General features: G+C 54.9%; 105 protein-coding genes, 1 tRNA gene, 2 pseudogenes and 1 riboswitch (2 of these 109 cut by a window edge). Of the genes and pseudogenes, 56 read left to right on the top strand and 52 right to left on the bottom strand.

The window, feature by feature from the left end; all coding sequences use genetic code 11:
* The 6 genes in view from citF to FE839_RS20095 are tightly spaced (at most 21 nt apart) and all read right to left on the bottom strand, a layout consistent with a single transcriptional unit that may run on beyond the window.
* On the bottom strand, positions 1-1,352 hold the 5' portion of the coding sequence (gene citF, locus FE839_RS20120) for a citrate lyase subunit alpha (protein WP_138362549.1). Its footprint begins 172 nt before the window's first position; 1,352 of the gene's 1,524 nt are visible here — the first part of the coding sequence; its start codon is at positions 1,350-1,352; the stop codon falls past the left edge of the window.
* A 10-nt stretch (positions 1,353-1,362) separates the two neighbouring features.
* Positions 1,363-2,238 carry a citrate (pro-3S)-lyase subunit beta gene (citE, locus tag FE839_RS20115; RefSeq protein WP_138362548.1) on the bottom strand — a complete coding sequence of 292 codons (876 nt, stop codon included), beginning with the start codon at positions 2,236-2,238 and terminating at the stop codon, positions 1,363-1,365.
* Positions 2,235-2,528, bottom strand: a complete 294-nt coding sequence (gene citD, locus FE839_RS20110; protein ID WP_138362547.1) for a citrate lyase acyl carrier protein — start codon at positions 2,526-2,528, stop codon at positions 2,235-2,237. The genes citE and citD overlap by 4 nt, the downstream gene beginning before the upstream one ends.
* A 17-nt stretch (positions 2,529-2,545) precedes the next feature.
* Complete coding sequence (gene citC / locus FE839_RS20105; protein WP_138362546.1) at positions 2,546-3,565, bottom strand: [citrate (pro-3S)-lyase] ligase; 1,020 nt, start codon at positions 3,563-3,565, stop codon at positions 2,546-2,548.
* A 16-nt stretch (positions 3,566-3,581) separates the two neighbouring features.
* A complete protein-coding gene (locus FE839_RS20100) occupies positions 3,582-4,445 on the bottom strand; it encodes a fumarylacetoacetate hydrolase family protein (RefSeq protein WP_138362545.1) in 864 nt (287 codons plus the stop codon).
* A gap of 21 nt (positions 4,446-4,466) precedes the next feature.
* The gene (locus FE839_RS20095) at positions 4,467-5,831 is read right to left on the bottom strand and encodes a 2-hydroxycarboxylate transporter family protein (protein WP_138362544.1); all 1,365 of its coding nucleotides are present in this window, start codon (positions 5,829-5,831) and stop codon (positions 4,467-4,469) included.
* 336 nt (positions 5,832-6,167) lie between these two features.
* Here FE839_RS20095 and FE839_RS20090 point away from each other — a divergent pair, with 336 nt between their 5' ends.
* Positions 6,168-7,805, top strand: coding sequence for an ATP-binding protein (locus tag FE839_RS20090; RefSeq protein ID WP_138362543.1), 1,638 nt, complete (start codon positions 6,168-6,170; stop codon positions 7,803-7,805).
* On the top strand, positions 7,795-8,487 hold the full coding sequence (locus FE839_RS20085) for a response regulator (protein WP_138362542.1): 693 nt from the start codon (positions 7,795-7,797) through the stop codon (positions 8,485-8,487). The genes FE839_RS20090 and FE839_RS20085 overlap by 11 nt, the downstream gene beginning before the upstream one ends.
* A gap of 78 nt (positions 8,488-8,565) precedes the next feature.
* Here the strand turns inward: FE839_RS20085 and FE839_RS20080 are convergent, their stop codons facing one another.
* Complete coding sequence (locus tag FE839_RS20080; RefSeq protein ID WP_138362541.1) at positions 8,566-10,251, bottom strand: family 43 glycosylhydrolase; 1,686 nt, start codon at positions 10,249-10,251, stop codon at positions 8,566-8,568.
* Between the two features lie 406 nt (positions 10,252-10,657).
* Between FE839_RS20080 and FE839_RS20075 the strand changes: the two genes are divergently transcribed.
* A complete protein-coding gene (locus FE839_RS20075) occupies positions 10,658-12,013 on the top strand; it encodes a putative bifunctional diguanylate cyclase/phosphodiesterase (RefSeq protein ID WP_138362540.1) in 1,356 nt (451 codons plus the stop codon).
* 680 nt (positions 12,014-12,693) lie between these two features.
* Entirely contained in the window at positions 12,694-14,778 is a 2,085-nt protein-coding gene (locus FE839_RS20070; protein ID WP_241675652.1) for a TonB-dependent receptor, read from the top strand.
* A 120-nt stretch (positions 14,779-14,898) separates the two neighbouring features.
* On the opposite strand, the gene FE839_RS20065 is transcribed toward FE839_RS20070, so the two are convergent.
* The 3 genes and pseudogenes from FE839_RS20065 to FE839_RS25040 form a co-directional block, all read right to left on the bottom strand.
* Positions 14,899-16,080: an aminotransferase-like domain-containing protein gene (locus FE839_RS20065; RefSeq protein ID WP_138362538.1), complete on the bottom strand. Its 1,182-nt coding sequence runs from the start codon at positions 16,078-16,080 to the stop codon at positions 14,899-14,901.
* A 110-nt stretch (positions 16,081-16,190) separates the two neighbouring features.
* Positions 16,191-18,068 carry a bifunctional glutathionylspermidine amidase/synthase gene (gss, locus tag FE839_RS20060; RefSeq protein ID WP_138362537.1) on the bottom strand — a complete coding sequence of 626 codons (1,878 nt, stop codon included), beginning with the start codon at positions 18,066-18,068 and terminating at the stop codon, positions 16,191-16,193.
* A gap of 75 nt (positions 18,069-18,143) precedes the next feature.
* A pseudogene (locus FE839_RS25040) lies at positions 18,144-18,275 on the bottom strand (hypothetical protein).
* On the opposite strand from FE839_RS25040, the gene FE839_RS20055 reads away from it, so the two are divergent.
* Positions 18,275-18,835: a DsbA family protein gene (locus tag FE839_RS20055; RefSeq protein ID WP_138362536.1), complete on the top strand. Its 561-nt coding sequence runs from the start codon at positions 18,275-18,277 to the stop codon at positions 18,833-18,835. The pseudogene FE839_RS25040 and the gene FE839_RS20055 overlap by 1 nt on opposite strands.
* A 639-nt stretch (positions 18,836-19,474) precedes the next feature.
* Positions 19,475-20,341 (top strand): glutathione-dependent disulfide-bond oxidoreductase, encoded by an 867-nt coding sequence (yghU, locus tag FE839_RS20050; RefSeq protein WP_138362535.1) that lies wholly within the window; start codon positions 19,475-19,477, stop codon positions 20,339-20,341.
* A 34-nt stretch (positions 20,342-20,375) separates the two neighbouring features.
* Here the strand turns inward: yghU and FE839_RS20045 are convergent, their stop codons facing one another.
* From FE839_RS20045 to exbB, 5 genes are all read right to left on the bottom strand, one after another.
* Positions 20,376-20,669, bottom strand: coding sequence for a DUF2623 family protein (locus FE839_RS20045; protein ID WP_138362534.1), 294 nt, complete (start codon positions 20,667-20,669; stop codon positions 20,376-20,378).
* A 77-nt stretch (positions 20,670-20,746) separates the two neighbouring features.
* Positions 20,747-21,634 carry a YghX family hydrolase gene (gene yghX / locus FE839_RS20040; RefSeq protein ID WP_138362533.1) on the bottom strand — a complete coding sequence of 296 codons (888 nt, stop codon included), beginning with the start codon at positions 21,632-21,634 and terminating at the stop codon, positions 20,747-20,749.
* A 131-nt stretch (positions 21,635-21,765) separates the two neighbouring features.
* Positions 21,766-22,260, bottom strand: a complete 495-nt coding sequence (locus FE839_RS20035; RefSeq protein ID WP_138362532.1) for a TIGR00645 family protein — start codon at positions 22,258-22,260, stop codon at positions 21,766-21,768.
* A gap of 142 nt (positions 22,261-22,402) precedes the next feature.
* Positions 22,403-22,828, bottom strand: coding sequence for a TonB system transport protein ExbD (gene exbD / locus FE839_RS20030; RefSeq protein ID WP_138362531.1), 426 nt, complete (start codon positions 22,826-22,828; stop codon positions 22,403-22,405).
* Between the two features lie 6 nt (positions 22,829-22,834).
* Complete coding sequence (gene exbB / locus FE839_RS20025; RefSeq protein ID WP_138362530.1) at positions 22,835-23,566, bottom strand: tol-pal system-associated acyl-CoA thioesterase; 732 nt, start codon at positions 23,564-23,566, stop codon at positions 22,835-22,837.
* 250 nt (positions 23,567-23,816) lie between these two features.
* Here exbB and metC point away from each other — a divergent pair, with 250 nt between their 5' ends.
* Both metC and yghB read left to right on the top strand, forming a co-directional pair.
* A complete protein-coding gene (gene metC / locus FE839_RS20020) occupies positions 23,817-25,004 on the top strand; it encodes a cystathionine beta-lyase (RefSeq protein WP_138362529.1) in 1,188 nt (395 codons plus the stop codon).
* A 131-nt stretch (positions 25,005-25,135) separates the two neighbouring features.
* On the top strand, positions 25,136-25,795 hold the full coding sequence (gene yghB, locus FE839_RS20015) for a DedA family general envelope maintenance protein YghB (protein WP_138362528.1): 660 nt from the start codon (positions 25,136-25,138) through the stop codon (positions 25,793-25,795).
* A 43-nt stretch (positions 25,796-25,838) separates the two neighbouring features.
* Here the strand turns inward: yghB and FE839_RS20010 are convergent, their stop codons facing one another.
* Positions 25,839-26,738 (bottom strand): AraC family transcriptional regulator, encoded by a 900-nt coding sequence (locus tag FE839_RS20010; protein WP_138362527.1) that lies wholly within the window; start codon positions 26,736-26,738, stop codon positions 25,839-25,841.
* A gap of 197 nt (positions 26,739-26,935) precedes the next feature.
* Between FE839_RS20010 and yqhD the strand changes: the two genes are divergently transcribed.
* On the top strand, positions 26,936-28,099 hold the full coding sequence (gene yqhD / locus FE839_RS20005; RefSeq protein ID WP_138362526.1) for an alcohol dehydrogenase: 1,164 nt from the start codon (positions 26,936-26,938) through the stop codon (positions 28,097-28,099).
* Between the two features lie 131 nt (positions 28,100-28,230).
* Entirely contained in the window at positions 28,231-29,058 is an 828-nt protein-coding gene (dkgA, locus tag FE839_RS20000) for a 2,5-didehydrogluconate reductase DkgA (RefSeq protein ID WP_138362525.1), read from the top strand.
* Between the two features lie 128 nt (positions 29,059-29,186).
* Here the strand turns inward: dkgA and FE839_RS19995 are convergent.
* From FE839_RS19995 to FE839_RS19975, 5 genes and pseudogenes are all read right to left on the bottom strand, one after another.
* Positions 29,187-31,458, bottom strand: a pseudogene (locus FE839_RS19995) (YgiQ family radical SAM protein); the annotation flags it as partial.
* 4 nt (positions 31,459-31,462) lie between these two features.
* Positions 31,463-32,875 (bottom strand): cell division protein FtsP, encoded by a 1,413-nt coding sequence (gene ftsP / locus FE839_RS19990; protein ID WP_138362523.1) that lies wholly within the window; start codon positions 32,873-32,875, stop codon positions 31,463-31,465.
* Positions 32,876-32,952: 77 nt separating this feature from the next.
* A complete protein-coding gene (gene plsC / locus FE839_RS19985; RefSeq protein ID WP_138362522.1) occupies positions 32,953-33,690 on the bottom strand; it encodes a 1-acylglycerol-3-phosphate O-acyltransferase in 738 nt (245 codons plus the stop codon).
* A 183-nt stretch (positions 33,691-33,873) separates the two neighbouring features.
* Positions 33,874-36,132 carry a DNA topoisomerase IV subunit A gene (gene parC, locus FE839_RS19980; RefSeq protein ID WP_138362521.1) on the bottom strand — a complete coding sequence of 753 codons (2,259 nt, stop codon included), beginning with the start codon at positions 36,130-36,132 and terminating at the stop codon, positions 33,874-33,876.
* 173 nt (positions 36,133-36,305) lie between these two features.
* Positions 36,306-36,713, bottom strand: coding sequence for a YgiW/YdeI family stress tolerance OB fold protein (locus FE839_RS19975; protein ID WP_138362520.1), 408 nt, complete (start codon positions 36,711-36,713; stop codon positions 36,306-36,308).
* A gap of 151 nt (positions 36,714-36,864) precedes the next feature.
* Here FE839_RS19975 and qseB point away from each other — a divergent pair, with 151 nt between their 5' ends.
* From qseB to FE839_RS19955, 4 genes are all read left to right on the top strand, one after another.
* Entirely contained in the window at positions 36,865-37,524 is a 660-nt protein-coding gene (gene qseB / locus FE839_RS19970) for a quorum sensing response regulator transcription factor QseB (RefSeq protein WP_138362519.1), read from the top strand.
* Complete coding sequence (gene qseC, locus FE839_RS19965) at positions 37,521-38,870, top strand: quorum sensing histidine kinase QseC (RefSeq protein WP_138362518.1); 1,350 nt, start codon at positions 37,521-37,523, stop codon at positions 38,868-38,870. Before qseB ends, qseC begins: the two co-directional genes overlap by 4 nt.
* Before the next feature lie 105 nt (positions 38,871-38,975).
* The gene (locus FE839_RS19960) at positions 38,976-39,557 is read left to right on the top strand and encodes an NAD(P)H-dependent oxidoreductase (protein ID WP_138362517.1); all 582 of its coding nucleotides are present in this window, start codon (positions 38,976-38,978) and stop codon (positions 39,555-39,557) included.
* 101 nt (positions 39,558-39,658) lie between these two features.
* Complete coding sequence (locus tag FE839_RS19955) at positions 39,659-39,973, top strand: putative quinol monooxygenase (protein WP_138362516.1); 315 nt, start codon at positions 39,659-39,661, stop codon at positions 39,971-39,973.
* A 44-nt stretch (positions 39,974-40,017) separates the two neighbouring features.
* On the opposite strand, the gene parE is transcribed toward FE839_RS19955, so the two are convergent.
* From parE to nudF, 5 genes are read right to left on the bottom strand one after another with little or no spacing between them, the layout of a single operon-like run.
* Positions 40,018-41,913 carry a DNA topoisomerase IV subunit B gene (gene parE, locus FE839_RS19950; RefSeq protein ID WP_138362515.1) on the bottom strand — a complete coding sequence of 632 codons (1,896 nt, stop codon included), beginning with the start codon at positions 41,911-41,913 and terminating at the stop codon, positions 40,018-40,020.
* A 28-nt stretch (positions 41,914-41,941) separates the two neighbouring features.
* Positions 41,942-42,517, bottom strand: a complete 576-nt coding sequence (yqiA, locus tag FE839_RS19945; RefSeq protein ID WP_138362514.1) for an esterase YqiA — start codon at positions 42,515-42,517, stop codon at positions 41,942-41,944.
* A complete protein-coding gene (gene cpdA, locus FE839_RS19940; RefSeq protein WP_138362513.1) occupies positions 42,517-43,344 on the bottom strand; it encodes a 3',5'-cyclic-AMP phosphodiesterase in 828 nt (275 codons plus the stop codon). Before cpdA ends, yqiA begins: the two co-directional genes overlap by 1 nt.
* A 24-nt stretch (positions 43,345-43,368) precedes the next feature.
* On the bottom strand, positions 43,369-43,791 hold the full coding sequence (locus FE839_RS19935) for a DUF1249 family protein (RefSeq protein ID WP_138362512.1): 423 nt from the start codon (positions 43,789-43,791) through the stop codon (positions 43,369-43,371).
* The gene (nudF, locus tag FE839_RS19930) at positions 43,788-44,420 is read right to left on the bottom strand and encodes an ADP-ribose diphosphatase (RefSeq protein WP_138362511.1); all 633 of its coding nucleotides are present in this window, start codon (positions 44,418-44,420) and stop codon (positions 43,788-43,790) included. The genes FE839_RS19935 and nudF overlap by 4 nt, the downstream gene beginning before the upstream one ends.
* A 195-nt stretch (positions 44,421-44,615) precedes the next feature.
* On the opposite strand from nudF, the gene tolC reads away from it, so the two are divergent.
* From tolC to FE839_RS19915, 3 genes are all read left to right on the top strand, one after another.
* Positions 44,616-46,064 (top strand): outer membrane channel protein TolC, encoded by a 1,449-nt coding sequence (gene tolC, locus FE839_RS19925; protein WP_138362510.1) that lies wholly within the window; start codon positions 44,616-44,618, stop codon positions 46,062-46,064.
* A gap of 169 nt (positions 46,065-46,233) precedes the next feature.
* Positions 46,234-46,896, top strand: a complete 663-nt coding sequence (locus tag FE839_RS19920) for a DUF1190 family protein (protein ID WP_138362509.1) — start codon at positions 46,234-46,236, stop codon at positions 46,894-46,896.
* Between the two features lie 5 nt (positions 46,897-46,901).
* Positions 46,902-48,062, top strand: a complete 1,161-nt coding sequence (locus FE839_RS19915; protein ID WP_138362508.1) for a glutathionylspermidine synthase family protein — start codon at positions 46,902-46,904, stop codon at positions 48,060-48,062.
* Positions 48,063-48,105: 43 nt separating this feature from the next.
* Here the strand turns inward: FE839_RS19915 and ygiD are convergent, their stop codons facing one another.
* Positions 48,106-48,897, bottom strand: a complete 792-nt coding sequence (ygiD, locus tag FE839_RS19910; protein WP_138362507.1) for a 4,5-DOPA-extradiol-dioxygenase — start codon at positions 48,895-48,897, stop codon at positions 48,106-48,108.
* A gap of 922 nt (positions 48,898-49,819) precedes the next feature.
* Positions 49,820-50,473 carry a 3,4-dihydroxy-2-butanone-4-phosphate synthase gene (gene ribB, locus FE839_RS19905; protein ID WP_138362506.1) on the bottom strand — a complete coding sequence of 218 codons (654 nt, stop codon included), beginning with the start codon at positions 50,471-50,473 and terminating at the stop codon, positions 49,820-49,822.
* A gap of 105 nt (positions 50,474-50,578) precedes the next feature.
* A riboswitch (FMN riboswitch) is annotated at positions 50,579-50,730 on the bottom strand.
* Positions 50,731-50,850: 120 nt separating this feature from the next.
* Here ribB and ubiK point away from each other — a divergent pair.
* A complete protein-coding gene (gene ubiK, locus FE839_RS19900) occupies positions 50,851-51,132 on the top strand; it encodes a ubiquinone biosynthesis accessory factor UbiK (RefSeq protein WP_138362505.1) in 282 nt (93 codons plus the stop codon).
* 55 nt (positions 51,133-51,187) lie between these two features.
* Here ubiK and glgS read toward each other — a convergent pair whose 3' ends face one another.
* From glgS to FE839_RS19880, 4 genes are all read right to left on the bottom strand, one after another.
* A complete protein-coding gene (glgS, locus tag FE839_RS19895; protein ID WP_138362504.1) occupies positions 51,188-51,397 on the bottom strand; it encodes a cell surface composition regulator GlgS in 210 nt (69 codons plus the stop codon).
* Positions 51,398-51,864: 467 nt separating this feature from the next.
* Entirely contained in the window at positions 51,865-53,298 is a 1,434-nt protein-coding gene (hldE, locus tag FE839_RS19890; protein WP_138362503.1) for a bifunctional D-glycero-beta-D-manno-heptose-7-phosphate kinase/D-glycero-beta-D-manno-heptose 1-phosphate adenylyltransferase HldE, read from the bottom strand.
* Between the two features lie 58 nt (positions 53,299-53,356).
* A complete protein-coding gene (gene glnE, locus FE839_RS19885) occupies positions 53,357-56,191 on the bottom strand; it encodes a bifunctional [glutamate--ammonia ligase]-adenylyl-L-tyrosine phosphorylase/[glutamate--ammonia-ligase] adenylyltransferase (RefSeq protein ID WP_138362502.1) in 2,835 nt (944 codons plus the stop codon).
* Positions 56,192-56,214: 23 nt separating this feature from the next.
* The gene (locus tag FE839_RS19880) at positions 56,215-57,513 is read right to left on the bottom strand and encodes a CYTH domain-containing protein (protein WP_138362501.1); all 1,299 of its coding nucleotides are present in this window, start codon (positions 57,511-57,513) and stop codon (positions 56,215-56,217) included.
* Between the two features lie 214 nt (positions 57,514-57,727).
* Here FE839_RS19880 and FE839_RS19875 point away from each other — a divergent pair, with 214 nt between their 5' ends.
* Positions 57,728-58,348, top strand: a complete 621-nt coding sequence (locus tag FE839_RS19875; protein ID WP_138362500.1) for a TIGR04211 family SH3 domain-containing protein — start codon at positions 57,728-57,730, stop codon at positions 58,346-58,348.
* 59 nt (positions 58,349-58,407) lie between these two features.
* On the top strand, positions 58,408-59,649 hold the full coding sequence (locus FE839_RS19870) for a multifunctional CCA addition/repair protein (RefSeq protein ID WP_138362499.1): 1,242 nt from the start codon (positions 58,408-58,410) through the stop codon (positions 59,647-59,649).
* 13 nt (positions 59,650-59,662) lie between these two features.
* Here FE839_RS19870 and bacA read toward each other — a convergent pair whose 3' ends face one another.
* Both bacA and folB read right to left on the bottom strand, forming a co-directional pair.
* The gene (gene bacA / locus FE839_RS19865; RefSeq protein ID WP_138362498.1) at positions 59,663-60,484 is read right to left on the bottom strand and encodes an undecaprenyl-diphosphate phosphatase; all 822 of its coding nucleotides are present in this window, start codon (positions 60,482-60,484) and stop codon (positions 59,663-59,665) included.
* A gap of 213 nt (positions 60,485-60,697) precedes the next feature.
* On the bottom strand, positions 60,698-61,081 hold the full coding sequence (folB, locus tag FE839_RS19860) for a bifunctional dihydroneopterin aldolase/7,8-dihydroneopterin epimerase (protein ID WP_138362497.1): 384 nt from the start codon (positions 61,079-61,081) through the stop codon (positions 60,698-60,700).
* 221 nt (positions 61,082-61,302) lie between these two features.
* Here folB and plsY point away from each other — a divergent pair, with 221 nt between their 5' ends.
* The 9 genes from plsY to FE839_RS19815 all read left to right on the top strand — a co-directional run bounded on the left by plsY (position 61,303) and on the right by FE839_RS19815 (position 68,793).
* A complete protein-coding gene (gene plsY / locus FE839_RS19855; RefSeq protein WP_138362496.1) occupies positions 61,303-61,923 on the top strand; it encodes a glycerol-3-phosphate 1-O-acyltransferase PlsY in 621 nt (206 codons plus the stop codon).
* 174 nt (positions 61,924-62,097) lie between these two features.
* Entirely contained in the window at positions 62,098-62,922 is an 825-nt protein-coding gene (locus FE839_RS19850) for an urease accessory protein UreD (protein WP_138362495.1), read from the top strand.
* Positions 62,923-62,931: 9 nt separating this feature from the next.
* Positions 62,932-63,234, top strand: coding sequence for an urease subunit gamma (locus FE839_RS19845; protein WP_138362494.1), 303 nt, complete (start codon positions 62,932-62,934; stop codon positions 63,232-63,234).
* Positions 63,235-63,243: 9 nt separating this feature from the next.
* Positions 63,244-63,564, top strand: coding sequence for an urease subunit beta (locus FE839_RS19840; RefSeq protein WP_138362493.1), 321 nt, complete (start codon positions 63,244-63,246; stop codon positions 63,562-63,564).
* Entirely contained in the window at positions 63,557-65,260 is a 1,704-nt protein-coding gene (ureC, locus tag FE839_RS19835) for an urease subunit alpha (protein WP_138362492.1), read from the top strand. The genes FE839_RS19840 and ureC overlap by 8 nt, the downstream gene beginning before the upstream one ends.
* Positions 65,261-65,269: 9 nt before the next feature.
* On the top strand, positions 65,270-65,734 hold the full coding sequence (ureE, locus tag FE839_RS19830; RefSeq protein WP_138362491.1) for an urease accessory protein UreE: 465 nt from the start codon (positions 65,270-65,272) through the stop codon (positions 65,732-65,734).
* Positions 65,735-66,409, top strand: coding sequence for an urease accessory protein UreF (locus FE839_RS19825; RefSeq protein ID WP_138362490.1), 675 nt, complete (start codon positions 65,735-65,737; stop codon positions 66,407-66,409). It begins immediately after the preceding gene.
* 8 nt (positions 66,410-66,417) lie between these two features.
* A complete protein-coding gene (gene ureG / locus FE839_RS19820) occupies positions 66,418-67,035 on the top strand; it encodes an urease accessory protein UreG (RefSeq protein WP_138362489.1) in 618 nt (205 codons plus the stop codon).
* A gap of 150 nt (positions 67,036-67,185) precedes the next feature.
* A complete protein-coding gene (locus FE839_RS19815) occupies positions 67,186-68,793 on the top strand; it encodes a purine-cytosine permease family protein (protein WP_138362488.1) in 1,608 nt (535 codons plus the stop codon).
* Positions 68,794-68,840: 47 nt separating this feature from the next.
* Here the strand turns inward: FE839_RS19815 and tsaD are convergent, their stop codons facing one another.
* Both tsaD and FE839_RS25020 read right to left on the bottom strand, forming a co-directional pair.
* The gene (tsaD, locus tag FE839_RS19810) at positions 68,841-69,854 is read right to left on the bottom strand and encodes a tRNA (adenosine(37)-N6)-threonylcarbamoyltransferase complex transferase subunit TsaD (RefSeq protein WP_138362487.1); all 1,014 of its coding nucleotides are present in this window, start codon (positions 69,852-69,854) and stop codon (positions 68,841-68,843) included.
* Positions 69,855-69,924: 70 nt separating this feature from the next.
* Positions 69,925-70,056 carry a hypothetical protein gene (locus FE839_RS25020; protein ID WP_277753125.1) on the bottom strand — a complete coding sequence of 44 codons (132 nt, stop codon included), beginning with the start codon at positions 70,054-70,056 and terminating at the stop codon, positions 69,925-69,927.
* Positions 70,057-70,291: 235 nt separating this feature from the next.
* On the opposite strand from FE839_RS25020, the gene rpsU reads away from it, so the two are divergent.
* The 3 genes from rpsU to rpoD all read left to right on the top strand — a co-directional run bounded on the left by rpsU (position 70,292) and on the right by rpoD (position 74,472).
* On the top strand, positions 70,292-70,507 hold the full coding sequence (rpsU, locus tag FE839_RS19805; RefSeq protein ID WP_001144069.1) for a 30S ribosomal protein S21: 216 nt from the start codon (positions 70,292-70,294) through the stop codon (positions 70,505-70,507).
* Between the two features lie 224 nt (positions 70,508-70,731).
* On the top strand, positions 70,732-72,477 hold the full coding sequence (gene dnaG, locus FE839_RS19800; protein ID WP_138362486.1) for a DNA primase: 1,746 nt from the start codon (positions 70,732-70,734) through the stop codon (positions 72,475-72,477).
* 150 nt (positions 72,478-72,627) lie between these two features.
* On the top strand, positions 72,628-74,472 hold the full coding sequence (gene rpoD, locus FE839_RS19795; RefSeq protein WP_138362485.1) for an RNA polymerase sigma factor RpoD: 1,845 nt from the start codon (positions 72,628-72,630) through the stop codon (positions 74,470-74,472).
* A 175-nt stretch (positions 74,473-74,647) separates the two neighbouring features.
* Here the strand turns inward: rpoD and mug are convergent, their stop codons facing one another.
* Positions 74,648-75,154: a G/U mismatch-specific DNA glycosylase gene (mug, locus tag FE839_RS19790; RefSeq protein ID WP_138362484.1), complete on the bottom strand. Its 507-nt coding sequence runs from the start codon at positions 75,152-75,154 to the stop codon at positions 74,648-74,650.
* A gap of 123 nt (positions 75,155-75,277) precedes the next feature.
* On the opposite strand from mug, the gene FE839_RS19785 reads away from it, so the two are divergent.
* Positions 75,278-75,353: transfer RNA gene (locus tag FE839_RS19785), tRNA-Ile, on the top strand.
* Positions 75,354-75,572: 219 nt separating this feature from the next.
* Here the strand turns inward: FE839_RS19785 and FE839_RS19780 are convergent.
* Genes FE839_RS19780 through FE839_RS19755 form a run of 6 tightly spaced genes read right to left on the bottom strand, consistent with a single transcriptional unit; the run spans position 75,573 to position 82,528 of the window.
* Positions 75,573-77,216, bottom strand: coding sequence for a dipeptide ABC transporter ATP-binding protein (locus FE839_RS19780; RefSeq protein WP_138362483.1), 1,644 nt, complete (start codon positions 77,214-77,216; stop codon positions 75,573-75,575).
* Entirely contained in the window at positions 77,213-78,019 is an 807-nt protein-coding gene (locus FE839_RS19775) for an ABC transporter permease (RefSeq protein ID WP_241675651.1), read from the bottom strand. Before FE839_RS19775 ends, FE839_RS19780 begins: the two co-directional genes overlap by 4 nt.
* 11 nt (positions 78,020-78,030) lie before the next feature.
* On the bottom strand, positions 78,031-78,972 hold the full coding sequence (locus tag FE839_RS19770) for an ABC transporter permease (protein ID WP_138362481.1): 942 nt from the start codon (positions 78,970-78,972) through the stop codon (positions 78,031-78,033).
* Positions 78,973-78,990: 18 nt separating this feature from the next.
* On the bottom strand, positions 78,991-80,535 hold the full coding sequence (locus tag FE839_RS19765) for an ABC transporter substrate-binding protein (protein WP_138362480.1): 1,545 nt from the start codon (positions 80,533-80,535) through the stop codon (positions 78,991-78,993).
* 13 nt (positions 80,536-80,548) lie between these two features.
* Entirely contained in the window at positions 80,549-81,655 is a 1,107-nt protein-coding gene (locus FE839_RS19760; RefSeq protein WP_206665980.1) for a C45 family autoproteolytic acyltransferase/hydrolase, read from the bottom strand.
* A gap of 12 nt (positions 81,656-81,667) precedes the next feature.
* Positions 81,668-82,528 (bottom strand): alpha/beta hydrolase family protein, encoded by an 861-nt coding sequence (locus FE839_RS19755; RefSeq protein WP_138362479.1) that lies wholly within the window; start codon positions 82,526-82,528, stop codon positions 81,668-81,670.
* Between the two features lie 238 nt (positions 82,529-82,766).
* On the opposite strand from FE839_RS19755, the gene FE839_RS19750 reads away from it, so the two are divergent.
* The gene (locus tag FE839_RS19750; protein WP_138362478.1) at positions 82,767-83,402 is read left to right on the top strand and encodes a GntR family transcriptional regulator; all 636 of its coding nucleotides are present in this window, start codon (positions 82,767-82,769) and stop codon (positions 83,400-83,402) included.
* Positions 83,403-83,732: 330 nt separating this feature from the next.
* Here the strand turns inward: FE839_RS19750 and FE839_RS19745 are convergent, their stop codons facing one another.
* The 3 genes from FE839_RS19745 to FE839_RS19735 all read right to left on the bottom strand — a co-directional run bounded on the left by FE839_RS19745 (position 83,733) and on the right by FE839_RS19735 (position 87,320).
* Positions 83,733-84,056 (bottom strand): DUF1889 family protein, encoded by a 324-nt coding sequence (locus tag FE839_RS19745; protein ID WP_138362477.1) that lies wholly within the window; start codon positions 84,054-84,056, stop codon positions 83,733-83,735.
* A 150-nt stretch (positions 84,057-84,206) separates the two neighbouring features.
* Positions 84,207-86,120, bottom strand: a complete 1,914-nt coding sequence (gene dhaR, locus FE839_RS19740) for a dihydroxyacetone kinase operon transcriptional regulator DhaR (RefSeq protein ID WP_138362476.1) — start codon at positions 86,118-86,120, stop codon at positions 84,207-84,209.
* A 99-nt stretch (positions 86,121-86,219) separates the two neighbouring features.
* The gene (locus FE839_RS19735; protein WP_138362475.1) at positions 86,220-87,320 is read right to left on the bottom strand and encodes a glycerol dehydrogenase; all 1,101 of its coding nucleotides are present in this window, start codon (positions 87,318-87,320) and stop codon (positions 86,220-86,222) included.
* Between the two features lie 592 nt (positions 87,321-87,912).
* Between FE839_RS19735 and dhaK the strand changes: the two genes are divergently transcribed.
* The 3 genes from dhaK to dhaM are packed head-to-tail and all read left to right on the top strand — an operon-like array spanning position 87,913 to position 91,058.
* Positions 87,913-88,983 carry a dihydroxyacetone kinase subunit DhaK gene (gene dhaK / locus FE839_RS19730; protein ID WP_138362474.1) on the top strand — a complete coding sequence of 357 codons (1,071 nt, stop codon included), beginning with the start codon at positions 87,913-87,915 and terminating at the stop codon, positions 88,981-88,983.
* Positions 88,984-88,993: 10 nt separating this feature from the next.
* On the top strand, positions 88,994-89,626 hold the full coding sequence (gene dhaL, locus FE839_RS19725; RefSeq protein ID WP_138362473.1) for a dihydroxyacetone kinase subunit DhaL: 633 nt from the start codon (positions 88,994-88,996) through the stop codon (positions 89,624-89,626).
* Positions 89,627-89,636: 10 nt separating this feature from the next.
* On the top strand, positions 89,637-91,058 hold the full coding sequence (gene dhaM, locus FE839_RS19720; RefSeq protein ID WP_138362472.1) for a dihydroxyacetone kinase phosphoryl donor subunit DhaM: 1,422 nt from the start codon (positions 89,637-89,639) through the stop codon (positions 91,056-91,058).
* 107 nt (positions 91,059-91,165) lie between these two features.
* Here dhaM and FE839_RS19715 read toward each other — a convergent pair whose 3' ends face one another.
* On the bottom strand, positions 91,166-91,939 hold the full coding sequence (locus FE839_RS19715) for a siderophore-interacting protein (protein WP_138362471.1): 774 nt from the start codon (positions 91,937-91,939) through the stop codon (positions 91,166-91,168).
* A 237-nt stretch (positions 91,940-92,176) separates the two neighbouring features.
* On the opposite strand from FE839_RS19715, the gene FE839_RS19710 reads away from it, so the two are divergent.
* From FE839_RS19710 to FE839_RS19700, 3 genes are all read left to right on the top strand, one after another.
* Positions 92,177-92,722 carry a PadR family transcriptional regulator gene (locus tag FE839_RS19710; protein ID WP_138362470.1) on the top strand — a complete coding sequence of 182 codons (546 nt, stop codon included), beginning with the start codon at positions 92,177-92,179 and terminating at the stop codon, positions 92,720-92,722.
* A gap of 274 nt (positions 92,723-92,996) precedes the next feature.
* On the top strand, positions 92,997-94,376 hold the full coding sequence (gene ygjG / locus FE839_RS19705; protein WP_171034929.1) for a putrescine aminotransferase: 1,380 nt from the start codon (positions 92,997-92,999) through the stop codon (positions 94,374-94,376).
* 223 nt (positions 94,377-94,599) lie between these two features.
* Complete coding sequence (locus tag FE839_RS19700) at positions 94,600-96,618, top strand: NADPH-dependent 2,4-dienoyl-CoA reductase (protein WP_138362468.1); 2,019 nt, start codon at positions 94,600-94,602, stop codon at positions 96,616-96,618.
* 82 nt (positions 96,619-96,700) lie between these two features.
* On the opposite strand, the gene rlmG is transcribed toward FE839_RS19700, so the two are convergent.
* Entirely contained in the window at positions 96,701-97,837 is a 1,137-nt protein-coding gene (gene rlmG / locus FE839_RS19695; protein WP_138362467.1) for a 23S rRNA (guanine(1835)-N(2))-methyltransferase RlmG, read from the bottom strand.
* 86 nt (positions 97,838-97,923) lie between these two features.
* Between rlmG and FE839_RS19690 the strand changes: the two genes are divergently transcribed.
* The 4 genes from FE839_RS19690 to sstT all read left to right on the top strand — a co-directional run bounded on the left by FE839_RS19690 (position 97,924) and on the right by sstT (position 102,190).
* A complete protein-coding gene (locus FE839_RS19690; protein WP_138362466.1) occupies positions 97,924-98,427 on the top strand; it encodes a M48 metallopeptidase family protein in 504 nt (167 codons plus the stop codon).
* 70 nt (positions 98,428-98,497) lie between these two features.
* Positions 98,498-99,487 (top strand): Gfo/Idh/MocA family protein, encoded by a 990-nt coding sequence (locus tag FE839_RS19685; RefSeq protein WP_138362465.1) that lies wholly within the window; start codon positions 98,498-98,500, stop codon positions 99,485-99,487.
* Between the two features lie 251 nt (positions 99,488-99,738).
* A complete protein-coding gene (locus FE839_RS19680) occupies positions 99,739-100,707 on the top strand; it encodes a TerC family protein (RefSeq protein WP_138362464.1) in 969 nt (322 codons plus the stop codon).
* 235 nt (positions 100,708-100,942) lie between these two features.
* The gene (gene sstT / locus FE839_RS19675; protein ID WP_138362463.1) at positions 100,943-102,190 is read left to right on the top strand and encodes a serine/threonine transporter SstT; all 1,248 of its coding nucleotides are present in this window, start codon (positions 100,943-100,945) and stop codon (positions 102,188-102,190) included.
* Between the two features lie 14 nt (positions 102,191-102,204).
* Here the strand turns inward: sstT and FE839_RS19670 are convergent, their stop codons facing one another.
* The 3 genes from FE839_RS19670 to uxaC form a co-directional block, all read right to left on the bottom strand.
* On the bottom strand, positions 102,205-102,759 hold the full coding sequence (locus FE839_RS19670; protein ID WP_138362462.1) for a YgjV family protein: 555 nt from the start codon (positions 102,757-102,759) through the stop codon (positions 102,205-102,207).
* 174 nt (positions 102,760-102,933) lie between these two features.
* Positions 102,934-104,421, bottom strand: a complete 1,488-nt coding sequence (locus FE839_RS19665; RefSeq protein ID WP_138362461.1) for a UxaA family hydrolase — start codon at positions 104,419-104,421, stop codon at positions 102,934-102,936.
* An 18-nt stretch (positions 104,422-104,439) separates the two neighbouring features.
* On the bottom strand, positions 104,440-105,852 hold the full coding sequence (gene uxaC / locus FE839_RS19660; protein ID WP_138362460.1) for a glucuronate isomerase: 1,413 nt from the start codon (positions 105,850-105,852) through the stop codon (positions 104,440-104,442).
* Positions 105,853-106,337: 485 nt separating this feature from the next.
* Here uxaC and FE839_RS19655 point away from each other — a divergent pair, with 485 nt between their 5' ends.
* The 11 genes from FE839_RS19655 (at position 106,338) to FE839_RS19605 (ending at position 113,788) form a co-directional block, all read left to right on the top strand.
* Complete coding sequence (locus FE839_RS19655) at positions 106,338-107,639, top strand: MFS transporter (RefSeq protein ID WP_138362459.1); 1,302 nt, start codon at positions 106,338-106,340, stop codon at positions 107,637-107,639.
* 127 nt (positions 107,640-107,766) lie between these two features.
* Positions 107,767-108,543 (top strand): transcriptional regulator ExuR, encoded by a 777-nt coding sequence (gene exuR, locus FE839_RS19650; protein ID WP_138362458.1) that lies wholly within the window; start codon positions 107,767-107,769, stop codon positions 108,541-108,543.
* A gap of 336 nt (positions 108,544-108,879) precedes the next feature.
* Positions 108,880-109,542 (top strand): DedA family general envelope maintenance protein YqjA, encoded by a 663-nt coding sequence (gene yqjA, locus FE839_RS19645; protein WP_138362457.1) that lies wholly within the window; start codon positions 108,880-108,882, stop codon positions 109,540-109,542.
* A gap of 8 nt (positions 109,543-109,550) precedes the next feature.
* Positions 109,551-109,928, top strand: coding sequence for an EnvZ/OmpR regulon moderator MzrA (mzrA, locus tag FE839_RS19640; RefSeq protein ID WP_171034932.1), 378 nt, complete (start codon positions 109,551-109,553; stop codon positions 109,926-109,928).
* Positions 109,929-110,076: 148 nt separating this feature from the next.
* Complete coding sequence (locus FE839_RS19635; RefSeq protein WP_138362455.1) at positions 110,077-110,445, top strand: DUF1090 domain-containing protein; 369 nt, start codon at positions 110,077-110,079, stop codon at positions 110,443-110,445.
* A gap of 44 nt (positions 110,446-110,489) precedes the next feature.
* Positions 110,490-110,795 (top strand): ElaB/YgaM/YqjD family protein, encoded by a 306-nt coding sequence (locus FE839_RS19630; RefSeq protein ID WP_138362454.1) that lies wholly within the window; start codon positions 110,490-110,492, stop codon positions 110,793-110,795.
* Positions 110,796-110,797: 2 nt separating this feature from the next.
* Entirely contained in the window at positions 110,798-111,196 is a 399-nt protein-coding gene (locus FE839_RS19625; protein WP_138362453.1) for a phage holin family protein, read from the top strand.
* Entirely contained in the window at positions 111,193-111,492 is a 300-nt protein-coding gene (locus FE839_RS19620; protein WP_138362452.1) for a YqjK-like family protein, read from the top strand. The genes FE839_RS19625 and FE839_RS19620 overlap by 4 nt, the downstream gene beginning before the upstream one ends.
* A gap of 356 nt (positions 111,493-111,848) precedes the next feature.
* Positions 111,849-112,241 (top strand): DoxX family protein, encoded by a 393-nt coding sequence (locus FE839_RS19615; RefSeq protein WP_138362451.1) that lies wholly within the window; start codon positions 111,849-111,851, stop codon positions 112,239-112,241.
* Positions 112,242-112,306: 65 nt separating this feature from the next.
* Positions 112,307-113,293 (top strand): glutathione S-transferase family protein, encoded by a 987-nt coding sequence (locus tag FE839_RS19610; protein WP_138362569.1) that lies wholly within the window; start codon positions 112,307-112,309, stop codon positions 113,291-113,293.
* A 126-nt stretch (positions 113,294-113,419) separates the two neighbouring features.
* Positions 113,420-113,788 (top strand): DUF805 domain-containing protein, encoded by a 369-nt coding sequence (locus FE839_RS19605; protein WP_138362450.1) that lies wholly within the window; start codon positions 113,420-113,422, stop codon positions 113,786-113,788.
* A gap of 37 nt (positions 113,789-113,825) precedes the next feature.
* Here the strand turns inward: FE839_RS19605 and FE839_RS19600 are convergent, their stop codons facing one another.
* Positions 113,826-114,722 (bottom strand): LysR family transcriptional regulator, encoded by an 897-nt coding sequence (locus tag FE839_RS19600; RefSeq protein ID WP_138362449.1) that lies wholly within the window; start codon positions 114,720-114,722, stop codon positions 113,826-113,828.
* Between the two features lie 104 nt (positions 114,723-114,826).
* Between FE839_RS19600 and FE839_RS19595 the strand changes: the two genes are divergently transcribed.
* A protein-coding gene (locus tag FE839_RS19595) for a pirin family protein (RefSeq protein WP_138362448.1) crosses the window boundary here: on the top strand, positions 114,827-115,343 show its 5' portion. It continues 185 nt past the right edge of the window; 517 of the gene's 702 nt are visible here — the first part of the coding sequence; it begins with the start codon at positions 114,827-114,829; its stop codon lies off the right edge, out of view.

Raw genomic sequence — 115,343 nt, 5'->3', positions numbered from 1 at the left:
CGTTCGCGGATATCCGGGCGCGCCGGATTGACGGCAATCCCGTGGTCGGTCACCAGCACGTCAATGCTTTCCCCTGGCGTCAGCAGCGTGGTTACGCGTTTTACCACTGTCGGAATACGGCTGCGCAGCAGCGGCGCGACCACAATCGTCAGGTTTGCCGCAGCGGCAACGTCGCAGTGGCCGCCGGATGCGCCGCGCATGACGCCATCGGAACCGGTGATCACGTTAACGTTAAAGTCGACATCAATTTCCAGCGCGCTAAGGATCACCACATCCAGCTGATCGCAACTGGCGGCTTTACCTGCGGGGTTGGCGTAAACATTGGTGGAGATCTCGACGTGATTCGGGTTACGACGCAACGAAGCCGCCGCTTCGCCGTCGAAACACTGGGTATCAAGCAGCTTTTCGATTAGCCCCTTCTCATGCAGATCCACCAGGCTGCCGGTGATGCCGCCAAGGGCGAAACGGGCTTTCACGCCGTGGCGCTCCATCTTCTCTTCCATAAAACGCGTCGCCGCCGTGGCGGCCGCACCGGAACCGGTTTGCATGGAAAAGCCATCTTTGAAATAGCCCGAGTGCTCGATGACATCCGCCGCGTAACGGGCGATCATCAATTCACGCGGGTTACTGGTGACGCGCGCCGCACCAACGCTGATTTTGGCCGGATCGCCGACGCTTTCCACCTGCACGATCAGATCGACCTGATCCTGCCGCAGGCTGGCTGGCATATTCGGGTATGGCACCAGCTCTTCGGTCAGCAACACCACTTTTTTGGCAAACTGCGCGTCCACCATCGCATAACCCAGCGAACCGCAGGCGGATTTCCCCTGCGTACCGTTGGCGTTACCAAACTCATCGCTGCACGGTACGCCAAGGAACGCGACATCAATGTTCAGCTCACCATCCTGCAACAGTTTCACACGCCCCCCGTGAGAGTGAATCTGAACCGGCTCCGCCATTAAACCGTGAGAGATCGCTTCCGCCAGCTTGCCGCGCATCCCGGAGGTGTAGATCCGCGAGATCACGCCGCTGCGGATATGCGCGATCAACGCGTCATTGCAGGTCATCAGCGAGCTGGAAGCCAGCGTCAGGTTTTTCAATCCCAGCCGCGCCAGCGTCGCCACCACGTTATTGATCACCCGGTCCCCTTCGCGGAAAGCGTGGTGGAATGAAATAGTCATCCCATCTTTCAGGCCGCAACGCGCGATGGCGTCTTCCAGCGAGGCGCACAATTTACGCGTGTGTTTACTGTTTATGTCCGCCAGCCATGGCGTCGCGGTATGTGCGCTCTCAAAGGGTTTTAAATTACGCAGATGGGGAAAATTAACGTGAAGAAGCTCTGTTTGATTCATTGTTCAGTCCTTAACGACGCACGCCGGACGCAGCCGCACGTTCCAGCACCATCTGCGCGTGATTAATAATGGGGGCATCGATCATTTTGCCGTTCAGCGACACCACGCCGAGGCCGTTGCGTTCGCCCTCTTCTGCCGCTTCGATAACTAATTTAGCGTGGTCGACCTCTTGCCGGGTTGGTGCATAAGCGTTATGCAGCAGATCGATCTGGCGAGGGTTAATCAATGATTTACCGTTAAAGCCCATCTTGCGTACCAGCTCGACTTCGCGCAGGAAACCCGCTTCGTCATTAACGTCTGACCACACCACGTCGAAAGCATCAATACCTGCGGCGCGGGCGGCATGCAGCACGGCGCAACGGGCGTAAAACAGCTCCGTACCATCGCCGCGTTCGGTTTGCATATCCATCACGTAGTCGAAAGCGGCCAGCGCGATACCAATCAGGCGCTGAGAACTGCGGGCGATCGCCACCGCGTTTATGACACCGACAGCCGATTCAATCGCCGCCATCACGCGGGTGGAACCCACTTCACGACCGCAGGCCAGTTCAATACGTTCCAGATGGCGTTCCAGTTCGTAGATATCTTCCGGGGTATCGGTTTTCGGCAAACGCACCACATCCACGCCGGCACGCACCACCGCCTCCAGATCCGGCAAGCCAAATGGCGTATTCAGCGGGTTAATACGCACCACCGTTTCAATATCCTGATACATCGGGTGCTGCAATGCATGGAAGACCAGCAGACGCGCGGTATCTTTTTCACGCAGGGCGACCGCATCTTCCAGATCGAACATGATCGAATCCGGGCGATAGATAAAGGCGGTGGAGAGCATGGCGGCGTTAGCGCCTGGCAGGAATAGCATGCTACGACGAAGCTTTTTCATAGCAGTTTCCCCCAGTCGATTTCCGTGGCCTCAGATGCGCGCAGAATAGCGCTTTGCAGACGGGCGCGGATCACGCAATCCAGCGCGCCTTTGTCTTCAATGATGATTAAGCCCTGGTGGACATCCATCGCCCGCAGTGTGGCGTTCACCACCTGGCGGATCTGCTCGCCAAACTGCTTAATTACTTCGCTGCGCACGACGACGTCAAGTTCGCCTTCCGCAGGGGCTATTTTTACCATCAGGTCGCTGGACTCCAGGGTCCCTGCCAGCGCCTCCCTAACAATTTTCATAATAATATTCCTGATTTTTAAGCAACTTCCGCGCTGTAATGGGATTCGAGATGCGCGAAAGTGGTATCCGGTACAATTTCCCGAATACGGGAAAACTGGTGTGTTTTCAGTAAACGCCGCACTTCCGATGCGGAGATGGCGCTGCCGGTGGCTTTGATGCGAGGGATCTCCACCACCTCCACGACGCCCGCCAGCAGTTGATGCATAGTCTGGTTGTACTGGCGGGTGATATCGCAGAACGGCTCGCTACCGATAAAGCGATGCGTAATACCCAGCGCCGGGGCGATATAGTTGCGGAAGATAAGCAGATCGATCTCGCTCCATGCTTGCTGCACTTTTCCGGTCTCTTTCAGGAAATAGGCCGGAAAGGTGGCGCGGGAAATGATGTACTGCGAGCCTTCATGCACGGTGACATTCGTCAGATGCGCCACGCCTGCTTTCACCATCTTTAACCGGGCGGCAAAAGGGAAGAACGAAGCGTCTTCACGCACCACAAACAGATGCAGCCCGTCGCAGGATCGCGCCGCCTGTTCAACCAGATGGCGATGTCCGAGGGTAAAGGGGTTGGCGTTCATCACGATGGCGCCGATCCGTTTTCCCGGCAGGCGTTCAGCCTGCAAAGCGCGGCAGTAACGCTGAATTCCCGTGGGCGTGTTTTCCATCAGAATGGCGTTGTTGCCGCTCTGCGCAATCGGCCAGAAACCGCAGTGCTGAAAGCGCTCCCGGTTGCACGGGCGGGTACACAAGAACAGATGCAGATGACCGCGCGCCAGCGCCAGGTACTCGACTTCCGCCAGCAACTGCGCGCTGAGGTTTTCACCGCGCAGCTGTTCATCCACTGCCACACACTTGATAACGTTGGCGGCAAGGCCAGCACACCCCACCAGCCGGTTTCCCGACCAGGCTTCAACAAACGTGGTGATATCGCTGTCCATACCTAAACCACTGTCTGCCAGCAACGTGCGGACAGCGGCCAGCCGTTGAGTATTGCCGTTGACTTCCGCTACGCGGAAGTCGATGGGAGGTCGTGCTTGCATGGTGTAGCCTTCGTCCTTAGTGCGCCGTCGTCAGCGCGTGGGCTGGCGCATCGATAATCACATTGCTGAGGTGGCCGATATGTTCGATTTCCACTTCAATGCGATCGCCCGCTTTCATAAACAGCGGCGGATTGCGTTTTTTACCCACGCCGCCCGGCGAACCGGTGATAATCACATCCCCTGGCGTCAGACTGGTGAACGTGCTGATGTACTCGATAAGTTCGGCCACCTTGTGGATCATGCTGGCGGTGTTGTCATCCTGGACCATGCGGCCATTCAGCCAGGTGCGGATGGCGAGCGCATGCGGATCCGGGATCTCATCGGCGGTGGTCATCCACGGGCCGAACGCGCCGGTCTGCCGCCAGTTTTTACCGGCAGTAAACCAGGTGTGCTGCCAGTCGCGCGCCGAGCCATCCATATAGCAGCTGTAACCGGCCACATGGCTTAACGCCGTCTCGCGGGAGATGTCCTCGCCGCCTTTACCGATGATCACCGCCAGTTCGCCTTCGTAATCGAACTCACTGGAGTGACGCGGCTTTAGCACCGGCGCGTTGTGCCCGGTTTGCGAGTCGGCAAAGCGCACAAACAGCGTCGGCGCCGGGTTGTGTTGATCAAACTCTTTGCGCTTTTCGGCATAGTTCATACCCACGCAAAGAATTTTCCCTGGGTTTTCGATCACCGGCAGAAATTCGAGATCGTCAAAGCGGATATCCGGCGTTTCGCCAGCTAACCGTTGCGCCTCATTCAGCGCGCCGGCGGCGAGCAGTGATTTCAGATCGCCATAGTGGTTGCCAAGACGCTGCCCCAGATTGATCATGCCATCAGCCTTGACGATGCCGTAACTACGACTCCCCTGATGGATAAAGCTTGCGAGTTTCATATCAGTTCCTGTAATGCTTAATCAGACGAGGAAATTGCCAAGGATCAGCAGCGATACCGACACGTTGATCGCCCCACCAATGCGGGTAGCAATCTGTGCAAATGGCATCAGGCTCATGCGGTTGCCCGCGGTCAGAATGGCAACATCCCCTGTACCGCCCTGACCGCTCTGGCAGCAGGAAACGATAGCCACATCAATAGGATGCATGCCGATCTTTTTACCTACGAAGAAGCCAGTCGCAACCAGTGCGGAAACGGTACTCACGATCACCAGCAGATTGTCGATGGTGAAAGCGTGAACCAGCTCTTCCCACGGCGTAATCGCCACGCCAACGGCGAAGAGAATGGGATAGGTGACCGAAGTCTGGAAGAATTTGTACACCACCTGAGAACCTTCCAGCAGACGCGGAGAGACGCCGTGCGCCAGCTTGATCAGCACAGCGACGAACAGCATGCCAACCGGCGCCGGGAGGCCAATCAATTTGTGGCCGAGCATACCAATCATATACAGCAGTACCGCCAGCAGCGCGCCCGCCGCGATAGTGGTGACGTCAGTTTTTCCAGAGTATGCCGGCGCCGCCGAAACCTGAGCGTCGCCGTTATCACGGTTCGGCATCAATTGGCCTTCCCCCGTCAGATGCGGGAAGCGTTTACCCAGTTGATTCAGGCAACCGGAGATAATGATGGCGGTCAGGCTGCCGAGCATCACCATCGGTAAGACACGCCCCAACGCAACGCCCTGATCCATATGCAGAATGGTGGCATAGCCAATGGACAGCGGAATCGCGCCTTCCCCCACGCCCCCGGCCATGATCGGCAGTATAATAAAGAAGAAGATCTGGAACGGCTCCATACCGAGCGCCAGGCCAACCCCCATACCCACCAGCATGCCGACAATTTCACCGCACAACATGGGGAAAAATATACGCAGGAAACCCTGAATCAGGGTGGTGCGGTTCATGCTCATGATGCTGCCGACAATGATGCAGCAGATATAGAGATAGAGGATGTTGGTGGATTTATAGAATTTGGTCGTGGATTCCACAACGACGTCCGGCAGTAGCCCATAATAGACCATCGCCGACGGAATGAAGGTCGCGCAGATCGCCGCCGCCCCCAGTTTACCGACAATGGGCAGGCGCTTACCAAACTCGCCGCAGGCAAAGCCAAAAAATGCCAGTGTGGCGACCATCACCACAATATCACTGGGCAGTTTGCCGCCAAGACAGTCGATGGCAATCAGCGCGCCAGCCAACAGGAATAACGGCAGCGGAATAATCCCGACCTTCCAGCTATCCATAATGTGCCACCACCTGTCCTTAAGTGATCTTTTTTGAATCGTCAGCGATTCAGAGGTAACAGAAAATGAATCGTCAGTTGTGCTCATAATTAAGCCCCTTGGTTATTTTGTGCCGACAGAGTAAAGGGCTAAAGGCTCATTAAATGTGAGATTCGGCATAATAAATTTAGAGTTTTAATGGTACCTATGGCTTTTATGGTTTCTTTTATTTTATGTGATTTACACCTTAATTATTGTCGTGGTTTTTATGGTTTTTTAAAAAAGAAACACAAGTTAATAACATTCCCCAAAAAGAATATTTAACAGGTCATTTATTTAGCGCAAATGCTTGCTGTGCAAGGGATCACAGCTTTCCAGCAAACTACGTACAGCAGCAAAAAAAGATGGTACATTGGCGAATCGTTAGCTGCTGTGCGTACCGTCATGAGAGTATCTTTTCAAATTAAACTTTTTATTTCGCTGGTGTTGTTCTTCTCCGGCCTCTTCGTTCTATTGGGCGTTTATTATTATCAGGACATGAGTCGCCAGCTATACCAGGAAATGAGCGCCAGAGCAAAAATTCAGGCTGAGGAAATAGCGATTATTCCGAGCCTGCGCCAGAGCGTGGCGAAAAAAGATATTCCAGCCATCAGCCAATTTATGCAAAAGCTCGTAATACATAGCGATGCCAGTTTTATTGTCATTGGTGATAATAAAGGGCTGCATCTATTTCATTCCGTCGATCCTGACATGGTGGGGAAAAAACTGGTGGGCGGCGACAACGCGGACGTTTTACAGGGGAAAAGCATCACCACGATCCGTAAAGGCGGTTTAGGCATTTCCCTGCGCAGTAAAACGCCCATTTTTGACGATAACGGCCACGTGGTGGGTATTGTGTCGGTAGGATATCTGACCAGCTATCTCGAAACCATTACCCTTGGCAAAGCGATCAATATCTTTATTGCGGCCATATTGCTGCTGATCGCACTGTTTGTCTTTTCGTGGTATTTCACCCGCGGGATTAAAAAGCAGATCTTCTCGCTGGAACCGCGCGAAATCGGCCTGCTGGTGCGCCAGCAAAAAGCGCTGATGGAGTCCATTTATGAAGGCGTGATCGCCGTCGACAGCGAGCTGCGCATTGAGGTGATCAACCAGGCCGCGCGCAAGCTTCTTGGCTTAAGCCAGCCTGCCCGCGCGCTGCGTGGGCAGGCCATTAATGAAGTAATCACCCCTGTGCCTTTTTTCACGCGCTCGCTGATGTTGCAAAACGACACTCACGATGAGATTTGCCGCTTCAACGCGTTAACGGTGATCGCCAGTCGGGTGCGCATTATGCTGGAAGAGACGTTACAGGGCTGGGTGATCACTTTCCGCGATCGCAACGAAATCGACACCCTGAGCGCGCAGCTCAGTCAGGTGAAACGCTATGTGGATAATCTGCGCATTATGCGCCATGAGCAGCTTAACCGCATGGCTACGCTCTCCGGCCTGCTGCATATGGCGCGTTACGACGAAGCAATACGCTATATCCAGGCGCACTCAGAGCATGCGCAAGAGCTGCTGGACTTTATCTCGTCGCGCTTTAGCTCGCCAACGTTATGTGGGCTACTGGTAGGTAAAGCGGCGCGCGCCCGTGAAAAAGGCGTCGAACTGGCGTTTGACCCGCTGTGCCGGATGGCGAAACCCTGCCGGTCACTGGGGGAAGCGGAACTGATTTCAAGTATCGGCAACCTGCTGGACAATGCCATTGAAGCAACCCAGAGCGCTGCCCCGCCGCACGCGCCGGTGGAAGTGCTGATCCTGCTCAATGAGCGAGAGCTGATCATTGAAGTGGCGGATCATGGCATCGGTATCGATCCGGCAATCCGTGAACGTATCTTTGAGCGCGGAATAACCACCAAACGCGGGGGCGATCATGGCATCGGCCTGTATCTGATCGCCAGCTATGTTACGCAGGCTGGTGGATCGATTGAAGTCTCCAGCAACGCGCCTCACGGGACGATTTTTTCTTTGTTTATACCTGAAACGGGCAACATACCGCGCCCCGTAACGACCCTGGAAGATCAGAACTATGCAACATGAATTAATAGACGTGCTGATAGTCGAAGATGAAAACGCGCTTGCGCAGCTTCATGCAGAACTGATCGGCAAACATCCACGCCTGCGGCTGGTCGGCATTGCCTCGTCGCTGGACGAAACGCGGGCATTACTGAGCAGCACGCACCCACAACTGGTGTTGCTGGATAACTACCTGCCGGACGGTAAAGGCATTACGTTGATTAGCGATCCGCTTATTGCCCACACCAACTGCTCGGTGATTTTTATTACCGCCGCCAGCGACATGGATACCTGTAGCCTGGCCATTCGCAATGGCGCATTCGACTACATTCTCAAACCCGTCTCCTGGAAGCGATTAAGCCAGTCGCTGGAACGTTTTGTACAGTTTGCCGAGCAGCAGCGGGTATGGAAAGTCGTCGACCAGAAAAACGTCGACTCCCTCTATCAACTGCAGGCCAGGAACTACCGCCAGGATAACGGCAGCAAAGGGATTGAAGAGAATACGCTGGCGCTGGTGCAAAAGCTATTTACCGACGAGACGGAACGCTGCTTTTCCGTGGATGAAGTGGTTCATGAAACGGGGCTGAGTAAAACCACAACCCGTCGCTACCTGGAACACTGCGTGGATGCCGGTTTTCTGGTCGTCGAGATGCAATACGGCAAAATTGGCCATCCACGTCGTATGTACCGGCGGGTGATGACGTGAGTTGCCCGTCACGTCGTTATCCTCGTCGGCCAATAAAAATATGCCCCTGACAAAGCGCGCCAAGGAGACCACTCATCCTCACGGAACCCTGTCGTCCGGGCCAGTATACATTCTGACACCGTCATGATGCTGGTCACCGTCTTTTTTCAATACAGAATAGCGGTTCATTGACGATCTGGCCGGCGCTACCACCGTGCCATAGCAGCCGTTAGTGGCTTCTGAACTGAGCGTGATGTCTGACACTGTTTTTGAGTCAGACAGCGTGAATGGCTGTACTTGCGGTGTGAACGCAACACCGGTTGCCGGGATGCGCCGTCTGACCTCGCTGCCATCCGTGAAGCGAATATCGACATTCAGGGGCGCATTCAGTATCACGCCATTCTGTTTCAGCGGACCTTCATCATCCGTCCTCTGGAACAGGCTCAGCGTAAGCGCGCCGTGATAGCGGTTTAACGATGGCAGCGTCTGCTTCACGACGCTCCCTTGTCTGATTTGACAGACCGGTTGCCAGGGCGCCGGCGCCGGCGGACTGACAGCCCGGTTGAGCGGGATATTCACCTGAGCAGGGCAGGTAAATTTCTCAATCTGATGTTTTGCGTTAAAGGTCACCGGAAACCAGTAGGTTGATGAAATGGCCTGGCTGTTGTCACCGTGAACCACCCGCCCTTTCGGCGCATAGCTCGCCGGACCGGTGCGGTATCCCCAGATGGCGCTGAGAATGACCGGGCCGGATAAGGAAGGCAGCGTGTCCGCCCCCTTGTTTTGCCCTGTGCAGCCATCCTGTGTCAGGAGCGAACCCATTTTCAGTTCGTCGCCGGTCTCGCCCTGTTCATTGGTCCATCCGGACGTGACCGACGAAGAGTACAGATAGCGGATCGGCACCTGGCAGTTGCCACAGGTCGGCCCACCGGTGATATACCAGTATCCGTTATGCGTGAATAAGCCGACGGCTTCAAAATCGGCCGCCTTGAGAATACGGGTCGCGCTCCCCGCGACGGTGCCGGTCAGTTCCGGGGTCAACGCCTGTATCCAGAGATCCCACAAAGGTTTATGGCCTCCCGGCGAGGTTTTATCGAACTGACCGGAAAACACATCCGTGACAATATAAGCCTTGCCTTCAGGCGAGATCGTAATATCAAAATCATGAGCCAGATGGGGGCCCGTTGCGATTTTCGGCTGGCTCCATGGCCCCGCGGGGGAATCGGCCAGAGCATAATAGAGCCCGCCGGTTCTGGCAAAATTATCGCCCGCCTTAAACCACATCACATATTTTTTCAGCGGCTGGCTCCACAGAACATGTGGTTTTGCAGCGCTTTCCCGAATGCCTTCCGGCTGATATAGCCCCTGAAATGTCCAGTTCGTCATATCCGGAGAAGAATACGCGGCCAGCCCGCACTGGCCGGCATTTTTCACGGGAGACAATTTTTCTGCCCCCCCTTTCCCCGGAATGCTGCCGCTGAACATCACCAGTTTTCCGCAGCCCCATTTTTCGGCATACATCCAGTATTGATCGTTAAAGTAGGCGACTGAGGCGGCATGTTCTTCCACCGCATTGCCGGCAACATCCAGATGCAGCACCGGCGCACCATATTTTAATGGCGCATGGGGGGACGGCGGTAAACCATCCTGGCCCTGAAGAACATCCCGTGGGGCGAAATTGAAGAGGGTTGCCTGGCCCGGAACGGTTGCGGGCAAACCTGATGAATCTGCGTGCGCGAGTGGGATGATAGACAACAACAAGCAAAGTACCGTTCCTTTGTGCATTACAGTTTCACCATATGAATAATATTACGCCCGGTAACCACCGGATTGATTGTGGCTATCCCTGGCTTACCTACGATAAGTGTATCTTTATCATGCTTTATATTTCCGAATGTCAGCGCCAGTGATATAAAACATTAACCGGGAGAGCAATCACTGGCCGGCAATTTTGTGGCCGCCCATAACGGGCTAAAAAACCACCGCCGGGCAGTACCGTGGCGAAGACGAACAGCGTGGGGCGACACGAATGCCCCCTGCCCAATGCCGGACAATCAGACGCAAATCTGCGTAATACGCGCGTTGTGGCGCGTCGGCATACTGAATATCTGCCGATGCAATCCGCGCATACGGAAAATACCGTGCTGTATGCCGGGATACCCTGACGAGAGCCCTTGCACAGGACGCTACCATGATGTTGAACCAAAAAGAACGGCAACCGGCGTATTTCTTTCTGCTGTGCCGGGCGGCATCCCTTGCGGGTACGTTCGTCGGGCTCGGCTGGCTACTGGTCTTTATACTGGTTGGCTACTGGTCTCTGGCATTTGCCCTTCTGGGACTGGGGGTGGCCATCCTGCCCTGCTGGCTGCTGGCCCGTCGGGGAAATTTTTCCGCCGGACTGCTGGCAGCCCAGTTGGTTTGTCTGCTTTTTGTCTGCCTCTTTAGCCTCCTTTTCGATATCCCGAATAAAGAGGTTCTCCGAACGACCCATCTCTATCTCCTGGTCATTGCCCTGGTCGGATATATCAACTACCAGAGAATCCCGTCACGCCAGCAGGCCGGGATGATCATAGCCAGCCTGCTGATGTTCGTGGTGTTCTGCAGTAGCAGGCTGGTCTTTCCGTTTGCCATCCCTATGCCGACAGCGTTCCGGGAGATCAGTTCATGGGTAAATGCCATGATGGTTACCGTCATGCTGGGTGGCGGAATGGCTGCCCTGCAGGCGGATTTTTCCCGTCAGACAGATATCGGAAGACAACTTCGTCGGGCACTGAAACAGAATGAATTTGTCCTCTACTATCAGTTACAGGTCAGCGCCGACGGTGGATTTACCGGCGCTGAAGCCTTACTGCGGTGGCAACATCCCGAGAAAGGGCTACTCTCTCCCGATTTTTTCCTTCCGGATGCACAGCGAGCCGGTCTGATGCCGCTGATTGGCGAATGGGTGCTCCGGGAAGCCTGTTTCCGGCTTACACAATGGCAAAGCCGGCCGGAAATGGCGCGCCTGACTCTGGCCGTGAATTTTACGGCGGACCATATTCTGGAGACTGATTTTACGGAAAATGTCATCGAGACGGTGGTGTCCGCCGGGGTCAATCCATCACAGCTTAAATTCGAACTGACGGAAAGCGTGTTTGCCACCGATATGCCGGTTGTGGTGACCACAATGGAGACACTGGCTGCTTCAGGTTTCCGTTTTGCACTGGATGACTTTGGCACCGGCTTTTCTTCCCTGAGTTATCTTCGACAGTTGCCGCTGGAACAGATAAAAATTGACCGTAGCTTTGTAAAAGCCGTCCTGGGAGGAGAAAAAGGGAGAGTCATTGCCCGCAATATCATCCGGATGGGGCGAGAACTGCAGTTGCAGGTGCTGGCCGAAGGGATAGAAGAAGAAGCGCAGTGGTTGATCATGAAGACCCTCGGATGTGATGCCTTTCAGGGGTATTATTTCGCGCGGCCCTTAAGTGCGCCCGATTTTGAGAAAATGTTCAGCAGCGGAGAACAGCCTGAACGGTCTGACCTCGCTGACCAGCTTTTGCAGACATAAAAAAGCGCTCCTCCGCCTGATGCCGGTCAGTTAAGGGCCATTCACCGGTATTCATCCCAGACTTACCGCATGGGGATTGGGCGCATCAGGAAACCAGGCGAGAACGCAAACGCCCATCCAGGACGGGCCGCCTGGATGGCGGTCAGCGCTTCCGGGCGGCAAATGCAGCGGAAGACAACATCGATGACTCGCTGAACCGATCGGCATTCGCCTCTCCGCTACTAACATTACCTGCACAACGTCCAAATACGCCATGCTCTGCGAGCACCATATTGCAAACCGGTTTCCATGCCACGACCATTCCGGCTGCCCGGCGTTCAGTAACGACTATCTGATTCCCTCCAGCCCCTCGCCATTACCGATTGCCCTTAAAAACACTTAGCAATATTTCATTACACCTTTTCATCCACTGATACGGAACGACGGCCCGTCAGTACCGCCTGCGGTCGCCGAAAAATCGCAGATTTATGCTGAAAGCAGGCGCAATAGTGGCGCCGGACAAGAGAAATTATCCCGTCATCATTATTGCCGACGCCGCCAGGCGGCGATTTTAGCGGCTTCCCTTTGTTAAGAAATGTAAATGATATTTATTTGTATTTACACCATCAATTAGATCAATTCATAATAATAAATATTTATCAATAGGATATTACTTATAGGGAGTAAAAATGATTAAAAAAATGTTAATACCTCTTTTAGCGACGACAACCGCCCCTTCCGTGCTGGCAGCAGAAACGGACGACGTTATGGTAGTCACCGCCTCCGGGTATGAACAGAAACTGCGTGAAGCCGCTGCCAGTATTACGGTTATCAGTCAGCAGGAACTCAGCCAGCGCAATTACACCGACCTCGCCTCCGCCCTCAGTGACGTGGAAGGGGTAGACATCAACAGCACAACCGGTAAAACCGGGGGGCTTGATATCAGTATTCGCGGCATGTCCGGCAGTTACACCCTGATTCTGGTGGACGGGATACGCCAAAACGGAACCTCGGACGTTACGCCCAATGGTTTTGGCGCAATGAACACCAGCTTTATGCCTCCCATGTCCGCGATCGAACGTATCGAAATCATCCGTGGCCCCATGTCCACACTCTACGGCTCGGATGCGATGGGCGGTGTTGTGAATATCATCACCAAAAAAATCGCCCCGGAATGGTCCGGAACCGCCACTCTCGAACATACCTTCCAGGAAGATACGACCTACGGGGACAATTCAAAATTCTCACTCTATTCCAGCGGCGCGCTAATAGAGAACAAACTGGGGCTGGCCTTGCGCGGCAATATCTTCCGTCGCGAGGCATCGCATGTGGAATCTTCCACAACCGGCAGCGAACTCAGTAACCGTGGCCCGAACCCGGTCAAATCGGAAAACTATACCCTGGGCAGCAAGCTGCTCTGGCAGGTCGACGACAAGAACATACTCTGGCTGGACGGCGAAATTGCTAATCAGACATACGACAACAAGAATAACCAACTGGGTACTATTGGTTCTTCCGGAGGATATGAAGACACTCTGCGTTATCAGCGCCGAAAACTGACCCTTGGCAGCGATAATTACCTGAGTTTCGGTACTCTCAACTCAACGCTCTCCTGGAACAGAACCGAGAATAAAGGACGCCTGATCACGACATCCTCTGTTCCTGCCGCTTCCGGACTGGCCGGTGAAAAACGGGAGCTGAAAAATACCAATATCATTCTGGATTCAAAACTGGTCGCCCCGCTGGGGGACAGCCATCTGCTGACGGTAGGCGGCCAGTACTGGAATGCGCGCATGAAGGACGGCATTGTCCTTGCCAACGGTGGCGACGAATTTAAACAGGATTCATGGTCCTTATTCAGCGAGGACGAATGGCGTTTACTGGAGCCTCTGGCGCTGACCTACGGCGCCCGCTATGAATATCAGGAAACCTTTGGCAGTCATGTCAGCCCGAGGGCTTATCTGGTATGGGATGCCCTTGACGAGATCACCGTGAAAGGCGGCGTGAGTACCGGATATAAGACCCCCTCGCTGGCGCAACAGCACAATGGGATAAGCGGCGTGACCGGCCAGGGCACCATCAACACCATCGGCAATCCAAATCTCAAGCCAGAAGAAAGCGTCAATACCGAATTAGGCGTCTATTACGAAAACCACAGTGGATTCAGCGCCAATGCCACCCTGTTCCACAACCGCTTCAAAAATAAAATCAGCAGTGAAACAATTGACAGCTCGACCAGCACTTATACCAACGTGGGTAAATCAATTACCCAGGGTCTTGAGCTGGGTACCTCGGTCCCGCTGTGGTCTGATGACTGGTCGCTGAATATGAACTACACCTTCACCGACAGCGAGCAGAAAGACGGCAATAACAAAGGTGCGGCATTAACCAACACGCCAAAACATATGGCAAACGCCCGGTTAAACTGGAACGTAAACGAGAAGTTTTCTACGTGGCTGAAAGTGGAATACCGGAGTAAAACCGCACGCTTTACGCAAAACTACGACAACCTGAGCGCAGCCAATAAAGTGGTGTATGACAACCTTGGTGGCTATTTCAAATCCTGGACCGTCTACAACCTGGGCGGCTCTTATAAAGTCTCGAAAGACGTCACCCTGAACGGCGCGGTGAATAACCTGTTCGACAAGGACTTTACCCGGACGCATGTCTTCCCTGTGAACGGCGGCACCACCACGGCGGGCGATTACTTCACCTCATCCCAGAGCACCACGGGCTATGTGGTCCCAGGGCGTAACTACTGGGTTTCGGTTAATGTGAATTTCTGACGGAATCGATCCACGTTTCTCTCGCCCGCCGCCAGTAGCGACGGGCGAGAGATCGGTGATATCGTCGCGATCAATCAAAGACAGGATCTTCGCGCCGCCCGACGGCGCGAAACAGCATCATTACAGCGACTTCGCCAGGCGCTCCACGGCGGTCATCAGGCCATCCTCTGACACCGTAGAGTAAGACAGACGCAACGTGCGCGTATCCGGGTCATCGTTATAGAAGGCTTCGCCGGGCACGTAGACCACGCCGTTTTCCAGCGTTTTCTTCATCCATTCCATCGTATCAAACGGATAACGGAAGCGAGCCCACAGGAACATGCCGCCTTTCGGGCGACTAAATTCAAGATGCTCTCCAAGGCGCGATTCCAGCGCATCGGCCAGCGCCACGCACTTCTTGCGATAATCTTCGCGGATCAGGGCAATCTGACTTTCCAGACGATTCATGCTCAGGTATTCCGCCGTGATCACCTGCGACAACATATTGGTATGCAGATCCGCCGCCTGTTTGACGATCACCGTCTGCTGCGCCAGCCAGTCCGGCATCACGATCCAGCCGATACGCATACCCGGCGCGAGGATCTTAGAGAAGGTGGAGGTGTACACCACCTGATCCTCACATCCCAGCTCAACCGCGTAGTGATACAGCGGACGGCGAACTTCATCGGTGAAGCTGATTTCGCCATACGGATCATCTTCGATAATGACAAAATCGTGCTTCTTCGCCAGCTCAACCAGACGACGACGACGCGCTTCGCTGAGGGTTTTACCGCCGGGGTTGCCGAAGGTCGGCACCAGGTAAACGGCTTTCACGCGGGTGGTTTCCAGCAGGTCGGCCAGTTGTTCCACCAGCATGCCGTCATCATCGGTATCGACGCTGAGAATATTGGCCTGCGCCAGCTGGAATACCTGCAGCGCCGCCAGATAGGTCGGACGTTCAACGACGATCGCGTCGCCCGGATCGAGCAGCGTACGGGCAACGATATCCAGCGATTGTTGCGAACCGGAAGTGATATAGACATGACTTGCCGCACAGGCAACGCCGCGCGCCTGACACAGTTCGCTGACGGCCTGACGCAGCGGCGGATAACCTTCGGTCAAACCGTACTGGAACGCATCGTTAAAACGCCCGTTCATCACCTGCTGCACCGCGAGGTTCAGGCCTTCGGTATCAAACAGCTCCGGGGCCGGAATACCGCCGCCCAGAGAGATCACCCCGGGCAACTTGCTGTGCTTAAGGAGTTCGCGGACGGCAGAGGGCTTAAGCTCCCCCGCGCGGGCGGCGAGTCGCCGATCGTGCATACTATTTTCCTTTTCTGTCTTGTTTTTGTGATTTGTTATCTGTTTTTACCGAAACGCCCCGGTCACGCGATGTTCACCGGGAACGTTGCTTTTTGCGCCCGGATCCGGCGTTAGCGTGAATGACTATCGCTGTCTTTTATCACGATTAACGGTTCGATATCGCTCTCTTTTTTGACCACCAGCGAATCATCGCCGCGCAGACAAGTACCGCCATAGCTACCACCGACGGTAAAGGTGCAAACCTGGATATATTTGCCATCCACTTTAGGCAGACACCACAGCTGCTGATAAATATTTTTGCGATCGACAAACCGCCCGCTGGTTTTATCCAGCACTTCCTCCTGCGGACTAATCAGGTCGATATTATCGCCACAACGGCCTGAGATGGGCTTCACCGCATAGCCACTTTCCGCCAGTTTCTCGTTGACCACAAAATCGGTATCCAACAAATAGCGATGATTCGGAAACAGCGACCATAGCACCGGCAGAATCGCCTTGTTACCGGGGATGACCGTCCACAGCGGCTCAAACACTAAGACTTCCGGGCGCAGCAGGACATCAATCAGACGCACCTCATTATTGGGGTTGCCGGTACGGATCGGGACCGCCGCATACTCGTCGGCGCTGACTTCACGCACCTGCTCAATGGCGGTTTCCCACGCCCAGGTTTTCCATACGCAGTTGACCAGCCGACCATCAACATCAATCAATTGCCCGGCGGCATCCCACCGCAGTTCATCAAGACCGTACACAATTTTGCTCTCAAAACCGGCCTCGGTCAGCGAACGCTGGATAAACATGGCATGATAATTCTCCTCCAGATCCCTGTCCTGCATAATATGCACGAAAGGCCGCGCCTGACTGTGCTTCCAGGCGCCGGTCAGCTCATCCAGCAGATTTTCCGCCGGGTTGTGTCCGCTACCGCAATACCCCTGTTTCAGCCACTGTTCGAGGATCAGGCCGCCCTCAGTATGGCAGGACGCGGAATCCGCATTGTATTCATAAACCTTAAGCCCGCGCGCATCCATACAGAAATCCATCCGACCGGTAATCATATGATGCCGACGGCGCTGCCACGAGAGGCGCAGACGCGGCCAGAGGATTTTCGGAATATCAAACAGCGCCAGCAGACTATCATCCTTCATCACCTTATCGGTGGCGTGCAGATACATCAAATGCAGCTCATTGGTCGCTTTGATAAGTTCCTGCTCTGCGCTTTCAGTCATGGTGAAATACTGATACGGATCTTTATTGATAACGTGGCCATTGGCTGCTACATAGGCTTTTTGCAATAAATCGTGCTCATTAAGCCAGTTGCCGCGGAACTGGCCTTTATTCGGCAAACGCGCCCCTTTGATTGTCATCGCGTCACCCGGTACAACCGGCTGCGGGAGGCTATGCTCAGTATCGGCGGTTTGGATCATCCAGCCGAGTATTTCGGTATCGGCAAAGGTGTCTTTAATTGTGTAAATGCCGTTTTTCACCACCAGCGTCAGCTCGCGGGTCCACTGCTGGCCCTGCGGCAACGGCGAGTGAATCACATTCTGTTCAGCAACCCTGACCTTATTCCCCACCAGTTGAGTAATCACCGCCACGTGGCCGGTATGCTTAAATTCGCCCCCTTTCTGCCAAATCAGCAACGAACCGGCAACTGGCGGGCGACGGCAACCGTTGGCAAAAGCCTGTAACGGCAGAATATTGTCATTGACCACTTCGCGCAGAAAACGCAGGGAGAAGATTTCGTAGGCCATGCCGACATCGGTGAAAACAAAACCGTAGGTGAGGAACAAGAAACGGCGCGCAAACTCCACGCACTGCCACTTATGTCCCATATATTCATTACCGATATAGCTACGGAACGTGGCGTCATCCGGATAATCTTGCGGGTTTAAGCTACTGTAATTCGAAGAATAAATCGCTACGCCGCCCGGTGCGTAGCCTAATAGTGTACCAAACGGGGCGTCACTGCTTGTCGAACCTTTGCTCATTTAGCCTGACCTCAATTAATGCAGCCCGGGCAGTTGGCGGAACAAAACTCCCTCTTCTTATCCTGCCGCAGGCACTTACCAGACAGAGGTCGTATGATGATACCACTCATTCGATTCGCTAATCGTGCGCTTAAAGAAAATAAACCTGCACCTTCAGGCAAAAGTGATATCGTTATTTGAGATAAAAAAACCATCAGGAACCGACAATGAGCACACCTTCACATTTGACTGCCCAACCGCTGGTCTGGGGCCATGGCCCACGCACCTTCGAGGTCTTCCTTGAACCCACCTGCCCTTTCTCGGTGCGCGCCTTTAATAAGCTTGATGCACTGCTGGAAGAGGTCGGCGCGGATAACGTGACGGTTAAAATTCGCCTTCAGTCCCAGCCCTGGCACCTGTTTTCCGGTGTCATCGTGCGCTGTATTCTCGCCGCCTCCACGCTGCCCCACGGCCGCGAGCAGGCGCACAAAGTGCTTAAAGCCGTCGCTGACCATCGCGAGGAATTTGAGTTTACCGACCACTGTAGCGGGCCGAATATGGACGTCACGCCGCAGCAAATTATTGAGCGTATCGAACGCTATAGCCACGTTTCTCTGGCGGAGGCGTTTGCCCGTCCGGAGCTGCAAAACGCGATCAAATGGCACTGCAAGTACGCCCGCCAGAACGGCATTCATGTGTCGCCGACCTTTATGGTTAACGGTCTGGTGCATGCAGATCTCGGCAGCGGGGATGATATCAGCGTGTGGGCCGCGCGGATTATGGCGTAAACAGGCCAGCCCCGCGTCTGATGCGGGTGAGTTAAGGTGCCCAGCATTAGGGCTTTTGATAACTCTCAGCTTCCGGGCAGTCGCAGATTGAGCGCGGGCTCACCGCAGGGGGGTTGGGCGCATCAGGAAACCTGGCGAGAACGCAGGCGCGCATCCAGGACTGGCCGCCAGGACGGCGGCCAGAGGGCGGGTCGAGACAGGGACAAAATTGCCGGGAGCAATTTTGAACAGCGCTTGCGCTGGCCCTGGAAGGGCGAGTCCCACCCGGTCCGTCAGATGAAGCCGGAGTGAAGCGGAGCGCGCAGCGGCAGGTTTCAGCGCCATGCCGGGGGTCCAGGGGGACGAGCGAAACGTCCCCCTGGCCGTTCACACGCAGCGGGTATAACGAACACCCTCAGATTGACAGTGAACGGAACAGGCCACTGACCAACATTCCCCGAAAAAGCATTCACTCTGGCAATGTAACAGTATAAAAACTCGATGATCCGCTTAACTGACTAACATGACTCCCGCCCCGGGAAAACAAAAAATACATATCTGGAACGGGGGAGCATAATGTGAATACGCCTCATACTGTTAACCCCATCTGATAGCACCTGCTACACTCCCTCAATGACTTCACGAAAAAGGCAGGTCAACATGTCAGAGAATAGCTACCAACCTCCTAAAGTATGGCAATGGAAGCAAAACAACGGCGGCACATTCGCCAATATCAACCGTCCCGTCTCCGGCGCCACGCATGACCAGGCGCTCCCCGTGGGCACACATCCTCTTCAGCTTTATTCGCTGGGGACGCCCAACGGCCAGAAAGTCACCATCATGCTGGAAGAGTTGCTGGCGTTAGGCATTAGCGGCGCGGAATATGACGCCTGGCTGATTCGCATCGGCGAAGGCGATCAGTTCTCCAGTGGTTTTGTCGACGTTAACCCTAACTCGAAAATCCCCGCCCTCCGGGACCACTCCACCACCCCGCCAACCCGCGTTTTTGAATCCGGCAACATCCTGCTCTACCTTGCGGAAAAGTTTGGTTTCTTCCTGCCGAAAGATCCGGCAGGCCGCACCGAAACCCTCAACTGGCTGTTCTGGCTGCAGGGCTCCGCCCCGTTCCTTGGCGGCGGATTCGGTCACTTTTTCAACTATGCGCCGGTAAAAATCGAATACGCGATCGATCGCTTTACGATGGAAGCCAAACGTCAACTTGACGTACTGGACAAGCAGCTCGCCCGTGGTCGTTTTGTCGCAGGGGAAGAGTACAGCATTGCCGATATGGCCATCTGGCCATGGTATGGCAACGTGGTGCTGGGGAATGTTTACAACGCCGCAGAATTCCTTGATACCGGCAGCTACAAAAACGTGCTGCGCTGGGCGCAGGATGTTGGCAATCGTCCGGCCGTTCAGCGTGGACGCATCGTTAACCGCACTTCCGGCCCGCTCAATGAGCAGCTCCACGAGCGCCATGCCGCCAGCGATTTCGAGACGCAAACTGAAGATAAGCGCCAGGCGTAGCCCCTTACCAGCCGGAGGCGTTTGCCTCCGGTTCTCAGCGTCCTGGCCGGTACTGGTATCCCGCCATAAAGTAGCGTACCGCGGTACACGAACTTCCCTCTCTAAAGAAGTCCATCACCATATCTTTGTCCAGACCATAACGACGAGTAAGTACCCCCGCTTCCCAGGCGCTAAGCTGACGGTCGCCGGTTTTTTCAAACATACGGTGTGAATAACCCAGAACAAATCCGCGTTTATAGTCAGAGCAAAAATTTTCCGCATATCTGGCGGAATCAGCATGTGACGCCTGCAGCCCTGCCATTAAGCCTTTACCAAAATGGTTTTCCATCGCACTCTCCTATCGATATATAAAAAATTATATAGCGATTTTTTGAGCAAGCGGTAGCGCTATTTCAGCCTCACGCGTTAGCGTAAATACTTCTCAAACCAGCCCAGCGTACGCTGCCAGGCCAGATCGGCGGCGGCCTGATCATAACGCGGCGTGGAGTCGTTATGAAAACCATGGTTAACGCCCTGATAAATATAAGCCTCATAGACTTTATTATGTTCTTTGAGCGCCTTTTCATAGGCCGGCCATCCTTCATTGATTACACGATCCAGACCGGCATAATGCAGCAACAGCGGCGCGTTGATTTTATCGACTTCATTCAGCGGCGGCTGGCGACCGTAAAACGGTACCGCGCAGGCCAGCTCTGGAATGGCCACCGCAGCCGCATTACAGACGCCGCCACCGTAGCAAAAGCCGGTAATGCCGACTTTTCCCGTCGCCTGCGGATGCTTCGCCATAAATGCCACTGCGGCAAAAAAATCATTCATCAGCTTCACAGGATCGACGTTCTGCTGTAGCGCTCGCCCTTCATCATCATTGCCCGGATAGCCGCCGACGGAGCTCAGTCCATCCGGCGCCAGCGCAATATAGCCCGCTTTCGCGACCCGCCGGGCAACATCTTCAATATAGGGATTGAGGCCGCGGTTCTCATGTACCACCACCACTGCAGGCGCTTTATCGGTTATTTTCGTCGGCGTCACCAGATATGCCCGCACGTCACCGTGACCGTCAGGAGAAGGATAGTGAATATATTCCGGACGGATATCCGGGTCGGTAAACGCCACCTGTTGCGCCAGAGCATAGTTAGGCTTCAGCAGATTAAACAGCGCCAGCGCGGTCATCCCGCCTACCGCGTATTTCCCGGCTAGCTGAATAAACTCGCGTTTGCTGATTTTGCCGTGGGCATAGTAGTCATAATACGCCAGCAACTCTTGCGGAAAATCGTTGGCCGTCAGTCGCGTCATCGCGTTTCCTCCATCATTAAGCACCCCTTTAAGCAAAGCAGAAGCCCGGACATGCGCCAGCGTTGCGAAGCAGAAACCAGGGAAAAGGCAGAAGAAAACCCGACGACCGAAAGGCGTCGGGAGCGCAAAGATCAGTATTTCACTTTGCTCAGACGATCGAGATAACCCATCACAAAGGCCGACAGCACAAAGGTCAGGTGAATAATGACGTACCACATCAGTTTATTATCCGGGACATTTTGCGCATTCATAAAGACCCGCAGCAGATGAATGGAGGAGATCGCCACGATTGAAGCGGCAACCTTATTTTTCAGCGAAGTGGCATCCATTTTTCCCAGCCAGCTAAGCTTCTCTTTACCTTCGTTAATATCCAACTGTGAGACAAAATTTTCATAACCGGAAAACATCACCATGACCAGCAAACCGCCCACCAGGGTCATATCGACCAGCGATAGCAGGGTCAGAATCATATCCGACTCACTGACGCTAAAAATATGCGGCAGTATGTGGACGATCTCCTGAAAAAATTTGATTGTCAGTGCAATCAACCCAAGCGAAAGGCCAAAATAGACCGGTGCTAACAACCAGCGCGAGGCGTAGATAGCATTTTCCAGAAAGCGTTCCATAAAATCCCGTTAGTGAATGAAAACGGACGGCATTATATCGCAACAGAACAACGGTATAGCAACAGATTCCCCACAGAAGCAGGCCGGGAAAAACGAAAAAGGCTGGCACAAGGCCAGCCTGGGGAGACGTACTGAAGGGGCGCTACTTCGCTTTTACGGTTTCTTCACCCACCAAACCGATCTTCAGATAACCGGCCTGATGCAGGATATCCATGACTTTCATCATCGTTTCGTAGTCCACGGTTTTATCCGCGCGGAAGAACACGGTAGTGTCTTTATCCCCTTCTGTCAGCGCATCCAGAGACGTTACCAGGCTCTCTTCGGTGATCGGATCGTTACCGAGGAACATCGTTTTATCGGCTTTCACCGACAGGTAAATCGGCTTTTCAGGACGCGGTTGCGGCTGACTTGACGAGGCCGGGAGATTAACTTTCACGTCAACGGTGGCCAGCGGCGCCGCCACCATAAAGATGATCAACAGCACCAGCATAACGTCAATAAACGGCGTCACGTTGATGTCATGCATTTCGCCGTTATCATCAAGGTTTTCGTTAAAATGCATCGCCATAAAGCATCAACCTACGCGGAGTTTCTGGGCGGTACGCACCGGTTTGACGCCGCTGGCACTCAGGTCAAGATCGCGGCTTTGCAGCAGCAGCACCTGGGCGGCGACATCGCCAAGAGAGGCTTTATAGCTGGCAATCATACGCGCAAAAACGTTATAGATAACCACCGCCGGAATCGCGGCAAACAGGCCAATCGCCGTTGCCAGCAGCGCTTCCGCAATCCCCGGAGCGACAACCGCCAGGTTGGTGGTCTGGGTCTGCGCGATACCGATAAAGCTGTTCATGATCCCCCAGACGGTACCAAACAGGCCGACAAACGGGGAAATCGCGCCGATAGTCGCCAGATAACCGTTACCACGGCCCATATAACGCCCCACCGCCGCAACGCGGCGTTCCAGCCGGAAGCCGGTACGTTCTTTAATGCCTTCGTTATCTTCAGAACCCGCGGAGAGCTCCAGCTCGTTCTGCGCTTCATTGATCAGCTGCGAAGTCAGGCTTTTGGCCGGGAAAGCGTTAGCGATATCGCTGGCCTGGTCGAGAGAGCGCGCTTCAGCAACCTGTTGCTGTTCACGCTTCAGGCGGCGCTTGCTGGCGAGGATCTCTGCACCTTTGCCGAAAAAGATAGCCCATGTCACTACCGACGCCAGAATCAGGCCGATCATCACTATCTTAACAACAATGTCGGCATGGTGGTACATACCCCAAACGGAGAGATCCGCCTGCATCAAATTATTACCCACACTCTATCTCCAGGACGTAAATCACAAAATCTGAGCACAATAATATCAAAACGACATTGAATTGATAGTGGTTCTCATTAGTATTTACACTGTGCAGCAAATCAGATTTCTTTTCCTTGCGCTGACATAGTAAAACGCTGCTGACCCCGGGATTGGTAAAATTTTTACCTGTATCCTCCATTGCCCGGTACACAATCAGGTATTCATGTTAGTTTAGACGTCCAGATGTATAAAAATAGGTTGTCAGAACATGACTGATAAGCATCTTGATACTACGCTGGTTCACGCCGGACGCAGCAAAAAATATACTCAAGGTTCAGTAAATAGCGTCATCCAGCGGGCGTCATCGCTGGTTTTCGACACCGTCGAAGCGAAAAAGCACGCCACGCGCAATCGGGCCAAAGGCGAACTGTTTTACGGTCGCCGCGGTACCCTGACCCACTTTTCACTGCAGGAAGCCATGTGCGAACTGGAAGGCGGCGCCGGCTGTGCCCTCTTCCCCTGCGGCGCGGCGGCGGTCGCCAATACGATTCTGGCCTTTGTCGAACAGGGCGACCATATATTGATGACCAACACCGCCTACGAGCCCAGCCAGGATTTTTGCACCAAAATTCTCGCCAGGCTTGGCGTAACCACCAGTTGGTTCGACCCGCTGATCGGCGGTGATATCGCCCGTCTGGTGCAGCCCAATACCCGCGTGGTGTTTCTGGAATCTCCTGGCTCGATCACTATGGAAGTGCATGACGTACCGGCGATCGTCGCGGCGGTACGCAGTGTCGCCCCCGAAGCGATTATCATGATCGACAACACCTGGGCGGCGGGGGTGCTGTTTAAAGCGCTGGATTTCGGCGTTGATATCTCTATTCAGGCGGGTACCAAATACCTGATTGGCCATTCGGACGGAATGGTCGGTACCGCGGTTGCCAATGAACGCTGTTGGGATCAGTTGCGGGAAAACGCCTATCTGATGGGGCAAATGCTTGATGCCGATACCGCCTATATGACCAGCCGCGGCCTGCGCACCTTAGCCGTTCGCCTGCGTCAGCACCATGAAAGCAGCCTGTATATTGCCGAATGGCTGGCGCAGCACCCGCAGGTGGCGCGCGTCAATCACCCGGCTCTGCCTGGCAGCAAAGGCCATCAATTCTGGAAGCGTGATTTTACCGGTAGCAGCGGACTGTTCTCTTTCGTGCTCAATAAAAGACTGACTGACGACGAGCTCTCCGCCTATCTGGACCACTTCAGCTTATTCAGCATGGCCTACTCCTGGGGCGGCTTTGAATCGCTGATTTTAGCCAACCAGCCGGAACAAATCGCCGCGATCCGCCCGGATGCTGACGTTGATTTCACTGGTACGCTGATTCGCGTACATATCGGGTTAGAAAATGTTACCGATCTACGGGATGATTTAGCGGCGGGCTTTGCGCGTATCGTGTAAAGTGCATCGGGTGGCAACAATAGCGGACGTTTTTAAAAGAGGCGCCCGCTTTAGTTGCGCCCGGGATCAAGGTGCTCAGGCCTCTTCAGGAGTACACTAAATAAAAAATACGGTACCACTTAGGAAAGTCCATGGTTGTCATTCAAGAAATTGTCGCCGCACTGTGGCAGCATGATTTTGCCGCATTGGCAAATCCCCACGTTGTGGGTGTTGTATATCTGGTCATGTTCGCAACCCTGTTTTTAGAAAACGGCCTGCTACCGGCCTCGTTTCTGCCGGGCGATAGTCTGCTACTGCTGGCCGGCGCACTGATAGCCAAAGGCGTGATGGGCTTTGTACCTACTGTCGCTATTTTAACCGCGGCGGCCAGCCTCGGTTGCTGGCTGAGCTACGCTCAGGGGCGCTGGCTGGGAAATACCGTCACCGTTAAGCGCTGGCTCGGCCATCTGCCGCATAAGTACCATCAGCGGGCAACCTGCATGTTTGACAGGCACGGCCTGCTGGCGCTGCTTGCCGGGCGTTTCCTGGCATTCGTTCGGACGTTGTTGCCGACGATGGCCGGGATTTCTGGGTTACCTAACCGCCGTTTTCAGTTCTTTAACTGGCTGAGCGCACTGCTGTGGGTGTGTGTGGTCACCGGTCTGGGCTATGCGCTCAGCATGATTCCTTTCGTTAAGCGCCATGAAGATCAGGTCATGACCTGCCTGATGATTCTGCCCATTGCGCTGCTGATTGCCGGGCTGCTCGGCACGGTTATCGTGGTGCTCAAAAAGAAATACTGCAACGCCTGAAACGTGACCGGGACGGCATCACTTCGCCGCCCGGCGTGGCTCATCACATTCCCTGAATCGTCCTGATCCGCGCCGCGTCTTCTCCCGGCGTCATGCCGAAGTAACGCTTAAACTCGCGGCTAAACTGCGACGCGCTTTCATAACCGACCTGAATCGCCGCGGCGCTGGCCTTCATGCCATCGTGGATCATCAGCATGCGCGCTTTATGCAAACGGTAGGTTTTCAGATATTGCAGCGGAGAGGTGCTGGTGACCGACTTAAAGTTATGATGGAACGCCGAGACGCTCATATTGGCTTCCGCCGCCAGTTGGTCGACGCTCAGGTTTTCAGTGTACTGACTTTCGATTCGCTTGAGCACCCGGCTAATCAGGCTGAAGTGAGTCTGCCGGCTGACCAGCGCCAGCAGCGCACCGCCGCAGGGGCCGGTCAGCACGTGATAAAGGATTTCACGCACAATCTGTTTGCCAAGAATACGCGCGTCCAGCGGGCGTTCCATGACATCCAGCAGGCGCTCCGCCGCACACAAAATCTCTTCGGAGAGAACCGCCGAGTTGATCCCGCTCGACGCGATCGGTGGCTGAAACTGCTCATCTTCCCCAATATCCATCAGCAACTCCTGGAGTTGCAGAATATCGACATTGAGCCGAATCCCTGCCAACGGGACTTCCGGCGTAGCAAAGGTTTCGCACTCGAACGGTAGCGGCACCGTGAGCAACAGATATTCATTAGCGTCATACCGGAATGTCCGTTCGTTAATATAACCAATTTTATGCCCGGAAAAGAGAAAAACGATCCCCGGCTGGTACATTACCGGCGTACGCGTTCCCGGCTGCGTACCGTACAACAGGCGAATATCCGGTAGCACACCACTGTGTATTTCTTCTTTATCTTTCAGATTATTAACTTTTTCTGTTAATAGTTGACATATCTCGGCGCGATTCATTTTTCATGCTTCTCCGAACGTTTTTCGACCTCCGCATTGTGCGCATTTCCGCGGTATTTCTCCAGCCTGAAGGAGAAATGGGCAAGACAACGGCAGGAATGTGCATTGAGACGAATGCCCCTGGGGACCACAATGTCCGTCATCTGGCAGAGATATCGTCTCTGCTGGCAGTTCCATTCTATTTGAGGGCACCAGCCATGAATAATTTCGACCTACATACCCCAACCCGCATTTTGTTCGGTAAGGGCGCGATTGACAATCTGCGCGCTCAAATCCCGGCGGATGCGCGCGTGCTTGTCACCTATGGCGGCGGTAGCGTGAAAAAAACCGGCGTGCTTGATCAAGTACTGAGCGCACTGAGTGATATGGACGTCCTGGAATTTGGCGGTATCGAGCCGAATCCATCCTACGAAACGCTGATGAACGCAGTAAAAATAGCGCGCGAGGAAAAGATCACGTTTTTACTGGCGGTCGGCGGCGGTTCCGTTCTCGACGGGACTAAATTCATTGCCGCCGCGGCGCACTATGACCCCAGCATCGATCCATGGGAAATCCTCGAAACCTACGGTGGAAAAATTACCCGCGCCATTCCCATGGGATCGGTACTGACGCTCCCGGCGACCGGTTCCGAATCCAATAAAGGCGCGGTAATCTCACGCAAAACCACCGGTGACAAACGCGCGTTTATGTCCCCCTTTGTACAACCGCTCTTCGCTATTCTGGATCCGGTATACACCTATACCCTGCCGCCGCGCCAGGTCGCCAACGGCGTGGTTGACGCCTTTGTCCATACCGTTGAGCAGTACGTCACGTATCCGGTTGACGGCAAAATCCAGGACCGCTTCGCCGAAGGCATTCTGCTGACGCTGATTGAAGAGGGTCCGAAGGCGCTGAAAGAGCCGGAAAACTACGACGTGCGCGCCAACATTATGTGGGCCGCGACCCAGGCGCTGAACGGCCTGATCGGCGCCGGTGTGCCGCAGGACTGGGCAACGCATATGCTGGGACATGAACTGACCGCAATGCACGGGCTCGATCACGGCCAGACGCTGGCTATCGTCCTGCCCGCCCTGTGGCATGAAAAACGCGACGCGAAGCGTGCCAAACTGCTGCAATACGCTGCCCGCGTCTGGAACATTACCGAAGGTTCTGACGCGCAACGGATCGACGCAGCTATCGCGGCGACGCGCAACTTCTTCGAGCAAATGGGCGTCCCGACTCGCCTTTCCGCCTACGGTCTGGATGGTAGCACTATCCCGGCGCTACTGGCTAAACTGGAAGAGCACGGCATGACCCACCTGGGTGAAAACCAGGATATTACGCTGGACGTCAGCCGCCGGATTTACGAAGCGGCCCGCTAAAATCGCCCCCTCTTTGCCTGAATGCACGGAAAGAGGAGATGTTTAGCTACCGTTTTTAGCTATTTCGTCCAGACTTAATGCTACGCCTCAGCGGAATTTATTCCGCTGAGTTTCATTAACAGGAGGAAGGCATGACACATCCAACCGTTATAAAACTACACGACGGCAACCTGATGCCGCAGTTAGGGCTCGGCGTGTGGAAAGCAGACAACGAGGAAGTCGTCTCCGCCATTCATAAGGCGCTGGAAGTCGGTTATCGCTTATTTGACACCGCCGCCGTATACCAAAACGAAACTGGCGTCGGCAATGCGCTAAGCAACGCTGGCGTCGCCCGCGATGAACTGTTCGTTACCACCAAATTGTGGAATGACGATCAAAAGCATCCTCATGAAGCGCTACAGGAAAGTCTGAAAAAACTCAAACTCGACTACGTCGATTTATATTTAATTCACTGGCCGGTTCCGGCGACTAACCATTACGTTGATGCCTGGAAAAGTTTAATTGCCCTCCAGCAGCAGGGGCTGGCAAAAAGCATCGGCGTCTGTAATTTCCAGGTTCATCATTTGCAAAAGCTGATTGATGAAACCGGCGTCACTCCGGTGGTGAATCAGATTGAGCTTCATCCTCTGTTGCAACAGCGTCAGCTTCACGCCTGGAACGCGATGCATAAAATCCAGACCGAGTCCTGGAGCCCGCTGGCCCAGGGGGGCGAAGGGGTATTTGATCAGAAAATCATCCACCAACTGGCGGATAAATACGGCAAAACGCCGGCGCAAATCGTCATTCGCTGGCATCTCGACAACGGCCTGGTGGTGATCCCCAAATCCGTGACGCCATCGCGTATCGCTGAGAACTTTAATGTCTGGGACTTCCGTCTCGACAAAGATGAGCTGAGTGAAATCGCGAAACTGGATCAGAACAAGCGCCTGGGGCCGGACCCGGATCAGTTCGGCGGTTAGACCGTAAAAAAGCCGAATGGCGCGTCGTTTATCCGGCCGATGGCCAACGATTTTGTCAGCCAGGTAAACGACGCCCCGCCGGTAATGCCGCAGCGTTAACGACTGGCGGCCTTACCGCGTTTTATGGGCTTCGTTGCCATCGCCCCGCCGTTCGATCGCGGGTGTCCTGCCGACGTATGCTTCGTCAGCGCCGGGCGGGTATTGCGGTTCTGGCGCCGCGCTTCACGCATCTCATCCAGCGTCGGAGACGGCACCAGACAGTCGCGACGCGAACCAATCAGATGCTTCTTGCCCATGCTTTCCAGCGCCTGGCGGATCAGCGGCCAGTTGGCCGGATCGTGATAGCGCAGCAGCGCTTTGTGCAAACGGCGCTGCTTGTCACCCTTCGGCACCACCACGTCCTCACTCTTATAGCCAATTTTACCCAGCGGGTTCTTACCGGTGTAATACATGGTGGTCGAGTTCGCCAACGGCGACGGATAGAAGTTCTGCACCTGATCCAGACGGAAACGATGACGCTTCAGCCACAGCGCCAGATTCACCATATCTTCGTCACGTGTACCGGGGTGGGCGGAGATAAAATAGGGGATCAGATACTGCTCCTTCCCGGCCTGTTTAGAGTAAAGATCAAACAGCTCTTTAAAGCGGTCATAGCTGCCCATTCCCGGCTTCATCATCTTCGACAGCGGTCCCGCTTCGGTATGTTCAGGGGCAATCTTCAGATAACCGCCCACATGATGGGTCGCCAGCTCTTTAATATAGCGCGGATCTTCAACGGCGATGTCGTAACGCACCCCGGAGGCTATCAGGATCTTTTTGATGCCTTTCAGATCGCGTGCCCGGCGATAGAGATTAATCGTCGGCTCATGGTTGGTATCCATATGCGGGCAGATATCGGGATAAACGCATGACAGACGGCGGCAGGTTTGCTCGGCGCGCGGCGACTTGCAGCGCAACATATACATGTTGGCCGTCGGCCCGCCGAGATCGGAAATCACGCCGGTAAAACCGGGAACTGTGTCGCGAATGGCTTCGATTTCATTAATAATCGAATCTTCGGAACGGCTCTGAATAATACGTCCCTCATGCTCGGTAATCGAGCAGAAGGAACACCCGCCAAAGCAGCCGCGCATGATATTAATGGAGAAACGAATCATCTCATAAGCCGGAATCCGCGCATCACCGTATGCTGGATGCGGAACGCGCTGATACGGCAGCGCAAAGACGCTATCCATCTCTTCGGTAGAGAGCGGAATGGCAGGCGGATTAATCCAGATATAGCGTTCACCGTGTTTCTGCATCAGCGCGCGGGCGCAGCCGGGGTTCGTTTCATGGTGCAAAATACGCGATGCATGAGCATAGAGCACCTTGTCGCCTTTGACCTTCTCAAAGGATGGCAGCAGGACGTAGGTTTTCTCCCACGGTTTCGGCCGCGGCGGCTGCACGGTGACGCGCTTCGCTTCCTGTTTTGGCGGCGCAACGGTTTTGTTATCAGAACAAGGTAAATCTTCGCCGTAAGGATGCGGAATCGGGTCAATTTTCCCCGGCGTATCCAGACGCGTGGAATCCACCCCGCTCCAGCCCGGCAGCGCATCTTTGACCATAATGGCGGTGTTGCGCACATCGCGGATATGCCCGATAGGCTCGCCAGCAGCCAGGCGGTGCGCCACTTCCACCAGCGGGCGTTCGCCGTTGCCGAACATCAGCATGTCCGCTTTCGAATCCACCAGCACCGAACGTCGTACAGTATCAGACCAGTAGTCATAATGCGCGGTACGGCGCAGGCTGGCTTCGATACCGCCGAGGATCACCGGCACATCCTTCCACGCCTCTTTACAGCGCTGGGTATATACCAGCGTCGCGCGATCCGGACGTTTTCCGGCAACGTTGCCCGCCGTATAGGCGTCGTCATGACGGAGCTTACGGTCGGCGGTGTAGCGGTTGATCATCGAATCCATGTTGCCAGCGGTTACGCCAAAAAACAGATTCGGTTTCCCCAGACGCATAAAATCGTTTTTAGTATTCCAGTCCGGCTGGGAAATAATCCCCACGCGAAAACCCTGAGATTCCAGCATACGCCCGCAAATCGCCATGCCGAAACTGGGATGATCGACGTAGGCATCGCCGGTCACCAGGATAATGTCGCAGCTATCCCAGCCAAGTTGATCCATCTCTTCTCGCGACATTGGCAAAAACGGCGCAGGGCCGAAGCAGGCAGCCCAGTACTGCGGCCAGGAAAAAAGGTCACGATCCGGTTGGATCAGGGATGTTGCGCTCATATGGCTTCCGGGAAAAATGATAAAAAAATAATCAAAAAGGGCGGCGATTATAAGCCGGAACGAGGAGAGAATGAAGGAGGTTTTTGCGCGCCCGGCCGGATGCGGCCGGGGCGAAATACATTACATTACGCTGCCGGGTTTACCAGAAGCTGGCCAATTGAGCCACGGTCAGCAAGCTCCAGCGTCTGACTTAAGTACTGGAACGGGAAGTGCGGCCATGAAGGCTGGGCATAGTACACTAAGAGTTCAACCTGCCCATCGATCCAGACGGTATCCTTCCAGCCGCGATCCTCCGGGAATGGCGCAGCGCCGTTGACGTTACGCACCTGGAACATCACGCCTTCAATATGGAACGACTGAGGCAGGTCGGCACGCACCGTCCAGCGCTCCCAGGTCCCCTGCTGCGCGGTAATATCAATCCGCCGCGGATCCCATAACTGCCCATTAATCCCCGGATCATCACCCAGGGTGATATCGCGGCTACGAATCGGTACGCCGGTCAAAATTTCCGTTGGCAGCAAACGCACCGGCAGACTATCCGTCACCAGCGGCAACAGCCCCGTCGGCCGCAAGGTCAGAATAAGCGTTGAAATCAGGATGCTCGATGGTTCGAAGAAGCCGCGAATACGATCGACAATACTGGCCGCTTCCCCACAGGTAATCGACACTTCCTCGCCGTCGGTCATATCGACGAGAATTTCCCGTCGCTCGCCGGGCGCCAGCGACAGCTGCTTCAGTGAGACAGGCGCCGGCAGCAACCCCTGATCGCCAGAGATCACGTGCAGCAGTCGACCATCGCTCATCTGTAGCTGGTAGCGACGAGAGTTGGAGGCATTCAATAAACGCAGACGCACCCAGCCGCGCGACACCTCAACGAACGGCCCCTGGACACCGTTCACCAGCAACGTATCGCCGACGAAGCCGCCGCTGCCGGGCTCGCTATATTCAGGTGTGCCGAAGTTATCCAGCCGCTTGTCCTGAATAATCACCGGGAAATCATCAACGCCGTAGTGGTTAGGGATCGGCAGGTTCTTACTCACTTCATCTTCCACCAGCCACATCCCGGCGAGGCCGTTATAGACCTGTCTGGCCATATGATTTGGCGTATTGGCCTGATACCACAGCGTCGCCGCACTTTGCCGAATCGGCAGTACCGGGGCCCAGTCAGCATTCGGCGACATCATGCGCGCCGGGCCGCCGATCAACGGCCCAGGAACCTGCAAACCACGGACCGTCATCGCGACATTTTCAGTCAGACGGTTGCTGTATATCAGCTTCACATCGTCGCCATTCCAGACGCGAATGGTTGGCCCCATATAGCGGCCGTTGATGCCCCATACCGACGCGCGAGTGCCGGGAGTAAACGACCAGTGCGCGCGCTGCAGCGTCAAAAACAGCGGCTGACCACGACGGGATTCCAGCAGAGGAGGAATCGGTAGCGCAGGCTGCTGATCCGCAGCCTGTGCCTTCAGCGGCGCGGCGCCTGCGCACAGCGCTACGCCTGAAGCCTTAATAAACTGACGCCGACTGAGTGACATATTAACTCCATGAGATACTGACTAATTAACAAGGGAATTCGTTTCCCGCCAGCAATACGCGCGCGGCGTTTGCCGTGTTATATCTTTCCAGCTGCTTCACGCTCGGCAACTTCTTTGTCCAGATCAGCAATTTTGGCGGACATCAGTTCGCGACAGTGAGTCGCCAGCGCACGAACCCCCTCTTTCCCGTACTGGCTGGTATCCACCGGCGGCAGCATTTCCACAATAACCAGACCGTTATTCAGGCGATTGAGATTAATTTTATTCGATGTATTCGATACGCACACCGGAATAATCGGCACACCGGCCGCGATAGCCGCATGAAAAGCGCCGGTTTTAAAAGGCAGCAGGCCGCGACCACGGCTGCGGGTCCCTTCCGGAAACATCCAAAAAGAAATGTTGCGCTTTTTAAACGCGTTCACCACTTCCGCAATGGTGCCGTGCGCTTTCGCCCGATTATTACGGTCAATTAACAGGTTCCCCGTCAACCAGTATAACTGACCGAAAAAAGGGATCCACGCCAGGCTCTTTTTCCCCACCGTCACGGTCGGCGGCTGCACAATATTCGATGCCGTCACCATATCATAGTTATTCTGGTGGTTAGCGATATAGATGGCGTTGCCGTAGCTTTCCGCATCGGCTGGCTTGCGCAGTTCTACCTTCAGGCCGAAAACCGGTGATAATTTACCAAACAGACGACCAAAGGTGGCAACATGTTTAGGATTACGCGGACTGAACAAACAATAAATACAACCGAAGATACACACCAAAATACAATAGATAACAACGATTATTAGTCGAAAAATAAATAGCATAGCTACCTCTGAAGCCCAAACCGCTTAGAATTATACTCGCTGCCTGGCAAATTATTGACGCCATAGCTTAATTCAGGCCAGCACCGGTTCCCCGGAGGGACATTGTTAATCGCAATGCCTGAATAAACAACGATTTTGCGGTAAATATTCGCCTCCCCGGCCTGACGGCCAGGAAGGCGCATCTTACTCTTCACTCTCGCCCGCGGAGGCGCGACGCGGTGAATCAATCTCTACCCGGTCGATTTTCTGCAATCCGCGCATCAATGAGCCGCGACGGCCACGCTCGCCGGTCACTTTTTGCAGCTCTTCCGGACGGAGTTTGATTTTCCGTTTGCCGACGTGAATAGTCAGCGTGCTTTGCGGCGGCAGAACAAACAGATGCGCCAGACCGTCCTGGCCCGCAGCCGCTTCCGCCGCCGGAATATTGATAATCTTGTTGCCTTTACCTTTCGACAACTGCGGCAGATCGCTGACCGGGAACATCAGCATCCGCCCGGCAGCGGTAATCGCCAGCAGCATATCGGATTCGTCTTCAATCACCAGCGGCGGCATTACGTGCGCATTATCGGGAAGGCTAATCAACGTCTTACCGGCGCGATTGCGGGCAACCAGATCATTGAAGGTACAAATAAATCCGTATCCTGCGTCGGAAGCCAGCAGCAGTTTCTGCTCATCCGCTTCCATCAGCATATGTTCAACCGTCGCCCCCGGCGGCAGCGTCAATTTGCCGGTAAGCGGCTCGCCCTGACCGCGCGCCGAGGGTAGCGTAATCGGATCAATCGCATAACTGCGCCCGGTGGAGTCGATAAAGACCACCGGTTGATTGCTCTTCCCTTTCACCGCGGATTTAAAACTGTCGCCCGATTTATAGTTTAATCCCGGCGCATCAATATCGTGACCTTTGGCACTACGCACCCAGCCGCTCTGCGACAGTACAATCGTAACCGGCTCAGACGGCAGCATATCGTGATCGCTCATCGCTTTCGCTTCTTCGCGCTCGCGTAACGGCGAGCGGCGATCGTCGCCAAAGGCGTCGGCGTCAGCCTGCAGCTCTTTCTTCAGCAGATTATTCATCTTACGTTCAGACGCCAGAATAGCCTGCAAATGGTCACGCTCTTTTTCCAGATCACTCTGCTCACCGCGGATCTTCATCTCTTCCAGTCTGGCGAGATGGCGCAGTTTTAACTCCAGAATCGCTTCCGCCTGGGTTTCGCTGATACCGAAACGCGCCATCAGAGCCGGTTTCGGTTCATCTTCGTGGCGGATAATTTCGATAACTTCATCGATATTGAGGAACGCCACCAGCAAACCTTCAAGGATATGCAGGCGCTTGAGGACTTTTTCCAGGCGATAGTTAAGGCGACGACGCACGGTATCACGGCGGAAGGTCAGCCACTCAGCGAGGATTTCGCGCAGGTTTTTCACCGCCGGACGGTTATCAAGGCCGATCATATTGAGGTTGATACGATAGCTCTTTTCCAGATCGGTCGTCGCAAACAGGTGGTTCATCACCTGCTCCATATCCACGCGGTTAGAGCGCGGGACGATAACCAGACGGGTCGGATTTTCGTGATCCGATTCATCGCGCAGATCGTCAACCATCGGCAGCTTTTTATTGCGCATCTGGGCGGCGATCTGTTCCAGCACGCGAGCGCCGGAAACCTGATGCGGCAGTGCGCTAATCACCACCGCGCCATCCTCTTTCGTCCACACAGCCCGCATACGCACCGAACCGCGACCATTCTGGTAGATTTTACGAATTTCAGCGCGCGGGGTAACGATCTCCGCCTCGGTCGGGTAATCCGGGCCCTGCACAATATCCAGCAGTTCGTCCAGCGAGGTCTGTGGTTTTTCAATCAGCGCTATGGCGGCCTTAGCCACTTCACGCAGATTGTGCGGCGGAATATCCGTCGCCATCCCGACAGCAATACCGGTAGTGCCGTTCAGCAGAATATTTGGCAGACGCGCAGGCAGCATCTTCGGCTCCTGCAGGGTGCCGTCAAAGTTCGGTATCCAGTCAACGGTGCCCTGTCCCAACTCGCTCAGCAGCAGTTCAGCGTACTTCGACAAACGGGACTCGGTATAACGCATTGCGGCAAAGGATTTAGGATCGTCCGGCGCCCCCCAGTTCCCCTGGCCATCGACCAGAGGATAGCGGTAGGAAAAGGGTTGGGCCATTAAGACCATCGCTTCATAGCATGCGCTATCGCCGTGCGGATGGTATTTACCCAGCACGTCGCCGACGGTACGGGCGGACTTTTTGAACTTCGCGCTGGCGTTCAGCCCCAGTTCAGACATCGCATAGATGATGCGACGCTGAACCGGCTTCAGGCCATCGCCAATAAACGGCAACGCCCTGTCCATGATGACGTACATGGAGTAGTTCAGGTAAGCGTTTTCCGTAAATTCATGCAGCGCAAGGCGCTCTGCCATATCGCTCATTAATCGTGAATCCTCAATCTGCATACCGACCGATCGGACGGCAAAACTACCGGCGATAATACCCTATCTAACGCCCTGAGTCACAGGGCGTTAAACCGGTTGAGGATGCATATTTCGCCGGTTTTGGCTGCGCAAGCCCGACTTATGCCCCGGCATGGAATGGCGACGACAGGTTATTGCGCAATTTTACGAATCTGCTTAACGTCGATTTCCACCGAATTCCAGTCTTTATCGACTTCGCCCTGAATTTCGACCGTATCCTGCGGCGTCACAGTTACGCCATTCCAGCGTTTATGGTCGATATCGACGTTGACGGTACCGGAGCTGTCCTGAAATTTATACAGGTCGTCGGAAATACGCTCCACGATCTTGCCGCGCAGGGTGACCCAGGTATCGTCGCGCAGCGTTTTCGCATTGGCGACGGTGGTGATGCTGCCATTCGGGCCAATAAACCCGCCATTTTGCGTGCTCGTCTGGCTGGATGGCGTCGAGCCTGGGCCGGAAAATCCGCCCTGTTCAACCGCCAGCACCGGCATGGAAATTAAAGCGATGATAGCGGTCATTGCGGCGATATTCTTCATGATATGTTCTCCCTTTATGTTTATGTCGCCGCTATTACACCGGGCAAAACTTAACAACTTCTTAAGCGGAAAAAATAAAATTTATTCCTGTACAACGCGCGCCGCAACACGCTTTACTGCTGAAATATCGGCGGGAAACAGGAGCAGACGAATGCGCATTTTACTGGTGGAAGATGACAAACTGATCGGTGACGGCATCAAAGCCGGGCTGGGCAAAATGGGCTTCAGCGTCGACTGGTTTACCCGCGGCGAGGCGGGGAAAAACGCGCTGTATAGCGCCCCCTATGACGCCATTATTCTGGACCTGACTCTCCCCGGCATCGATGGGCTGGATATTCTGCGCGAATGGCGCGACAAAGGCCGCCATGAACCGGTACTGATCCTGACCGCACGTGATGCGCTGAGTCAGCGGGTCGAAGGACTGCGCCTCGGGGCCGATGACTATCTTTGTAAACCTTTCGCGCTGATTGAAGTCTCCGCGCGACTGGAGGCGTTAATCCGTCGTGCCCACGGGCAAAGCTGCAGCGAATTGCGTCACGGGAAGGTTATTCTCGATCCCACCCGACTCACCGCCACGCTGAATGGCGAGAACCTGGCGTTAAAACCGAAGGAATTCGCCCTGCTGGAACTGCTTATGCGCAACGGCGGACGCGTATTACCGCGCACGCTGATCGAAGAAAAACTCTATAGCTGGGATGACGATGTTTCCAGCAATGCGATAGAAGTGCACATACATCATCTGCGCCGCAAGCTCGGCAGCGGTTTTATTCGCACCGTTCACGGTATTGGTTACACCCTGGGGGAGGCATGAAAAAGCTGGCAAAATTCAGCTTACGCGTCCGTTTGACGCTGCTTTTTCTGCTATTGACCAGCGTCGCCTGGGGCATTGCCAGCGTGGTTGCCTGGCAACAAACTACCGATAAGCTGGATAAGCTGTTCGACACCCAGCAGTTACAGTTCGCCCGCCGCCTTAGCGCGATGAGTTTCGACGAACTGCAGCCCCTCACTCCCCGACTCCCGACCAAAAAGAAGATAAAGCACGGTCATCTTGACGATGACGCCCTGGCTTTCGCTATCTTTACCACCAACGGCAAAATGGTGCTTAACGATGGTGAAAATGGTCAGGATATTCTGTGGGGCGGCGACCGGGAGGGTTTCAGCAACGGCTATCTGCGCGACGATGACGACGAATGGCGCTTCCTGTGGCTGACCACCAGCGATGGCCGCCATCGTATCGCGGTGGGCCAGGAGTCGGATTACCGCCGCGAAATGGCGCTGGATATCGTCACTTCCCAGCTTACTCCCTGGCTGGTTGCCCTGCCGCTGATGTTTTTGCTGCTCATTGTGCTGCTCAGTCGGGAACTGGCGCCGCTGAAAAAGCTGGCCAGAACGCTGCGGAGCCGGGCGCCGGATTCCGCCGAAACGCTCAATACCGATAACGTCCCTAATGAAGTTCGCCCGCTGGTCGACGCGTTAAATCAGCTCTTCACCCGTACGCATGAAGCCATGATCCGCGAACGTCGCTTCACGTCCGATGCCGCCCATGAACTGCGCAGCCCGCTGGCAGCGCTAAAGGTGCAGACCGAAGTCGCTCAGCTCTCAATGGATGATCCTCAGGGACTGAATAAAGCGCTGGCGCAGCTCCATCACGGCATCGATCGGGCAAGCCGCCTGGTTGATCAGTTGCTGACGTTATCGCGCCTGGATTCGCTGGCGCAACTGGATGATGTCCGGCGTATCGCCTTTGATGAACTGCTGCGGTCGGCGGTGATGGAGATGTATCATCCCGCGCAGCAAGCCGGGATTGAGCTACACCTGCACCTGAACGCCGTTAACGTCACGCGAAGCGGCCAGCCGCTGCTGCTGAGCCTGCTGGTGCGTAACCTCCTGGATAACGCCGTACGCTATAGCCCTGCCGGTAGCCAGGTCGATATCACCCTTGAGGCACGTGAATTTCACATACGCGACAACGGCCCGGGTATCCGCCCCGAAGCCCTGGCGCGTATCGGCGAACGCTTTTATCGCCCGCCGGGACAGGCGCAGCCCGGCAGCGGTCTCGGGCTATCCATCGTAAAACGTATCGCCACGCTACACGGTATGACGACCAGCTTCGGCAACGCTCTGAACGGCGGATTCGAAGCGCGGATTCGCTGGTAGCGACATTATTGCTAAAAATGCAAAAGATTTTGCACATTTTGCTCATTTACCGCCACGTTCGGGAGGATAAAATTATCGTCAAAATCGAAAAGTTGAGGATAAAAAATGAGCAACATCCTGATTATCAACGGCGCGAAAAAATTCGCCCACTCTAATGGCCAGTTGAACGACACGCTGACCGAGGTCGCGGATGGCTTTCTGCGCGATGCCGGACACGAAGTAAAAGTCGTCCGCGCCGAGAGCGCATACGATATCAAAGAGCAGGTGCGGAACTTTCTCTGGGCTGATGTGGTTATCTGGCAGATGCCGGGCTGGTGGATGGGCGCGCCGTGGACGGTGAAAAAGTACATTGATGACGTCTTCACCGAAGGGCATGGTTCTCTCTACGCCAGCGATGGCCGTACCCGCTCTGACGCCAGTAAGAAATATGGTTCCGGCGGCCTGATCCAGGGCAAAAAATACATGCTCTCTCTGACCTGGAACGCGCCAATGGAAGCCTTCACCGATAAAGATCAATTCTTCCACGGCGCTGGCGTCGATGGCGTTTATCTGCCGTTCCATAAAGCCAACCAGTTCCTGGGGATGAGCCCCCTGCCGACCTTCATCGCCAATGATGTGATCAAAACACCTGACGTTCCGCGTTATACGGCAGAATATCGCAAGCATCTGGCTGAAATTTTTGCTTAACTGTACGCCAACGCCTCTAAATAGTTTGGGCTGCCGACGCCACAAACGCCTCGGTAACCTGAAGTATGATGAGAATACACACAGAAGGAGTTGAGTTAATCATGTTGACAGTGATCGCTGAAATTCGCACTCGCCCGGGCCAGCACCATCGTCAGGCAGTGCTGGATCAGTTCGCAAAAATTACCCCAATAGTGCTACAGGAAGAAGGCTGCCACGGCTATGCGCCGCTGGTGGATCACGCCGCTGGCGTCAGTTTTCAGACCACGTCACCGGATTCTATCGTGATGGTCGAGAAGTGGGAAAGCGTCGCGCATCTTGAAGCGCACCTGCAGACTCCGCACATGAAAGCCTACGGCGAAGCCGTTAAAGGCGATGTGCTGGAGATGAACATTCGCATTCTGCAACCCGGTATTTAAGCCCCTCCAATAAATCGGCCGCTTTCCCGGCCGATTTTCTTCCGCTATCCGTCCAGCTCCGCCAGATCGCCCTTCTCCTGCAGCCAGTTACGCCGATCTTCAGAACGCTTCTTCGCTAACAGCATATCCATAACCGCGGTCGTCTGCTGCTCGTCTTCATCGTTAATCACCAACTGAACCAGACGACGCGTATTCGGATCCAGCGTAGTCTCACGCAACTGCATCGGATTCATCTCGCCCAGCCCTTTAAAGCGCTGCACGTTCGGTTTCCCCTTCTTGCGCTTCAGTTGTTCCAGCACGCCGGCTTTTTCTTCTTCCGTCAGCGCGTAGTAAACCTCTTTCCCGAGGTCGATACGGTACAGCGGCGGCAGCGCCACATAGACATGGCCGTGTTTTACCAGAGTACGGAAGTGTCTGACAAACAGCGCGCACAGCAGCGTAGCGATATGCAGCCCATCGGAGTCCGCATCCGCCAGAATACAAATTTTTCCGTAGCGCAGCTGGCTTAAATCATCGCTATCCGGATCGATACCAATGGCAACCGAAATATCATGCACTTCCTGAGACGCCAACACCTCATCAGAAGAGACTTCCCAGGTATTGAGGATCTTACCTTTCAGCGGCATGATCGCCTGATATTCGCGATCGCGCGCCTGTTTGGCGGAGCCGCCCGCCGAATCCCCTTCCACAAGGAACAGTTCGGTCCGGTTCAGATCCTGCGCGGTGCAGTCCGCCAGCTTGCCCGGCAACGCCGGACCGCTGGTCAGCTTTTTGCGCACTACTTTTTTCGCCGCGCGCAGGCGGCGCTGGGCGCTGGAAATCGCCATCTCCGCCAGCAATTCTGCCGACTGGACGTTCTGATTTAACCACAGGCTGAAAGCGTCTTTAACCACCCCGGAAACAAAGGCGGCGCACTGGCGTGAAGAGAGGCGCTCTTTGGTCTGCCCGGCAAACTGCGGGTCCTGCATCTTCACCGAGAGCACGTAGGCGCAGCGATCCCAGATATCTTCCGCCGACAGCTTCACGCCACGCGGCAGAATATTACGGTATTCGCAAAACTCGCGCATGGCGTCCAGCAGCCCCTGACGCAGGCCGTTAACGTGGGTTCCGCCCTGCATCGTCGGGATCAGGTTAACGTAACTTTCGGTCAGCAGCTCGCCGCCTTCCGGCAACCACAGCAGCGCCCAGTCAACCGCTTCAGTATCGCCGGAGAAGTTGCCGACGAACGGTTTTTCCGGCAGCAGCGGCAGACCATTAACCGCTTCACAGAGATAGTCGTTAAGGCCGTCGGCGTAACACCAGCGCTGCTCGCTGTTGTTGACCTGGTCGCGGAAAACAATCTCTACGCCCGGACACAGAACGGCCTTGGCTTTTAGCAAATGCGAGAGACGCGAGACGGAAAAACGCGGGCTGTCAAAAAAACGTTCGTCCGGCCAGAAGCGCACGCTGGTGCCGGTATTGCGCTTACCGCAAGTACCTGTGACGTGAAGATCGTCTACTTTATCGCCGTTTTCAAACGCGATGTTATAAACCTGACCGTCGCGACGAACGTTAACTTCAACGCGTTTCGACAAAGCGTTGACCACCGAAATGCCGACTCCGTGAAGACCGCCGGAGAACTGGTAGTTCTTATTGGAGAATTTTCCCCCCGCGTGCAGGCGGCAAAGAATCAGCTCAACCGCCGGCACCCCTTCTTCAGGATGGATATCCACCGGCATTCCGCGCCCGTCGTCAATAACCTCCAGCGACTGGTCGGCATAAAGAATGACTTCCACGCGTTTGGCGTGGCCGGCCAGGGCCTCATCCACACTGTTATCAATAACTTCCTGACCAAGATGGTTTGGACGTGTTGTGTCGGTGTACATTCCCGGACGGCGGCGAACCGGCTCTAGCCCGGTGAGTACCTCAATGGCATCAGCGTTATATGAAGATTGCGTCATGGTGTATTCGTAGGTCGTTCTGAACCGCTCAGCGCAGGCCCAGAAAATCGATAATCTGAGTGAAATGATCTTCAAAGCCAACAAATGCGTGATTACCGCCCTCCTCTACCGTTTGACGGCAGGAGGCGAAATAATCAACGGCCTGGCGGTAATCAAGCACTTCATCACCCGTTTGCTGCAATAACCAGATTAAATCCGGCGCTTCCAGCGGGTCAATTTGCATGACTTTAAGATCGTAAATATGGCGAGACTCTAGCACATATTGCTGCCCTGTGTACGGATTCTCATTAGGGCCAAGAAAATTGTTCAACAGTTCAAACGGACGCACCGCCGGGTTGACCACCACCGCAGGCAGCATAAAACACTGCGACAGCCAAGTGGCGTAATATCCCCCCAGCGACGATCCCACTATGCCCAACGGCTCTCCGCCATGCTCCAGCACAATGGCCTCAAGATGCTCAGCCGCTTGCGCGGGGTAAACCGGGAGCTCCGGTATCACCATCGAAATATCAGGATAAGTCTCCGCCAGCCACGCCTTCAGCGCCGTCGCTTTTGCCGACCGCGGTGAACTGTTAAAACCGTGCAGATAGAGAAGCGTAGACATCAGTATCCTTCTGAAGCAATATCCGGGTGAAATTTCACGCCTTCAAGGCGGCAAACTTCAGTGGTCAATGTGCCGTCGGGATGCAGATCCAGCCAGCGCCAGCCAGGCGAAACGGTATCCAGTGTAAAGTTCGCGCAATGCGGCTTAAACTGCACGCAGGTCGAAGGTGTCGCCATCATTCGCCGCCCGTTCCAGTCAAGATCCAGTTCCTGATGAATGTGACCACACAGCAAATGCTTAACGCGAGGAAAAGCGCTCAGTACGCAATCAAGCGCTCCGGCATTACGCAGACTATGCTGATCCAGCCAGCTACAGCCTGATGGCAGAGGATGATGATGCAGCAGCAGCAACGTATGGCGGTCAGGGGATTGCGCGAGCTTCTGCTCTAACCATTCCAGTTGGAAATCGCTCAGTTCGCCGTGCGGCACGCCAAAAACCTGGCTATCCATCAGCAATATTTGCCAATGGTCGCCCAGTAATACGCGTTTAGCGGAGGAGATACCCGATTCCTGCAACGTGCTGTACATGGCTGGCTGAAAATCATGATTACCCGGTAGCCAGACGCAAGGTGCGACGAAACTCGCGATGCCTTCAGCAAAATGCCGATAGGCCGCGGCGGAATGATCTTGCGCCAGATCGCCTGTTGCGACAATCAGGTCGCATTCTCGCTGTGAGGCATGAATCGCATCCAGAACGGCCTGGTAGCTTTCCCAGGTATTGATGCCTAACAGCGTTTCGTGTTTTTCAGCAAACAGGTGAGTATCAGTAATTTGTAAGATCCTGACTCTGGCCTCACCAGCCAAAGGTAGGTTTAACAGGCTTTCCAAATGGTGTCCTTAGGTTTCACGACGCTAACAAACCGGAATCGCCATCGCTCCATGTGCTAAACAGTAACGCAGCCAGTCGGCCAGAAACTGATTAATTTGATGCTTTTCGTCGCGTTGATGCAACTTTTTATTAGGATAATCATATCTCGCTTTGAAGCGAAAGATCTGCTGACTCGAACACACTTCAGCAACCATTGCGTCGTGATAGAGCCGAACCGTCATTGACGGCAGACTCCAGTAGCTCACCGACGGCGCCGTCTGTTCAATCGCCACTAATGTAGTGTAGCGGGTTGACTCGACGATCGTTAATCGGTATTGCGCGCCGCCCACCTGATAACTCACCCTCTCGCCCGCCGCATCCGTTCGCGGCAGCAGGCGGCGCAGCTGAGCAAAGTTGGTTTCACACAGGCGCATCATTTCAGGAAAGTCAGGTGTATAACGCTTCATTTTGTCCACTCATTTCGTAAATTGTGATAATGCAACTGCAGCCACTGCAGCGAGATGACCGAAGCCGCGTTGTCGATCTTCCCCTCTTCTACCCACTGGTAAGCCTGTTCCCGGCTCACCACATGCACCCGAATATCTTCATTTTCCTCGACCAGACCATGAATGCCTTTTGCCGTCGTGGCATCCACTTCCCCTACCAGAATAGATAACCGTTCACTGGTGCCGCCAGGGCTGGCGAGATAGCTCAGAACCGGTTTAACCCGACCAACCGCAAGCCCGGCCTCCTCGACTGCTTCACGGCGGGCGACCTCTTCGGGGGACTCACCTTCTTCTATCATACCGGCGACCAGTTCAAGCAACCATGGACTCTCACTCGTATCATAGGCGGCAATACGGATCTGCTCGACAAGCACAACCTCATCACGCACCGGGTCAAAGGGTAGCAAGACAGCGGCGTGTCCGCGCTCGAAAATTTCTCGCGTGACTTCGCCGCTCATACTGCCGTTAAACAGGCGATGGCGGAAACGGTATAAATCGAGCGAAAAAAAACCGCGATAAAGCGTTTCACGTGCAATAATTTCTACATCGTTTTTCGAGAAGGTTATCCCTTGCTGATTAGGATTGCTCATTTAGGTATCCTGTAGAATATGGGGCCATGAATTTATAGAGCGTATGGCTGCCGTTTGATGGCCTGTATGTTAGATTGGTGCAAATTACCGCCGCATGGCACATAACGCCAACTTTTTACGGTAACAGACTCTATACAATCAGCATTTATTTTTTGAATTTGCTTAGCTTTAAGGGCTTCACAACAAGGAATGCAAATGAAGAAACTCTTTCCCATCCTTATGGGCCTGGGTCTGGCTGGCTTTAGCGCCATGAGTCAGGCAGAAAACCTGATACAGGTCTACCAACAGGCGCGTATCAGTAACCCTGACCTGCGTAAATCAGCAGCCGATCGTGATGCCGCATTCGAAAAAATCAACGAGGCGCGTAGCCCATTATTACCTCAACTCGGTCTGGGGGCGGATTATACCTATACCAGCGGCTTTCGGGATACTAAAGATCAGAACTCCAACGTCACCAGCGGCTCGCTGCAATTAACCCAGGTCCTGTTCGATATGTCGAAGTGGCACTCGCTGACGCTACAGGAAAAAACAGCCGGTATTCAGGACGTCACGTATCAGATGGACCAGCAAACGCTGATCCTGAACACCGCGACGGCCTATTTTAACGTTCTGTCCGCTATTGATACGCTCTCTTATATTGAAGCGCAGAAACAGGCCATTTACCGCCAGTTGGATCAGACCACTCAACGCTTTAATGTCGGTCTGGTCGCCATTACCGACGTCCAGAACGCCCGTTCACAATACGACTCCGTGCTGGCGAGTGAAGTCACCGCGCGTAACGACCTCGACAACGCCGTAGAAGCACTACGCCAGGTGACCGGCAACGACTACCCGGAGCTGGCTTCGCTGAACGTTGATGGTTTTAAAACGCACAAGCCGTCAGCGGTTAACACGCTGCTGAAAGAAGCGGAAAACCGCAACCTGTCGCTGTTGCAGGCCCGCCTGAATCAGGACCTGGCGCGCGAGGAAATTCGCCAGGCGCAGGATGGTCACCTGCCGACCCTGAGTCTGAGCGCGTCCACCGGGGTGTCGAATAACCGCTACAGCGGTTCAAGGAGCACGAGTAGTGACAACGACGCCGGGCAGAACCAAATTGGCCTGAGCTTCTCTCTGCCGCTGTATCAGGGTGGAATGGTCAACTCGCAGGTGAAACAAGCGCAGTACAATTTCGTTGGCGCCAGCGAGCAACTGGAGAGCGCGCACCGTAGCGTCGTGCAGACCGTTCGTTCCTCGTTTAATAACGTAAACGCCTCTATCAGCAGCATCAAGGCCTACAAACAGGCTGTGGTTTCCGCACAGAGTTCATTGGACGCCATGGAAGCTGGTTATTCCGTCGGTACTCGCACCATCGTTGATGTACTGGATGCGACCACTACGCTGTATAACGCCAAACAGCAACTCTCCAGCGCACGTTATAACTACCTGATCAACGAACTGAACATCAAGTCAGCGCTCGGTACGCTTAATGAACAGGATCTGGTCGCGCTAAACAACACGCTCGGCAAACCTGTCCCGACGTCACCGGATAGCGTCGCGCCGGAAAACCCACAGCAGGATGCCAACGCCGATGGCTATAGCAACACCGCTGCAGCAAAACCGGTATCAGCACGTACCACCAGCGGTAGCAATCCGTTCCGCCACTAACCTGCGTCATGGGCGCTTCGCTTATCGAGCCGGGTAAGCGAAGCGTTAAACGTAAGGCAACGTAAAGATCCTCCGCTTTCCACGCCTCTTCGCTTCATTTTCCACCACTCATCCTCTATCCTGAGCGTTAACAAAACGCATACATACCACTGGGTCCTGGAAGACAAACATGAAACGGACAAAAAATATTAATCACGCCTCTTTCCGTAAAAGCTGGCGCGCGCGCCATTTAACACCTGTCGCGCTTGCCGTGACAGCCGTATTTATGCTCGCCGGTTGTGAACAAAGCGATGAGACGGTTTCGCTGTATCAAAACGCCGATGACTGTTCCGCCGCTAACCCGAGCAAATCCGCAGAGTGCACCACCGCTTACAATAACGCGCTAAAAGAAGCTGAGCGTACCGCGCCGAAATACGCCACGCGTGAAGATTGCGTCGCCGAATTCGGCGAAGGCCAGTGTCAGCAAACGCCAGCTCAGGCGGGCGTCGCGGCGGAAAATCAGGCGCAAAGCAGCGGCAGCTTCTGGATGCCGCTGATGGCGGGCTATATGATGGGCCGGATGATGGGCGGCGGAATGGCGGCTCAACAGCCGCTGTTCACCTCAAAAAACCCGGCCAGCCCGGCCTATGGTAAATATACCGACGCGAGCGGTAAGAACTACGGCGCAGCGCAGCCGGGTCGTAGCATGAACGTCCCGAAAACCGCGATGGCGCCCAAACCGGCCACCACCAGCACCGTGACCCGCGGCGGGTTCGGTGAGTCCGTGGCTAAACAGTCCACGATGCAGCGTAGCTCGGCAAGTTCGTCTTCTTCACGCTCAATGGGCGGCTAAGCGACATGGAAAGAATCAGCATTACCGAGCGCCCGGACTGGCGCGATAAGGCGACAGAATATGGCTTTAACTTTCATACTATGTACGGCGAGCCGTACTGGAGCGAAGAAGCCTATTACAAACTGACGCTGGCGCAGGTTGATAAGCTGGAAGATGTCACCGCAGAGCTACATCAGATGTGCCTGCAGGCGGTGGAGAAAGTTATCGCCAGCGATGAGTTAATGGCGAAATTTCGCATCCCCAAACATACCTGGGGATTCGTGCGTCAGTCATGGAAAACCAGACAGCCCTCGCTGTACTCGCGTCTCGATCTGGCATGGGACGGCGTAGGTGAACCGAAGCTGCTGGAGAATAACGCCGATACGCCGACATCCCTGTATGAAGCGGCTTTCTTCCAGTGGATCTGGATGGAAGATCAGCTCAATGCGGGCCTGCTGCCACAGGGCAGCGACCAGTTCAATAGTCTGCAGGAGAAGCTGATCGCGCGCTTTGGCGAGCTGCGTGAACAGTTCGGTTTCCAGCTACTGCATATGGCCTGCTGCCGCGATACCCTTGAAGATCGCGGAACCGTACAATATCTGCAGGACTGTGCCGCAGAAGCGGGTATCGCAACAGAATTCCTGTACATAGAAGACATCGGCCTGGGCGAAAAAGGGCAGTTTACCGATCTGCAGGACCAGGTCATCGGTAATCTGTTCAAACTCTATCCGTGGGAGTATATGCTGCGTGAGATGTTCTCTACCAAGCTGGAAGATGCCGGTGTTCGCTGGCTGGAACCAGCGTGGAAGAGCATCATATCCAACAAAGCGCTACTGCCTCTGCTATGGGAGATGTTCCCGAACCACCCGAATCTGCTGGCGGCATATTTCAGCGAAGATGCACACCCCGAGATGGAAAAGTACGTTATCAAGCCAATCTTCTCCCGCGAAGGCGCAAACGTGTCAATCATAGAGAACGGCAACGTACTGGAAGCGGTAGAAGGGCCGTACGGAGAAGAAGGGACAATCGTCCAGGAATTCTACCCCCTGCCGAAGTTTGGCGATAGCTACACGCTCATCGGTAGCTGGCTGATTAACGATCTGCCCGCCGGCATTGGCATTCGCGAAGACCGGGCGCTAATCACCCAGGATCTGTCGCGCTTTTATCCGCATATTTTCATCGAGTAACATTCCGCCCCGGCAGCATCATCTCTGCCGGGACTATCTCTGTTTACGCGCCAATCACCACTGACAGCATACTTAACGAGCCCATTTCTATTCCATCAACCGGAATGGTAATCGGTTCCTCGCCGTCCCATGCACCCAGCACGTACAGCAATGGCAGGAAGTGATCGGCCGTTGGATTAGACAACGCGGCCCCCTCATGGGTCATGTAATTCACCAGCGGATGCTCGGCCAGGGGACCTTTCCAGGTCAGATTCGCTTTCACGTAATCATTAAACGACTCCGCCCACGGATACGGCGTATTTTCCCCATGCCAGCGGGCCGTACGCAGGTTGTGTACCACGTTGCCGCTTGCCACCAGCATGATGCCTTCGTCACGAAGCTGAGCCAGTTTTTGCCCCATTTCAAAATGCCAGGCAGCCGGTTTCGTGCCATCAACGCTCAACTGTACCATCGGAATATCAGCCTCAGGATACATTTTAATCAGTACGCCCCAGGAACCATGGTCAAATCCCCACGCCTCTTTGTCCAGCGCCACGGGCACCGGCGCCAGTAATTCAACCAGCCGTTGCGCCAGCTCGGGGGATCCTGGAGCCGGATAGTGCATATCGTACAGCGCCTGCGGGAAGCCGCCAAAATCATGAATCGTTTTCGGCGCTTCCATCGCAGTGACCCCCGTACCACGGGTGAACCAGTGCGCCGAAATCACCACAATCGCTTTTGGACGTGGCAATGTTTCGCCCAGGTTTCGCCAGGCACGCGTATAGATATTATCTTCCAGCACGTTCATCGGGCTACCATGGCCTAAAAACAGCGCGGGCATTCGGGTACGGGACATAGTGATATCCTTAATTCAGAGAAATTCGATACCGTTACATTACGCGCTTTTCCCGCAGGATAAACTCAGATAAGCATGATGATGATCGTCAGAAAATTTGAATGTAAGAAACGGTAACGCGCCTGGCAGACGCCGCCACAGGTTCGCCGGGATGCTGATTGCGCTACCGGTTGAGGAACAAATACTGCGGATAACAGGACTCGCCTGCGGAGCACTCCGGGAGATGGCGACCGTGCGCAATGGCGATTATGGAATTAAGGCTTGCCGTTTTGCAAACCATAGGGACCAGATAAAAGACGAAAGTCCACATAAGAGCGTAATGCCGTTCACTTCAACAAATTATCGGTGTTGTCTTCGGTTTTATTTGCCTGCAGCAATCATATTATCGGTGGTTTAAACGAAAATCTGCTTCGGTTGATTCGCTTACTGAGCTGATACGGGCTGAAATGTAAAGGATATAACTTTTTTATGACTTTCAGCCTCTGAAAAGCCACTGACGAATAACGGACTCACCGCATGGGGGTTGGGCGCATCAGGGAAACCTGGCGAGAACGCAGGCGCGCATCCAGGACTGGCCGCCAGGACGGCGGCCAGAGGGTGGGCCGAGACAGGACGTCTCGTCCCACCCGGTCCGCCAGATGAAGCCGGAGTGGAGCGGACCGCGCAGCGGCAGGTTTTCAGCGCCATGCCGGGGGTGCAGGGGGACGGGCGAAACGCCCCCCTGCCCGTTCACACGCTGTGGATATGAAAAATATCCTCGTATTACCCGTGAACGGAACAGGCCACCGAATCAAATGGGCGAAAACATGTTCGCCATAACCACCGATTAACAGAACCGCTCGGCAGCCATAAACACAACTAACCACCCTTAACTGACCAGCATTACACATATAAGTGGGCTGTTAGAGCAAATCACGCTGAATTAACTTGCTTTGCGCTCGTGTTCGCGGCGGTAAGCCACAAGATCTTCAATAGTGACGACTTCCATATTGTGTTGTTTAGCAAACTCGATGCACTGAGGAGCGCGAGCCATAGAGCCATCATCGTTAGTCAGTTCGCACAATACGCCTGCCGGCTTGAATCCCGCCAGCGTCACCAGATCAATGGTTGCCTCAGTATGGCCGCCACGGGTCAGTACGCCGCCTGGCTGCGCGCGCAGCGGGAAAACGTGACCAGGGCGGTTCAGGTCTGACGGTTTCGCGCCATCGGCAATCGCCGCGCGCACGGTGGTCACACGGTCGGCGGCAGATACGCCGGTGGTCACCCCTTCAGCCGCTTCGATAGTCACGGTAAAACCGGTACCGTAGGCGCTGGTGTTGTGCTCAACCATCATTGGCAGATCAAGCTGTTTACGGCGTTCTTCCGTCAGGCACAGACAGACAATGCCGCTGCCATGACGAATAGTCAGCGCCATCTGCTCAACGGTCATGGTTTCAGCGGCGAAAATCATATCGCCTTCGTTTTCACGATCTTCATCATCAAGCACCATCACACCGCGGCCTTCGCGCAGTGCGTCCAGCGCGTGTTCCACACGTTCAAAAGCGGTGCCAAAAGAGGAAAGCAGCGTCTGATTCATGGTAAAAAATCCTCATTAATTATATTGTTACCAGAATCAGGGCAGTCTTAGGAGTGCCGGTTTAGCGGCAAAAGTCAACGCAAGCGGGTAGAAACCCGACTGAGCCGTTACTCTCTCCCATCCGGACTCTAACCGTCGGCTCCGGAATTACACCGGATCTGCTGACCTTTCTGCTTTCGCAAAAAGCGCTCGCGGGCTTTCAACGCTATGGTTGATTTACCGCCGGTGGGGAATTTCGCCCCGCCCTGAGAATAAGCACGGTAACTATAGCGCTATAGACTAACGTCGGCAATGCATAAGCTTCAAACATTTATGGTTTATAGGCACCGAAGTTCGCACTACAATGAGCAGATAACCGACCAGAGCAGGAAACCGCCATGATTGACCCGAAAAAAATTGAACAAATCGCCCGTCAGGTTCACGAATCGATGCCGAAGGGGCTCCGCGATCTGGGGGAAGATGTGGAGAAAAAAATCCGTCAGGTGCTCCAGTCGCAGTTAACTCGCCTGGATCTGGTGAGCCGCGAAGAGTTCGATGTGCAAACACAGGTACTGCTGCGCACGCGTGAAAAGCTGGCGTTACTGGAACAACGTCTGAACGAGCTTGAGCACCGTTCGGCTGACGCGCCGGCTATTCCTGATGCCGGGGAGAAGTCGTAAAACCAACAACGGGCCTTTCAGGCCCGTTGTCATATCGGTGTTACCGTAAGCAGGATTAATGTTCCAGCTTCACTTTTGGCATTATGGCCCTGTTCTCCTGGCGGCAGTAAAGTTCATATCGTTGACAAAACCACTCGCGCTGTTCTTCATCCATATTGCCGACAATGGCCTGAAGATCGACTGGCTGACCTTGTGCGTTCATTCTGGCGAAACTCTGAGCCAGAAAGTCAAAATTCTTCATTAAATTTGTTTCGTTATTCTTCATCCGCATACTCCTTCAGCCGTTGGTGTTCTGATTGGTCATATGCTTTTACTGTTTCTCAGTATCTACCCTTACTCTAACTTCTTTTGCCGTAAAAATGTGCCCAAAATGGCTATTTATTGCGCCAAATCATTTATGTCATCCTGGAAGCAACAACGATACTTATGTTTGTCCGTTTACCCGCGTGGATGTCTTTCTGACGGGGTTTTAGCGACATCCGGATACGATTCTCTCGTTCGCTCTTCAGCTTCTCACGGCAGGATTTTATTTTTATCGTCTTCCTCGCGGGCAACCGCGGATTGATTGCTGTCTTACCGCAGGAGGTAAGGCGTCAGAAAACCAGACGACAGGCCATCCTTCCACAAAGGGGATTTGGCGCATATAAAAAGAAGCCTGCGATTATGCAACCGCAGGCCTCTTTTTATTACATCATCTGCCGGGACAAGCGACGGTGATAGGGAAGGACAGTGTTACTTTTCGCTGTCTTTCTGGATCTTCTCAATGATACTGGTCGTCGAGCATCCATCCTCAAAATTAAGCACCAGAACCTCGCCACCGTTTGCCCACACCTCTTCACAGCCGGCAATCTGTTCCGGCTTGTAGTCACCGCCTTTCACCAACAGATCCGGTAAAATCCCGGCGATCAACCGCTGCGGCGTATCTTCTTCAAAGGCGACCACCCAGTCGACGGATTCCAGCGCGCCCAGCACGATCATTCTCTGTTCCAGCGGGTTGACCGGCCGGGAGTCGCCTTTCAGACGTTTGGTTGATGCATCGCTGTTCACCGCAACGATCAGTCGATCGCCCAGCTTACGCGCGTTCGCCAGATAGGAGACATGACCGGCGTGTAAAATGTCGAACACACCGTTAGTCATCACCACTTTCTCGCCGCGCTTACGCGCCGCGGCCACCGCAAGCTTCAGCTCTTCTTCGCTCATTACGCCAAAACCGGTATCTGAGCGCCCACGCACCGCATTTTCCAGTTCGACAGGCGAAACGGTAGACGTACCCAGCTTCCCGACCACCACGCCAGCCGCCGCATTGGCAAAATAGCAGGCCTCTTCCAGCGAATTACCTGCCGCCAGCGTCGCCGCCAGCACGCCTATCACCGTATCCCCCGCGCCGGTAACATCATAGACCTCCTGCGCCTGAGTGGGCATATGCAGCGGCGGGCGTCCCGGCTGCAGCAGCGTCATGCCCTGCTCGGAACGGGTCACCAGTAGCGCGGACAGGTCGAAATTGGCGATAAGCTGCATTCCGCGCTCGACAATTTCCGCTTCGTCCTTACATTTACCCGCCACCGCTTCAAACTCAGAAAGGTTTGGCGTCAGCAGCGTCGCACCGCGATAGCGCTCAAAATCAGTACCTTTCGGATCAATCAGGACCGGAACGCCAGCGGCGCGAGCCAGCTTAATCATGGTCTGCACACTGATCAACGCGCCTTTGGCGTAATCAGATAACACCAGCGCGCCAATGGAACCCAGCGCCTGCTGAATACGCTCGTGTATCGGCAGGGGGTCGACGCCGGAAAACCCCTCTTCAAAATCGAGGCGAATCAACTGCTGATTGCGTGACAGTACGCGCAATTTAGTGATCGTCGGGTGCGTCGGAACGGAAACAAAGTCGCACTTCACATTGACGTCAGCCAGCGCCTTACTCAACGCGCGGGCGGCATCATCAATTCCGGTCAGGCCCACCAGGCGAGAGGTCGCGCCGAGGGAAGCGATATTCATCGCCACGTTTGCCGCGCCGCCAGGGCGTTCTTCGATATTTTCCACCTTCACCACCGGCACCGGCGCTTCCGGTGAAATTCGGCTGGTCGGGCCATACCAGTAGCGATCCAGCATCACATCGCCTACCACCAACACTCCTGCACGTTCAAACTCTGGCAGCGTTACTTTCATTACTCTCTCCTGCGAGATGCAAACTTTGCGCGCGATAATAGCATACCCGGCTTTTTAGTTAAGCCATCAACCACTTCTGCCAGCTGGCATTCACCTGCTCACGCTCGCTGGAAAATGCCTCTGCCGCCACGTTCCCCGGCAGTTCCTGCAACGCCAGATGGTGCAGCGCATCGCGTAACGTGGTATACGCACGGGTCAGGGCCCACGCCTCTGCATCGTCCATAATGTCATTCTGCGCCAGCAGCTCCAGAATGCGCACGTTATCAGACCAGCGCGTGAGCTTCGGCTTATCGCTGGCATAGCGCAGAACCAGATACTGGGTAATAAATTCAATATCGGTGATCCCCCCCGTATCAGCTTTAATATCAAAGCGATCGGGATGCTTATTCCCGTGGTGAGCGCGCATTTTTTCCCGCATTTCCCGCACGTCTGTTTGCAGTTTTTCCCCTTTCCGCGGGGTCGTAAGAATATCCCGACGAATCGCATCAAAGCGCGCCTGCAGTGCGGGATCGCCATAGACCACGCGGGCGCGAACCAGCGCCTGGTGCTCCCAGGTCCAGGCTTCATTTTGCTGATAGTCAGCAAATGCATCGGCGGTCGTCACCAGCATGCCTGCCGCGCCTGAAGGACGTAAGCGAGCATCCACTTCGTACAGAATCCCTGAAGACGTTCGGGTGCTGAAAAGGTGCATAATGCGTTGCGCCAGACGCAGGTAAAACTGACGCCCATCAATTTCGCGTTCGCCGTCGGTCATCACTTCCATCGGGCAATCATGCAGAAAGACCAGATCGAGGTCAGAACTGTAGCCCAGTTCCCAGCCCCCCAGCTTACCGTAGCCAATCACCGCAAAACCGCGCCCCTGCCGATTGTACAGATGCGTCGGCTGCCCATAGCGGGCCACCATCTGCAGCCACGCCTGCTGGACTACCGCGTCGATCATTGCTTCAGCCAGCCAGGTTAAGTGATCGCTCACTTTCATTACCGGCAGCGTCCCGGCGATATCGGCCGCGGCGATATGCAGCAGTTGCGCCTGCTTAAACTGGCGCAGCGCCTCCAGCTGCTGCTCTTCATCCTCTTCCGGCACACGCAGCAGATACTGACGCAACTCATCGCGATAGGCATCGGTCGCCGTCGTCTGATAGAGCGTATTGGGGTCCAGCAGTTCATCCAGCAGCAGCGGATGCCGCGCCAGTTGGCTGGCTACCATCGGTGAAGCCGCACACAGGCTAATCAGGTGTTTTAAAGCGCCGGGGAACTCGCTCAACAACTCCAGATAAGTGGTGCGGGTAACAATCCCGGTCAATAACGGCATAATGCGCGCCAGCGGCACCGGCGCATCCTCGCGTGAACAAATTTCGCTGAGCAGATGCGGCATCAGTTGATCGAGCACCTGACGACCGCGCGGGCCAATCGTGCGCCGATCCAGCTCTTTGCGGAAATCGGCGATCAGCGCCAGTACGCTGCGACGCTCGTTATCCGCCAGATGCGCCAGCGCCGGACTGATATCGTCTTCCTGCAGCCTATCCTGCCACAATTCACGCCAGTGCTCTGCGAGTTGCTCATCCGGCGATTGCGCGTCATCATCGCCAATTAATTCATTAAAGACATTGCGCACATTGGCCATCTGTTCAGCCAGCCTGGCGCTAAGCGTATCCCAGTCGGCGACGCCCATGCCCCACGCCAGCCGGGCGCGATTCAGCGCATCCTGCGGCAAGGTTTGCGTCTGCTCATCGTTGATGCTTTGCAGCAGATTCTCCAGGCGACGTAAAAACAGATAGGCCTCGCGCAGCCGGTTCGCATCACCTTCCGGCAGCAAACGCAGCGCTTCAATGGCGGCCAGCGTCGGCAACAAGGCCCGCTGTTGCAGCATCGGCTCGCGCCCGCCGCGGATCAACTGAAACACCTGGACGATAAACTCAATTTCGCGGATCCCCCCCGCGCCCAGCTTGATATTGTCCTTCAGCCCCCGGCGACGCACTTCGCGGGCAATCATTCCCTTCATATTACGCAGGGACTGGATCACGCTGAAATCGATATAACGGCGGAAGACAAACGGCCGCAACATGGCGCGCAGCTCTCTGGCATAAATGCCATCGTTATCCCCCATAATTCGCGCTTTCACCATCGCATAGCGCTCCCAGTCACGCCCTTGTTCCTGGTAATAATCCTCCAGCGCGGCGAAGCTAAGCACCAGCGGGCCGCTATCACCAAACGGACGCAGGCGCATATCGACGCGGTAGACAAAGCCATCCTGAGTCGGCTGATCCAGTACCTTAATCAGCCGTTGCCCAAGCCGGGTAAAAAACTGCGCGTTATCCAGTTCGCGACGTCCGCCGCGGGTGGAGCCTTTCTCCGGCCAGGCGAAAATCAGGTCGATATCGGAGGAGAAGTTTAACTCGCCGCCGCCGAGTTTCCCCATCCCGAGGATCAGCAATGGCTGCGGCGAGCCTTCAGCATTACACGGAGTGCCCCATTCGCGGCAACAGACGGCGTAAAGCCAGTCGCGAGCGGCGACAATTAACGTCTCCGCCAGTACGCTTAGCTGCTGCAAACAGATCTCTTCGCCGATCAGCGATAGCGCCTGAGCCCAGGCGATACGCACCATAATCCAGCGGCGGAACTGGCGCAGCTCACGCATCAACGCCGCTTCATCATTCACCTCCGCAAGGCGAGCCTGCAGCCAGTCGGCGTAATGACGCCACTCCTGAGCCTCGGGCGGCGAGCTTTCGAGTTCCGCCAGCCATTGCGGCTGGGCTGTCAGACTCTGTTCGACGAAATCGCTGAATGCCATCACCGATTGCGCCTGTTCACTCAACGTCGATACGGGAAAATCCGCTGGCAGCCGGTTTATAACCGTCTGCCAGTGTTGCTCTAATTGCGAAGAAAGCGGCATCTTAAAGGGCTCCCTGGCCTGAATTATCGTTTTCCACTATGCAGCCAGAACGGCTCCGCTGCCAGCGCCCGGCGACGGAAATAGTCGATAACGCTACTGTCATTATGCGCAATCGCCCGGCGGGTTTCTTGCCAGTTTTCCAGCCACGGTTCGGCAACGTCAGCGTAGGCTCCGGCCAGTAGCTGAACGGTATCAATCTCGCGGTCCAGGCGCGGAAGCTGATCGCTATAATCATCGCCCGATGGCTGGCGGAAGGCGTTTTTCAGCTCCGCCGCCGCTCTGGAGAGCTGAATATCAGCGAAACGCTTAAACGACCCGCCAATTTTCTGCTCTCCGGCGGCATTGAGGAAAGGACGCCAGCCGCGATTCACCAGCCATTCGGTGAGCGCCAGCTTCGCATCAACGATCGCCACGCCAAAAAGCGCCGCCTCGGCCGTTTCAGCCTCCGCCAGCGCCGCTTCAGCTGCGCTCAACCGTTCACGCAGTTGAGTTGTGGCTTTACGCGGGACAATGCCGCCAAATAGCACCAGCGCATGACGCACGCGGGCGATGGCATGCAGAATCTCCGTTTTCGCTTTTGAATTACCGCGACTGAGAACTTCATCATGATAAAGCCAGTGCGCCAGCGCGTTTTCCAGCGCCGCTTCCAGACCCTGTTCGACGCTGGCCTTTGGCACAACCCGAAGAACAGATAATGCCGTCACAGGGCGCTCATCGTTACCCTGCGCCAAATGATAGCCGCGCGCCGCCTTGCTCAGGCTTCCCTGACGCAGTACACCGCTCTCCAGCAAGCGATGAGCCAGGCTCAAAATATCCTGCGGATTCCCGGACAGCAGCTCCAGTTCGAGCTCGCAAATCGGTTCCTGCTGCTCGCCCGCTTTGATTTCCCCCTGATCGAGAGCAATCTCAATTTCACTGTCGCCTTCTTTCACGACCCATCTTTCACGCGCAAAATCGGTGCTGAAAAGCGGTTGTACACTCTGCGCAAGTTCCGCTGGCAGTTCACCCTGCGGCCAGACGTCGACCGGCAGACGCGCAAGCGCCAGTTCGGGGTTTTCCAGCGGGATATTATATTCCGGGCGCTGATGCAGCCCGCCCACTACGCGTCCGGCGATCTTCAGCGTCATTTCATAACGCCCCTGGTCACCGCGAATGCGCAGCCCCATATCGTGGCGGCGCAACCAGTTGTCCGCCGTTTCGTAATAGATATTCAGCAATTGGCCCGCAGGCGTGTGCTTTGCGTCCAGGGCATTAAGGCGCTGACGCAGCGCATCAACGCCATCCTGAGCAACGATAAACTTTAATTCGATTTCTTGAGCCATGACTGAATTCTTCCGCTTATATGCTGTGCCGGGAAATTGCGGCGAACTAACAACAATATTTCTTGTCAGTAAATAGTATTTTGCGGCGAATCGCCATGCAATGTGCATTTTACCGGGCCACCTGATGGATGATTCCGATTGTGGCGGAAAACTTTGCGTCGCTTCGGCGATACCACTACTATCGTTCAACTTTTTATGATCAAACGATGACCTGATGCCAAAATTACGCCTTATTACATTAACTTTGCTGGCGCTTAGCGCGGCTACAGCGGTTCACGCGGAAGAAAAGCGTTACGTTTCAGATGAACTGAATACCTGGGTTCGCAGCGGTCCAGGTGATAACTATCGTCTCGTGGGCACCCTTAACGCCGGTGAAGAAGTCTCGGTACTGCAAACCAACGACAACACGAACTATGCACAGGTGCGCGACAGCAGCGGCCGGACGGCCTGGATCCCGCTGAAAGAGCTGAGCGATCAGCCCAGCCTGCGCATCCGCGTACCGGACCTGGAGAACCAGGTCAAAACCCTGACCGAAAAGCTGAATAACATTGATACCACCTGGAAGCAGCGCACGGCGGACATGCAGCAGAAAGTCGCCGGTAGCGATGCCGTCATCAACGGCCTGAAAGAAGAGAACCAGAAGCTGAAAAACGAGCTGGTTGTTGCGCAGAAAAAGGTAAACGCCGCAAATCTGCAGCTTGATGACAAACAGCGCACCATTATCATGCAGTGGTTTATGTACGGCGGCGGCGTCCTGGGCGTTGGCCTGCTCCTCGGTCTGGTGTTGCCACACCTGGTACCCAGCCGCAAGCGCAAAGACCGGTGGATGAACTAATTCGTCTTCTCTGCCAGACTTACGTATCATCGTAAAAAATGAATACGGGAGAGTAAGGCGTGAAGGTTTATCTGGTCGGTGGTGCGGTTCGGGATGCGTTATTAAAGCTGCCGGTTAAAGATAAAGACTGGGTCGTGGTCGGCGCGACGCCTCAGCAGTTACTGGACGCGGGCTACCAGCAGGTGGGCCGCGATTTTCCCGTGTTCCTTCACCCCCAAAGCCGCGAAGAGTATGCCCTGGCGCGTACCGAGCGAAAATCTGGCGCCGGTTATACAGGTTTCACCTGCTATGCCGCAGCTGATGTCACCCTTGATCAAGATCTGCTGCGTCGCGATCTGACCATCAATGCGCTGGCTCAGGATGCCGACGGCCGGATTATCGATCCCTATGGCGGCCTGGCCGATTTACGCCATCGCCTGCTGCGCCATGTCTCTCCCGCCTTTAGCGAAGATCCGCTGCGCGTACTCCGCGTGGCGCGTTTTGCCGCCCGCTATGCGCATCTGGGATTCCGTATCGCTGATGAAACCCTGGCGCTGATGCGCGCAATGGCCGATAACGGCGAGCTTGCGCACCTCACGCCCGAACGGGTGTGGAAAGAAACCGAAAGCGCCCTTACCACCCGTAACCCGCAGGTTTTCTTCCAGACGTTACGCGACTGCCGCGGTCTCAAGGCGCTGTTCCCGGAAGTTGACGCCCTGTATGGCGTACCGGCTCCTGCGAAATGGCACCCGGAAATCGACACCGGTCTGCATACCCTGATGACCGTCACTATGGCGGCAATGCTCTCACCGGAGGTCGACGTGCGTTTCGCGACCCTGTGCCACGATCTCGGAAAAGGGTTAACGCCGAAAGCGCTGTGGCCGCGCCATCACGGCCACGGTCCGGCTGGCGTTAAGCTGGTCGAGCAGCTCTGCGCCCGATTGCGGGTACCGAACGAGATCCGCGATCTGGCAAAGCTGGTCGCCGAATTTCACGATCTGATACATACCCTGCCCATGTTGCAGCCAAAAACGCTGGTCAAGCTGTTCGATAATATCGACGCCTGGCGCAAACCACAGCGGGTCAAAAAAATCGCCTTAACCAGTGAAGCCGACGTTCGCGGTCGCACTGGTTTTGAGGCCTGCGACTATCCCCAGGGGCGTCTGCTGCTGGAAGCCTGGGAGGTGGCCCGGTCAGTGTCAACAAAAGAGGTGGTGGCTGAGGGGTTTCAGGGCATCGGGATTCGCGAAGAGCTGACGCGTCGACGGATTCAGGCCCTTGAACGATGGAAAGAAAAACGCTGCCCTCAGCCGCAGGGCTGAGGGCAGGATGTTATCAGAAGAAGACCACGTAGACCGCCGCCGCGACGATAAAGCGGTAGATGGCAAACGGGATAAACGAGATACGTTTAATCAGTTGCAGGAAAGTTTTAATGGCAATCAGCGCAACGATAAACGCCGTGACAAAACCGACAGCAAACATCGGAATATCGCCAGCGTTAAGGAAACCGATGCTTTTGTACATGTCCAGCACGGTTGCACCCATCATCATCGGTACCGCCAGCAGGAACGAGAACTCAGAAGCGGCATAGCGGCTGACGCCCATCAGCATCCCGCCTGAAATGGTCGCTCCGGAGCGCGAAAAGCCCGGCCACAGCGCCAGACACTGGAAACAGCCGATCACAAACGCCTGACGATAGGTCATATCATCAATACCCACCGCACGCGGCTGTTTTGGCTTCAGCACTTCCGCCGTAATCAGCAACACGCCGCCGACCACCAGCGCATACATCACGTTCACCGGGTTAAACAGCGACTTAATGGTGTCGTGGAAAATCAGCCCCAGCACCACCGCCGGGAGCATTCCCAGAAGAATATGGATAAGCGACAGACGACCGCTGCCCAGACCTTCGTGTTCTGGCGGCTTACCAAAATGAATACCGATAAGACCGAACAGACGACGCCAGAACATCACCACCACCGCAAGAATAGAACCTAGCTGAATCACTACTTCAAAAGTATTCGCGGTATCGCCTTCAAAACCCAGCAAATGACCGACTATAATCATATGACCCGTACTGGAAACAGGTAAAAACTCTGTCAACCCTTCAACCACACCCAATATTGCCGCCACCAGCAGCGAGTGTATATCGCTCATCCAATTAAACCCTTTAAAAAGTAAAATGAAAAAACCAGGAACGAAGAAAACGGAGCTATCAGATGCCATTATTGCGGACAATCTGACCGCAGACAGCGCACAGAAACAGGCGCGTGCAGGTTAAACACGCGAATGTCGAGCGCGGCTCCGGGACAAACGGCAAAGCAAACAGTCTGATGGCCAGCTTCTATGACCGGTATAAACGCAATTTGTTTAACAAGTATGACCTGAAAAATTTTGTTTCAGATTATGACCACGCTCAATAATGACGCCAACGTTGGCCGCCCGGGCTACCGCGCCAGGCTTGCTGACTTTAATACGTACCCATGGAGATGGAAAATTTTCCAACAACAGGTCGGCAACCTCTTCCGCCACGCGCTCGACCAGCGCGAAGCGCGCCCCTGCAACGTGGTTGATGACCAGCTCGCTGATATCAGCATAGCTGAGACAATCGTTTACATCATCACTGGCCGCCGCTTTGCGGTTATCCCACGCCATTTCGATATCGAACACCAGCTTCTGTTCGATGGTTTGTTCCCAGTCATAAACACCAATCGTGGTGATTACCGAAAGTTGCTCTATAAATACAATATCCATCACGACCTGCTCGCTTTTTGGCTAAACCGGATACCACTTCCGGCCAATTATGCGTATTATCCACAGATGCAAAGATATCCCCTAAACAATTTGCGCGGCGGGAAAGCAGCGGTGCAGCCAACTTGCGGGAGCATAGCGCGGCTATGTATCCGGGCAGATCAATGCGCCACTCACGCGCAGATGGCAGGGGATAAAACAACACTTTCAAAATGGAACAGCTGATGAGTGCAATCGCGCCTGGACTGGTTATCCTCGCCTACCTCTGCGGCTCAATCTCCAGCGCCATTCTGGTGTGCCGCCTCGCTGGCCTGCCCGATCCACGCGACTGCGGCTCCGGCAATCCAGGCGCGACTAACGTCCTGCGAATTGGCGGCAAGGGCGCAGCCGTAGCGGTGCTTATTTTTGACGTGCTGAAAGGCATGCTGCCGGTCTGGGGGGCGTGGGCGCTGGGCCTCACGCCGTTCTGGCTTGGTCTGGTAGCGATTGCCGCCTGCGTGGGCCATATCTGGCCGATATTCTTTCATTTTCGCGGTGGTAAAGGCGTAGCTACCGCTTTCGGGGCCATTGCCCCTATCGGCTGGGATCTCACTGGCCTGATGGCCGGCACCTGGCTGCTCACCATTCTGCTCAGCGGTTACTCTTCCCTGGGGGCTATCGTCAGCGCGCTCATCGCGCCGTTCTACGTCTGGTGGTTCAAACCGCAGTATACGTTCCCGGTTTCGATGCTTTCATGCCTGATCCTGCTGCGCCACCATGACAACATTCAGCGTTTGTGGCGTCACCAGGAGACCAGAATCTGGAACCTGTTCAAAAAGAAGAAAAAAGCGCCAGAGAAGAAGTAATCTTTGTGGCAAAGGGTTAAATCGCCGCGACGCCTGCCCATTGCTTAACCGATAAATACCATCAAAAATTCAGTGGTGGCGAGTCAGATATAAGCTTTTCATATGACCGGGATACCAGGTCCCCGATCAATACTCTTTGCTGTTGTTTTATCTTGATTTTGCAGGGGCACGACATTGTACGGCACCGTGTTATCACCGAATAAAAAAGGCTGGCAGGCCACGCTTGACCTCCGCTTTCAATTGCTCGGCGGGAAGACTACGCTCGTCTCCAGCCGTCATGTCGGTCCACTCACCGTTCAGCGCCCGTTTTATCCAGAAGAAGAGACCTGCCACCTCTATGTGCTCCATCCCCCCGGCGGCATCGTCGGCGGCGACGACCTGACCATTAACGCCACCATTGAACCCGGTTGCCATACGCTGATCACCATGCCCGGCGCCAGCAAGTTTTATCGCAGCAGCGGCGCGCAGTCCCGACTTCAGCAAACCCTGGCGCTGGCCGGGCATGCCACGCTTGAGTGGCTGCCGCAGGACGCAATATTTTTTCCCGGCGCGAACGCTTCGCTGCGCACCGAATTTCACCTCTCCTCTTCCAGCAAGCTGCTGGCCTGGGACCTGTTATGCCTTGGCCGCCCGGTGATCGGCGAAGCCTTTAACTACGGCGCTATCGCCAATCGGCTGGAAGTATGGGTAGACGACGCGCCGCTGCTGATTGAGCGCCTGAGCCTGGCTGACGGAGAGCTGGCAAGCGTCGCGGAGCAGCCGTGGGTGGGAACCCTGCTGTTCTACCCGGCGAACGAGATGCTGCTGGAAGGCGTGCGCGACAAACTTACGCCGTTGGAGAATTACGCCGGTGCCACCCTCACCGACGGCCTGCTGACGGTGCGCTTTTTAAGTAATAATAATCTGCTTTGCCAGCAGGCGATGCGCGATATCTGGCAGTTTATGCGCCCACACCTGACCGGCAAATCTCCGGTACTCCCCCGAATCTGGCTGACTTAAGAGAACGCTATGGAACTGACACCCAGAGAAAAAGACAAGCTCTTGTTGTTTACCGCCGCGCTGCTGGCGGAGCGTCGCCTGGCCCGCGGCCTGAAACTTAACTATCCGGAATCCGTGGCCCTGATTAGCGCTTTTATTATGGAAGGCGCTCGCGATGGCAAAAGCGTTGCGGCGCTAATGGAAGATGGACGCCACGTTCTGAGCCGCGATCAGGTCATGGAAGGCGTACCGGAAATGATCCCCGATATCCAGGTCGAAGCCACTTTTCCGGACGGCTCGAAGCTGGTCACCGTTCATAACCCGATAATCTGAGGTGACGCGATGATCCCAGGAGAATATCAGGTCAAACCCGGCCAGATAGCGATTAACGCAGGCCGCGCAACCTGCCGCATTATCGTTGAAAATCACGGCGACCGGCCGATTCAGGTCGGCTCACATTACCACTTCGCCGAGGTCAATCCGGCGCTCAAGTTCGATCGGCAGCAGGCCGCGGGCTATCGCCTGAACATCGCCGCCGGAACCGCGGTGCGCTTTGAGCCGGGCCAGAAACGCGAGGTAGAGCTGGTGGCGCTTGCCGGTACGCGCGCGGTGTATGGTTTTCGCGGCGAGGTCATGGGCAATCTGGAGGCAAACGATGAGTGATATTTCACGTCAGGCCTATGCCGACATGTTCGGCCCCACCACCGGCGATAAAGTTCGCCTGGCAGATACCGAACTGTGGATCGAGGTCGAAGACGATTTGACGACCTACGGCGAAGAGGTCAAATTCGGCGGCGGTAAAGTGATCCGCGACGGCATGGGTCAGGGGCAGATGCTGTCCGATGAATGCGTCGATCTGGTGCTGACCAATGCGCTGATTATCGACTACTGGGGGATCGTCAAAGCCGATATCGGCGTCAAAGACGGACGGATCTTCGCGATCGGCAAAGCCGGAAACCCGGACATTCAGCCCAACGTGACGATCCCGATCGGCACGGCGACGGAAGTGATCGCCGCGGAAGGCAAGATCGTCACCGCTGGCGGCATCGATACCCATATCCATTGGATCTGCCCGCAGCAGGCGGAAGAGGCGATGGTCTCCGGCGTCACCACGATGATCGGCGGCGGCACCGGCCCGGCAGCGGGCACCAACGCAACGACCTGTACGCCGGGGCCGTGGTACATCTCGCGGATGCTGCAGGCGGCGGATAGCCTGCCGGTCAATATCGGTTTGCTGGCAAAAGGCAACGGTTCAAATCCGGATGCGCTGCGTGAGCAGGTCGCGGCGGGGGCTATCGGCCTGAAAATTCACGAAGACTGGGGCTCAACCCCGGCGGCGATCGACTGCGCGCTGACCGTGGCCGACGAGATGGACGTTCAGGTCGCGCTACACAGCGACACGCTCAATGAGTCCGGCTTCGTCGAAGATACCCTGGCCGCTATCGGCGGGCGCACGATTCATACTTTCCATACCGAAGGCGCGGGCGGCGGCCATGCGCCGGATATTATTACCGCCTGCGCGCACCCCAATATTCTGCCGTCGTCCACCAACCCGACGCTGCCCTACACTGTCAACACCATTGACGAACATCTGGACATGCTGATGGTTTGCCACCACCTCGACCCGGATATTGCCGAGGATGTGGCGTTTGCCGAATCGCGGATTCGTCGGGAAACCATCGCCGCGGAAGATGTCCTGCACGATCTCGGCGCGTTTTCACTCACTTCGTCTGATTCGCAGGCCATGGGCCGCGTCGGCGAAGTGGTACTGCGGACCTGGCAGGTCGCGCACCGCATGAAGGTTCAGCGCGGCACGCTGGCGGAAGAGAGCGGCGATAACGATAACTTTCGTGTTAAGCGCTATATTGCCAAGTACACGATTAATCCGGCGCTGACCCACGGTATCGCCCATGAAGTCGGCTCGCTCGAAGTCGGCAAACTGGCGGATATCGTACTGTGGTCCCCGGCGTTCTTCGGTGTGAAACCGGCGACGGTCATCAAAGGCGGCATGATCGCCATGGCGCCAATGGGCGATATCAACGCGTCTATCCCGACGCCGCAGCCGGTGCACTATCGTCCGATGTTCGGCGCGCTGGGCGGTGCCCGTCACCACTGCCGTTTGACCTTTCTGTCGCAGGCAGCGGCAGAAAATGGCGTTGCCGAACGGCTGAACCTGCACAGCGCGACGGCGGTGGTTAAAGGTTGCCGCACGGTACAAAAAGCCGACATGCATCACAACGGCCTGCTACCCAATATTACCGTCGATTCGCAAACCTACGAGGTGCGTATTGACGGCGAGTTGATTACCAGCGAAGCGGCGGAAGTGTTACCGATGGCGCAACGTTATTTCCTGTTTTAAGGAGCGCAAATGCTTTATTTGACCCAACGGGTGGAGATCCCGGTACAGGCCACCGCCAGCGTCACGCTGCCGATTGATGTGCGGGTAAAAAGCCGCATTAAAGTCACCCTTAACGATGGTCGTCAGGCTGGCCTGCTGTTGCCACGCGGCCTGCTGTTGCGCGGCGGCGACATCCTTAGCAATGAAAACGGCAGCGAATTTATCGAAGTCATCGCCGCCGATGAAGCCGTTTCGGTCGTGCGCTGCGACGATCCCTTTGTGCTGGCGAAAGCCTGTTATCACCTCGGCAACCGCCACGTACCGCTGCAGATTATGCCCGGCGAGTTGCGCTACCATCACGATCACGTACTGGACGACATGCTGCGCCAGTTTGGCCTGACCGTTGATTTTGCTCATCTGCCGTTTGAACCGGAAGCCGGTGCCTACGCCAGCGAGTCTCACGGTCATCATCATCACCATGAGCACAGTCATTAAATGCCGACGCCGGAAAAACGCCTGCGGCTGATGCAGCTTGCCAGCAGCAGCCTCCCGGTTGGCGGCTATAGCTGGTCTCAGGGGCTGGAGTGGGCGGTGGAAGCAGGCTGGGTACCGGATGCCGCGGCCTTTGAGCGCTGGCAACTGCGGCAGATGGAACAGAGTTTTTTTACCGTCGACCTGCCGCTATTCGCCCGGCTCTATCAGGCCTGCGAAGCAAACGATCTGGCATCGGCGCAGCGCTGGACCGCTTATCTGCTTGCCTGTCGGGAGACCCGTGAACTGCGTGATGAAGAGCGCAATCGCGGCGCGGCCTTCACCCGTTTACTCACCGACTGGCGGCCGGACTGCCCGCCTGAGTGGCGCAAAATTTGTCAGCAAAGCCAGCTAACCGGCATGGCCTGGCTCGGCGTACGCTGGAAAATCGCTATCCCCGATCTGGCCCTCAGCTTTGGCTACAGCTGGATTGAGAGTGCGGTGATGGCGGGCGTCAAGCTGGTGCCCTTCGGCCAGCAGGCTGCCCAGCAGTTGATTCTGCGCCTGTGCGACCGCTATGCGGCGGATATGGACAGCGCCCTGGTAGCCCCGGATGGCGCTATCGGATCGGCAATGCCGCTGGCGGCAATTGCGTCCTCCCGCCACGAAACCCAGTATTCCCGATTATTCCGTTCTTAGGAGAAGGTATGAACACGATTAAGCAACCGTTGCGCGTCGGCGTCGGCGGTCCGGTCGGCTCCGGTAAAACCGCGCTGCTGGAAGCGCTCTGCAAAGCCATGCGCAACACCTGGCAACTGGCGGTGGTCACCAACGACATCTATACCAAAGAAGATCAGCGCATCCTCACCGAGGCTGGTGCCCTGGAGCCTGAGCGTATTGTCGGCGTCGAGACCGGCGGCTGCCCGCATACCGCCATTCGGGAAGATGCCTCAATGAACCTTGCGGCGGTGGAAGCACTGAGCGAAAAGTTCGGCAACCTCGATCTTATCTTTGTGGAAAGCGGCGGCGATAACCTGAGCGCCACCTTCAGCCCGGAACTGGCGGACCTCACCATCTACGTGATCGACGTGGCCGAAGGGGAAAAAATCCCCCGTAAAGGCGGGCCGGGGATCACTAAATCCGACTTTCTGGTGATTAACAAAACCGACCTTGCACCCTATGTGGGCGCATCTCTGGAAGTCATGGCGCGGGATACCCTGCGCATGCGCGGCGAACGCCCGTGGGGCTTCACCAACCTGAAAAGCGGCGACGGCCTGCAAAGTATCATCGCCTTTATCGAAGACAAAGGCATGCTCGGCAAGTAACCTTTGCACCATTCCGGCGCAGAGGCGTCGGAATGGTGCGCGCCATGCCCTCTCGTTAGTCATCTCCTTCCCGCACCCTGATAGCCCCTGCCCTGCGATGTGGCATAAGGTTTGCTAATTCCAGATATGCCTAACCATTAAGGAATGATTATGTCATCGCTGGATATTAAAACTGATTTACCTGCGCAAACCACTGCCTCCGGCTCAAAAGAGACGCTGGAGGATTATACCCTTCGCTATGCGCCCCTCAGCTTTCGCCGCTGGGGACCGGGCGTTGTCGCGGTAACCGCATTGGGCGGTATCGCCTATCTGGCGGACTTTTCTATCGGCGCCAGCATCGGCATGGCATGGGGCACGACCAATGCGATTTATGCGATCCTGCTGGCGGCGCTGGTCATTTTCCTCACCGGTATCCCGCTGGCAATCACCGCCGCACGCTACAACATCGACCTTGACTTAATCACCCGCAGCGCCGGTTTCGGCTACTTTGGCTCGGTGATCACCAGCATTATCTTCGCCGGGTTTACCTTTATCTTTTTCGCCCTCGAAGGCTCAATTATGGCGCAGGGGCTGCTGGTGGGATTAGGGATCCCGCTATGGATCGGCTACCTTATCGCCACCATGATGGTGCTGCCGCTGGTGGTATACGGCATGAAAGCGCTGACCCGTCTACAGGTATGGACGACGCCGCTGTGGCTGGTATTGATGGTGGTTCCGGTAGTCTGGCTCATCGCTAAAGACCCGGACCTGGTAGACGGCTTTATCCATTTCACCGGTAAGAACAACGCCTCGACGGTGGATTTAACCGCCATTATGCTCGGCGCAGGCGTGTGTCTGTCGCTGATCATGCAGATTGGCGAACAGATCGACTATCTGCGTTTTATGCCGCCGAAGACCGCTGAAAATAGCAAAAGCTGGTGGCTGGCGGTGTTCTCCGCCGGGCCAGGCTGGGTGGTATTAGGCGCGATTAAACAGATTATCGGCGCTTTCCTCGGCTTCTATCTGCTGACCCGTTTCCCGGCGGTACACAATACCGAACCGGTACAGCAGTTCGTCAGCGTTTTTGATAATCTGGTTCCCGGCTGGCTGGCGTTAACGCTCGCCGTAGTACTGGTGGTTATCTCGCAGATCAAAATTAACGTCACTAACGCCTATTCCGGTTCGCTGGCATGGACCAGCGCCTGGACGCGCACCACGAAGCGTTATCCAGGGCGGATTATTTTCGTCATCGTCAATCTGGCGATTGCCCTCGCGCTGATGGAAGGCGATATGTTCAGCGCGCTGGCGTGGATCCTCGGTTTCTATTCCAATTTCGCTATCGCCTGGGTAGTGGTGGTCGCAACCGATATCACCGTTAACAAAGGGCTACTGAAACTGGCGCCGATGCAGCCGGAGTACCGTCGCGGGATGATTTACAACGTCAACCCGGTGGGCGTGGTGGCTTTTGCTCTCGCAGCAGGCCTCTCGATCAGCGCCTTCTTTGGTCTGACAGGCGATACGCTGGCACCGTTCTCACCGCTCATCGCGCTGGTGGTGGCGTTTGTGATGACCCCGGTAATGGGAATCATCACCCGCGGACGCTATTACATTAAGCAATACGATGATGGTATCGCCGAGCCGCGCTACGATGCGCAAGGCCATGCGTCAACCACAGTTTACCGCTGCATTCGCTGCCGGGAAGCGTATGAACGTCCTGACGTGATGCATTCGCACAAGCACGAGGGCACAATCTGCTCGCTGTGTAAAAGTATGGAATAGGTTCGAAAGGCAGGCCGATGTTGCGTCGGCCTGTTAAATAGCAGCGATTAGGCCGCCGGTAGTTCCGCCAGCGGCCAGCGGGGACGGACGGTCACGCCGAGATCCGCTTTTGCGCCAGAGTGCAGACGAACCATACCCGCATAGGCAATCATCGCGCCGTTATCGGTACAGAATTCAGGGCGAGCATAAAAGACTTCTCCGCCGCGTTTTTTCATCATTTCCGCCAGCTTCGCGCGCAGCGTCCGGTTAGCGCTGACGCCCCCCGCCATCACCAGACGTTTAAAACCGGTTTGTTCCAGCGCGCGACGACACTTAATCATCAGCGTATCCACCACCGCATCTTCGAAGGCGCGGGCAATATCGGCGCGCGTCTGCTCGTCATCGCCGTTGCTGCGGATGGTATTCGCGGCAAAGGTTTTCAGGCCAGAGAAGCTGAAGTCCAGTCCGGGACGGTCGGTCATCGGGCGGGGAAAGACAAAACGCCCTTCAGTGCCCTGCGAAGCCATTTTCGACAACATCGGGCCGCCGGGATAATCCAGCCCCAGCAGTTTCGCGGTCTTATCGAAGGCTTCGCCCGCCGCATCATCAATGGATTCGCCCAGCAGCTCATACTGACCAATGCCGGTCACGCTGATGAGCTGCGTATGGCCGCCGGAAACCAGCAGCGCGACAAAAGGATATGCTGGCGGGTTATCTTCCAGCATCGGCGCCAACAGGTGCCCTTCCATATGGTGTACCGGGATCGCCGGAACGTTCCAGGCAAACGCCAGCGCGCGGCCTACCGTCGCGCCAACCAGCAGCGCGCCGACCAGCCCCGGCCCCGCCGTGTAGGCGACGGCATCAATCTCTTTCGCCGTCATCCCCGCTTCTTTTAGCGCCGCCTGAATCAGCGGTACCGTTTTACGCACATGGTCGCGCGAGGCCAGCTCGGGCACGACACCGCCATAGTCGGCGTGTAATTTCACCTGACTGTACAGCTGGTTGGCTAGCAGACCTTTTTCGTCGTCATAAATAGCGATGCCGGTTTCATCGCAGGATGTTTCAATTCCCAATACACGCATGGCTAGTTTTACCTCATTTCACTACCGCGCAGTGTAGGGCCAATACCGGTTGATGTATAGATTAAGAATGTCAGGCCGCAGCATGCCGACGACGCTGCGCATCCCCGGCGCGTACGGACAGTACGTAGCCGATGTAAGCGACAAATCCGTCCGGTACAGATTTGAACGCCGTGTCGTGGCGGCCCGTAAGGGCGAGGCTCATGGATGGGCCGGGTAACAAAGCCAACGCATCCGCAGCCTGAAAGACGACGGAGATAAAACTTTCCTCACCCCTGGTGTTCAGTTCGTGTATACTCCCAGTCCTTATAAAAGTCCCTTTCAAAAGTCGCGTCGGTGCTTTACAAAGCAGCAGCAATTGCAGTAAAATTCCGCACCATTTTGAAATAAGCTGGCGCCGATGCCAGCGGCAAACCGAATTTATCAAAGGTGAGAGTTACATGCCGGTAATTAAAGTACGTGAAAACGAGCCGTTCGACGTAGCACTGCGTCGCTTCAAACGTTCATGCGAAAAAGCAGGTGTTCTGGCGGAAGTTCGTCGTCGTGAGTTCTATGAAAAACCGACTACCGAACGCAAACGCGCTAAAGCTTCCGCAGTGAAACGTCACGCGAAGAAACTGGCTCGCGAAAACGCACGCCGCACTCGTCTGTACTAATCTATTGAGAGCCCGGCTCTCAATTCAGAGCGAGTTGTAGTTGTAAGGCCGTGCTTCCGGAAGGAATGCGCGGCTTATTTTCGTTTATGCATTAGCATATACACTCAATCATTCAGGATCGATTTAAGACGGCAAGGGCGTGAGTCCCGGAGCTTACCAGGGTAAGTAACGAGCGCTGCCGGGGCAGAGACATCCTGAAAGGTGAGGCGTATAAAACGGGGCATATGGCTGGACGAATCCCACGCGTATTTATTAATGACCTGCTGGCGCGCACCGACATCGTCGATCTGATCGACGCGCGGGTAAAGCTGAAAAAGCAGGGCAAAAATTTTCACGCGTGCTGTCCGTTCCATAACGAAAAAACCCCCTCTTTCACCGTCAACGGTGAAAAACAGTTTTACCACTGCTTTGGCTGCGGCGCGCACGGCAACGCTATCGACTTTCTGATGAACTACGACAAGCTCGAGTTCGTGGAAACCGTCGAAGAGCTGGCTGCGATGCACAACCTTGAAGTGCCCTATGAAGCAGGCAACGGACCCAGTCAGATTGAGCGCCATCAGCGGCAGAATCTTTATCAGTTGATGGAGGGTCTGAACACGTTTTATCAACAGTCTCTGATGCAACCTGCCGCCGACCCCGCGCGCCAGTATCTGGCAAAACGCGGCTTAAGCAGCGAGGTGATTACGCGCTTTGCGATTGGCTATGCCCCTCCCGGTTGGGACAACGTGTTAAAACGTTTTGGTGGCAATCAGGAGAATCGGCAATCGCTCATTGATGCAGGCATGCTGGTCACTAACGATCAGGGGCGCAGTTATGACCGTTTCCGCGAACGGGTGATGTTTCCCATCCGCGATAAGCGGGGCCGGGTGATTGGTTTTGGTGGTCGCGTGCTGGGTGATGCCCTGCCGAAATACCTTAACTCTCCGGAAACCGATATTTTCCATAAAGGCCGCCAGTTGTACGGCCTTTATGAAGCACAGCAGGACAACGCCGAACCGCCCCGTCTATTGGTGGTCGAAGGTTATATGGATGTGGTGGCGCTGGCGCAATTCGGCATAAACTATGCGGTTGCGTCGTTAGGTACGTCGACGACCGCTGACCATATTCAGCTGTTGTTCCGGGTGACTAATCAGGTCGTTTGCTGCTATGACGGCGACCGGGCTGGCCGTGATGCCGCCTGGCGCGCACTGGAAACGGCGCTGCCGTATATGACCGATGGACGCCAGCTGCGCTTTATGTTTCTGCCCGATGGCGAAGACCCGGATACGCTGGTGCGTAAAGAAGGGAAAGAGGCATTTGAAGCGCGGATGGAGCAGGCTCAGCCGCTCTCCACGTTTTTGTTCAACAGTCTGTTGCCGCAGGTGGATTTGAGTACGCCGGACGGGCGTGCACAGCTCAGTACTTTAGCGCTGCCGCTGATAAGCCAGGTTCCGGGCGAAACGTTGCGCATTTATCTGCGTCAGGAGTTGGGTAACAAGTTAGGCATTTTAGATGACGCCCAGCTTGAACGTTTAATGCCTAAACTGTCTGAAAATAGCATCCAGCGCCCGGCTCTACAGCTAAAACGGACGACCATGCGTATACTTATAGGGCTGCTGGTGCAAAACCCGGCGCTGGCGCCGCAGGTACCGCCATTAGAAGGTCTGGATTCGCGTAAGATGCCGGGGCTGGGTTTATTCAACGAACTGGTTAAAACCTGTTTGTCTCAGCCTGGTCTGACTACCGGGCAACTTTTAGAGCAGTACCGTGGTACAAATGAAGCCGCAACCCTTGAAAAACTGTCGATGTGGGACGATATAGCAGATAAAGATATTGCTGAAAAAACCTTCACCGACTCGCTCAATCATATGTTTGATTCACTGCTGGAACTGCGACAAGAAGAGTTGATCGCTCGCGATCGCACACACGGTTTAAGCAGTGAGGAACGCCGGGAGTTCTGGGAAATCCGACAGGCTCTGGAAAAAAAATGAATTTAACGGCTTAAGTGCCGAATATCGTTCGGGAAGCCCCCGACAGCCGCGCAGAGGCGCAGCGGCAATTATATAAGTAGGCCCTCGCTTTAAATGTCGGCGGCTCGTCTGCTGACACCAATCAAACGAATTAAGTGTGGATACCGTCTTATGGAGCAAAACCCGCAGTCACAGCTGAAGCTTCTTGTCCAACGTGGTAAGGAGCAAGGCTATCTGACCTATGCCGAGGTCAATGACCATCTGCCGGAAGATATCGTCGACTCCGACCAGATCGAAGACATCATCCAAATGATCAACGACATGGGCATTCAGGTGATGGAAGAAGCGCCGGATGCCGATGATCTCCTGCTTGCTGAAAATAGCAACAACACTGACGAAGATGCGGAAGAAGCTGCTGCTCAGGTGCTCTCCAGCGTTGAGTCTGAAATCGGACGGACAACCGACCCGGTGCGCATGTATATGCGTGAAATGGGTACCGTCGAGCTGCTGACGCGTGAAGGTGAAATCGACATCGCCAAACGCATTGAAGACGGGATTAATCAGGTTCAGTGCTCGGTTGCCGAATATCCGGAAGCGATCACCTATCTGCTTGAACAGTACGATCGCGTTGAAGCGGAAGAAGCGCGTCTGTCCGATCTGATCACCGGTTTCGTCGATCCAAACGCCGAAGAAGATATGGCGCCAACGGCGACGCACGTCGGTTCTGAACTCTCTCAGGAAGAGATGGATGACGACGAAGATGAGGATGAAGAAGACGACGACGACAGCGGCGATGACGACAACAGCATCGACCCGGAGCTGGCGCGCGAGAAATTTGCCGAGCTGCGTACACAGTACGAACTGACCCGCGACACCATCAAAGCGAAAGGCCGCAGCCACGCCGCAGCGCAGGAAGAGATCCTCAAACTGTCTGAAGTGTTCAAACAGTTCCGTCTGGTGCCGAAGCAGTTCGACTACCTGGTTAACAGCATGCGTACCATGATGGATCGCGTTCGTACTCAAGAGCGTATCATCATGAAGCTGTGCGTTGAACAGTGCAAAATGCCGAAGAAAAACTTCATCACGCTGTTCACCGGCAACGAAACCAGCGAAACCTGGTTCAATGCCGCCGTGGCGATGAACAAGCCCTGGTCCGAGAAGCTGCTTGACGTGAAAGAAGACGTTCAGCGCGGCCTGATGAAACTGCAGCAGATTGAGCAAGAGACCGGCCTGACCATTGAGCAGGTAAAAGATATCAACCGTCGTATGTCCATCGGTGAAGCAAAAGCCCGCCGTGCGAAAAAAGAGATGGTTGAAGCGAACCTGCGTCTGGTTATCTCCATCGCCAAGAAATATACCAACCGCGGTCTGCAGTTCCTCGACCTGATTCAGGAAGGCAACATTGGCCTGATGAAAGCGGTTGATAAATTTGAATACCGTCGTGGCTACAAGTTTTCCACTTACGCAACCTGGTGGATCCGTCAGGCGATCACCCGCTCTATCGCCGATCAGGCGCGCACCATCCGTATTCCGGTGCATATGATTGAGACGATCAACAAGCTCAACCGTATTTCTCGCCAGATGTTGCAGGAAATGGGCCGCGAGCCAACACCGGAAGAGTTGGCCGAGCGCATGCTGATGCCGGAAGATAAAATTCGTAAGGTGCTGAAAATCGCCAAAGAACCTATCTCCATGGAAACGCCGATTGGCGACGATGAAGATTCGCATCTGGGCGATTTTATCGAGGATAACACCCTTGAGCTGCCGCTGGACTCCGCCACTACGGAAAGCCTGCGCGCCGCCACTCACGATGTTCTGGCAGGCCTGACCGCCCGTGAAGCGAAAGTCCTGCGTATGCGTTTCGGTATTGATATGAATACCGATCACACGCTGGAAGAAGTGGGTAAACAGTTTGACGTTACCCGCGAACGTATTCGTCAGATCGAAGCGAAAGCGTTGCGTAAACTGCGCCACCCGAGCCGCTCTGAAGTACTGCGCAGCTTCCTCGACGATTAATTATCGCCGGTTATTACAAAAAGCCTGTCTGAAGCCAGTCGAATGACTGGCTTTTTTACGCCAGTTGTAAACCACGACCGGAGAACATAACGCTGATTGTTTAAGAGAATCTGAACGTTCGGTATGACCGGCACTGGAGGGGATATTCACGGTTAAATAAAGATGATTTTCCCGATTAAAGCCCTCGCGTCGCCAGCGCATCATCCAGTTCCCGATAGGCATCCACCAGTTTATCCAACGTCGCCCTGTTCAGGCCGCTGGGATTCGGCAACACCCATACCTCCGTTGTGCCGATGGTCACCTGCTGCTTTCCCCATCGTACGCCACGCGCCTGAAACGCTTTTTCAAACGCCTGTTTACCGAGGATCGCCAGTGCTCGCGGCTGATATTCTTCCATTTTCCTGACCAGTTCCCGGCCACCATCCCGTAGCTCCAGCAAGTCGACTTCGCTGGCCTGCACCGTCGGCCGTTCGACTAACATGGTAATCCCGCAGCGCGTGTCCAGCAGGTGCAGCTCCTCTTCAGGCCTGAGAAGACGGTCAGTAAATCCGGCCTGGTGAATCACCTTCCAGAATCGATTACCCGGATGGGCGAAATGAAAACCGGTATGGGCAGAAGACTTCCCTGGGTTAATACCGCAAAAAACCACCCGCAGGTCCGGTGCCAGAATATCGTTAATCATATTTTCCCATCTCAATACCCAAAAGATAATTATAACGGATTGAAAATGCGTTGTTTATAAAAACAGCAGCCGCGCGTTTTAGGCTGGATTGCGGGCATCAGTTACTTTATAATCCCTCGCCACGGCCCCTTAGCTCAGTGGTTAGAGCAGGCGACTCATAATCGCTTGGTCGCTGGTTCAAGTCCAGCAGGGGCCACCAAATATCAAGGGCTTACGTGAAAACGTAGGCCCTTAGTCTTTTCCAGGATACCCACGCGAGGTGTAGGTATCCCGGCAAACCGCACCATTCGCCGTTAATGATCTTTCGCTACGCTGAATATATCCCCTACCCCGGTAATCCCCATTATTTACATCACTTCATCCCATCAATAGCCTGTCTTCGGCAGTTCAAAACGTTCTCGCGTCAGCCATCCTGAAACTATGCTGGCTGTTGTTGTAACTGATACCCGCCTTGCTCCAGCGGTTTTAACATCGGCAGACAGCCCAACAACCGCCGGGTATAGGGATGGCGCGGATTATCCAACACATCGTCACTCCAGCCGCTCTCCACCAGCTCGCCTTTCTCCATGACCAAAATACGGTCTGCAACCTGCTCAACCGCCCCAAGATCGTGGGTGATAAAAAGGCAGGCGAAACCATAGTGGTTCTGTAACCGTTTTAACAACTGCAGAATCTGTTTTTGTACAGTCATATCGAGAGCTGATGTCGGTTCATCTGCGATGATAAACGCAGGACGGCGGATAATCGCCCTGGCGATCGCGACCCGCTGACGCTGTCCTCCCGACAACTGATGCGGATAACGGGTCAAAAACATCTCGCCCAGTCCCACCTCATCAAGAACCTCACGTACACGTTGCTCGCGAGCACGGCGATTCATCGTTGCCACCAGCAGGAGCGGCTCTTCAAGGATCTGCGCGATGTACATTCGCGGATCCAGTGAAGAAAATGGGTCCTGCTGAATCATCTGACATTCGCGACGCCAGCTGGAAAGCAGTTTCTTATCCGCATTGCTAATCAAATGCCCGCGGAACGCCAGGGTCCCACGACTGGCCTTTAACATGCCGGCAATCAGTTTGCCGATAGTCGTTTTACCTGATCCGCTGGCCCCGACCAGCGCGACAGTCTCCCCCGCGCGCACGTTAAAACTGACGCCGTTTACCGCTTTCGTCACGGAAGCCGAACGAAACCACGCTTTACGGCCGGTATAGGTAATCTCGACATCAGTCAGCGCGATCACGCTTTCCGCCGCTAATAAGCGCTGCCGATCCGGAGGGGGCTGGCGTACCGGCAACGCTTCCAACAGACGGCGGGTATAAGGATGCTGCGGATCCGCTAACAGACGTTGGCTACTGTTCTGCTCCACCAGCTCACCCTGTTCCATCACCATAATGCGCGAGGCATAGCGTGCCACCATCGATAAATCATGGCTGATAAGGATCACCGCGCTGCCCTTTTCCGCCGTCAGCGTCAGCATCAATTCCATCACTTCATGCTGTACCAGCACATCAAGCGCCGTAGTCGGTTCATCGGCAATAATCAGTTTCGGCTCCAGCAGCATCACCGCGGCAATCATAACCCGTTGACGCATGCCTCCGGAAAACTCATGGGGATAACGCCCAAGCAGACTTTCTGCCTCCGTTAAACCAACTCGCTCCAGCATGGCAATGGTTTTTTCTCGCCGCTCACGTTCCGTCAGTGAGGTATGCAAAACCAACCCTTCATCAAGCTGGCGGCCAATGGTCATCGCCGGATTCAGAGACGTCATCGGTTCCTGGAAAACCATGCCGATTCCCGCACCACGCAGGCGCCGCAGTTGTTCCTGATTAAGCTGCTGTAAATCCTGACCATCGAACACCATGGCGTCTGCCTGGCTGACGATACCGGCAGGCAATAGTTTGATGAGGGAGCGCATCGCCAACGTTTTACCACTGCCTGACTCACCTACCACAGCCAGCACTTCTCGCGGCGCCAGAGAAAAAGAGAGGCCTTTCACCACTTCACGCTCCGCCGCATTCACCCGCAGGTTGGTCACCTGCAATAATGGCGTCTGATTGTTCATCATTGCATCCTCGGATCAAGATAATCACGGAGCGCATCACCCAGCATATTGACGCCCAGCAGCGCCAGAGAGATACAGCCCCCCGGGAGCAGAGCCAGCCAGGGCGCTTGTGCCAGATAACTACGACTTGCCGCCAGCATATTTCCCCATGTCGGCTCCGGCGGCGGCACGCCCAGCCCTAAGAAAGAGAGTGCGCTTTCCGAAATTAACACCCAGCCAAGCATCGACGTCCCGAGTACGGTAAGCGGCGCAAGACAGTTCGGCAGAACATGTCTGCGCAAAATGGTCAGTTCGTTATGCCCCATTATCCGGGCGGCTGCGACAAAATCCGCTTCCCGTAGCCCCATGACCGTTCCACGCACAATACGTACCACCGACGGCGTATATGCCAGTCCCAGCGCGAGAATAATACCGTAGCGGTTATTACCGAGGATGCTTAGCAACCCCAGCGCCAGAAGGATGCCGGGGAACGCCAGCAATGTATCGGTTATCATCATAATGAGCCGGTCCACCACACCCCGCAGATAGCCGCTAATCAGCCCCAGAACAATACCGACCAGCAGGGCGAAGCCCACCGTCACCAGCGAAATGGTCATGCTGGCGCTGGCCCCGGCCAGTAAGCGACTGAGCACATCACGGCCATATTCATCGGTGCCGAGCAGGTATTGCGCGCCAGGCGCCTGCAGACGCTCCAGAATATTTATCCGACCAGGATCAAACGGCGTCCAGAAAAAGCCCAACACGCCAGCCAGCACGATGATGCCAATCAATGTCATCCCCAGCAGGGCATTGGGCGCGAGAGACATTCGTCTTTTCATCAGGCGGAAACCCTCGGATTAAATAATGGATAAAGAGCATCAATCAGCAGATTGGTCAGAACGTAGAGCGTGGCGATAAACAGCATACAGCCCTGGATCACTGGATAATCACGTGCGTAAATAGCATCAACCAGCAGGCGTCCCAGGCCGGGAAGACTGAACACCGTCTCTGTCACCGCTACGCCGCTCAGCAGATTGCCGAGCGTTAAGCCAATCAGCGTCCATGTTGGACCAAAAGCGTTAGGGAACACATGACGCGCCAGTACGGTGCGCTCGCGCAGCCCTTTGGCACGCGCGTGGGAAACGTAATCCAGCCGCAGCACTTCCAGCGTACTGGCGCGCATCATGCGCACCAGCGCCCCTATCTCAACCAGCACCAGCGTCATTACCGGCATCAGCAGGTACAGAACCCCAGCTTTCAGGTTGTCGCTTAACGCGACGTAACCAACCACCGGCAGCCAGCCCAGATGCAGGCCAAACAACAACAGGATAAGCAGCCCCATCCAGAAGCTCGGAATCGACAGCAAAAAAGTGGAAAACATAACCAGGCCGGTATCAAGCGATGAGTTTTGTTTCCACGCCGCCAACATTCCGGCGGGTACAGCCAGCAGCGAAGCTATCGCGATCGCCGCCAGCACCACGCTGAGCGTCACGCCGAAGCGTTGCAAAATTAGCGGCAATACGTCCTGTCCACTTTGAATCGAATGGCCGAAATTACCCTGCAACACGTTGCCAAACCAGATAATGAACTGCTGCACCATTCCCTGATCCAGGCCCATGCTGTGACGCAGATCGGCAAGGCTCGCTTCCGTCGCCATATCGCCCAGCATCAGCAGCGCCGGATCTCCTGGCACCATGCGCGTGAGCAAAAAGACCATCACCGTTACCAGCAGCAACGTGGGAATGGCGGTCATAATACGGGTAAGCAGGAACTGCAACATGTGCGTCTCCTTATCTCATCAGGCCTTGCTGACATTCCACAACCTCGCGGCTGCCGCCAGCCAGGATTTATAACCGCTGATCGCCTTACGGTGAGCGACAATATCCAGCCCCGGATAGAAGATAATCAGCGGGACATCCGCAATCATCAGTTGATGGAGTTTATCCGTCACGGCCTGGATTTGCGCCGGATCGTCGAGGGTAGCCAGTTTGTCGGTCATCGCAATAGCCTCGGGGTTCCCCCACACTTTGCGTTTCTGTTTGGCTTTGTCGCCAGTAATCTGCTCAAAAGCCAGCGCAGGATTGAAGCGCGCAGAGTAGGTGAAAGTCATCATCTGATAACGTCCGGACTGATAACGCTCCAGTTGCGTCGCCCACTCCATCGTGGTCACATGAGCATTGATCCCCGCGCCTTGCAGCATCGCCTGGATGATTATCGCCATATCAAAACTCGGCACGGTGGCGCGTTTATTGGCGATAATCTCCAGCGGTTGCCCCTTATAGCCAGCCTCTTTCAGCAGTTGCGCGGTACGTGCCGGATCGTATTTGTACCCTTGCTTCTGAACATTGCTGTAAAACGCCGAGGACACGGAAATATTGGAGTTGGACGCATGTGCCATATTCTGACTGGTACCAAGCGCGATCTGTTCGCTGTCAAGCGCAGAGGCTATCGCCTGGCGCAGCTTGACGTTTTTCAGCAGCGGATCGTTAGTCTGAATCAACATGACGTGACGCTGGGCGTTCGGCGCCACTTCGAGGACGATATTGGGATCTTTTTTCAGGTCACTGCCGTCAATCGGGCTGACCTGGGCCAGATCCACGGCTCCGGATTGCAGACCGGCTTTCACCGTCGCCGCATCCGGGACGGTCATAAAGCGCACCTCATCCACCAGCGCTTTTTTACCGCCGACAAAGCCATCCGGTTTTCCCGGCAAAGCGCTGTAATCGGCAAATCGTTTCAGAGAAACATATTCGCCATGCTTCCAGTCACCAAACATAAAGGGGCCGGTACCTATCGGCGCAATCCAGGAACCATCTGACGCCACCGATTTCGGACTGATCACGGCTGCCGCGCCGCAATCAGTACGGGCCAGCGTATCAAGGAACAGCACCACCGGTTTTTCCAGCTTCATAACCACCGTGTTCTTATTCGGCGCGCTGACGTCAGTCACGTGAATCAGGCCACTGCCGTCAAATTCACGCAAACATCGCCACTGAGTTTTCGGATCGTTCCAGTGCTTCCAGCTCCACACCACATCCTGCGCCGTCATGGTGTCACCATTGTGAAATTGCACCCCCTCGCGCAGATGAAAAGTGTAGGTTTTCCCCCCATCACTAACATCCCATGATGAGGACAGCATCGGTCCGACCGTACCATTCTCACGATACCCGACCAGCCCTTCCACCACGTGCATCAGCACATCGTCGGTATTGCCGTCGCGGTTGACGCCGGGCTGACTGCTGCGGATATCCTGATTGAGGGCGAAACGAATAACTTGGGTGTCAGCCGCCTGCGCCATCACTCCCGGCATGAGCAGAGCCACCGCAAATAAAAACTTTTTCATACCAGCCTCTCTATTAGTTGAGCGTGTAACGCGTAAAGTTACGATTCAGCGCCGGAAGCGGCGCGACATCCATCACGCCATCGGCAGGAGTCATCACAATCATCGCCACGGTGGCGGACAAATCGCTGCTAAAACCAGGACGTGGCGGGCGGCACACCGAATAGGGGAAACCGAAATCATCAAAAAAGGCATTTTTCATCGCCTCTTCTCCGGGTTTTTCTATACCGTTCAGCAGTTCGCTAACGCGCCATCCTCGGTAAAGCGAATCGGGGGACGCTTCAATTCCCTCTTCACGGACTTTTCCACGCGCAGCTAAGCTGTCCCAGTGGTTGGCATGCACTAACAGACCGTTTTGCGGATACAGGGTGAAGCTCTCGTCCGGCGCGCATTCAAAGTCGATGGCGAAACCTTCTTTGGTACTGAGGATCATATTGTTGGAGCAGGACTTCGGCGTGGTGGCAACCACTCTCATCGCTAACGCCATATGTTGCTGTTCCAGCGCTTTACGTCGAATCAGCGACAGCGGGACACCCTGCTGCCGATAGTCGCGCTCACAGCGTAGATAGTTGGCGGTAATGGCGATGCCCGCGCTGTTCATACCGCTGCGGCCAAGCCCTCCGGCCTCAACGAAAGTCAGCACATCCGGTCCCTGCTCGCGTTTGATCTTCACCACCACGGAACTCTCTGCGCATTCGGCGCGCCAGTCCCAGTTCTGCCCGTGGATAAGTTTGCCGTGGCGGCTGCGATCCGGCAGGATCACCGCGCCGGTACAGCCGTCTTTTATCGTGTTGTCATGCGGCGTGGTACAGCATTGCAGGTTGCGCGCCTGAGCGATCACCTCGGTGCGGGCATTAATCATAATAATGGCGTCCAGCGGCACGCCGGACGCGGCAGAAATTCCCCGCATCTCATCAAGATAATCGGCGTCGAAATTGTGGATGATGGCGCTGAAACTGTTGATAAGATCGTCGCGCTGCTCGCGGCGAATATGCAGAGCATCAAGCTGGTCACCATAGATGGCGACGCTGGCGTGAATTCGCGCTTTTGCCTGTTCGCCATACTGGCAACCGCGCTCATACGGTGTACCGGAAATTTCAATTAACGGAAAAGGTTGCGTCACGTTGTTTGCTCCTCAGCGATGTGTCTGCAAAACGCGCAGGAAGAAATCTTTTACCTGCTCCAGAACTTTCATCCCGTCATGACCGACGTTCGGCACAATATCCTGAACGGCGTCGACACCCTGTTCGCGCAGGCTGTTCAACAAAGCCGTGTTGCGTTCGATACGGGTGGTTCCGGCATCATTACAGCCAGGCATGTAGTAGCGACCACCAGGTTTATGCGTAATTTCCCAGGTTTCGAGATCCACTTTCCCCACCACAAGCTGTACCGCCACTTCGCGTAGCGCACGGTAATTCAGTGGATTACCGAACAGTTGCTCAAAGTTCTGCACGCCTGGCCACCAGGCCTTATTGTTATCAAGTAACGTAACGGACCCCGGCGCACCGATAGAGACGCCGAGCAATTTTTCAGGATGGATATAGAGAAAACGATGAGCAAAATGTCCCCCCCCTGAGTACCCAAACAACAGAAACTGGCCAAAGTCATACCCCAGTAAGGCACTGACTTCGTCAATCATCGCCAGCAGCACCAGGTCGTAGCGGATATCCTGTTCGATAATGTACTTAAAACCGTGAGAATTGCCGTCGCCCAGCGGCCCTACCGGGAACAGAGGCGCCAGCACGACACAACGGTTATAGCGGGCGAATTCGGCAAAAGCATCGCGATACTGGACCATCGAACGCCCGGTACCGTGCATCGCAACAATCAAACGGTACCCGTTCTTGTCACCATCAAAGCCCGGCGGGACATACAGGCAGTACTGAAAGCGAGGATCGCGTTGACTGGAAAAGATGGTAGTACTGCCACGATAGTAAAGCGCCATACTACGCACGGCAGCATCTTCTGAATTCTCTTTAATATCATTTTGTTGCATAAATCTCTTGCCTATTTTGTCGCTGTTTAAATTCGATTCAAACATAAAACCAAAATTGGCGCCAATTTAAAAAACAATTTATTAACAAAAGATATGACTCATGCCACAATTCCCCTCCTGGCAGATAAAAAAACGATAACGACATTGTTTACGCTGGCGAAAAAACAGTGAACCCGCCATTATCAGAAGCGGGGACAGCAGCATAAAATCACAGGAAACAGCAGAAGGAACAGAAGATATGACGCACCGCAAAAGCGCACTGGTGCATGTCGCCAATCGCCTCGCGATGGACATCAATACCGGGGAATTTCAGCCAGGTTCATGGCTGAAGCAGGTTGAGCTGGCTGAACGGTATCAATGCACGCGCAGCGAAGTACGCCGGGCGTTGGATCAATTGGTTATTGAACGTCTGGTGCAACATGTCCCAAACCGGGGCTACCATGTTTATACGCCTAATGAGCAGCAACGCCGTAACATTTCTTCCATCCGGGCAATCCTCGAAAGTGCCTCGGCAGCCGATATCGTGGAGCATATTCAACCACAGCAGTTGGATACCCTGCGCCAGTGTGCGGAGCTGTTCGAGCACTACACCCAGTACGGCACGCTACTGCAGCAGTATGAATCTAATCTCAGTTTCCACCGCGCGCTTCTCGCCCCTTGCTCTAATCAGGACATGATTGAACTTATTTTTGAATTACGCAGCCGGGTACCTTCCGCAGCCCTGGGGCAATGGAACTCTCACGCCAGAATCGTTCAGTCATCAGAAGAGCATTTTGCAATGGTGGCCGCCATTGAACGGAAAGATGCGGCTGCGCTGGCACAACTTTTACGGCAGCACATCCTGCAGGAAGATAATCCCAGACGGAACGGGTAAAGAGGCTCCTCCGCCGACGAGCTATCGTTGTTCGGTTCTGTCCCGTTAGGCACGTTCCGCCCTGTTTCCTGTGCGGCCCTTTTGGCCTCTCCCAACATCGGTATGGCAATAAAAATCTGCCTCTCTGAGGCTGAATTTAACATCAGACTGCCAGCATCAGGCGGAGTCGCGTTACGCTTGACGTTTGGCAACGCGCTTTTCAGGAGGAGTCTACCGTTTGTGCAACCCTGGCTGGAGCCGCCAATACAACAGAAGGCGTTGCCGGAAATCGCAACGCCTTCTGTTTTACACGATACCCACAAGATATCGCCGTTTTTTCACACAATCGGCTCAGACCAGCGCCTGAAGCTGCTCCCGCATATAAGAAGTGAAGAACTCCGGGTTTTTGATAATAATGCGCTCGCCGGAGGCGATTTTATCCGCCCATCCGGCGACTTTTTTCGTGAACCCGCTATTCCACCCCTCTTTTTCACCTCGCGCCATCACATCGGCAGCGCTGGCTGGCACCCCTAACTCGTGCAAATATTTCAAAATTCCCTTAGCTGTACTTTCATCCATGGTATGAGGTACTGACGCCGACGTGTTCATACCGCCAATAAAATCCAGGGCTTTATCTATCGCTGTTGGCATGCTCTTATCCTTAAAATTAACCATGTCGTGAACTGCTTATACTATGGACCCAGGTCAGTCGGGGTATCAAAGAGATCGTTGCCTTTATTTGATTCAGACCGCAGTCAAACGCTTGCGTGGCGATTTTCTGCACAACGGGGGCCATGACTGCGGCCAGGACAAGCAGGGAAAAGACTACTCAACACGCTTGCGCTTAAACTGACTGGCGTCGATATCGTACTGCTTCATTTTGCGCCACAGGGTGGTGCGACCAATATTCAGCAGTTGCGACATCTCCTGTACCCGCCCGCTGGTGACGCGGGCGGCGTGAATAATCGCCTCTTTCTCAATGGCGCTAAAGGTCAGGCTGGCAGGCAACAGTGACGAGCTCACGTCTGCACCAGGCCGTTCGGCAAACAGATACTCCGGCAGATTGCTCAGGCGAATATGGCCGTTATCGCTGCTGATGGCGATATTCTCAATCACGCTGTTAAGTTCAAAATCATTGCCCGGCCAGGAGTAGGCCACCAGTTGCGCCAGCGCATCATCATCCACCTTCAGCCGTGAGGAAAAACGCTTCTCCAGGCTCTTCAGGCGATTATGCACCAGCGACGGTATACTGTTCCGCCGCGCCCGTAGCGGGGGAATAATAATTTCAAAGGAGTGCAATGCGTAATAAAGCTGACGGCTAAAACGGTTTTGCTCCACCAGATTGGCGAGATCGACGGTGGTAGTGGCAATCACCTTAACATCCACCGGAATCAGTCGACGCGCATCAAGGCGCGTTAACACCCCCTGCTTGATCACCTGCAGCAGCGCGGATTGCAGCTCTGGCGCCAGATACTCTATTTTTTCCAGAAACAATGTGCCGCCATTGGCCAGCTCAAGACGGCTGAGACGACCATTTTCATCGTCCGTCGGCGCGCTGCCCATAAAATCCTGCCCCAGAACGCTGTCAGCATACAGCTGGCAGTTAACCGCGATATAGGGCCCGCCGCCCCGCTCGCTCTCATTATGGATAGCCTGGCTGAGCAACTCTTTGCCCACGCCTTCTTCACCGCACAACAGCACCGGAAAAGCGCCGCGCGCCGCCTGACGACCAAAGTGGATCAGCCGCCGGGTTTCCGGGTCGTCATCCGACATCTGTTCAAAGGTATGGCTCACTTTTCCCAACTGGCTGGTCATCAACTGGCGCATCTGTTCGACCGGATGCAACAGCAGAATAAAACTGTTGCCCTGCTCTTCGACAATCGGTTTAAGGGTAATGACCGCATCAACAAACTGATGCTGACTCTCGAAGGTGACTTCCACATGATTCAGCCCGCGTGCGCGCTTAATCGCCCGGCGCAGCAGAGCCGGGAGCGTCACCAGTTCGTTGATATTTTTCCCCTGGCTGGCCTGCGCATCAAGATGCAGCAGCGTCGCGGCCTGCACGTTAAGAAACTGCAAAATACCCTGTTCATTCCACGCCATCACCCCGTCGTCCATACTCTCCAGCAGACCGTACATCTGATTAAGATGACGATTGGACTCAGCCAACAGGCTATCGGTAAGCAGCGAGTTGCCCACTTCCCGCGCGATGGCCAGCGTCAGAGAGAGGTCAGCCACCGCCTGCTCATCGCTCAGGCAGCACAACGAAATGGAGCCAAACAGACGTCCATGGTTATCAAACACCGGCGTGGAGCTAAATGACCAGGCATGTAAAGCCTGTTTAAAGTGCTGATCGCCCGTTGTTTTAACCGGTTGCCCAAGCATAGAAGCCAGCGAAAGCGCACAGCTACCAATAATGCTTTCCGCGCAATAGCTGCCGTCAAGAAACCCCAGTTCCGCCAGTTGGGCGAGCGTCTGCGGATCGCCGCAACGGCTGAGAATACAGGCAGACTCATCGAGGATAAATAACGCGCAGGGACGACTATCCATAAACTCCCAGGCGTCTTCCAGCGCCGCCTGGCCAATCGTCAGCAGCGCTGTCTTACGCCGACAAATTGATTCAAAAGTCAGTCCCTGTGCCTGATGCGGCGCCCGCCAGGTGTCCCGCTGCATAAATTTGCTGCAGCGATGCCATGACTGGGTTATTACCAAAGGCAAGCTCTGCGTCTGCACCATCATATCCATTTCCGCTGTTGCATCCCCTCTCTCCCTTTCCGCGGCGGCAGCCAGAAAAGGAGGCCCCCTCCTTCTCTTTAACGCACCGGGGCCGACGATAAATTATCGCGCCAGCCACTGCTGGCCCAGCAGATCGGCGGTCAGAATCGCCGCATAGACGCTCTGTGCGCTGACCGGGAACGGCATATTGTGGATGGTTTCGCCTTCGGCGCAGGTCGCTTTTGCTACCGCCTCGATTTTACCTTCGATCCCCTCTTTTTTGAGACCCATTTGCGCCAGCGTGACCGGCAGACCGACTTTCTGGCAGAAGTTCAGCACCGTTTCAATCTCTTCCATCGGACTATTTTGCAGCACCAGCTGCGCCAGGGTGCCAAACGCCACTTTTTCGCCGTGATACAAATGGTGGCACTCTTCGAGGATGGTAAAACCATTGTGAATGGCGTGCGCAGCGGCCAGACCGCTACTTTCAAAGCCAATGCCGCTGAGGTAGGTGTTCGCTTCAATAATACGTTCCAGCGCATCGGTCACCACGCCGGACTGAGCGGCGAGACGGGCTTTTTCGCCTTCCGCGAGCAAGGTATCATAGCACAGGCGCGCCAGGCTCAGAGCCGCCGCCGTGGACTGTCCGCCCGCCATACTGGTGGCTCTGGCGTCGTAGCAGGCCTTCGCCTCAAACCAGGTCGAGAGCGCATCGCCCATTCCTGCCACCAGCAGGCGTACCGGCGCTTTAGCGATAATCGCCGTATCCATCACCACCATATCCGGGTTTTTCGGGTAGATAAGATACTCTTCGAACTCACCGGCTTCGCTGTAGATGACCGACAGCGCGCTGGTCGGCGCGTCGGTGGAAGCAATGGTCGGAATAACCACTACCGGCAGCTTCTGGTAATAGCCAATCGCTTTTGCCGTATCAAGCGTCTTGCCACCGCCAACGCCAACCACGCCGCGGCAACCATGCTGTTTCAGAATAGCGATCAGGCGATTGATTTCAACATGGCTGCACTCGCCATTAAAACGCTCCGCATGGCAACTGATGTTGTGGCTGTTCAGGCCATTCAGCACGTTGTCCCCCGCCAGCTTCATCACGAAGTCATCGGCGATCACAAAAAAACTGTCCGCCAGGTTTTTAGCGTACTGACCAAACAGCGTGGATGCATCCGGGCCCTGGAGATATTTGGCTGGAGATTGAATAACTTTTAGCATTTCGTTCACCCTCAAATAAGTGCATGTTGTGACATGATGCGCCCCGGCATTTCCCCGTCCGGCCTCATATTTACGTGCGCGAACCGACGTGCTGCCTGAGCGATGCCATCACTGTAGGGCGAGCGGCGGGTAAAAAAACGTCTCTCTATTTTGTCCCGATATGAAACGGAACGTAAAATTTATCGTTTCATATTGGAACACTAATTTGCAGGAAACGACGGGATTGCGATCCCGATCCGCTCATTTTCGGCAGAAGAGAGTCAATAACCTGATAAACATCATAGTTTATCTGCTTCATGCCCGGAAAAAGCGGCAAAATTAACGCTCCGGCACGCCGCTAATCCCGGTCAGGATGAGATAAAAAAAATCGCCTGGCGTCGCATTTTCCCGCATTCCCCATCAAAAACGTTTCATTACGGAACAAAAAATAATAATTAGGTTTCGTAATGAAACTCGTTTGATGGCGATTTTTTTTTCCGCTAACTCAGCCAGAATCACTACATCGCCGGATATCGTCAGGCGGTAACCCCTACCCGATGACCGCCTCCGTCAGCAGAGAGGCCGCATCGAAACCTCCGACGGAGAATAAACAATGAAAAAACTGATTAACCGTGTCGAAGATGTACTGAGTGAACAATTAATGGGCCTGGCTAAAGCCCACCCTGAACTGACGCTGCATCAGGACCCGGTCTACATGACCCGCGCCGACGCGCCGGTAGCCGGAAAAGTGGCGCTGCTCTCCGGCGGCGGCAGCGGGCATGAGCCGATGCACTGCGGTTATATCGGCCAGGGCATGCTCTCCGGGGCCTGTCCGGGTGAGATTTTTACCTCCCCGACGCCGGATAAAATGTTCGAGTGCGCCATGACAATTGACGGCGGCGAAGGCGTACTGCTGATTATCAAAAACTACACCGGCGACATTCTTAATTTCGAAACCGCCACCGAACTGCTGCATGAAAGCGGCGTGAAGGTCACCACCGTAGTGGTCGATGACGACGTAGCGGTAAAAGACAGCCTCTACACCGCCGGGCGTCGCGGGGTTGCCAATACCGTGTTAATTGAGAAGTTAGTTGGCGCGGCCGCTGAACGCGGCGACTCGCTGGAGGCCTGCGCCGAACTGGGACGCAAGCTCAACAATCTCGGTCACTCTATCGGCATTGCGCTCGCCGCCTGTACCGTTCCGGCCGCCGGACAACCTTCATTTGAACTGCAGGATGACGAAATGGAGTTCGGTGTCGGCATTCATGGCGAGCCGGGTATCGACCGTCGCCGCTTCACTTCACTCGATCGTACCGTTGACGAGATGTTCGATACTCTGCTGGAAAACGGCGCCTATAGCCGGACGCTGCGCCACTGGGATGGCACAAAAGGGGCGTGGCAGGACGTACAGCAGACGAAACAGGCGCTGCAAAAAGGCGACCGGGTTATCGCCCTGGTCAACAATCTCGGCGCCACGCCGCTGTCGGAGCTTTATGGTGTCTACAACCACCTGACGCAGCGCTGTGAGGAAACCGGCATCGTTATCGAACGCAATCTTATCGGTAGCTACTGTACCTCCCTTGATATGGTGGGCTTTTCCATCACCCTTTTAAAGGCTGATGACGAAACGCTGGCATTATGGGATGCCCCGGTCCACACCCCGGCGCTGAACTGGGGAAAATAAGGAGAACGACATGTCATTAAGCAGAACGCAAATCGTCGACTGGCTCTATCTCTGCGGCGAAATTTTCACCAAAGAGAGCGATTTTTTGACCGGACTGGACAGAGAAATTGGCGATGCCGACCACGGCCTGAATATGCATCGCGGCTTTAGCAAGGTGGTGGAAAAACTGCCATCCATTGCCGATAAAGACATCGGTTTCATCCTTAAAAATACCGGTATGACGTTGCTCTCCAACGTCGGTGGCGCCAGCGGCCCGCTGTTCGGCACCTTCTTTATTCGCGCAGCCCAGGTGACCCAGGCCCATCAGAGCCTGACCCTGGAAGAGCTTTATCAGATGATCCGCGAAGGCGCGGACGGCGTGGTCAATCGCGGCAAAGCGGAGCCGGGCGATAAAACCATGTGCGATGTCTGGCTGCCGGTGGCGGAATCGCTGCGTCAGTCCAGCGAGCAGCACCTGTCGATACAGAGCGCGCTTGACGCCGCATGCGAACGGGCGGAAGCCGCCGTTCACGCCACTATCACCATGCAGGCCCGCAAAGGCCGGGCCAGCTACCTCGGCGAGCGCAGCGTCGGGCATCAGGATCCGGGCGCAACCTCGGTGATGTTTATGGTTCAGATGCTGGCCGCGGCGGCCAAAAAGTAAGGAAAACGCGATGGTAAACCTGGTTATTGTTTCTCATAGTGCCCGGCTGGGCGAGGGTGTCGGGGAACTGGCCCGGCAGATGATAATGAATGATGGCTGCAAGCTGGCGATCGCCGCCGGGATTGACGATCCCGCAAGCCCGATCGGCACCGATCCGATTAAGGTGATGGAAGCCATTGAATCAGTGGCCGATACCGATCATGTACTGGTGATGATGGATATCGGTAGCGCCCTGCTCAGCGCCGAGACCGCGCTGGATCTGCTCGATCCAGCGATTGCCGCGAAGGTTCGCCTTTGCGCCGCGCCATTAGTCGAAGGCACTCTGGCGGCCACGGTCAGCGCCGCCGCCGGAGCCGGTGTCGATAAGGTGATCGAAGACGCCATGAATGCGCTGGAAGCAAAGCGCGTACAGCTGGGAATACCATCGCAACCGCAACACGACTCGGTTGCCGCCGTGCTGGCCGACGATCGTGATGCCCGTTCTGTTTCCGTGGTGATTAAAAACCACAACGGCCTGCACGTTCGTCCGGCCTCGAAGCTGGTCGCCGCGCTGGCCGGGTTCAATGCCGACCTGGTGCTGGAGAAAGGGGGAAAATGCGTCACGCCGGACAGCCTCAACCAAATCGCCCTGCTTCAGGTGCGCTGTAATGACACGTTAAGGCTGCTGGCCCGCGGCCCTGACGCCGACGCCGCGCTGGCGGCATTCCAGGCGCTGGCGGCAGAGAACTTCGGCGAAGCAGTAGACGCGTCCCCTGCGCTTCAACCCGTCACGGCCGCCCGCGTTCAGGGTGAAGTCGTGCGCTGTCCGCAGCCGCAGGCTATCGTCACGCGAGAAAAATGCGCCGATATCGGTCAGCAGCAGCTGCGCCTGAAACGGGCTATCGACCGGACGCTGGAGGACCTTAGCACTCTGGCGACCCAGGCAGAAGAGAAGTACTCTGCCGATATCGCGGCAATCTTCTCCGGGCATCATACCCTGCTCGACGACCCCGATTTATATGAAGCGGCATGTGATATCGTGCGCAGCGAACAGTGCTGCGCGGAATGGGCGTGGCAGCAGGTACTGAGCGATTTAAGCCAGCAATATCGCCATCTCGATGATGCTTATCTACAGGCTCGCTATATTGATATTGAAGATATTTTACAGCGCACGCTGCGCCATCTTGAAGGTGCCAGCGAATCGCTGCCGCGCTTTAACGCGCCGACTATCCTCGTTGCCGAGGATATCTTCCCTTCCACCGTTCTGCAGCTCGACCCGCAGCAGGTTAAAGGCATCTGCCTGCAGGAAGGAAGCGAGCTCTCTCACGGGGCGATCATCGCCCGTCAGGCGGGCATCGTCATGCTTTGCCAGCAACGCGATGCCCTGAAAACGCTACACAATGGCGATACCGTCACCCTTGATATCCCCGACAAATGCATTATTCGCGGGTAGCTTTTACCTCACTTTGCCCCCGGAGGCGGGATCTCCGGGGGAAGCGCGCCGCGTAAATCTGCACTGCTGGCCTTCGCGCTTAGGGGAACAACAGGCGGTTTCGCGACTTATTTGCTGTGCCAGTAGGCCTGAGAACGCACCAGCTGCGGGTCGATCTCTTCACCTTCAAAGCGCGCCAGCAGCGATTTCACCACCGCCCCTTCGCCGGTCACCCAGATAAAGTAATCTTCAGCCGGAACCACCACCTGCGCCAGGCGTTCAGCCACGGCGGACAGGTTATGTCCGACGATCCACTCAATATTAAAGCCACTAAGATCCGCAAAGTAATCTTTATAAGACTCATCGCCAATGCTGACGATCGCCGTCACCAGCGGACGCGTCGGGAGTTGTAGCAACCCCTGCAGACGGCGGCGTAACGCGGGCATGCCAGACTCATCACTCACGTACAACTGCCAGGCGTAATCTTCCGGCACCACTAATGACCCCCGCGGACCGCCGATCACCAGCTTGTCGCCCGCTTTTGCCGCCTGCGCCCAGCGGCTGGCGATCCCGCCATCGTGGATAAAAAAGTCATAGGCCAGTTCGTGACGTTCAGCATCATACAGCGGCGTATAGTCTCGTGCCGCCGGACGCACGCCCGCGCCCCAGTTAATGCCTTCATCCGTGACTTCCGGCGGGGTAAACGCTGTGCCGGCAGCGGGGAAAAAGAGCTTGGTATGATCATCAAACCCCCGGGAAACAAAGCCGTCCAGCGCCTCGCCACCCAGTATGATACGCTGGAAAGCGCTACCGATGCGCTCAACGCGCAGCACGGTTAACTCACGAAAACGCAGCTCGTTACGAACGCGTTGTGGGTATTTAGATTGATTGGTCGTGGTCATCTTCAGTCGCCTTCGTGAACAAAATAGATATATCTAAAAATCTTGCAAATGATAATGATTGCCGTTAAAAAAGAATGCAAGAATTTTCTTGATATAAAAATAACAAAAGGCAAAAAAAGATAATAACCAAAATTAAATTCTTATATATCAAATAAATAAAAAATAAATCTTTTTTCATATTGCGAGAAGATATTTTTTAGATATAAATTAGATATATCTAATATGGAGGAATGGAATATGAGACATCATCACGAAGAAGGGCGTGGACCGTGCGGGCACCGCGGGGAACACGGCGAACATGGCCGCAGAGGCGGCGGACGTCGGCAGCGTTTCTTTGGTCACGGCGAGCTGCGTCTGGTTATTCTGGATATCCTTACCCGTAACGCCAGCCATGGTTACGAATTGATTAAAGAGATTGAAACCCTGACCCAGGGCAACTACAGCCCCAGTCCCGGCGTTATCTATCCGACGCTTGATTTACTCCAGGATCAAGGTCTCATCAGCGTTGCCGACGAGAACGGTCGCAAAAAAATCGCCATTACCGCCGAAGGCAGCCAGCTGCACGCGGAAAACCAGGCGCAACTGGAGCATATTCACACCAGGCTGCAGGCGCGGATGGTGGGTTGTGAACTACGTAAAAATCCACAGATGAAGCGCGCGCTGGAGAATTTTAAGGCGGTACTGGATTTAAAGGTTAACCAGCAGGAAATGACCGAAGCTCAGCTAAAGCAAATCGTCGGCGTGATAGACCGCGCGGCAATGGAGATCTCCCAGCTCGATTAGGCGGTGCCCCGTACCAGTGCGTGGCGCCGCCTAATCCTCTGCCCTGCCGCCGGGCAATCTGCACCGCCGCGAAGCACGCGGCGCTCGCCCTCCGTCATATCGATTCGTGGCTGCAGGAGTAAAGCATGCCAATAAATTCACGATGAGATTAAATTTTGCTCAATCGCAATTTCACGTTGCGTTTATCCCGATTTTCCTCGCCTGTGCCGAAGTGGCGTAATCCCTGCAATACTTAATTCAGTATCGTGTGATACGTCCCGTCAAGGAGCACATTTTGAACAGGTTACCTTCCAGCGCATCGGCTCTGGCCTGTAGCGCGCACGCACTGAATCTCATTGAGAAGCGAACGCTTGATCATGAGGAGATGAAATCACTTAACCAGGAGGTCAGGGAATACTTTAAAGAGCATGTGAATCCAGGATTTTTAGCGTACCGAAAATCGGTCACTGCTGGCGGGGATTACGGGGCCGTAGAGTGGCAAGCGGGAAGTCTGAATACGCTTGTCGACACTCAGGGACAGGAGTTTATCGACTGCCTGGGTGGGTTTGGGATTTTTAATGTAGGGCACCGTAATCCAGTTGTTATTTCCGCCGTCGAGAATCAGCTCGCTAAACAACCTCTTCATAGCCAGGAACTTCTGGACCCGCTGCGGGCCATGCTGGCCAAAACGCTGGCGGCTTTAACGCCCGGCAAACTGAAATACAGCTTCTTTAGCAATAGCGGCACCGAATCGGTCGAAGCGGCGCTGAAGCTGGCGAAAGCCTATCAGGCGCCGCGCGGCAAGTTTACCTTCGTCGCCGCCAGCGGCGCATTTCACGGTAAATCGCTGGGCTCGCTCTCGGCCACCGCTAAATCCACCTTCCGTAAGCCTTTTATGCCGCTTCTGCCGGGATTTCGTCATGTGCCGTTTGGCAATATCAACGCCATGCGCACGCTGCTCAGCGAGTGCCAAAAAACCGGTGATGACGTCGCAGCGGTGATCCTTGAGCCGATTCAGGGTGAAGGCGGCGTTATTCTGCCGCCGCCGGGCTACCTGCCAGCAGTGCGGAAGCTGTGCGACGAGTTTGGCGCGCTGCTGATCCTCGATGAAGTGCAGACCGGGATGGGGCGCACCGGCAAGATGTTTGCCTGCGAGCACGAAAACGTGCAGCCGGATATTTTATGCCTTGCCAAAGCGTTAGGCGGCGGCGTCATGCCGATTGGCGCCACGGTCGCCAGCGAAGAGGTATTTTCGGTGCTGTTCGACAACCCATTCCTGCACACCACGACTTTCGGCGGTAATCCGCTGGCCTGCGCGGCGGCGCTGGCAACCATCAACGTACTGCTGACGCAAAACCTGCCCGCGCAGGCGGAGCAGAAAGGCGATATGCTGCTGGACGGCTTCCGTCAACTGGCCCGCGAATACCCGGATCTGGTCAATGAAGTCCGCGGCAAAGGCATGCTGATAGCGATAGAGTTTGTCGATAACGAAATCGGCTATGACTTCGCCAGCGAGATGTTCCGCCAGCGGGTGCTGGTGGCCGGAACGCTGAACAATGCAAGGACGATTCGTATCGAGCCGCCGCTGACGCTCACTCTTGAACAGTGTGAGCAGGTGTTAAAAGCAACCCGCCTGGCGCTGGCAGCATTACGGGTGAGCGTTGAAGAAATATAACACATTGCCGGATGGCGCTACGCTTATCCGGCCTACAGGAATCCGATCCGTAGGCCGGATAAGACGCGCCAGCGTCGCCATCCGGCAAATTCGTTCTCTGGCCCCGCTCCTTTTTTGAATCCCATCACAATCATCGCATTCCCCTTTTCCCTTTTACGCCGTGACGGCTAAATTAGTAACTCATCCGACCACATAACAATAATTTTACATACTGGACACACTTATGAGCTATCCGTCGCTTTTCGCCCCGCTCGATCTGGGCTTTACACGGCTTAAAAACCGTGTGTTGATGGGCTCGATGCATACGGGCCTGGAGGAGCGCCCGGACGGAGCGGAGAGGCTGGCGGCCTTTTACGCCGAGCGCGCCCGCCACGGGGTGGCGCTGATCGTCACCGGTGGTATTGCGCCTGCGGCTTCCGGCGTCACCATGGCGGGCGGCGCGCTGCTTAACGACGCCAGTCAACTGGCTCACCACCGCCACATTACCGACGCGGTGCATCGGGAAGGCGGCAAAATCGCGCTGCAAATTCTGCACACCGGTCGCTACAGCTACCAGCCAAAACTGGTCGCGCCTTCCGCACGCCAGGCGCCGATCAACCCCTTTACGCCGCATGAGCTGACCCATGACGAGATCTTGCAGCTGATCAAAAATTTCGCCCACTGCGCCCAGCTGGCGCGGGAAGCGGGTTACGACGGCGTCGAGGTGATGGGTTCGGAAGGCTATCTGATCAACGAATTTCTTACCGTGCGCACCAACCAGCGCGACGATGAATGGGGCGGCGATTACGCCAGGCGTATGCGTTTCGCGGTGGACGTGGTACGGGCGGTACGCCAGCGCGTGGGCAGCGATTTTATCATTATCTACCGTCTGTCGATGCTCGACCTGGTGGAAAACGGCGGGACGTTCGACGAAACCGTACAGCTGGCGCAGGCCATTGAAGCGGCTGGCGCGACGCTCATCAACACCGGTATTGGCTGGCACGAAGCGCGTATCCCGACGATCGCCACGCCGGTTCCGCGCGGCGCCTTTAGCTGGGTAACGCGCAAACTGAAAGGCCACGTCACCGTTCCGCTGGTCACGACCAACCGGATCAACGATCCGCAAGTGGCGGACGATATTCTGGCGCGCGGCGATGCGGATATGGTGTCGATGGCGCGCCCGTTCCTGGCGGATGCCGAACTGCTGTCGAAAGCGCAATCAGGGCGGGCGGATGAGATCAACACTTGCATCGGCTGCAATCAGGCCTGCCTGGATCAGATCTTTGCCGGTAACGTCACCTCCTGCCTGGTGAATCCACGCGCCTGTCACGAAACCAAAATGCCGATAGTTCCGGCTGAACATAAGAAAAGCCTGGCAGTTGTCGGCGCAGGCCCGGCGGGTCTCGCATTTGCCATTAACGCGGCGGTGCGCGGGCACGACGTTACGCTGTTTGATGCCCTGGCCGAGATCGGCGGCCAGTTTAATATCGCCAAACAGATCCCCGGCAAAGAAGAATTTTATGAAACGCTGCGCTATTACCGCCGGATGATCGACGTGACCGGCGTGACGCTGAAGCTTAATCAGTTTGTTACCGCAGACGATCTGCAACCGTTTGATGAAGCGATCCTTGCTTGCGGGATCGCGCCGCGTAAACCGTCGATCGAGGGTATCGATCACCCGAAAGTGCTGACCTATCTTGAGGTGCTGCGCGATAAAGCGCCGGTCGGCGAGAAGGTGGCGATTATCGGCTGCGGCGGGATCGGCTTTGATACCGCCATGTACCTCAGCCAGTCCGGCGTCGCGACCAGCCAGAATATCAGCGAATTTTGCCTTGAGTGGGGGATTGATACCAGCCTGCAGAACGCTGGCGGGCTGCGCCCGGAAGGTATGCAATTGGCGAAAAGTCCGCGCCAGATCGTGATGCTCCAGCGCAAGAGCAGCAAGCCCGGTGAGAGGCTGGGGAAAACCACCGGCTGGATCCATCGCACCACTCTGCTGGCTCGCGGGGTTAACATGATCCCTGGCGTCAGCTATCAACGGATCGACGATGAAGGGTTACACATATTGATCAACGGCGAACCGCGGCTTCTGAACGTCGATCATGTCGTGATCTGCGCGGGGCAGGAACCCCGACGCGAACTGGCCGATCCGCTGCGCGCGTCAGGGAAAACGGTACACCTGATTGGCGGCTGCGACGTGGCGATGGAGCTGGATGCCCGGCGGGCAATTGCCCAGGGGACAACATTGGCATTAGCGATTTGATTTCTTGCCCGGTGGCGCTGCGCTTACCGGGCCTACAAAACCGTAGGCCTGTGCAAGCGAAGCGCCGCCAGGCAAAGCGATCTTACCGACGACGCCCCAGCTTCACCGCTTTCAACACCACGAATTTGTTATTGGTGGCGATGGTGGTGCAGTTACCGAAAATCTTCTTCAGCTTGTGGAAATAATCCAGGTGACGGTTCGCCACAATGTACAGCTCGCCGTTGATCTTCAGGCAACGGCGCGCATGGTGGAACATCTCCCAGGCAACGTTATCCGTCAGCGCATGTTTCTGATGGAACGGCGGGTTGCACAGCACGGCGTTAAAGCGGAAAGGCTCCACGCCGGACAAGGCGTTGTTAATCATAAACTCGCAGCGATCCAACGCTTCCGGCATATTGGTTTCCACATTCAAACGGCTGGACGCGACCGCCATCGGCGATTCGTCGACAAACACGACGCTCGCCTGAGGGTTCTTCGCCAGTAGCATCAGGCCAATCACGCCATTGCCGCAGCCGAGATCGACGATCTCCCCTTGCAGATTTTCCGGTAAATGCTGCATAAAGAAGCGCGCGCCGATATCCAGGCCGGTACGTGAGAAAACGTTCGCATGATTGTGGATAGTCCAGTCGGTGCCGTCCAGTTTCCAGCTCAGCGTCTGCGGCGCATCCGACAGTTCAGGCTGACTGAAGGTACAGTTGATCAGGCGCGCCTTTTTCCAGGCCAGCGTCGTGGTCGTGGGGCCGAGCACTTTTTCGAACAGTTCCAGCGTGGAGGTATGAATGTCACGCGCCTTTGCTCCCGCAATAATACGGGTTTGTGGAGTCACAACCTGGCGCAACGCGCGCAACTGTTGTTCCAGCAGCGCCAGCGTTTTCGGCACCTTAATCAACACAACGCCCGGCGCCGGCGGGTACGCGGCGGTACTGTCGAGAAACTTGACGCTGGATTCAGCGATATCGTTGTGGCGTAGATTTTCGCGCGTCGCCAGCTCGCTTAAATACGAGTCGCCGATGCTGTATGGTGTATGTTCAGCCAGCGCGCAGCCTAATGCGCCAAAGGCATCATTCAGGATCAGCAGCGGGCCGCTGATTTCCGTGTCGTCTAACTGTTGCAGCAGATATTCATCCGCCGCTTCCCACGCCTGAAGCGGGTTAACGTCATCCGTTTCCGGGAAACGTTTCAGTGTCAGTGAACGGAAACCGTTGTCTACGTGGCTCATCGGCCCTCCTGAATGGTAAAATTTCGCTGTTATCCCTGAAAGGGTGCGTGAGTATACTCTTTTTTTAGATTTAATTTGGGGCTTTGATGGGTCAACTTACTTATCTCCACGGCTACCCGGAGAATTTACTGTCTCAGGTACGCACGCTTATTGCTGAACAGCGTCTGGGCGCAGTGCTGGAAAAACGCTATCCAGGAACGCATGATTTCACGACCGATAAAGCGCTCTGGCAGTATACCCAGGATCTGAAAAACCAGTTTCTGCGTAACGCCCCGCCGATCAACAAAGTGATGTATGACAACAAGATCCATGTGCTGAACAATGCGCTGGGGCTGCATACCGCTATTTCGCGCGTACAGGGCGGCAAGCTGAAGGCCAAAGCCGAGATCCGCGTCGCCACCGTGTTTCGCAATGCGCCGGAACCTTTTCTGCGAATGATCGTGGTTCACGAACTGGCGCATCTGAAGGAAAAAGAACACAACAAAGCGTTTTATCAGTTGTGCTGTTACATGGAACCGCAATACCACCAGCTTGAGTTTGATACCCGCCTGTGGCTGACGCAGCTTTCGTTAAACCGTTCTGCGCAGTAGCGCACTGGTTTTGTTATGATGGCATGTTACAGTGACGAAAGATCCCTTTTTATGGAGTTCGTCAACGTTTATGATACGTTTCGCAGTTGTTGGCACAAACTGGATCACTAAGCAGTTTGTCGATGCCGCCCATGAAACCGGCAAATATAAACTTACCGCCATTTACTCCCGCAGCCTTGAACAAGCCCAGGCTTTCGCCAACGATTATCCCGTCGAACATCTGTTCACTTCACTGGAAGCGCTGGCGCAAAGCGCCGATGTTGACGCCGTCTATATCGCCAGCCCTAACGCGTTGCACTTCCCGCAAACGCGCCTGTTTCTGAGCCATAAAAAGCATGTGATTTGCGAAAAACCGCTGGCATCAAATCTGCAGGAAGTGGAAGCCGCCATAAAGGTGGCGCGGGAACATAACGTGGTGCTTTTCGAAGCGTTCAAGACCGCCAGCCTGCCAAATTTCCTGCTGCTGAAGCAGTCGCTGGATAAAATCGGTAAGCTGCGCAAAGCCTTTATTAACTACTGCCAGTATTCTTCGCGCTACCAGCGCTATCTGGATGGTGAAAACCCCAATACCTTTAATCCGGCCTTCTCGAATGGCTCGATTATGGATATCGGTTTTTACTGTCTGGCGTCGGCGGTCGCGCTGTGGGGCGAACCGTGCGCAGTCCACGCCAGCGCCAGCCTGCTGGAGAGCGGGGTCGATGGTCAGGGGACCGTCGTGCTGAGCTACGGTGATTTTGATGTCACTCTGCATCATTCGAAAGTGAGTGATTCCGCGATCCCGAGCGAAATTCAGGGCGAATCTGGCGCGTTGGTTATTGAGAAAATATCTGAATGCCAGAAGATCTGCCTGGTGCCGCGCGGCGGCAAAGCCCAGGATCTGAGTCAACCGCAGCATATTAATACAATGCTGTATGAAGCGGAGACATTTGCTGGTCTGGTTGAAAGCAATGCGGTTGTTCATCCGGCTCTGGAAGTTAGCCGTATCACGGCAAAACTGCTGAGCGAGATTCGTCGCCAGACCGGCGTGGTCTTCCCGGCGGATAGCCAGCCGGTGGCGTAAAGGAGTGTAAAGGGACCACCAGACGCCATTGACCCTATTTATAAGTTGTAATAGTTTGTGACACGCAAAGGGGAGTAACTTCCTTGCCGGTCGATCGTCATTACGATGCGTGAAAAACCGCATCCGGTCGCCGGGCAACAAGCTTCTTGTTGTAAGTGAGACCTTGCCGGAAGGCGAGGTCTCTGCATAAAAGCGCAGCGGCTGCCGTCTTCCGACGTCAGCCGTTTTGTTTTTATGTAAGGAATATCGTAATGAATAGTGTCGGCACACCGTTGTTATGGGGCGGATTCGCCGTGGTGGTGGTCATCATGCTGGCTATCGATCTGCTGCTGCAAGGACGGCGCGGCGCGCATAGCATGACCATGAAGCAAGCTGCAGGCTGGTCTGTTCTCTGGGTTACCCTCTCACTGCTGTTTAACGCCGCTTTCTGGTGGTATCTGGTGCAGACCGAAGGTCGCGCTGTAGCCGACCCGCAAGCGCTGGCGTTCCTTACCGGTTATCTCATTGAGAAAGCACTGGCTGTGGATAATGTCTTCGTCTGGCTGATGCTGTTCAGCTACTTTTCCGTCCCGCCTGCGCTACAGCGCCGGGTGCTGGTCTATGGCGTGTTAGGCGCGATCGTGCTGCGTACGATCATGATCTTCACCGGTAGCTGGCTGATCTCCCAGTTCGAATGGCTGCTCTACGTCTTCGGCGCGTTCCTGCTGTTTACCGGCGTGAAAATGGCGCTGGCAAAAGAAGATGAGTCCGGTATCGGCGACAAACCGCTGGTGCGCTGGCTCCGCAATCATCTGCGCATGACGGATAAGATCGAGGGCGAGCGCTTCTTTATCCGCCAGAATAGCGCGCTTTACGCTACGCCGCTGCTGTTGGTGCTGATCCTCGTCGAACTGAGCGATGTTATCTTCGCCGTTGACAGTATTCCGGCCATTTTCGCCGTCACCACCGATCCCTTTATCGTGCTGACCTCAAATCTGTTCGCTATCCTCGGCCTGCGCGCAATGTATTTCCTGCTGGCAGGCGTCGCCGAGCGTTTCTCCATGCTGAAGTATGGCCTGTCGGTCATTCTGGTGTTTATCGGTATCAAGATGTTGATTGTCGATTTCTTCCACATACCAATCGGGTTCTCGCTTGGCATCGTGGGCGGCATTCTGGTATTGACGTTAATTATTAATGCCTGGGTCAATCAGCAACACGACAAGAAAAAACGGCTGCCATAAGTCATAGCTGACCGGGTGAAATCCCCTTTCATCCGGTCAACAACATGCCCTACGCTATATAAGCGTTAACACAATGCTAAAAATATGTTCTTAGCACCAAAAACGATATTTTACCCTTTCCCAATGTCAATCTTTCCGTATACTCAACCAGGCAAACATCTATTTACATCCGGACATAAACGTTACAAATAATACGTAGCCGGAACAGATCGCGACTTCACTGGAAGGAATAAACATGGTAAGCCAATCACCCCGTTCAACCCTGCTGCGCCGCATGGCTCAGGGTAGTCTGGTCAAACAAATTTTAATCGGTCTGGTACTCGGCGTACTGCTGGCGATGGTTTCAAAACCCGCCGCAATCGCCGTGGGACTGTTGGGAACGCTATTCGTCGGCGCGCTGAAAGCGGTCGCGCCGGTGCTGGTTCTGATGCTGGTGATGGCCTCAATCGCTAACCATCAGCAGGGGCAAAAGACCCGTATCCGCCCGATTCTGTTCCTCTACCTGCTGGGTACGTTTAGTGCGGCGTTAACCGCCGTGCTGTTTAGCTTTATCTTCCCCTCAACGCTGCATCTTACCTCGGCGGCAGACAGCATCACGCCACCGTCGGGGATTGTCGAAGTCCTGCGCGGACTATTGATGAGCATGGTTTCCAACCCGATTAACGCTCTGCTGAACGCCAATTATATCGGCATTCTGGTGTGGGCCGTGGGTCTTGGGTTCGCGCTGCGTCACGGAAACGAAACCACCAAAAACCTGATTAACGACGTTTCTCATGCGGTGACTTTTATCGTTAAAGTGGTGATCCGCTTCGCGCCGCTGGGGATCTTTGGTCTGGTCTCCTCAACGCTGGCGACCACCGGTTTTGAAACCCTTTGGAGCTACGCCCATCTGCTTCTGGTGCTGGTGGGCTGTATGCTGCTGGTGGCGCTGGTCATTAACCCGCTGCTGGTGTTCTGGAAAATTCGCCGCAATCCCTATCCGCTGGTGCTGATCTGCCTGCGCGAAAGCGGCGTTTACGCCTTCTTCACCCGCAGCTCCGCCGCTAATATTCCGGTGAATATGGCGCTGAGTGAAAAGCTGAATCTGGATCGCGATACTTACTCGGTGTCTATTCCGCTGGGGGCGACCATCAATATGGCCGGTGCGGCGATCACCATTACGGTACTCACCCTGGCAGCCGTCCATACGCTGAATATCCCGGTTGACCTGCTGACCGCGCTGCTGCTTAGCGTCGTGGCGTCGCTGTGCGCCTGCGGCGCTTCCGGCGTGGCGGGCGGTTCACTGCTGTTAATTCCGCTGGCCTGTAATATGTTTGGCATCCCGAACGATGTTGCCATGCAGGTGGTGGCCGTTGGCTTTATCATCGGCGTCTTGCAGGATTCTTGCGAAACCGCGCTGAACTCTTCTACCGACGTTCTCTTTACTGCGGCAGCCTGTATGGCCGAAGACCAGCAGCTGGCGAAAGAGCCGCTGCGCAGCTAATCCTTCCCCCTCCGCTAATCTGCGGAGGGGTTCTCTTTCTGTATCCTCTTTTCCACTTTAAACGGGTCAATACCACGCTTTTGCATCCGCCGAAAGCGGATAATGTTCAGACCGTTCATCACCAGAAAGCTGCCTTCAATCATCGTGCCGCCAATCGATCCCAGCCAGAAGTTGTGGATCACCCAGCAGGCTGTCGCACACCACATCACGCAGCGAACGGTTAATCCCGTGCAGCGAAATAGCGCCCAGGTGCTGGCCAGGGTGCCAACAATCGGCAGCAGTTCCATGGCATGCTGCAGCTTCGCCAGTCCCAGCACCAGCGTAAGCACAATAAACACGGTCATCACCCAGAGCTTGCGGGTACGCATTGAGATAAGGGTTCGTACGGTATTCAGCTCGGCGCTCATTCCCGCCGGATACGCCCCCATCAAAAAAAAGTGCACGCCAATGGTGGCGCTATAGACGGCAAGCTGCAGCCTGAAGCGGCGCTCGTCCCGGTTGATAAAAGTGGTAATGCCGATCAGAAAGGCGAGAACACCAACGCCCTGGGCAAGCCAATACGCGGTCATGGGGAGTCCTTATAAAACAAAACGGCGCATCATACTCTGAAACGCCGTTTTTGAAACGCCTTCCTTTTATAACTCACCAGATTTCACGCCACAGCAAGGCGGCAAGCTCAGACATCCCCGGTAGCTTACTGAAGTAAGTCACCGGGATGATGTGGTGTGAAAAATGACGGGTAATTAAAGGGTAACGCCGCTTTTGAATATAGCCAGTTCGCGGAAATCATTACGTTCGTTACAGGTCTGCTTGCCGTTAGCAAACGCCACAATGGTATCGACAAACTCTTCCAGTAATTGCGGCATCGCTTTACCGTGAATCAGTTGCCCGGCATCAAAGTCGATCCAGTGTTTTTTCCTGGTCGCCAGCTCGCTGTTGGTGGCAATTTTCACCGTGGGAACAAAACCGCCGTAAGGCGTGCCACGGCCGGTGCTGAACAGCACCATATGGCAGCCCGCCCCGGCCAGCGCACTGGTTGCCACCGCGTCGTTACCCGGAGCACTCAGCAGGTTAAGACCGCGAACTTTCAGGCGCTCGCCGTAACGTAGCACGTCAACTACCTGACTGGATCCCGCTTTCTGCGTACAGCCCAGCGACTTATCTTCCAGCGTGGTAATACCGCCCGCTTTGTTGCCCGGCGATGGATTCTCATAAATCGGCTGGTTGTGGGCGATAAAGTACTGTTTGAAATCATTGACCATCGTTACCAGCTTGCCGAAAGTTTCTTCGTCGCGACAGTGGCTCATCAGCAGTCGCTCAGCACCGAACATTTCCGGTACTTCAGTCAGTACCGTGGTCCCACCGTTGGCAACCAGATAATCCGAGAAGCGGCCCAGCATCGGGTTAGCGGTAATACCGGACAGACCATCAGAACCGCCGCACTCAAGGCCAAATTTCAGTTCGCTTAGTTTTCCCGGTTCACGCCTGTCGTGACGCATTACGTTGTACAACTGGTGGAGATGTTCTATTCCCGCTTCCACTTCGTCATCCTGGTGCTGGCAGACCATAAAATGGACGCGCTCAGGATCGATGTCGCCGAGCGTTTCTCGGAAAGCATCAACCTGATTGTTCTCGCAACCCAGGCCAATCACCAGCACGGCCCCGGCATTCGGGTGACGCACCATATTTTGCAACATGGTTCGGGTGTTGATGTGATCGTCGCCCAACTGTGAACAGCCGTAGGTATGGCTGAAAAGAAAGACGCCGTCGGTGCCTTCAGCCTGATTCGTTTCCTGCAAAAAACGGTTCTGGATCTGGCGCGCAATACCATTGACGCAGCCGACGGTCGGCAGGATCCACAGCTCATTACGCACTCCGACTTCACCGTTAGCGCGACGATAAATTTGCACCGCGCGATCCGCAGGCTGCGCCGCTGGCGCAATCAGATCCGGTTGATAACTATACGCGTCAAGATCGCTTAAGTTAGTGCGCGTATTGTGGAAGTGGATATGTTCCCCCGGCACAATATCCGCCAGCGCATGTCCTATCGGCAGACCATATTTAATGACGTTATTTCCCTTCGCAATGCCGTGTAGCGCAAACTTATGCCCGCGCGCAACATCCTGCATCAACGTGACCGTATCGCCGTCAATGGTGACTACCGTGCCTGCCGCCATATCCGCCAGCGCTACCGCGACGTTATCTTGCGAATGGATTTTAATGTATTGCATATCAACCGACCTCTGGCCTTAGTTCAATTCAATAGCGAAGTAGTCACGCGCATTGTTAAAGCAAATGTTTTTCACCATCTCGCCCAACAGTTGAATATCCTCAGGGGCTTCACCCGCGTTCACCCAACGGCCAATCATCTGGCACAGGATGCGACGGAAGTATTCATGGCGAGTATAGGAGAGGAAGCTACGGCTATCGGTCAGCATACCGATAAAACGGCTCAGCAGACCAAGCTGCGCCAGTTGGGTCATCTGACGTTCCATGCCGTCTTTCTGATCGTTGAACCACCAGCCGGAACCAAACTGCATCTTGCCCGGCATACCTTCGCCCTGGAAGTTGCCAGTCATGGTGCCCAACACTTCGTTGTCGCGCGGATTCAGGCAGTAGAGGATGGTTTTCGGCAGCAGGTTTTCTTCGTTCTGTTTACTGAGCAGTTTGGATAACTCTTCCGCCATCGGGCGGTCGTTGATGGAGTCAAAACCAACATCCGGCCCTAACAGTTTGAACTGACGCAGGTTGTTGTTGCGCAGCGCGCCAATATGATACTGCTGCACCCAGCCGCGACGAGCGTATTCCGCGCCGAGGAAAACCAGAACGGCGGTTTTGAACTGAGCCACTTCATGCTCGCTCAGGGTTTCTCCCCTCAGGCGACGTGCCAGAATGCTATCCAGCTGGCTTTCGTTGGCTTCAGCAAACAGCACCACATCCAGCGCATGGTCAGAAACTTTGCACCCGTGAGCGGCGAAATGATCCAGACGTTTAGTCAACGCGGTTTGCAGGTCGGCAAAGCGGCGAATGTCGGTATCCGACACGGCGCCCAGTTTCGCCATGTAGTCGTTGAACGTCGCCTGTTCAATGTTGAAGGCTTTGTCCGGACGCCAGCTCGGCAGCACTTTCACCGGGAAGTCGCGCTCTTTGGCAATAGCAGCGTGATACGCCAGTGAATCGATCGGATCGTCAGTAGTGCCGACCATTTTCACGTTCATCTGCTGCATGATGCCACGGGCGGAAAAGCGATCCTGCGCCAGCAGCTCGTTGCACTGCGCCCAAATTTCATCGGCGGTTGCCGGAGAAAGGAGTTTACCTGTAATACCAAAAGGACGGCGTAATTCAAGATGCGTCCAGTGGTATAACGGGTTGCCAATAGTATGTGGTACGGTGGCCGCCCAGGCGTCAAATTTCTCGCGGTCAGAGGCATCACCCGTACATAAACGCTCGGCCACGCCGTTAGTTCGCATAGCGCGCCATTTATAATGATCGCCTTTCAGCCAGATATCATACAGATTTTTGAAGCGGTAATTGTCAGCAATCTGCTGTGGCGGCAGGTGGCAGTGATAGTCGAAAATCGGCTGATCTTTAGCGTAATCGTGGTACAGACGGCGGGAAAACTCGGTATCAAGCAGAAAATCCTCGGTCATAAACGGTGTCATTTTCGTGTCCTCTTCACCCTTCAGCGGGAGCCCATCAGATGATTGACTGTCATGCCGATAAAGTTATCACACCAATTCGCGCAAGCCGAAGTATTTTTCGTGAGTTAGATCAATAAACGTCGACAAAAAAACCGCCGCTATTAATGTAAACGCCCCTCCAGCGCGCGCCAAATCTGGGCTTCATCGCAGAAAATCATATCCACACAAACTTTCCTCCTTTTGTGACATCACTCAACTTTTAAAGTTGTATGACAAGTTATCTTGCTCCCGTCGAAACTTATATACCAATGGAATGCATTACCGATGAATTATCACGTCGGATTAACCGGTATGGACACCGAATCAGACACAACAGTTGATGGCAAGGTTCGGACCATATGAGGTTTCCTCTCCTGAACCCTCCGTTTCACCTTCTGCGCTTCAATGACAGAGCCGGAAGATAGCCGCATATGCTGCGGATATATAATAAAACGATGAGGTTTTACATGCGTAAAATTAAAGGGTTACGTTGGTATATGATCGGACTGGTGACGCTAGGCACTGTTCTGGGGTACCTGACGCGTAACACGGTGGCGGCAGCCGCACCAACGATAATGGAAGAGTTGCATATCTCCACACAACAATATTCCTATATCATCGCAGCCTATTCCGCTGCTTACACCGTTATGCAACCTGTTGCCGGTTATATCCTTGATATTCTGGGCACCAAAGTCGGTTATGCCTTCTTTGCTGTCACATGGGCGCTCTTCTGTGGTTCTACGGCGCTGGCGGGAAGCTGGGGGGGCCTTGCGCTGGCCCGCGGTGCGGTCGGCGCCGCTGAAGCCGCGATGATCCCCGCCGGTTTGAAGGCCAGTTCTGAATGGTTCCCGGCAAAAGAACGTTCTATTGCCGTTGGCTACTTCAACGTGGGCTCCTCTATTGGCGCGATGATTGCTCCCCCGCTGGTGGTATGGGCTATCGTGATGCACAGCTGGCAAATGGCGTTTATCATTTCCGGCGTTCTGAGCTTCATCTGGGCAATGGCGTGGTTAATTTTCTACAAACACCCGCGCGATCAGAAAAAATTAACAGAAGAAGAACGCGACTACATTATTAGTGGCCAGGAATCTCAGCACCAGACCAACAACGGCAAGAAAATGTCGCCGTGGCAAATTCTGCGTAACCGCCAGTTCTGGGGTATTGCTTTGCCGCGTTTTCTTGCGGAACCCGCATGGGGAACGTTCAACGCCTGGATCCCGCTGTTCATGTTTAAAGTCTACGGCTTTAACCTGAAAGAGATTGCCATGTTCGCCTGGATGCCAATGCTGTTCGCGGATCTCGGTTGTATCGTCGGTGGTTATCTGCCGCCGCTGTTCCAGCGCTGGTTTGGCGTGAATCTGATTGTTTCCCGCAAAATGGTGGTGACCATGGGTGCGCTGCTAATGATCGGCCCAGGGACGATTGGTTTATTTACAAGCCCGTACGTAGCTATCGCTCTGCTGTGCGTCGGGGGCTTCGCTCACCAGGCGCTGTCCGGCGCGCTGATCACCCTCTCTTCCGACGTATTTGGTCGTAACGAAGTGGCAACGGCAAACGGGATGACCGGGATGGCTGCATGGCTGGCAAGCACCCTCTTTGCTCTGGTGGTCGGTGCGCTGGCGGATACCATCGGCTTCAGCCCGCTGTTCGCCGTGCTGGCGGTATTCGATCTGCTGGGCGCCGTGGTGATCTGGACGGTGCTGAAAAATAAATCGGCGGATGATAACGCTACGCCGGTAAACGCCACCAACCCGGCAACACAAAGCTAGCCGTCTCGGCTCATTGTCATACGAAAGCCGCCCTGGTTAAGGCGGCTTTTTCGTCTCTTCTTGTGGTGGCTGGCGTGTAAAAGTGGTATAACAAATCCAATATTGTCGCCATTTCCCGGGAGCGAATATGGAATTCACTGAATCACGTCGTTTGTATCAGCAGCTTGCCGCGGAGCTGAAGACGCGTATTGAGCAAGGTGTTTACCTTGTGGGCGATAAACTCCCCGCTGAGCGGTTTATTGCTGACGAAAAAAGCGTGAGTCGCACCGTCGTTCGCGAAGCGATCATTATGCTGGAAGTCGAAGGCTACGTTGAAGTTCGCAAAGGCTCTGGCATCCACGTTATTTCCAACCATCCGAAGCATCAGCAAATTCCCGATGAATCCCTGGAATTCGCCAGCTACGGTCCCTTCGAGCTATTGCAGGCCCGCCAGTTGATAGAAAGCAATATTGCCGAATTCGCAGCGACGCAGGTGACCAAGCAGGACATTATGAAGCTGATGGAAATCCAGGAAAATGCGCGCAAAGAGAAATGCTTCCGCGATTCGGAATGGGATCTGCAGTTTCACGTACAGGTCGCGCTGGCGACGCAAAACAGCGCGTTAGCCGCCATCGTTGAAAAAATGTGGACCCAACGGGTGCATAATCCGTACTGGAAAAAGTTGCATGATCATATCGATCTGCGCACCGTTGATAACTGGTGCGACGATCATGACCAAATTCTTAAGGCGCTGATTCGTAAAGATCCGCATGCGGCAAAACTGGCCATGTGGCAGCATCTGGAAAACACTAAACAGATGTTGTTCAACGAAACCAGCGATGATTTTGAATTCAATGCCGATCGCTATCTGTTTGCCGAAAATCCGGTCGTTCATCTCGATACCGCCGCCAACGGCACAAAATAGACCGTTTTCTTCTCCCCGGGCAGTAACGCCGCCGCTGCCCGCCCCCCGCAGGGTAAGCAAAGCATATATAATGTCAGCCTGTGTAAATACACTCGCCTCCCTTCTCCACAATCAGCACAATCAGAATGCAACAAACTGCAATTTCTATGACGTAAAGACGGTGGGTTTGTTACAATTAGATGCACTTTGTCGTTCTGAGAGTTTGCTTTGGCTTGCTCCACTTTTAAACAGGGATCCGTTCAGAGCGCAGTAGCGGCCATAATCCAATAAAAAACAATGTCGCCATCTAAACACCGCGTTCAGACGTGCCGTTAACCGATGTACCAGGAACCATGAATGGAACTATTAACCCAATTATTGAATGCGTTATGGGCTCAGGATTACGAAACGCTTGCGAATCCATCCATGATTGGCATGCTGTATTTTGTCTTATTTATGATTTTGTTCCTTGAGAACGGTTTGTTGCCCGCCGCTTTTTTGCCCGGTGACAGCCTGTTAGTGCTGGTTGGCGTCCTGATCGCGAAAGGCGCGATGGGTTTTCCTGAAACGTTATTATTACTCACCGCGGCGGCCAGTCTCGGCTGCTGGCTAAGTTATATTCAGGGCCGTTGGCTCGGCAATACGCGCATCGTACAAAACTGGCTTTCTCATCTTCCGTCACATTACCACCAGCGCGCCCACCATCTGTTTCATAAACACGGGCTTTCCGCGCTGCTGATTGGTCGCTTTATTGCTTTCGTCCGTACGCTGCTGCCGACCATCGCCGGGCTTTCTGGTCTGAGCAGCGCCCGTTTCCAGTTTTTTAACTGGATGAGCGCGCTGTTGTGGGTGCTGATTCTTAGCTCTCTGGGCTACCTGCTGGGAAAAACGCCCGTATTCCTGAAATATGAAGATCAGCTGATGTCCTGCCTGATGCTGCTGCCTGTCGCGCTGCTGGTATTTGGCCTGATAGGCTCGCTGATTGTCCTGTGGAAGAAAAAATACAGAAGCCGGAGCTAACAATGGCGATAACACGATCCTCTCTGCGTCAGACAGGCTGGGTGCTGGGCGGCTCGCTACTCCTGTGCGGTTTATTCTGGCTCTGGATCGCCATGCAACAGCAGGAATCCACTCTGGCTATCCGCCCCATCAATCACGGTGTCAGCATGCCGGACGGCTTTTCCGTCTGGCACCATCTCGACGCCAACGGCATCCGCTTTAAAAGCATTACCCCGCAGAAAGATGGTCTGATCATCAAATTTGATTCCAGCGCTCAGGGCGCGGCGGCAAAAGAAGTGCTGGGCCGCGCCCTGCCGCACGGCTATGTTATCGCTTTACAGGAAGACGATAACTCACCGATCGCGTGGATTGCCCGTCTGCGCGACACCCCGCACAGGTTCGGGTAATCAACGAAAATTCCGAATATTTTCACCCTGTTTGGTGATTTCCCGGTTTACTTACTATGCTTACGTTACGGGAGTCATCGGGCTCTCATTTATCAACTGGATCGGGTATATCCTCAGGTATGCCCTCACACAATGGAAGGTAATATCCATGAAACACCGCGTCGCGTTGATTCTGGTTCTGACGTCACTGAGTGCCAGCGCCTTTGCCATCTCCCCTTGTCAGGAAAAAGAGCAGGATATCCAGCGGGAGATTAGCTACGCAGAAAAACATCATAATCAGAACCGTATTGATGGCCTGAAACGGGCGCTTAGCGAAGTCAGGGCAAACTGTAGCGACAGCAAGCTCAAAGCTGAACATCAACGCAAAATTGCCAAACAACAAGCGGAGATAGCCGAACGGCAGAACGATCTGCGCGAAGCCAAACAGAAAGGCGATGCTGACAAAATCAACAAGCGCCAACGTAAACTTGATGAAGCTCAGCGTGAATTGAAAACGCTGCAATCTCGTGAGTATTAATCTATCGCGCAACCCCATATGGACCACTTTAACAGGAGATAAACATGGCTAAAGATAACGTTGCAGAAGACCTGCGTGCGGAACTGAAGACGCTGGCGGATACCCTGGAAGAAGTGCTGAACTCCTCCGCGGATAAGTCGAAGGAAGAGATTGGTAAATTGCGCAGTAAAGCCGAAAGCGTGCTGAAAGAAAGCCGCGTTCGCATGGGCGAAACCGGCGACGCCATCGTAAAACAAACGCGCGAAACCGCCGCCCGCGCGGATGAATACGTTCGTGAAAACCCGTGGACCGGCGTGGGAATTGGCGCAGCCGTCGGGCTGGTGCTGGGTGTTCTGTTGACGCGCCGCTAATTATGGCGAATTCTCAACACACGCAAGGGCCGGGGCAAAGCATTTTCGGCATCGGGCAACGGATCGTTACGCTGTTGGTTGAAATGGTGGAAACGCGCCTTCGCCTGGTGGTCGTGGAGCTGGAAGAGGAAAAAGCCAATCTCTTTCAGCTGTTTCTGATGCTCGGGCTGACCCTGCTGTTTGCCGCGTTCGGCCTGATGAGCCTGTTAGTCCTTATTATCTGGGCTGTCGATGCCCAGTATCGGCTGAACGTGATGATCGCCACCACCGTGACGCTGTTGCTGGCGGCGATTATCGGCGGCATCTGGACGTTACGTAAGGCCCGACGTTCAACATTTCTGCGTCTTACGCGTCAGGAACTGGCTAACGACCGGGCGTTGCTGGAGGACGATAAGTCATGAGCCGCGGCCAACAGGAACGTGAAAGGCAAAAAGCGCGCCTGCTGCGCGAAATCCAACAGCAGCGGCTGGATCTCAACGCCAGCCGCCGGCGCTGGCTGGAAGCGACCGCGCCGATAGACCGCGGCTGGCATACTTTGCTTAACCTGCGTTCATGGGCAATGGTCGGCAGCGGCCTCTTCGCCGTATGGTCAGTGCGTCATCCACGTTTTTTGCTGCGCTGGGCGAAACGCGGCGTGGGTCTCTGGAGCACCTGGCGCATGGCCCGACGGCTGCTGCCTCAGCGCTCATCTCACTGAGGCCGAATTGCGTGGGCAGGTGCACCTTCCGGGTATGACCGACCTGTCTGCCTTGTCTGGGCCTGCAGGCAATCGCGGATTGCGCAGGCCAGCTCTTCTGTTAGTCTCAGGCATATCAGAACCACATCTCAGTTAACCTTCTCACGACCACCGCTATACAACCTGCTATATCGGTTCAGTCATTCATTATCTTTTTCAATTGTTACTCAGAATCTTTGAAAAAGATCTACAGTTTTCCTTGCTAACAATTCCCTCTCAGCCTCGCTAATATTCTCTCCATCGACAGCAACCCCGCGTCATACGCTGGATTGCGCTAAAAACAAAATCGCCGCCCTTTGGGTTTTCTGGAGTAGAAAATGAAAAAATTAGAAGATGTTGGTGTACTGGTAGCGCGCATTCTGATGCCCATTCTGTTTATCACCGCAGGTTGGGGAAAAATCACCGGTTATGCGGGTACTCAACAATATATGGAAGCCATGGGCGTGCCCGGATTCATGTTGCCACTGGTTATTCTGCTTGAGCTTGGCGGTGGTCTGGCTATTCTGTTCGGTTTCCTGACCCGTACTACCGCGCTGTTCACCGCGGGCTTCTCTCTGCTGGCCGCATTCCTGTTCCACAGCAACTTTGCTGAAGGCATGAACTCGCTGATGTTCATGAAAAACCTGACCATCGCAGGCGGCTACCTGCTGCTGGCTATCACCGGCCCGGGCGCATTTAGTCTCGACCGGGTGCTGAATAAAAAGTGGTAAGCTCACTATACTGATACAAAAGCGAGGGGAGATCTCCTCGCTTTTACTATCTGAAGGAGGAGATGATGGGACAATTAATTGACGGCGTCTGGCACGATACCTGGTATGACACCCAATCCACCGGAGGGCGTTTTAAACGTTCTGTTTCCGCGTTTCGCCACTGGATAACCGCCGATGGTACGCCAGGCCCGGGCGGCGAGGGAGGATTCGCAGCAGAAAAAGACCGCTATCATCTGTACGTTTCTCTTGCCTGTCCCTGGGCCCATCGCACTTTAATTTTTCGCAAGATAAAGGGACTGGAACCTTTTATTCCCGTTTCAGTGGTCAATCCCTTAATGTTCGAAAACGGCTGGACCTTTGACGACAGTTTCCCGGCCGCCACGGGCGACACGCTCTATCAGCACGAGTTTCTTTATCAACTGTATCTGCATGCCGATCCGCACTACAGCGGACGCGTCACGGTGCCGGTATTATGGGATAAAAAACAGCAAACCATCGTCAGTAATGAGTCGGCGGAAATCATCCGCATGTTTAATACCGCCTTCGACGCACTGGGCGCCAGGGCCGGCGATTACTACCCGCCAGAACTGCGTGAACAAATTGATGAACTGAATGGCTGGATTTACAACAATGTCAACAACGGCGTCTATAAAGCCGGATTCGCCACCAGCCAGCAGGCCTATGATGAGGCGGTCGAGGCGGTATTTAGCGCCCTGGAACGCCTGGAACAAATCCTGGGTCAACATCGCTTCCTGACCGGTAATCAATTGACGGAAGCGGATATTCGCCTGTGGACCACGCTGGTTCGTTTCGATCCTGTATATGTGACCCACTTTAAATGCGACAAGCGCCGCATCAGCGATTATCTCAACCTTTATGGCTTCCTGCGCGATATCTACCAGATACCGGGCATCGCTGAAACAGTGAACTTTGCCCATATCCGCAACCACTACTACCGTAGCCATAAGACCATTAATCCAACCGGAATTATCTCCGTCGGCCCACATCAGGATCTTAACGAACCGCACGGCCGCGATCTTCGCTTTCGCTAAGAGATTGGGTGCCGTTTCAGGCACCCAACAATTCACATCATAAATATTTACCTGTATTTCATTCACGTCTATTCTTATTAAGATCGCTTTAAAAACAAGTGATTGATGATTAATTGAGGCATAAAAATGGACTGGTACCTTAAAGTCATAAAAAATTATATTGGATTTAGCGGCCGCGCCCGACGCAAAGAGTACTGGATGTTTATTCTGATCAACATCATCCTGACCGTCGTACTCAGCATGATTGATAAAATGCTCGGCTGGCAGCGTGCGGGCGATGAAGGCATTCTGACGACCATTTATGGCGTGCTGGTATTTTTACCCTGGTGGGCAGTACAGTTTCGTCGTCTGCATGACACCGACCGATCGGCATGGTGGCTGTTATTGCTGCTGATACCCGTGATCGGCTGGCTGGTGATCATTATTTTCAATTGTCAGAACGGCACTCCCGGCAATAACCGTTTTGGGCCGGATCCAAAACTGATCTCTGACTAAACAATGTGCCCCTCGTCAAAAAGGGACACATTGTGTTTTATCTACCCATAAACAGCTTCGGGATCTCCCGCAGGCACCATGACTTCGCTTCACCCATGCTGTCGCGACGCCAGGCCATAATAATATCGATCTCGTTGCTGTATTCCGGGCTGACCACCCGTAAGCGTCCTTCGGCAATATCCTGCTCAACCAGCGGATACGGCATCGTGGCGACGCCTAAACCTGCCAGCAGCGCCTGGCGTTTATCTTCAATCGTACTTACCGTTAGTCGCGGCTGTTTGTCGAGCAGTTGCACCGTCAGCACCGGGCGTTCACGGGCGGTATCGGCCACCGCGATGCCGCGATACTTCACGCGGGTCACTTCAGAAAGCGGCTCCGGCTCATGGTGAATCGGATGATCTGGCGCGGCGACATAGACGTTCATCACCGAATAGAGTTTGCGGGAGTTGATTTCCGACGATGAGCGAAAATGCATATCCGGGGCGACGACAATATCCGCCCGCCCCTGTTCAAGACGCTCCCAGGCACCGGCCAGCACTTCGGTAATAATCGATAACTGAGTGTTGGATTTGGTCGCCAGCTTTTCAATTAGCGGAAACAGGTCGGTGGTGGGCACCAGCGCTTCAGTAACAATGGTCAGATGCGTTTCCCAACCGCGCGACAACGCCTCAGCGTCAGTCGTCAGCTTATCTGCCGCTTCAAGCAAAATACGCCCGCGCTCCAGCAGCATTCGGCCAACGTTGGTGAACTTTGTTCGATGGCCTGAGCGGTCGAATAATACGACATCAAGTTCCTCTTCCAGCTTTTGCATGGTATAGCTCAGCGCTGAGGGCACACGACCAAGCTCATCGGCCGCCGCAGCAAAACTTCCGCGGCGATCAATCGCATCCATTACGCGTAACGCCTCCAGCGTTAATGCTCTCTCTTTCGCCATCACAGTCTCATTCAGGAAATTTGAACATACCGGGCAGAATATCTGGCTAACAATACAGCGTCCATACCTTTACCATTGATTTAGTGTAAAGAGAGGTCAAGAAAATGATTACAACCCGAACAGCCAAACAGTGCGGTCAAGCAGACTTCGGCTGGCTGCAGGCCCGCTATACCTTTTCCTTTGGCCACTACTTCGACCCCAAATTGTTAGGTTACGCATCGTTACGCGTGCTTAACCAGGAAGTCCTGGCCCCCGGTGCCTCATTCCAGCCGCGCACCTACCCGAAAGTCGATATTCTGAACCTGATTCTGGAAGGTGAAGCAGAGTATCGCGACAGCGACGGCAACCATATCCAGGCAAAAGCCGGCGAGGCGCTACTACTCTCGACGCAAGCCGGTGTCAGCTATAGCGAACACAACCTGAGCAAAGAGACGTCACTGACGCGAATGCAGCTGTGGCTGGACGCCTGTCCGCAGCACGAGAATCCGCTGGTGCAAAAAGTCGCTATCGCCGCCGGAACGCGGCAGCTGCTGGCTTCGCCAGACGGTAGCCAGAATAGTCTCCAGTTGCGCCAGCAGGTATGGATTCACCATATCAACCTGACGAAAGGTGAACAGCTCA

It is taken from the genome of Klebsiella indica (genome assembly GCF_005860775.1).
GTDB lineage: Bacteria > Pseudomonadota > Gammaproteobacteria > Enterobacterales > Enterobacteriaceae > Klebsiella > Klebsiella indica.
The sequence above is the reverse complement of the archived record's forward strand: the minus strand, read 5'-3'. Positions and strand labels throughout refer to the sequence as shown.

Coding starts and splice junctions, on each gene's coding strand:
- citE (WP_138362548.1), bottom strand. CDS start 2,238: ATGAAAAAGCTTCGTCGTAGCATGCTATTCCTGCCAGGCGCTAACGCC.
- citD (WP_138362547.1), bottom strand. CDS start 2,528: ATGAAAATTGTTAGGGAGGCGCTGGCAGGGACCCTGGAGTCCAGCGAC.
- citC (WP_138362546.1), bottom strand. CDS start 3,565: ATGCAAGCACGACCTCCCATCGACTTCCGCGTAGCGGAAGTCAACGGC.
- FE839_RS20100 (WP_138362545.1), bottom strand. CDS start 4,445: ATGAAACTCGCAAGCTTTATCCATCAGGGGAGTCGTAGTTACGGCATC.
- FE839_RS20095 (WP_138362544.1), bottom strand. CDS start 5,831: ATGAGCACAACTGACGATTCATTTTCTGTTACCTCTGAATCGCTGACG.
- FE839_RS20090 (WP_138362543.1), top strand. CDS start 6,168: ATGAGAGTATCTTTTCAAATTAAACTTTTTATTTCGCTGGTGTTGTTC.
- FE839_RS20085 (WP_138362542.1), top strand. CDS start 7,795: ATGCAACATGAATTAATAGACGTGCTGATAGTCGAAGATGAAAACGCG.
- FE839_RS20080 (WP_138362541.1), bottom strand. CDS start 10,251: ATGCACAAAGGAACGGTACTTTGCTTGTTGTTGTCTATCATCCCACTC.
- FE839_RS20075 (WP_138362540.1), top strand. CDS start 10,658: ATGATGTTGAACCAAAAAGAACGGCAACCGGCGTATTTCTTTCTGCTG.
- FE839_RS20070 (WP_241675652.1), top strand. CDS start 12,694: ATGTTAATACCTCTTTTAGCGACGACAACCGCCCCTTCCGTGCTGGCA.
- FE839_RS20065 (WP_138362538.1), bottom strand. CDS start 16,080: ATGCACGATCGGCGACTCGCCGCCCGCGCGGGGGAGCTTAAGCCCTCT.
- gss (WP_138362537.1), bottom strand. CDS start 18,068: ATGAGCAAAGGTTCGACAAGCAGTGACGCCCCGTTTGGTACACTATTA.
- FE839_RS20055 (WP_138362536.1), top strand. CDS start 18,275: ATGAGCACACCTTCACATTTGACTGCCCAACCGCTGGTCTGGGGCCAT.
- yghU (WP_138362535.1), top strand. CDS start 19,475: ATGTCAGAGAATAGCTACCAACCTCCTAAAGTATGGCAATGGAAGCAA.
- FE839_RS20045 (WP_138362534.1), bottom strand. CDS start 20,669: ATGGAAAACCATTTTGGTAAAGGCTTAATGGCAGGGCTGCAGGCGTCA.
- yghX (WP_138362533.1), bottom strand. CDS start 21,634: ATGACGCGACTGACGGCCAACGATTTTCCGCAAGAGTTGCTGGCGTAT.
- FE839_RS20035 (WP_138362532.1), bottom strand. CDS start 22,260: ATGGAACGCTTTCTGGAAAATGCTATCTACGCCTCGCGCTGGTTGTTA.
- exbD (WP_138362531.1), bottom strand. CDS start 22,828: ATGGCGATGCATTTTAACGAAAACCTTGATGATAACGGCGAAATGCAT.
- metC (WP_138362529.1), top strand. CDS start 23,817: ATGACTGATAAGCATCTTGATACTACGCTGGTTCACGCCGGACGCAGC.
- yghB (WP_138362528.1), top strand. CDS start 25,136: ATGGTTGTCATTCAAGAAATTGTCGCCGCACTGTGGCAGCATGATTTT.
- FE839_RS20010 (WP_138362527.1), bottom strand. CDS start 26,738: ATGAATCGCGCCGAGATATGTCAACTATTAACAGAAAAAGTTAATAAT.
- yqhD (WP_138362526.1), top strand. CDS start 26,936: ATGAATAATTTCGACCTACATACCCCAACCCGCATTTTGTTCGGTAAG.
- dkgA (WP_138362525.1), top strand. CDS start 28,231: ATGACACATCCAACCGTTATAAAACTACACGACGGCAACCTGATGCCG.
- ftsP (WP_138362523.1), bottom strand. CDS start 32,875: ATGTCACTCAGTCGGCGTCAGTTTATTAAGGCTTCAGGCGTAGCGCTG.
- plsC (WP_138362522.1), bottom strand. CDS start 33,690: ATGCTATTTATTTTTCGACTAATAATCGTTGTTATCTATTGTATTTTG.
- parC (WP_138362521.1), bottom strand. CDS start 36,132: ATGAGCGATATGGCAGAGCGCCTTGCGCTGCATGAATTTACGGAAAAC.
- FE839_RS19975 (WP_138362520.1), bottom strand. CDS start 36,713: ATGAAGAATATCGCCGCAATGACCGCTATCATCGCTTTAATTTCCATG.
- qseB (WP_138362519.1), top strand. CDS start 36,865: ATGCGCATTTTACTGGTGGAAGATGACAAACTGATCGGTGACGGCATC.
- qseC (WP_138362518.1), top strand. CDS start 37,521: ATGAAAAAGCTGGCAAAATTCAGCTTACGCGTCCGTTTGACGCTGCTT.
- FE839_RS19960 (WP_138362517.1), top strand. CDS start 38,976: ATGAGCAACATCCTGATTATCAACGGCGCGAAAAAATTCGCCCACTCT.
- FE839_RS19955 (WP_138362516.1), top strand. CDS start 39,659: ATGTTGACAGTGATCGCTGAAATTCGCACTCGCCCGGGCCAGCACCAT.
- parE (WP_138362515.1), bottom strand. CDS start 41,913: ATGACGCAATCTTCATATAACGCTGATGCCATTGAGGTACTCACCGGG.
- yqiA (WP_138362514.1), bottom strand. CDS start 42,517: ATGTCTACGCTTCTCTATCTGCACGGTTTTAACAGTTCACCGCGGTCG.
- FE839_RS19935 (WP_138362512.1), bottom strand. CDS start 43,791: ATGAAGCGTTATACACCTGACTTTCCTGAAATGATGCGCCTGTGTGAA.
- nudF (WP_138362511.1), bottom strand. CDS start 44,420: ATGAGCAATCCTAATCAGCAAGGGATAACCTTCTCGAAAAACGATGTA.
- tolC (WP_138362510.1), top strand. CDS start 44,616: ATGAAGAAACTCTTTCCCATCCTTATGGGCCTGGGTCTGGCTGGCTTT.
- FE839_RS19920 (WP_138362509.1), top strand. CDS start 46,234: ATGAAACGGACAAAAAATATTAATCACGCCTCTTTCCGTAAAAGCTGG.
- FE839_RS19915 (WP_138362508.1), top strand. CDS start 46,902: ATGGAAAGAATCAGCATTACCGAGCGCCCGGACTGGCGCGATAAGGCG.
- ygiD (WP_138362507.1), bottom strand. CDS start 48,897: ATGTCCCGTACCCGAATGCCCGCGCTGTTTTTAGGCCATGGTAGCCCG.
- ribB (WP_138362506.1), bottom strand. CDS start 50,473: ATGAATCAGACGCTGCTTTCCTCTTTTGGCACCGCTTTTGAACGTGTG.
- ubiK (WP_138362505.1), top strand. CDS start 50,851: ATGATTGACCCGAAAAAAATTGAACAAATCGCCCGTCAGGTTCACGAA.
- glgS (WP_138362504.1), bottom strand. CDS start 51,397: ATGAAGAATAACGAAACAAATTTAATGAAGAATTTTGACTTTCTGGCT.
- hldE (WP_138362503.1), bottom strand. CDS start 53,298: ATGAAAGTAACGCTGCCAGAGTTTGAACGTGCAGGAGTGTTGGTGGTA.
- glnE (WP_138362502.1), bottom strand. CDS start 56,191: ATGCCGCTTTCTTCGCAATTAGAGCAACACTGGCAGACGGTTATAAAC.
- FE839_RS19880 (WP_138362501.1), bottom strand. CDS start 57,513: ATGGCTCAAGAAATCGAATTAAAGTTTATCGTTGCTCAGGATGGCGTT.
- FE839_RS19875 (WP_138362500.1), top strand. CDS start 57,728: ATGCCAAAATTACGCCTTATTACATTAACTTTGCTGGCGCTTAGCGCG.
- bacA (WP_138362498.1), bottom strand. CDS start 60,484: ATGAGCGATATACACTCGCTGCTGGTGGCGGCAATATTGGGTGTGGTT.
- folB (WP_138362497.1), bottom strand. CDS start 61,081: ATGGATATTGTATTTATAGAGCAACTTTCGGTAATCACCACGATTGGT.
- plsY (WP_138362496.1), top strand. CDS start 61,303: ATGAGTGCAATCGCGCCTGGACTGGTTATCCTCGCCTACCTCTGCGGC.
- FE839_RS19845 (WP_138362494.1), top strand. CDS start 62,932: ATGGAACTGACACCCAGAGAAAAAGACAAGCTCTTGTTGTTTACCGCC.
- FE839_RS19840 (WP_138362493.1), top strand. CDS start 63,244: ATGATCCCAGGAGAATATCAGGTCAAACCCGGCCAGATAGCGATTAAC.
- ureC (WP_138362492.1), top strand. CDS start 63,557: ATGAGTGATATTTCACGTCAGGCCTATGCCGACATGTTCGGCCCCACC.
- ureE (WP_138362491.1), top strand. CDS start 65,270: ATGCTTTATTTGACCCAACGGGTGGAGATCCCGGTACAGGCCACCGCC.
- FE839_RS19825 (WP_138362490.1), top strand. CDS start 65,735: ATGCCGACGCCGGAAAAACGCCTGCGGCTGATGCAGCTTGCCAGCAGC.
- ureG (WP_138362489.1), top strand. CDS start 66,418: ATGAACACGATTAAGCAACCGTTGCGCGTCGGCGTCGGCGGTCCGGTC.
- FE839_RS19815 (WP_138362488.1), top strand. CDS start 67,186: ATGTCATCGCTGGATATTAAAACTGATTTACCTGCGCAAACCACTGCC.
- tsaD (WP_138362487.1), bottom strand. CDS start 69,854: ATGCGTGTATTGGGAATTGAAACATCCTGCGATGAAACCGGCATCGCT.
- FE839_RS25020 (WP_277753125.1), bottom strand. CDS start 70,056: ATGAGCCTCGCCCTTACGGGCCGCCACGACACGGCGTTCAAATCTGTA.
- rpsU (WP_001144069.1), top strand. CDS start 70,292: ATGCCGGTAATTAAAGTACGTGAAAACGAGCCGTTCGACGTAGCACTG.
- dnaG (WP_138362486.1), top strand. CDS start 70,732: ATGGCTGGACGAATCCCACGCGTATTTATTAATGACCTGCTGGCGCGC.
- rpoD (WP_138362485.1), top strand. CDS start 72,628: ATGGAGCAAAACCCGCAGTCACAGCTGAAGCTTCTTGTCCAACGTGGT.
- mug (WP_138362484.1), bottom strand. CDS start 75,154: ATGATTAACGATATTCTGGCACCGGACCTGCGGGTGGTTTTTTGCGGT.
- FE839_RS19780 (WP_138362483.1), bottom strand. CDS start 77,216: ATGATGAACAATCAGACGCCATTATTGCAGGTGACCAACCTGCGGGTG.
- FE839_RS19775 (WP_241675651.1), bottom strand. CDS start 78,019: ATGTCTCTCGCGCCCAATGCCCTGCTGGGGATGACATTGATTGGCATC.
- FE839_RS19770 (WP_138362481.1), bottom strand. CDS start 78,972: ATGTTGCAGTTCCTGCTTACCCGTATTATGACCGCCATTCCCACGTTG.
- FE839_RS19765 (WP_138362480.1), bottom strand. CDS start 80,535: ATGAAAAAGTTTTTATTTGCGGTGGCTCTGCTCATGCCGGGAGTGATG.
- FE839_RS19755 (WP_138362479.1), bottom strand. CDS start 82,528: ATGCAACAAAATGATATTAAAGAGAATTCAGAAGATGCTGCCGTGCGT.
- FE839_RS19750 (WP_138362478.1), top strand. CDS start 82,767: ATGACGCACCGCAAAAGCGCACTGGTGCATGTCGCCAATCGCCTCGCG.
- FE839_RS19745 (WP_138362477.1), bottom strand. CDS start 84,056: ATGGTTAATTTTAAGGATAAGAGCATGCCAACAGCGATAGATAAAGCC.
- dhaR (WP_138362476.1), bottom strand. CDS start 86,120: ATGATGGTGCAGACGCAGAGCTTGCCTTTGGTAATAACCCAGTCATGG.
- FE839_RS19735 (WP_138362475.1), bottom strand. CDS start 87,320: ATGCTAAAAGTTATTCAATCTCCAGCCAAATATCTCCAGGGCCCGGAT.
- dhaK (WP_138362474.1), top strand. CDS start 87,913: ATGAAAAAACTGATTAACCGTGTCGAAGATGTACTGAGTGAACAATTA.
- dhaL (WP_138362473.1), top strand. CDS start 88,994: ATGTCATTAAGCAGAACGCAAATCGTCGACTGGCTCTATCTCTGCGGC.
- dhaM (WP_138362472.1), top strand. CDS start 89,637: ATGGTAAACCTGGTTATTGTTTCTCATAGTGCCCGGCTGGGCGAGGGT.
- FE839_RS19715 (WP_138362471.1), bottom strand. CDS start 91,939: ATGACCACGACCAATCAATCTAAATACCCACAACGCGTTCGTAACGAG.
- FE839_RS19710 (WP_138362470.1), top strand. CDS start 92,177: ATGAGACATCATCACGAAGAAGGGCGTGGACCGTGCGGGCACCGCGGG.
- FE839_RS19700 (WP_138362468.1), top strand. CDS start 94,600: ATGAGCTATCCGTCGCTTTTCGCCCCGCTCGATCTGGGCTTTACACGG.
- rlmG (WP_138362467.1), bottom strand. CDS start 97,837: ATGAGCCACGTAGACAACGGTTTCCGTTCACTGACACTGAAACGTTTC.
- FE839_RS19690 (WP_138362466.1), top strand. CDS start 97,924: ATGGGTCAACTTACTTATCTCCACGGCTACCCGGAGAATTTACTGTCT.
- FE839_RS19685 (WP_138362465.1), top strand. CDS start 98,498: ATGATACGTTTCGCAGTTGTTGGCACAAACTGGATCACTAAGCAGTTT.
- FE839_RS19680 (WP_138362464.1), top strand. CDS start 99,739: ATGAATAGTGTCGGCACACCGTTGTTATGGGGCGGATTCGCCGTGGTG.
- sstT (WP_138362463.1), top strand. CDS start 100,943: ATGGTAAGCCAATCACCCCGTTCAACCCTGCTGCGCCGCATGGCTCAG.
- FE839_RS19670 (WP_138362462.1), bottom strand. CDS start 102,759: ATGACCGCGTATTGGCTTGCCCAGGGCGTTGGTGTTCTCGCCTTTCTG.
- FE839_RS19665 (WP_138362461.1), bottom strand. CDS start 104,421: ATGCAATACATTAAAATCCATTCGCAAGATAACGTCGCGGTAGCGCTG.
- uxaC (WP_138362460.1), bottom strand. CDS start 105,852: ATGACACCGTTTATGACCGAGGATTTTCTGCTTGATACCGAGTTTTCC.
- FE839_RS19655 (WP_138362459.1), top strand. CDS start 106,338: ATGCGTAAAATTAAAGGGTTACGTTGGTATATGATCGGACTGGTGACG.
- exuR (WP_138362458.1), top strand. CDS start 107,767: ATGGAATTCACTGAATCACGTCGTTTGTATCAGCAGCTTGCCGCGGAG.
- yqjA (WP_138362457.1), top strand. CDS start 108,880: ATGGAACTATTAACCCAATTATTGAATGCGTTATGGGCTCAGGATTAC.
- FE839_RS19635 (WP_138362455.1), top strand. CDS start 110,077: ATGAAACACCGCGTCGCGTTGATTCTGGTTCTGACGTCACTGAGTGCC.
- FE839_RS19630 (WP_138362454.1), top strand. CDS start 110,490: ATGGCTAAAGATAACGTTGCAGAAGACCTGCGTGCGGAACTGAAGACG.
- FE839_RS19625 (WP_138362453.1), top strand. CDS start 110,798: ATGGCGAATTCTCAACACACGCAAGGGCCGGGGCAAAGCATTTTCGGC.
- FE839_RS19620 (WP_138362452.1), top strand. CDS start 111,193: ATGAGCCGCGGCCAACAGGAACGTGAAAGGCAAAAAGCGCGCCTGCTG.
- FE839_RS19615 (WP_138362451.1), top strand. CDS start 111,849: ATGAAAAAATTAGAAGATGTTGGTGTACTGGTAGCGCGCATTCTGATG.
- FE839_RS19610 (WP_138362569.1), top strand. CDS start 112,307: ATGGGACAATTAATTGACGGCGTCTGGCACGATACCTGGTATGACACC.
- FE839_RS19605 (WP_138362450.1), top strand. CDS start 113,420: ATGGACTGGTACCTTAAAGTCATAAAAAATTATATTGGATTTAGCGGC.
- FE839_RS19600 (WP_138362449.1), bottom strand. CDS start 114,722: ATGGCGAAAGAGAGAGCATTAACGCTGGAGGCGTTACGCGTAATGGAT.